Here is a 98,275-nt window from a genome sequence, read left to right on the forward strand (position 1 = left end):
CGGCCGAGCGGGCAGGTGGTCTGCGGATGCCTCGACCGTCGTCTGCCGCAGCTCGAGTTCGCTCATCGCGCACCCTCCTGACGCAGTCGCGGGTCGGCGATGCGCGAGACCACATCGGTGAGCACCGTCATCAGCACGTAGACGAGCGCGACGAGCAGCACGACACCCGTCACGACGGGGATGTCGCGGAGCGTCACGGCCTGCAGCAGTGTGCGGCCCAGACCGGGCATGGCGAAGATCGTCTCGACCACGACGGCACCCGAGAGCAGCCAGCCGAGCGCCCAGCCCGACAGGCTGATCGCGGGCAGCGCCGCGTGACGGATGGTGTGCCGCAGCCGCACGCCGAGCGCGCTCTCGCCGCGGGCGCGCGCCGAGACGACGAACGGCTGCTGCATCGTGTCGAGGAGGCTCTCGCGCATGACCTGCGCGAGGAAGCCCGCGAGCGGAACGGCGAGGGTCACGACCGGGAGGACGAGGCCGCTCGGCGTGCCGGTCGCCACGGGCGGCAGCCAGCCGAGCCCCGTGCTGAACACTGCGATCAGCACGGCGGCGAGCCAGAAGTGCGGCAGCGCCGCCGACGTGATCTCGATGCCCTCGCCGAGTGCCGAGGCGACGCGCCCCCGGCCGGTCGACCAGATCGCGAGGCCGAGCGCGAGGAGCCAGGCGAGCGCGAGCGCGAGCGTCGCGAGCAGCAGGGTGCCGCCGAGCTGCGCACCGAGCAGGTCGGCGACCGGGAGCTTGAGCGCGTACGACGTGCCGAGATCGCCGGTGACGAGTCGTCCGAGCATCGCGAGGTATTGCACGAGCAGCGGCTGATCGAGGCCGTAGTCGCGGCGCACCTGGTCGAGCGCCTCCTGCGAGGCCTGCGAGCCCGGGCCGCCGAGGATGGCCTGCGCCGGGTCGCCCGGGATCAGGCGGATCGCGAAGAAGGTGAGACTCGCCACCGCCCACAGCACGAACGCCGCACCGGCCACGAGCAGGCCGGTGCGGCGAAGTGCCGCGCCGTTGACGCGACTCGGGCGATCAGCCGGCGAGCCAGGCGTCATAGAAGGTCGGTGTCGACACGGTCGGCAGTGCCCGCGCACCCTGCACCGAGGTGCTCATCAGGAAGCTGTTCTGCTGGTCGTAGAGGGGGAGCAGGTAGTACCCGCCGAGAATGAGGCGCTGCGCCTTCTCGTAGCTCGCTGCTCGAGCCTCGGGGTCGCTCGTCGCGGCGGCGTCGGAGAGCAGTGCGTCGACCTCGGGGTCGTTCAGCTGGGAGAGGTTCGCGAAGTAGCCGCTCGGGGCGGGCGTGATGCTGTCGGAGTGGTACAGGATGCGGAGCACGTCGGGGCCGACCTTCGTATACGGGGCACTCACGATCTCGTACTCGTGCGCCGCGAGTGCGCCGTACCAGCTCGACAGGTCGAGCAGCTCGATGACGACGTCGAAGCCGGCCGCCTTCGCGGTCGCCTGCACCTGTTCGAAGAGCGACTGCTCGGCGGGAATCGACTGGTTGGTGCTCACCGGGAAGCGGAGCGTCAGCCGAGCACCGTCGCGCACGCGGTAGCCGTCGGCGTCGCGTTCGCTCCAGCCCGCTTCGTCGAGCAACGCGTTCGCACGGTCGAGGTCGGGCTCGAAGAGCGCCTCGTCGGAATAGGCGACCGACTCGACCGACGACAGCGGCGAGTACGAGCGTTCGGCCGTACCGAAGAAGAGGGACTCGATGCCCTCGTCGACCTCGACGGCGCGGATGAACGCCTCGCGCACCCGCTCGTCGTCGAAGGGCGCCTGGCCAGAGTTCAGTTCGATGCGATTGGCCGCACCGGGGCGGGGGGCGTCGAGCCACACGAGGGAATCGTTCGACTCCGCAGTCGAGATCGTGTCGGGCTGGGGGTTGTCGATGACGTCGACCTGGCCGGCCTGCAGGGCCGCGTAGCGCGACGCAGCGTCGGGCACGAAGCGCCAGTCGATCGCCTCGAGGTAGGCGGGGCCTTCGTGCGCGGCGTCGGCGGGCGCAGAGGCGTAGTCGTCGTTGCGCACGAGCGAGACGTGGTCCTGCTTGACCCACTCGTCGACGATGAATGGGCCGGTGCCGATCGGAGCCTGGCAGTTCTCGTCCATGCCGCGGGCGAGCCCGGCCGGCGACTCGATCGCGGTCCAGGGCTGCGTGAGCGATTCGAGCAGGGCGCTGTCGGGGGAGCTCAGCACGAATCGCGCGACCTGCTCGTCGACGACCTCGACCCGATCGACCTTGCCGAGCGCGAGGTAGCCCGTCGACGACTGCGTCGCGGGGTCCTTCAGGTGCTCGACGTTGACCTTGACCGCCTCTGCATCGAGCGGCGCGCCGTCGGTGAAGGCGACGTCGTCGCGAAGCGTGAACTCCCAGGCGAGGCCGTCGTCGGAGGCCGTCCAGGATTCAGCGAGCCACGGGATGATCTCACCCGTCTCGTCTCGCGAGACGAGGGATTCGAGGAATTGCCCGGCGAGGAGCGCCTGGGGGTAGTTGCCGCCGACATGCGGGTCGAGGCAGGTCGGTTCGGCGTCGCCGCTCGCGTAGCTGAGTGTGCCGCCCTGCACCGGGTCTCCGGATGCCTCGGGCGCGGGCGCCTGGCACCCGGCGAGCGTGACGGTCGCCACGAGGGCGACGCCGATCGCGCCGAACCTCCGGGTGGTCGAGGAGGTGGTCACGGGTGCAGCACGCATCGGAATCCTTGCGATGAGGGGAGTGGGCGGGCTCTCGTCGGCGCGGGCCCGAACCCATCCTGACACCGCCGCGCAGCGTCGACAAGGAGCTTGTTCTATATCGACTAGAACAATACGATATAAGCGTGCTGATTCGTCTCGATCCCTCCCACGAGACCCCGTTGTTCGAGCAACTCGCCTCCGGCATCCGCGCCTCGATCATCGACGGCCGACTCTCGGGAGGCGAGCGGCTCCCCGCCGCGCGAGAGCTTGCCGCTTCGCTCGACCTCAATGTGCACACCGTGCTGCGCGCCTACCATCGGCTGCGCGACGAACACCTCATCGAGCTACACCGGGGGCGCGGTGCCATCGTCTCGGTGCGCGTCGGCGGTCGCAGCGCGCTGGCCGGCGCCGTGCACGACCTCGTCGACGAGGCCAAGAACCACGAGCTGCCCGAGGCCGCGCTCCTCGCCCTCGTGCGCGAGGCCTACCGATCGGCGCCCCAGGCCTCTGGCGTGCTGCGGCCCATGCCGACGCGGTAGTCTTGTCTGCAACGACATCGATCCGGCTCATGGGCCGGCGCAGTAGTCGTCAAGACACAACGACAGAGATCCGGCCATCACCGGGGAGTCTTCGGAAGAACCCGAACGGGTGCCATGCGGCATCCGCTCGGTGGTAGAACCGAACGGGGCGGCCCGTCACAGCCGGCAATGAGGGGCGAACCGGTCGAGAGACGCGGTTCGCAAGCGAGGTGGTACCGCGGCGGTCGTTCGTTCGAACTCCGGCGTCCTCGTGAGAGCATCCGTCCCGCAAGGAGCGATCGTGTACCCCCGCACCCCAGACGACCACGGTGTCGCCCCCTCACCCGAGTTCCCCGCCGTCGAGCGCGAGGTGCTGGCGTTCTGGAAGGCCGACGGCACCTTCCAGGCTTCGATCGACCAGCGCGAGGGCGCGCCCGAATGGGTGTTCTACGACGGGCCGCCGTTCGCGAACGGACTGCCGCACTACGGCCACCTGCTCACCGGTTACGCGAAAGACCTCTTCCCGCGCTTCCAGACCATGCGCGGCCACCAGGTGCACCGTCGCTTCGGCTGGGACACGCACGGCCTGCCCGCCGAGCTCGAGGCCGAGCGCCAGCTCGGCATCACCGACAAGAGCGAGATCGAGGAGATGGGCATCGCGGCCTTCAACCAGGCCGCGAAAGACGCCGTGCTGCGCTACACGAAGGAATGGCAGGAGTACGTCACCCGCCAGGCCCGCTGGGTCGACTTCGAGCACGACTACAAGACGCTCGACGTGACCTTCACGGAGAGCGTCATCTGGGCGTTCAAGACGCTGCACGACAAGGGCCTGGCCTACGAGGGCTACCGGGTGCTTCCGTACTGCTGGCGCGACCAGACGCCGCTCTCGAACCACGAGCTGCGCATGGACGACGACGTCTACAAGATGCGTCAGGACCAGACGGTCACCGTCACGTTCCCGCTCGTCGGCGCGAAGGCCGAGTCGCTCGGCCTCACCGCGGTGCGGGCGCTCGCCTGGACGACGACGCCGTGGACCCTGCCGACGAACTTCGCCCTCGCGGTCGGGCCCGACATCGAGTACGCGGTCGTGCCTGCCGGGCCGAACGGCACGCCCGACGCGACGGTGCTGCGTGAAGAGGTCGGCACGGCCGAGACGGGCGCCGCGGCATCCGACACCGAGGTGCTCGCCGGCGAGTACCTGCTCGCGATCGACCTCGTCGGCAACCACGCCAAGGAGCTCGGCTACGACTCCGCCGACGAGGCGCGCGCGGCGGTGTCGCGCACCGTCCGGGGCAGCGAGCTCGATGGCGTCAGCTACGACCGCCTCTTCGACTACTATGCCGACGTCGAAGCCTACGGACTCGAGAACGCCTGGCGCATCCTCGTGGCCGACTACGTCACCACCGAAGACGGCACCGGCATCGTGCACCAGGCACCCGCCTACGGCGAGGAGGACCAGCGGATCGGCGAAGCCGCCGGCATCCCGGTCGTCATCTCGCTCGACGAGGGCGGTCGGTTCCTGCCGGCGGTGACGGATGTCGCGGGGCTGCTCTGGAGCGACGCGAACAAGCCGCTCACCCAGCTGATCAAGGCAGAGGGCCGACTGCTCCGGCAGGCGAGCTACGAGCACTCGTACCCGCACTGCTGGCGCTGTCGCAACCCGCTCATCTACAAGGCGGTCTCGAGCTGGTTCATCCGCGTGCCCGAGTTCCGCGACCGCATGGGCGAGCTGAACCAGGACATCAACTGGGTGCCCGACAACGTGAAGGACGGGCAGTTCGGCAAGTGGGTCGCCGGTGCGCGCGACTGGTCGATCAGCCGCAACCGCTACTGGGGTTCGCCGATCCCGGTGTGGAAGAGCGACGACCCTGAATACCCGCGCGTCGACGTCTACGGCTCGCTCGAAGAGCTCGAGCGAGACTTCGGCCGGCTGCCCCTGAACCCCGAGGGCGAGCCCGACCTGCACCGCCCCTACATCGACGAACTCGTGCGGCCGAACCCCGACGACCCCACCGGGCGCTCGACCATGCGGCGCATCTCCGACATCTTCGACGTGTGGTTCGACTCGGGCTCGATGCCGTTCGCCCAGGTGCACTACCCCTTCGAGAACCAGGAGTGGTTCGACAGCCACAACCCCGCCGACTTCATCGTCGAATACATCGGCCAGACCCGCGGCTGGTTCTACGTCATGCACGTGCTGTCGACGGCGCTCTTCGACCGACGTGCCTTCACGAACGTGGTCAGCCACGGCATCGTGCTCGGCAGCGACGGGCAGAAGATGTCGAAGTCGCTGCGCAACTACCCCGATGTCTCAGAGGTCTTCGAGCGCGACGGCTCCGACGCGATGCGCTGGTTCCTGATGTCGAGCTCGGTGCTGCGCGGCGGCAACCTCGTCGTCACCGAAGAGGGCATCCGCGAGGGTGTGCGGCAGTTCATGCTGCCGCTCTGGAGCACCTGGTACTTCTTCTCGCTCTACGCGAACTCGGCCCGCGAGGGTGGCTACGAGGCATCCGCTCGCACCGATTCGACCGACGTGCTCGACCGTTACCTGCTCGCCAAGCTCGGCGAGCTCGTGACGGCCATGACGATCGATCTCGAAGACTTCGACTCGCCGCTCGCGGCGGCCAAGCTGCGCGACTTCGGCGACGTGCTGACGAACTGGTACGTGCGCCGCTCGCGCGACCGGTTCTGGTCGGGCGTGGCCGACGACGGCTCCGGCCGAGAGGCCTTCGACACGCTGTACACCGTGCTCGAGACGCTCACCCGGCTCGCTGCACCGCTCCTGCCGCTCGTCTCGGAGCAGATCTGGCGCGGGCTCACGGGCGGTCGCAGCGTGCACCTCGCCGATTGGCCCGACGCCGAGGGCTTCCCGGTCGACCACGCACTCGTGGCCGCGATGGACGCCGTGCGCGACATCAGCTCCGTCGCGCTGTCGCTGCGCAAGCAGTCGGGCCGGCGGGTTCGGCTCCCGCTCGCCCGACTCACGGTCGTGGCGACGGATGCCGCTGCGCTCGCGCCGTTCGAGGCGATCCTGCGCGACGAGCTCAACGTCAAGGCGGTCGACCTCGTGACGCTCGACGCCTCGAGCGCCGAGCGATTCGGCGTCACGAAGCGACTCACCGTCAATGCGAGGGCCGCCGGGCCGAGACTCGGCAAGACCGTGCAGCAGGCGATCCAGGCCGCTCGCTCGGGCGAATGGAGCGTCGACGGCGACTCGGTCGTCGCCGGCGGCATCCCGCTCGAGACCGGGGAGTACGAGCTCGTGCTCGAGGCCGGCGGCAGCGGAGACGGGTCGAGTGCCCTCGCGCTGCTCTCCGACGGGGGCTTCGTGATCCTCGACACTGCGACGACACCCAAGCTCGAGGCCGAGGGCCTGGCCCGCGACGTCGTGCGCGCCGTCCAGGAGGCGCGGAAGGCGGCCGGGCTCGAGGTCGGCGACCGCATCCGGCTGACGCTCACGCTCGACGAGGTCGGGGCTGCGGCCGCCGAACTGCACCGAGAGCTGATCGCGGGCGAGACGCTCGCGATCGAGCTCTCCGTCGTCGCCGGAACGCCCGGCGACGACGCCAAGACCGTCGGCGAGTCGTCTCGCCTGAACGTGGAAGTGACCAAGGCATGACCGACGATCTCGAATTCGCCGACGCGGCCGACGCCGTCTACCGGAGCCTGCTCGAACGGGTCGGCGAAGCCGCTCCCGAGCCCCGACTCGACGCGACGCGTCGCGCGGTCGAACTGCTCGGCGACCCGCACCGGGCCGCCCCGGTGATCCACATCACGGGCACCAACGGCAAGACGTCGACGAGCCGCATGATCGAGTCGATCCTGCGGGCCGGTGGTCTTCGCACGGGCCTCATGACGAGCCCGCACCTCGAGCGCTTCACCGAGCGCATCCTCATTGACGGGGCGCCGGTCTCCGATGAGGCGGTCGCGCGCAACTGGGACGAGATCGCACCGTTCATCGACATCGTCGATGCCGAACTCGAGGCGGCGGGCAAGCCACGACTGACGTTCTTCGAGGCGCTCACGGCACTCGCGTTCGCGTGCTTCGCCGACGCGCCCGTCGACGTCATGGTGCTCGAGGTCGGCATGGGCGGCGAGTGGGACTCGACGAACGTGGCCGACGGCCAGGTCGCCGTGTTCACGCCGATCGCCCTCGACCACGAGACCGCCCTCGGCGCCACCGTCGAACGCATCGCGCGCACCAAGGCGGGCATCATCAAGCCCGACGCCGCTGTCGTCACCGCGTTCCAGTCGCCCGAGGCACTCACGGTGCTGCGCGACGTCACCACTGAGAACGGCGGCACCTTCGCGGTCGAGGGCGGTGCCTTCGCGGTGCTAGACTCGCGCGTCGCGGTGGGCGGCCAGCTCATCTCGGTGCGGGGGCTCGCGGGGGAGTATCGCGACCTCGCACTGCCGCTCTTCGGTCGGCACCAGGCCGAGAACGCCGCGGTCGCGATCGCGGCCGTCGAATCGTTCCTCGGCGCCGGCAGCATGCGGCTGGCCGACGAGGTGCTGCAGCAGGGGCTCGGCCTCGCGACGTCGCCCGGCCGACTGCAGATCATCGGCACCGAGCCGCCCGTCATCGTCGATGCCGCGCACAACCCGCACAGTGCCGCCTCGCTCGCGGCGGCGCTCGAGGAGTACTTCGACTTCGACGAGGTCGTCGTCGTGCTCGGCGTGCTTGCCGGCAAAGACGTCGCCGGCATCGTCGGCGCAATCGCCGGCTCCTCACGGTTCATCGTCACCGCCCCGGCATCAGATCGCGCGATCGGGGCCGCCGAGCTCGCGGCATCCGTCGCCGGTGTCGTCGGGGCCGACCGGGTCGAGATCGTCGAGCGCCTCGACGACGCGCTCGACCGGGCGAGAACGTGGGCTTCTGCTGAACCGAAGCGCGCCGTCGTCGTCGCCGGATCGATCGTGCTGGTCGGCGAGGCCATCGGCATCGCCGCCGATCGCGAGTGGGCGCGCGCATGAGCGACGCGACGCAGCCGAACGAGCCCGAGCACGTGCCGGCGCAGCCGTCCGAGCCGACTGAACCAGCTGACACCGCGCGTCCGCGCTCGATCCGGCAGAGCCTTGCTGCGATCGTCCTCGGCTTCGAGGTCATCGTCGTCTTCCTCGCCGCCCTCGTCATCTGGGGTCTCGCGCAGGGCGGTGTCGAGGCGGCGCTGCCGTCGTGGGTGCCGCTCGCCGCCGGCGGCGTCATCATCATCGGCCTGATCGCGACGATCGGGCTCCTGCGATTCAGCTGGGCCTACCCGCTCGGCTGGGCCCTCCAGGTGCTCATCCTCGCCTCCGGCTTCCTCAACCCCGCGATGTTCGTCGTGGGCGCACTCTTCGGCGGCATGTGGTGGTACTGCATGGTGACCGGTGCCCGAATCGACCGAGAACGGGCGGCAGCGGCCGCTCGATGGAAGGAACAGGAATGACCACTCCGATCGAAGAGACCCTCGTGCTCGTCAAGCCCGACGGGGTCGCACGCAACCTCACCGGCGAGATCCTCCGCCGCATCGAGGCGAAGGGGTACTCCCTCGTCGACATCCGCCTCGTGCAGGCCGACCGCGAACTGCTCGGGCACCACTACGCCGAGCACGAGGGCAAGCCGTTCTACGAGCCGCTCATCGAGTTCATGGAGTCCGGCCCGATCGTCGCGATGCGAGTCGCCGGCAACCGGGTGATCGAGGGCTTCCGGGTGCTCGCCGGCACGACCGACCCCACGACCGCGGCGCCCGGCACGATCCGCGGCGACTACGGCCGCGACTGGGGACTCAAGGTGCAGCAGAACCTCGTGCACGGCTCGGACTCGGTCGAGTCCGCCGAACGCGAACTCGCGCTCTGGTTCTGATCGATCGAGCGGATGTCGCGGTGACCGGATTCCCGGCGCCGCGACGCCCGTCGCTCAGCCCGCGAGGTTCTGCAGGTCGATCATGATGCGCGGGATGGCGTCCATCTGCGCCTGCGCGAGCAGCACGATGACGGCATAGCAGATCACCGTGATGAGGGGCACCCACGACAGCCACGAGCCGGCGAGCCGGCGAACACGTGCCGATGCCGGAATATGCCCCTCTCGCAGGTTGTACAGCGTGAGCGCCCAGAACGTCGGAATCGTGACCGCCCACGTGAGCATGCACCAGGGGCAGAGCACGTCGAGCACGTAGATGCTCTGCACGATGAGCCAGCCGACGAACACGAGCGCCCCGGCGACGCCGACGTTGAAGAGCACCCAGAACCAGCGCGCGAACCTCGCGCCGGCGAGCACTGCCACGCCGACGGTGATCACCACCGGCCAGGCCATCAGGCCGATGAACGGGTTGGGAAAGCCGAAGACGCCGCCCTGCCACGACTCGAGGTTCGTGCTGCAACCGACGAGCACGCCGACGTTGCACGCCGGCACGTGCCCGGGATCGCTGAGCGACAGCACCTTCTCGACCGAGAGCTCGAAGGCCGCGAGCAGGCCGAGGGCGCCGGAGATCACGAAGAAGACCGCGAGCGCCACTGGGCGGGAACGACGGGAGGAGTCCGGCATGCTCGGATTATGGCATGCCGATTCCGCCCTCAGCTGCGAGAGCATGCGATAATCGAAGGAGTCGTCCGGGCCGCGCCCGGCACGACGCCAATGAGGGCTTTGAGGATGCAGCGCATCCGAGTAGGCGGTGAACACACCGCAAGACGTGGCGACACAGGCAACCTGCCGGTCGCAGTAGTGAAGGATTCGGCGGTTCGGCGCGACGCGCAGAGCCGCTCCAGACGAGTACGGAGCGACGGCGCGGCTGTCGGAACCGGCGTAGGAGTGCACCAGAGATGGTGGAAGGCAACGAGAAGAACACGAACGAACCCGAGACCGGCAGCGGCTCGACCCGACGGCGTGGGGGCCTCTTCGGCTCGCGGCGTGGAGGTCGCTCGAAGGCGGTGACGCCTGAGCCAGTGGTGCCGGCGACGCCCGAGGCGATCGTCGCGCCCGAGCCCGAGCCCGAGCCCGACGCAGCGCCGCCCGCGGCGGCCGCGAGCGCCGCAGTCGAGGTCCCATCGGAGTCTGAGGTTGCGACCGACGCATCCGTCGAGGCCGCCTCAACGGCAGCTGACGAGCAGGCCGCGACCGCGCAACCGGCTGCCGAACCCGCGACCGCATCGCCCATTCCGGCGACGCTCACGACGACCTCCCTGATCTTCCACGCGCCGCCGGTGCTCGTGACCGTCGATCGCCCCGAGCGCGGCGAGCGCCCTGAGCGCGAGAGCCGCGACGGACGCGAACGTGACGACCACGGTGCGCGCGACCGCGACCGCGACGACGACGAAGAGAGCTCGACGGTTCGCCGTCGCACGCGTCGTCGAAGCGGAGAAGAGGGCCGCTCGAACTCCGACGAGCCCGCGAACACCGTCGTCAAGGTGCGCAAGCCCCGCGAGGTCGAGCTCATCACCGAGCCGCAGAAGGTCAAGGGATCGACGCGCCTCGAGGCGAAGAAGCAGCGTCGCCGCGATGGTCGCGACGCCGGCCGGCGACGCGCCGTCATCACCGAGGCCGAGTTCCTGGCCCGTCGTGAATCCGTCGACCGGTCGATGGTCGTGCGCGAGAAGGGCGGCCGCATCCAGATCGGCGTGCTCGAAGACGGCGTGCTCGTCGAGCACTACGTGGCCCGCAACCAAGAGGCCTCGCTCATCGGCAACGTCTACCTCGGTCGCGTGCAGAACGTGCTGCCGAGCATGGAGGCCGCGTTCGTCGACATCGGCCGCGGCCGCAACGCCGTGCTGTACTCGGGCGAGGTCGACTGGGAGGCTGCAGCCGAGAACGGCGAGAAGAACCAGCCCCGACGCATCGAGCTCGCGCTCAAGCCCGGCGACCGCGTGCTCGTGCAGGTCACGAAAGACCCGATCGGCCACAAGGGTGCTCGCCTGACGAGCCAGGTCTCGCTGCCCGGCCGCTACCTCGTCTACGTGCCCAACGGCTCGATGAACGGCATCAGCCGCAAGCTCCCCGACACCGAGCGTGCGCGCCTCAAGAAGATCCTCAAAGAGGTGCTGCCCGACAACCAGGGCGTGATCGTGCGCACCGCGGCCGAAGGCGCGACCGAAGAGCAGCTGACGCTCGACGTGAACCGCCTGATCGCGCAGTGGGCCGACATCGCGACCCAGCTCGAGAAGGTGCAGGCGCCCGCGCTGCTGCACTCCGAGCCCGACCTGCTGATCAAGATCGTGCGCGACGTCTTCAATGAAGACTTCCAGAAGATGATCATCGAGGGCGACGAAGCGCGGCAGACGATCGAGCGATACCTCCGCGCGGTCGCTCCCGACCTGCTCGAGCGTGTCGAGGCGCACGCCGGAGATCGCGACTCGTTCGACGAGTTCCGCATCAGCGAGCAGATCGAGAAAGCGCTCGACCGCAAGGTCTGGCTGCCCTCAGGCGGCTCGCTCGTGATCGACCGCACCGAGGCGATGACCGTGGTCGACGTCAACACCGGCAAGTTCGTCGGTTCGGGCGGCAACCTCGAAGAGACGGTCACCAAGAACAACCTCGAGGCGGCCGAAGAGATCGTGCGCCAGCTGCGGCTGCGCGACATCGGCGGCATCATCGTCGTCGACTTCATCGACATGGTGCTCGAGACCAATCGCGACCTCGTGCTGCGCAGGCTCGTCGAGTGCCTCTCGCGCGACCGCACGAAGCACCAGGTGGCCGAGGTCACCTCGCTCGGCCTCGTGCAGATGACCCGCAAGAAGCTGGGCCTCGGCCTGCTCGAGTCGTTCAGCGAGCCGTGCGAGGTCTGCGCCGGCCGCGGCATCATCGTGCACCACGAACCCGTGGTCAAGCACCGCAGTGCCCAGCAGTCGCAGCCCGAGCGTCGTGGTCGCGGCCGTGGCGGCAACCAGCAGCAGCCTGCGCAGGCGCCTACCGCGCCCGCCGCGCACACCGGCACCCACGCGATCACCGACGACGTGAAGAACGCGCTCGCGCAGATCGCGGCTTCGACGATTCCGCACGCCGAGCAGAAGCCCGACGAGCGAGCGAGCGAAGCGCCGGCCGCAGCTGCGGCCGCCGAACCGGCTGCCACGCGTCCGGCGCAGGCCGACGCGAGCGAGAAGCCGGTCGAAGCCACCGGTCGAAGCCGCCGCGGTCGCCACCGTCGTGTCTCGCAGGAGCAGGGCGCGGCAACGGAGGCCCCGGCCGCCGAAGCCGAGACTCCGGTCGAGGTCGCACCTGTGGCCGAGCCTGTGGCACCGCAGATTCTCGATCTGCCGGTGCCGCCGGTCGAGCGCAAGCGCCCGGTGCGTGTCGCTGAGACCGAGGTGCTCCTCGACTCCGTGCTCGACGCGCTGCCTGCCCCCAAGAAGGCCGGCGAGGGGCGCACGCGCAGCCGTCGCGTCTCCACGGCGGCGCTCAGCCCCGCCGGTGCAGCACCGGTGATCACCAGGGCCGACGGCTCGGGCGACGACGCGGCATCCGCCTCAGGCGAGTGAGCCGCGGGCTGCGCGCTCGCGTCGCTCACGCGGCGTGACGCGCAGCCCGCTGCCGCGCAGGCGAGCCACGAGCTCGCGCGGGCTCACCGCGAGAGCACCCGCCGCGACCAGATCGTCGTAGCGTTCGATCGGGACGTCGTAGTGGTCGAGATCGAAGGATCTCGGGGGCAGACCGGCTCGCTCGGCGAACGCGACCAACTCGTCGATCGACGCATCGCTCACGAGGTGCGCCCACACCGTGCCGTGCTTCGGCCAGAGCGGCGTGTCGATGAGCACGGTCATGGGGCGATCCTACGCGGCACGACTTGCGACTCGCCGGTGGCTGCGCGTTTGACCGGCCCCCCGACATCCGGTAAACTCGACCGTTGGTGCCACCGCTTATCCCGGCGGCCCCGTCTGCAGACGTATCTGCAACACAGTTTTCTGGCAGTGACGACCCTCTCCTTCCCGCTGGGGTCCCGCGCAGTGACATCCCATCAGACAGTCGGAGCCTCCGGGCTCCCCAGAGATAGGTACGAGTAGTGGTTTACGCAGTAGTGCGCGCCGGCGGTCGGCAGGAGAAGGTCGAAGTCGGCACTATCGTGACGATGGACCGCATCAAGGCAGACAAGAACGGCAACGTCACCCTTGCCGCGGTTCTCCTCGTCGATGGCGACAAGATCACCTCCGACGCCAAGTCGCTCGAGAAGGTCACGGTCACGGCCGAGGTCCTGAACGACCTTCGCGGCCCGAAGATCGTGATCCAGAAGTTCAAGAACAAGACCGGATACAAGAAGCGCCAGGGGCACCGTCAGGACCTCACGCGCGTCAAGGTCACCGGAATCAAGTAGAGCCTGAGGAGAGCAGCTAATGGCACACAAAAAGGGAGCGAGCTCTACTCGCAACGGTCGTGACTCCAACGCGCAGCGCCTCGGCGTGAAGCGCTTCGGTGGCCAGGTCGTCGGCGCAGGCGAGATCATCGTCCGCCAGCGCGGCACCCACTTCCACCCGGGCGCGGGCGTCGGTCGCGGTGGCGACGACACCCTGTTCGCCCTCGAGGCCGGTGCAGTGCAGTTCGGTCACAAGGGTGGCCGCAAGGTCATCAACATCGTGGCGGTCGGCGAATAGTCGATCGACGGTTTTCGTGAGGGCGGGCTTCGGCTCGCCCTCACGTGTTTTCATCATCGGTTTGGAGAGTGCAGCATGGTCAGCTTCGTCGACGAGGTGACGCTGTTCCTGCGTGCCGGTCATGGCGGCAACGGCTGCGTCTCGGTGCGCCGTGAGAAGTTCAAGCCGCTCGCCGGGCCCGATGGCGGCAACGGCGGGCACGGCGGCGACATCGTGCTCATCGCCGATCCGCAGGTGACCACGCTCCTGGGCTACCACGGACGCCCGCATCGCTCCTCTCCGAACGGGCAGCCCGGCATGGGCGATCACCGCTCCGGAGCCGTCGGCGAGACGCTCGAGCTCCCGGTGCCCGTCGGCACCGTGGTCAAAGACGCCGATGGCGTCGAACTCGCCGATTTCACCGAGCCGGGCACGCGGTTCGTCGCCGCGGCCGGCGGTCTCGGCGGTCTCGGCAACGCCGCCCTGTCGAGCACCAAGCGCAAGGCCCCCGGGTTCGCGCTGCTCGGCACGCTCGGCGACGAGATCGAGATCACGCTCGAGCTGAAGAGCATCGCCGATGTCGCGCTCGTGGGCTACCCCTCGGCCGGCAAGTCGAGCCTGATCGCCGCGTTGTCTGCGGCGCGCCCGAAGATCGCCGACTACCCGTTCACGACGCTGCACCCGAACCTCGGCGTCGTGCAGGCCGGCGACCACCGGTTCACCGTGGCCGATGTGCCCGGCCTCATCGAGGGCGCCAGCGAGGGCAAGGGGCTCGGCCTCGAGTTCCTGCGTCACGTCGAGCGCTGCGCCGCGCTGCTGCACGTGCTCGACTGCGCGACGCTCGAGCCAGGGCGCGACCCGATCACCGACCTCGAGGTCATCCTCGGTGAACTCGAGGCGTACCCGGTGCCCGAGGGCCAGGTGCCGTTGCTCGAGCGCCCGCAGCTCATCGCGCTCAACAAGATCGACGTGCCAGAGGGGCGCGACCTCGCCGAGTTCGTTCGCCCAGAGCTCGAGTCCCGCGGCTACCGCGTCTTCGAGATCTCGACGGTGAGCCACGAAGGACTCCGCCAGCTCGGCTTCGCGCTCGGAGAGCTCGTCGACACGGCCAGGGCCGAGTTGGCCGCCATTCCCGTGCCCGAGCGCATCGTGATCCGCCCGAAGACCACCAATGATCCCGGCTTCGTCGTGCGCCCAGAAGGCGGCAGCTACGGCACCATCTACCGGGTGCTCGGCCAGAAGCCCGAACGCTGGGTGCAGCAGACCGACTTCACGAACGACGAGGCCGTCGGCTTCCTGGCCGATCGTCTGGCCAAGCTCGGCGTCGAAGACGCGCTCGTACGCGCCGGAGCCGATGCCGGATCGACCGTCGTGATCGGCAAGGGCGCCGGTGTCGTGTTCGACTGGGAGCCCACGCTCACCTCGACCGCCGAGCTCATCACCGCCCCACGCGGCACCGACGTGCGTCTCGACGAGAACCGGCGCGCCACGCGCGCCGAACGACGCAGCGAATACTACGAGCGCATGGACGCGAAGGCCGAAGCGCGCGCCGAGCTCGAGCGCGAACGCGGCGCCAACATGTGGTCGGAGCTCGACGAGCAGACCGCAGCAGACGACGCGGCGATCGCGGCGACCGATGCCCCGGCATCGCCCGCCGCGACCGACGGCGGAGAGGACTCGAGCGGCGAGGAACGGGCATGACGCCTCGCAATCGCTCCGAGATCGCCTCGGCCACGCGCATCGTGGTGAAGGTCGGCTCCTCGTCGATCAGCGGTGACAACGCCGAGCAGATCGGTCCACTCGTCGACGCGCTGGCCGCCGCGCACGCTCGCGGGGCCGAAATCGTGCTCGTGTCGTCGGGCGCCATCGCGACCGCGATCCCGTTCCTCGAGCTCGACGGCAGGCCCACCGACCTCGCCACGCAGCAGGCCGCCGCGGCCGTCGGGCAGAACGTCTTGATGTGGCGCTACCAGACGAGCCTCGACCGCTACGGCGTGCTCGCCGGGCAGGTGCTGCTCACCGCGGGCGATCTCGAGAACGCCACGCCGCGCTCGAACGCCCAGCGCGCGATGGACCGCCTCCTGTCGCTGCGCATCCTCCCGATCGTGAACGAGAACGACACCGTCGCAACGCACGAGATCCGCTTCGGCGACAACGACCGCCTCGCGGCACTGGTCGCCGAGCTGATCGGCGCCGAGCTGCTGGTGCTGCTCTCCGACGTCGACGCCCTGTACACCAAGCCGCCGCATCTCGAGGGTGCCCGCCGCATCGAGCATGTGCCGTACGGCGATGCCCTCGAGGGCGTCGAGATCGGTGCTGCCGGTCGAGCCGGCGTCGGCACCGGGGGAGCGGAGACCAAGGTCTCGGCCGCGCGCATCGCAGCAGAGGCGGGCGCCGCGGTGCTCATCACCGCCACGCCGCTCGTCGCCGAGGCCCTCTCGGGTGCCCCGGTGGGCACCTGGTTCGACGCGGCCCCAGGGCGTCACACGAGCGTCGGCGACATCCCGCTCACCTAGGCTGGTGCCATGGAGCAGACCGACCTCGACACCTCCGTGATCGACCGCCGTCTCGCCGCCGCTCAAGAGGCGTCCCGCCGCCTCGCGCGCGCCGCGACCGCTGAGAAGGATGCCGCGCTCGAACAGGTGGCGGTGCTGCTCGCCGAGCGCTCATCCGAGATCATCCGTGCGAACGCCGTCGATCTCGACGCCGGCCGCACGGCAGGCCTCGGGGCGGGCCTCCTCGATCGACTCACCCTCGATGAACGGAGAGTGGCTGCGCTGTCCGACGCCGTTCGAGAGGTGATCGCTCTCACCGACCCCGTCGGCGACACCGTCAGCGGCCGTTCGCTGCCCAACGGTATTCGCATCGATCAGGTGCGCGTGCCGCTCGGCGTGATCGGAGCGATCTACGAGGCGCGGCCCAATGTCACGATCGACATCGCCGTGCTCGCGCTCAAGAGCGGCAACGCGGTCGTGCTTCGCGGCGGCAGCGCTGCCGAGGCGACGAACCGGGTGCTGCTCGGCGTGCTTCGCGACGCACTCGAGTCGGTCGGCCTTCCCGCCGAAGCCGTGCAGACGGTCGACGACTTCGGTCGGGCCGGTGCGCGCCACCTGATGCAGGCCCGCGACTACGTCGACGTGCTGATTCCGCGGGGGAGTGCCGGTCTCATCCGCGCCGTCGTCGACGAGGCCAAGGTGCCGGTCATCGAGACGGGTGCCGGCGTCGTGCACATGTTCCTCGACGAGAGCGCCCGTGAAGACTGGGCGGTCGATCTCGTGCACAACGCCAAGACGCAGCGCCCGAGCGTGTGCAACGCGCTCGAGACGCTGCTCGTGCACGCGAGTGCCGCCGAGCGCCTGTTGCCGCCGGTGCTCGCCCGCCTCGAGGCATCCGGTGTCACGGTGCATGGAGACGAGCGCGTGCGTGCCATCAGGCCCGAGGTCACGGCCGTCACCGACGACGAGTGGGCGATCGAGCACATGTCGCTCGACCTCTCGGTCGGGGTGGTCGACTCGCTCGACGACGCCCTCCGCCACATCCGCCGGTACTCGACGAAGCACACCGAGTCGATCGTCACCAACGACCTCGGCAATGCCGAACGGTTCTTGAACGAGGTGGATGCCGCGGCGGTCATGGTGAACGCCTCCACCCGCTTCACCGACGGCGCCGAGTTCGGGTTCGGCGCCGAGGTCGGCATCTCGACGCAGAAGCTGCACGCACGGGGGCCGATGGGCCTGCCCGAGCTCACCAGCACCAAGTGGATCGTGCGGGGCGCCGGTCATGTGCGCAGCTGACATCGCTAGACTGTCTGGAGCACGACCCGCAGGATTCGAAAGGAACGGCGAATGAGCCTAGCCACCGCAGTGCAGACCGCGACGGTGTTCACCGAAACGGTGCACGCGAGGGAACTGCCCATGGAGACGTGGGTCTACGGCCTCATCGCCCTCGTCATCTTCGCCGCGCTCGGCTTCGTCGTCGCCTCGTACCGCGACGTGGCGAACCGCCACAGCGCGAAGGCCGCGGCGTACGCCGCCCGCCACACCGGAGACGAGCACGGCGGCCACTGAGGCGGGCGAGATCGCGATGACGGTCGCGCGGCCCCGGCCTCGAATCGGAGTGATGGGCGGCACGTTCGACCCCATCCATCACGGACACCTCGTGGCCGCGAGTGAGGTCGCGCAATCTCTCGACCTCGACGAGGTCGTGTTCGTGCCGACCGGGCAGCCGAGCTACAAGTCGAACGTCACGCAGGCCGAGCACCGGTACCTGATGACGGTCATCGCGACCGCGTCGAACCCCCGGTTCACCGTGAGCCGCGTCGACATCGATCGCGAGAAGCCCACGTTCACGATCGACACGCTGCGTGATATCCGACGCGAGCGTCCCGACGCCGACCTGTACTTCATCACCGGAGCCGACGCGATCGCGCAGATCCTCTCCTGGAAAGACGTGCAGGAGCTCTGGGATCTTGCGCACTTCGTTGCTGTGAGTCGTCCGGGACATGTGCTGAGCGTTTCTGGATTGCCCGAGCAAGACGTAAGCTTGCTGGAGGTTCCGGCACTGGCGATCTCGTCGACCGATTGCCGGAGCAGGGTGCGCCGGGGTTTCCCGGTGTGGTACTTGGTGCCCGATGGGGTCGTCCAGTACATCTCCAAGCACCATCTCTACCGGAGTGTCGAATGACGTCGTCGCAGGATCCGCCGCTGACGCGCCGCGAAATGCGCGAACGCGAGCGACTGCTGGAGCAGCAGGAGCCTTCGTCGACCCCTGATGCAGCGCACGAGGCTCCGCCCGTCCCCGTTTCGACTCCTTCGCTTCCGCCGACGCCCGCGCAAGCCGTTCCCGCCCCCTCGCTTCCCGTTTCGGCCTCGAGCCCGGCCTTCGCTGCCCCTCGGCCGGCCGCGGGGTACGCAGACGCCTCGCCGTTCGGCGTAGCGCCCGCTGCACCAGCGGTGCCCGGGGTGGCTCCTTTGCCCCAGCAGAGCCCGTTCGCTCCGCGGCAGGTGCCGCCTCCGCCCAATGCGCTCCAGGCTCCGAAACAGGTGCAGCCGGCGCCGGTGAGCGCGGCTCAGGCCGTGCAACAGCCTGGTCAGGCCGAGTCGAGCACGCCCGAGCGCACGCTCACACGTCGAGAGCTTCGCGCCATGCTCGACGGCACCCAGCTCGACGAATTCGACCTCGAAGACGATGCGGCGGCGCAGCCGATCGATTCATCGCAATCACGCGCCGCTGCGCCGGCACCGGCGACTCGTCCGAGCGACGCCGAGGCCGACGCATCCGCCTCGGCCGCAGTCGGTCACTGGACCTCGCAGCTGAACGCTCCCGTCGAAGTGGCCGAGCCGTTCGATCAGCTGCTCTCGCGCGGTGGGGTCAGCCACGGCGTGCCGACCACGACGAACGCGCTCATCCTGCCGAACCTTCCCGACCACGGGTCGATCGGCAGCCCGCTCTCCGCAATCGGCAACCCACTCGCAGCCCCTGGTGAGATCATCGCCACCGGGTCGATCGACCTGCCTCGCTCCTATGGCGCCACCGGCGTTCACCCGAGCCGCATCGATTCCTCCGACGTCGATCGTCTCTTCGACCAGGTCGAAGACGTCGGCACCGGCGCAGCGCCCGTGGCGGCGACGAGCGCGATCAGCACCCAAGGTGCCGCGCGCGCGATGATCGCGCCTCCGAAGAAGGAGAGCATGAACGTTCCGCTCGTGCTCGCCGTCACCGCCGGCGTGCTCGCACTCGGCGTCGTCGGTACCTTGGTGATCGGCGCGATCGCGGGGCTGTTCTGATCCGAATCAATCACGCACCGGAAGTGAGCGCATGACCGCATCCGCCCAGGCTCTCGATCTGCTCGCCTCAGCGGCGCGCGCAGCCGATGCGAAGGGCGGCGACGATCTCGTCGCGCTCGACGTGTCGGTGCCGCTCCCGTTCGCCGACGTGTTCCTCCTCGTCACCGGCAACTCCGAACGAAACGTCATCGCGATCGCCGACGAGATCGAAGAGGTGCTCGGCCACGCCGGCACCCCGACTCGCCGTCGCGAGGGCCACCACACCGGTCGCTGGATCCTGCTCGATTTCGGCGACCTCGTCGTGCACGTCTTCCACCAGGAAGAGCGCCTGTACTACGGTCTCGAGCGGCTCTGGGCCGACTGCCCGGCGCTGCCGGTGGCACCGCTGCTCACGTCGAAGAGCTGATGGCCGGGGCATCCGCGGGTCGAGGGTCCCTCGATTTCTTTCGCGGGCCGAGGCTGGTGTAAGCTCAATTCGTTGCCCCAAACGGGGTGTACGGGTCTGTGGCGCAGCTGGTAGCGCACCTGCATGGCATGCAGGGGGTCAGGGGTTCGAGTCCCCTCAGATCCACCAAGAACCCCTGATGAATCGGTAGATTCACAGGGGTTTTTCGCGTTGAAGATGGCCGAGAAGGGGCCGTCGGGGCCATTTTTGGGGCCTTTTCATTCGAACCCATGTCGTGCCCACGATTACCCCCGTTCGTCAACCTCACCCGGGCAGAGACCGGCTTGCAATCCCACGCGCGGCGAACTGCGCGCGGTCGATGACGCCGAGTTCCGTGGCGCGATCGCTACGGCACGGCGATGATGTCGACTCCGAACCAGAGCAGCGCCTCGTGCGCGCTCCCGACGAGCACGTAGAGCGCCAGCACCGATCCGAAGGCGATCTCGCGGATCGACCCGGTGTCTCCGAGCAGCGGAAGGGCGACGAAGCCGTTCGGTCGCCAGATGCTGCTGATGAGCGGTGCCTTGCGCAGCAGTTTCGGCGGTCGTGGCCTGATCGGCCAGAGCAGCCCAGGAAGGCCGCCGGTGGTGAGCAGGTCGCCCGCGAGGTGGGCGAGGAAGCCGACGACGACGGCGAGCGGGAACCACGCGATGCTGCCGGGCGCGAGCAGCACGAGGAGCATTCCGAACACCGCTCCGAGCACCCAGGCTGTCAGCCACGACTCGACCATGTCGCGTGCCTTCACGGCGAAGCACATGAGCGCCGCAGCACCGATCACGGTGCCGAGCGAGAACGTGCCGAGTCGCTCCGTCGTGAGCGTCACGAGCGTCAGCGCCCACGCGCCGACACCGACGATCGCCGCTGCGATCAGCGAATGCGCACCGTGGCGATGTCCGCCGGAGACCGAGTTGACGGCGCCGGCGGTGAGCCGACCGAGGATCGGCACCGACCGGGCGATCGTGGCGCTGTGGTGGTCGGCGTCGGGCAGCAGCGCCGCGCCGGCGCAGACGAAGGATCCCGCGATGACGCCCACGGGATCGAGAGGGTACGCGCCACTGGTGAGGTACGGCATGGCTCCGGTCGCGGCGATCCAAGCGGCGGCGCCGCTCGTGGCATGGTTGACGCCCATCATCGTGCTGGGGTGGTCCTCTCGGTGGCGTGCATCGTCACGTGATGCGCTTCGACGTGCGCACACCGCTCGTCACCTCACGGCCTCGGCCGCGCCATCCGACCGTATCGCGCCACGCCGACACCGGACGCCGCGAGCCGTCCGCCTGCGCGCGGCTCAGGACTCCATCGGAGCGCCGAGGATCAGCGACCTGAGTTCGCCGGCGTATCGGTCGACGGGCCCGTCGACGACGAGACCGGGCGCGACGATCGTGATGGGAAGTACGGCGACGGGCGAAGGCGCGAGACCGACTTCTGCTCGCCACGCACTGACCTGCGCCGCCGAGGCCGCATAGACGATGCGTCCGAGACCCACCCATGCATGCGCTGCGGAGCACATCGGGCAGTGCTCGGCCGACGTGTAGACGGTGGCACCGGCTCGTTCAGCCGTCGTCAGGTTCGTCGCGGCCCACCGGGCGATCTCGAACTCGGGATGCCGCGTCTCGTCGCCGAGGGTGACTTCGCGATTGCGGTCGGCGAATCGTTCGACCCTCGAGGCATCCACGAGCACCGAGCCGAACGCACCATCGCCGGCCGCCGCGGCTTCTCGCGCGAGCGCGACGGCACGCTCGAGAAACACCAGATCTTCTTCGGAGACGCTCATGGGGCGAGTCTGCCGCGATTCGGGCCGGCGCGCGAGCGGCGCGCCTTCGCATCCGGTGTGAAGGCGGCTTCGCACGTCTCTGGCGCACCTAGGCTCGAGGAGTGGACATCAGAGACATCCCCCTCACGACGATCGACGGCGAGACGACGACGCTCGCCGACTACACCGACCGGGTCGTGATGGTCGTGAACGTCGCCTCGAAATGCGGCCTCACTCCGCAGTACGAGAAGCTCGAGGCGCTGCAGCGCGAATACGGCGACCGCGGCTTCACCGTGCTCGGGTTTCCGTGCAACCAGTTCGCGGGCCAAGAGCCGGGTGACGGCGACGACATCAAGGAGTTCTGCTCCATGACGTACGGCGTGACGTTCCCGCTCATGGAGAAGGTCAAGGTCAACGGCCGCAACCGGCATCCGCTCTATGAGGCACTCACGAAGGTGACGGATGCCGCCGGCAAGGCCGGCCGCGTCAAGTGGAACTTCGAGAAGTTCGTCGTGCAGCCGGGCGGTCGGGTGCAGCGATTCCGACCGACGACGCAGCCCGACGATCCCGCGGTGATCGCGGCGATCGAAGCAGGTCTGGCGGAGGCGAAAGCGGCCTGACCCGGTCGGTGCGACGCGCCTGACGCGCCGCGCGGCGCCTTGACCGGCCAACGACGCGGCCCCAGAATTGGGGGGTTGATCCGAATGCAACAGGAGCGGAGCACGAATGTCCGACGTGTACGGTCGTCCGACCACTGAGCACGATGTCCCCACGACTGAGATGCAGACGTTCGCGCCCGCATCCGATTCCGAGCAGACGCCGGCGCATGCCCCTGCCGATGCAGTCGAGCGGGGCAGGTGGGGCACCGACCTCAGGTTCATGCTCGTGGTGCTCGCCGCGATCGTCGCCCTCTTCCTCGCGTTCGCGCTGCTCATCGCGTTCAGCCCGACCGGGGCGGCGATCAGCGCCCTGGCTATCATCGCCGCGCCCATCGCCACCATGGTGGCCGCCTACTACGGCATCTCGCTCGCACTCAAGCAGGTGAAAGACGCTCGCGAAGCGGCCCAAGCGAGTGAGGCGCGGGCGCGCGCGGCCGAGGCCGGCGCCCGCGAGTCCGACGCATGGGCAGCGCAGATGGAATCAGGTCTCCGGGTCGCGGTCGCCAAGCTCACCGCGGCCGGGCAGCAGACCCGCGACGTCGAGCGCGCGGCCGGCACGCCCGACGAGTTCTTCTGATCCGGCGCGGCCGATCCCGCGCTTCTGATTCCGCGCGGCTGCCACCGCGCTGCGCTCAGAGCTCGGCGAGCACGGAGACCGGGCGCTCGATGCAGCGCGCCAGGAAGGTGAGGAACGCGGCCGCCTCCGCGCCATCGCACACGCGATGATCGAATGAGATCGTCAACTCGGTCACGGTTCGCACGGCGAGTTGGCCCTCGACCACCCACGGTCGCTCGATGAAGCGCCCGACGCCGAGCATCGCTGCCTCGGGGTGGTTGATGATGGCGGCGGAACCGTCGACCCCGAGCGTGCCGTAGTTGTTGAGCGTGAAGGTGCCGCCGGTGAGTGCGGCGGGCGGGAACGCGCCGGTGGTGGCCTCGTCGGTGCGCGTCAGGATCGCGTCGCGCAGGGCGCGCAGCGACATCCGCTCGGCGCCGTGCACGACCGGCACGAGGAGTCCTCGCGGAGTCTGCGCCGCGAGCCCCAGGTTCACGGTCGAGTGAATGACGAGCTCTTCGCGGTCGGCGTCGAAGCTCGCGTTGAGCGACGGGTGCTTGACGAGCCCCGCGACGACGAACCGGGCGATGAGCGCCGTGATGCCGAAGCGCTCGCCGGTCGCCTCCTGCAGTTGGCGGCGCGCGCTCAGCAGTTCGGTGGCGTCGACATCCATCCAGACGGTCGCCTCGGGGATCTCTCGGCGAGAGCGAGAGAAGTGCGCCGCGGCGGCGCGGCCCATGCGGTCGAGTGGCACCCGGCGGTCACCGTCGCGGTCGGTGCCGGTTGCGGGTGCCGGTGACGTCTCGAGCCGGTCGACGGATGTCGCGGGGCTCGCTTTCGCTCCGGATTCGCGCTCCTCGGCGATGTATGACTCGACGTCGCGTCGCATCACGAGGTGCTCGGGTCCTGAGCCGAGCAACTGACTCGCGTCGAAGCCGTGTTCGCGGGCGAGACGGCGAACGATGGGGGAGACCACAGGGGAGCGACGGCCGGCATCGAGTCGCGCGGAGCCGGTTGCACGTGAGGCCGGGCTGGTCGCCGCGGTGCCGCCGCTGGCCGCACCGCCGCCGGCAGCGCCGCTGCCGGCGCCACGACGACCGAAGCGGGCCGGCGCCGACGCCGATCGCTTCGTGACGGTCGACTGCCGCGTGCCGTACCCGATCAGCACGGCGCCGGACTCTTCAGCGGGGGCGGCGTCGCGGGTGATGATGCCGGGTTCGGCTGGCTCCGCGACATCCGCAGCCTGAGCTGACGCCGATGTGGATGCCGATGGCGCCGTCGACGCCGGTGATCCAGCCTGGGCGCCGAGCGTCATCAGCACCGTTCCGGCGTGCAGCACTTCGCCGACCTCGCCGCCGAGCGACTCCACCACACCGGCGAACGGCGTGGGCAATTGCACGACGGACTTCGCCGATTCGATCTCGACCACGACCTGGTCGATCGTCACCTCGTCGCCCGGGGCGACGAGCCACGCGACGATCTCGGCCTCGGTGAGCCCCTCGCCGAGGTCGGGGAGGATGAACTCGCGGCTCATGCGTCCCACTCCCAGGTGTCGAGCGCTGCGAGCACGCGGTTCGCGGTCGGCAGGTGGTACTCCTCGAGCTTCGGCGAGGGGAAGGGGATGTCGAAACCCGCGATGCGCAGCACGGGTGCGGCGAGGTGATGGAAGTTGCGCTCGGTGATCCGTGCCGCGACCTCTGCACCGTAGCCGCCGAACTGGGCGGCCTCATGGATCACGGCGGCGCGCGAGGTCTTGCGCACGGATGCGCCGACGGTGGCGTCGTCGAAGGGGGAGAGGCTGCGGAGGTCGATGACCTCGATCGAGAGGCCCTCTTCGGATGCGGCTTCCGCCGCCTCGAGTGCGGTGCGCACCGTCGGGCCGTAGCCGATGAGCGTGACATCGGTGCCCTCGCGCACGACCTCGGCGCGGTCCATGGGCGCCGTCGTCACGGGCAGCGCGAGCGGCGCCTTCGACCAGTAGCGGCTCTTCGGCTCCATGAAGACGACGGGGTCGTCGCTGTCGATCGCCTCGCGGAGCATCGAGTATGCGTCGGCGGGATTCGACGGCATCACGACGGTGAGGCCCGGCGTCGACGCCCAGTACGACTCGGAGGAGTCCGAGTGGTGCTCGACGCCGCCGATCGCTCCGGCGCAGGGAATGCGCACCACCATCGGCAGCGTGACCCGGCTCTTCGTGCGATTGCGCATCTTCGCGACGTGCGACACCATCTGCTCGAACGCCGGGTAGCTGAAGGCGTCGAACTGCATCTCGACAACGGGGCGCATGCCGTACATCGCCATGCCGATCGCCGTGCCGATGATGCCCGACTCGGCGAGGGGCGAGTCCCAGATGCGGTCGGTGCCGAACTCGGCCTGCAGGCCGTCGGTGACGCGGAACACGCCGCCGAGCGGCCCGACGTCCTCTCCGTAGACGACGACGCGGTCGTCGGCCGTCATCGCATCGCGCATCGCGGCGTTGAGCGCGCCGGCCATGGTGAGCTGCGTCGGGGCGGATGCCTCGGCGGAGGTGCTGCTCGTCACGGTCGCGGTCATCGTGCGGCTCCGGCGTGCGAGGCGAACGCGCCGGCGGCGAGCTCGGCCTCGAGGGCGGCGCGCTGTTCGAGCAGTGCGGCGCGGTCGCGCCCGTACACGTGATCGAAGAGCTCGAGCGGGTCGATCTCGGCCTCGGTCGTCATCACCTCGCGCGTGCGCTCGGCGAGCGCCTCCGCGGCATCCGCGATCTCGGTGCGCAGCGCCTCGGTGAGCGCGCCCTCGGAGACCAGGTACTTCTCGAGGCGCTCGATCGGGTCGCGGCGCTTCCAGTGCTCGACGTCGCGGGCCGCGCGATAGCGGGTCGGGTCGTCGGAGTTCGTGTGCGCCTCGATGCGGTAGGTGACGCCCTCGATGAGGGTGGGGCCGCCGCCGGAGCGTGCCCGGTCGATGGCCGCCTGTGTCACGGCGTACATGGCCGCGACGTCGTTTCCGTCGACGTGGTAGCCCGGCATGCCGTAGCCGACGGCCTTGTCGGCGAGCGTCGCGGCGCGCGTCTGCCGCTCGAGCGGCACGCTGATCGCGAACTGGTTGTTCTGCACGACGAACACCGTGGGCGTCTGCCAGACCGCAGCGAAGTTGAACGCCTCGTGCGCGTCACCCTCGCTCGTCGCCCCGTCGCCGAGGAAGGTGAGGGCGACGACCGGGTCGTGACGGAGCCTGGCCGCGTGCGAAAGGCCGACCGCGTGCAGGGTCTGCGTCGCGAGCGGCGTCGCCTGCGCGGCCGTGCGGTGCGCATGCTGGTCGTAGCCGTTGTGCCAGTCGCCGCGGAAGGCGGCGAGGATGTCGCCGGGCTCGATGCCGCGGGTGAGCAGTGCCACGCTGTCGCGATACGTGGGGAACAGCCAGTCATCGGTCGTCAGGGCTGCGACCGCGCCGATCTCACAGGCTTCCTGCCCGTAGGCGGAGGGATACGTCGCGAGCCGGCCCTGCTTGGTGAGTGCCGTGACCTGCACGTCGAAGCGCCGGGCGACGACCATCTTTCGGTAGAGGTCGAGGAGCGTCTCGGAGTCGGGAAGACCGAAGCCGCCGGTGGCCGCGCCGGTGACCGCATGCCCGGCGTTGTCGAGCAGCCGCAGGGGCTTCTCGGAGGGCAGGACGCGAACGGAGGCGTGCTCGACATTGAGGCTCATGCCTTCATCGTGCGACACTCTCGCGCCGCTCGGTGGGGCTCTCGAGCAACCGTGAACGAACGGCTTCGCGGGGCCGAAAGCGTTGCCGATCGTCCGGCAGCAGAGCCTCAGCTGCGCCAGATGTCCAGGGTCTGCGCGGGCGGGTGACCCTCGAGTTCGGCGAGGATCAGGTGCGATCTCGTCGAGACCACACCGGGCATGTCATGGATGTCGCGGAGGATCGCCTGGCTCAGCTGCTCGTGGTCGGGCGCGCTCACCGTGAGGATGATGTCGATGTCGCCCGACACCGCCTGCACCTTCTCGACGAAGGGCAGGGTGGCGAGCTTCGCGGCGATCGACTCCCACGACACCTCGCCGATGCGAACGACCACGAGCGCCGAGATGTTCAGGCCGATCGCCTTGCGGTCGATCTGCGCGCCGAACCCGGTGATGACGCCGCGCTGCTGCAACTGCTGCACGCGATTGTGCGCCGCGGTGCGAGAGATGTGCACCCGTTCGGCGAGCGTGCGCACCGAGAGACGACCGTCGCGGCTGAGCTCGGCGACGATGCGTCGGTCGATGGCATCGAGCGCGTCGTTCCGGTGCTGTGCTGGCTGGGTCATCATCGTCCTCGTTGCTCATCTCCAGAGTACCGGCTGCGCCTCGCTTCGACGCGTCGAAGCGAGGCGCGCATCGGCGCGTGGCGAATGGCCCGGGGCAGGAGCGGCCAGACGGCGGCGATCGCGCGGAACCATCCGTTCACGACTCGCTCGACGCGAGGCGTCCAGTGGAACCCGTACGCAGCGCGAATCGGCGCCGGCAGCAGTGCGGCCGTCACGAGGCGCACGAGCGGCAGCAGCGCTGCGGCACCGAAGGGCAGCGCGGATGTCTCGGTGAGCAGGCTTCTCGCCACGGCTCGGGCGTCGTCGCCCACGGTGAGGCCGGCGAGCCGGTCGATCCACCACGCATCGAACTCGGCCCGGGTGGAGGGCCAGCCATCGCCGGTCGCCTGCAGACGGCCGCCGAGTGGCGCGTAGCCCATCACGATCGCGTCGGCGGTCGTCATCGGCAAGGGTCCCCAGAGTCGTTCATGCAACTCGAGGGCGACGGCGAGCAGGGTCGAGGCGACCCACCGTTGCGCGTCGGCGTCGAAGGCGCTGTAGGCCGGCGCAGTGCTGTCGGCGCCCCCTCGAACGGGCGCGTGACGGCGGTTGACCGTGCGCACCGCCTCGGCGGCCACGGCCTCATCGCCGAATCCGATGGCGTAGACGTAGTCGAGCGTGCCGACCAGCCGATCGAGGGGCCGCTCGCGGAACGCGCTGTGCCGGGCGACGCCGCGAGCGACACGAGGGTCGGCCAGTTGCAGCAGGATCGCGGCTCCGCCGCCCAGCAGCAGCACGCCCTCGGCGGCATGACGGTGGAACGCCCTTCGTTCGTCGTGTTCGCGCATCAGTACCAGTTGTACCGCTAGTACCAGTTGACATCCTCCGAGTGCGCCCAGGCACCGCACGGAGCCCCGTAGCGGTCGGCGATGTACGAGAGGCCCCATTCGATCTGGGTCGCGGCGTTCGTGCGCCAATCGGCACCGGCGGAGGCCATCTTGCTGCCGGGCAATGACTGCGGAATGCCATAGGCGCCGCTCGAGGCGTTGTAGGCGTCGGCACGCCAGCTCGACTCGCGGGTCCACAGCAGCACGAGGCACTGGTACTCGCCGTTGCCCCAGCCGTACCGTGCGACGGCTGCAGCGGCGTACGCCTTGGCACCAGCGGTGTCGACGACGACACCCGGCGGGGGAGCGCTGCCGATGCCGCCGCTCGCCTCTTCGGCGGCCCGCTGCCGTTCCGACTCTGCCTCCTTCAGCTGTTCGCCGGCCTGATGCCGCCGCTCGAGCTCGGCGGTGCTGTCGCGAAGGCTCGCGAGCTGGGCGTAGAGGGTGTCGACGACGGCGCGTTGTTCGGCGACGTCGGCCTCGGCGGCCGCATGTGCCGTCTCGGCGGCAGCGGCAGCATCGGCGGCTTCGACGGCGAGCCGCTCACGTTCACGCTCGGCGACATCGGCCTGCGCTGCGAGCGCTTGCGATTGCGCCCGTGCGCTCTCGGCCTGTTCGGCGACTCCGCCGTAGAGCTCGGTGAGCTGCGCCGCTCGCGACAGCCCCTGCAGGAAGTCGGACGACGCGTCACCGGCCAGCAACAGGCGCAACGTGACATCCATGCCACCCGTGCGGGCGAGCACGGCGCCCACCCGCCCGAGCCGTTCGCCCGAGGCGACGGCCTCGGCCGCTGCGGCAGTCGACGCGGAGCCCAGCGTGTTCGCTCGCTGCTCGGCTCCGGCGTGCGCAGCCGCCGCTGCCGCGTTCACCGCCGCTGCCTCGACGGCCGCGTCGCCGAGCCGGGCCGACTCCGCTTCGAGCGCCGCGACGAGGTCGGTGATACGCACGGCCTCGGCCTCGCGGGTGGCGACGTCCTGCTTGGCTGCGGCAACCTCTTCCCAGCTCGGATAGTCCTCGGCGAGGGCGGGAGCGGCGGGCAGCGCGAGGGTGGCGACGAGCAGCGCCGCCGTGCCTGCCGCGAACCTCGATCTGCGCCGCACGAACACCCCCTTCGAGGCGGCGAGTCTACCCATGCGCTCGCCGAGCGGTGGTTCAGACACGCAACGTAGACTTCCCCGAATGCGAACGAAGCGAACGGCGATCCTTCCGCTCGCCATCGCGGGGATCCTGCTCTCGGCGACAGCGTGCGCCGGCGCTGCGCCGGATGCCGCTCCGACACGCAGTGCCCACGAGACTCCGTCGCCGACACCGTCCCCGACCCCGATCGACCCGGTCGCCGCCTGGGTCGACGAGCGGATGTCGCAGCTCTCCATCGAGCAGAAGGCCGCCGCGCTGCTCATGCTGCACGCGCCGGGCACCGATCCGGCGCCGCTTCGGGCGTTCGCCGAGTCGGGAGTGTCGGGGCTCATCCTCATGGGCGACAACGTGCCGGGCGGCCCTGCCGAGCTCGCCGCGCTGACGGCGGCCGTGCAGGTCGACACCGAGGCGCCCCTGCTCATCGGCATCGATGAGGAGGGCGGCGAGGTGCAGCGACTCCCATGGGACGGCGCTGCGGCCGCCGACACCCTGCGCGCCGAGGCGCCTGCTGCGTCGCAGGCCGCGTTCGCCGCCCGGGCCGACATGCTCGCCGCGAGCGGCGTCAGCGTGAACTTCGGCATCGTCGCCGACGTCACGGCAGATCCCGAGTCCTTCATCTTCGGGCGCGTGCTCGGCACCGATCCGGCGGCGGCAGCCGAGCGCGTCGCGGGCGCTGTGACAGGGGAGCGCGGCATCGTGGCGAGCACGTTGAAGCACTATCCCGGCCACGGCGCCGCGCCGGGCGACTCCCATTCGAGCGTGCCGAGCGCGCCCCTCGGACTCGACGAGTGGCGAGCCGGGCCCGCCCTGCCGTTCCGGAGCGGCATCGATGCGGGCGCGGAGCTCGTGATGACCGGCCACCTGAGCTACCCGGCGGTCGACCCGGCCCCGGCCTCGCTCTCGCCCGAGTGGCACCGGATCCTGCGCGAGGAACTGGGTTTCGACGGCGTCGTCGTCACCGACGACATGTTGATGCTGCAGCACAACGGTCTCGCCGAGTACGCCGATCCCGGTGAGAATGCCGTGCGAGCCGTGGCTGCAGGAGCCGACCTGCTGCTCTACGTGCTGCCGGCCGACCCCTCGACGATGGGCATCTCCGTCGAGGGCCTCGTCGGCTCGATCGTCACCGCCGTGCAGTCGGGTCGCATCAGCGAAGCGCAGCTCGACGCCGCTGCAGTTCGAGTGCTGACGCTTCGCCGCGAACTCGCGAACTGATTTCCGACCTCGGGAATACTCCGCAGCTACATGCGTTTGCATACGTGTGGCCGAACGGCCACCACGATGACGAACACGGGAGACTGCCCAATATGACGACCACTGCCTCGACCATCGAGATCCCCGGATACCGCGCCGGGACCTGGAAGATCGACACCGCTCACAGCGAGGTCGGCTTCAGCATTCGCCACCTCATGATCAGCAAGGTCAAGGGCAAGTTCGAGCGCTTCGACGCCACCTTCGTGACGGGCGAGAACCCGCTCGACTCGAGCGTGACCGCGTCGGCCGAGGTCGCCTCGATCACCACCAACGAGCCCAGCCGCGACGCGCACCTGCGCACCGGTGACTTCTTCGAAGCTGAGACCCACCCGACCATCGACTTCGTCTCGACCGGCGTGCGGGTCGAGAAGGGCGACTTCAAGGTCGACGGAGATCTCACGATCCGCGGCATCACGAAGCCCGTCACCTTCGACTTCGACTTCGGCGGCTTCGGCGGCGACCCCTACGGCAACTACAAGGGCGGCGCCACGGCCAAGGCCGTCGTGAACCGCGAGGACTTCGGCCTCATGTACAACGCCGCGCTCGAGACCGGCGGCGTGCTGCTCGGCGACCAGGTGACCATCACCCTCGAGCTGCAGGCCGCGCTCGAGCAGTAATCACGAGTAGAGCGAAGGGCGGTCGTGCACACGCACGACCGCCCTTCTCCGATTCACCTCGCCGCCGCGGTAATCTCGCCGAGGTTCTGACCCCAGAACCGCGCCCACTCCCGAAGTCGCGGCGTGAACCGCGCGGGGTCGAGTTCGCCATCGAAGCCATCGAGCGAGACGGATGTCGCGCGAGCGCGTTTCACCGGGCGCCAGAGACCGACTACCCGGCCATTCTGCACGAGCGTCGGCTGGAACACGCCGTTCGACCCCGGCACGACGCGGCGGGCGTGCGCCGGGTCGCACACCGGATCGCGATCGGCGTAGCCGAGGAAGTACTCGTCGAACGCAGCGAGCACGAACCGACCTGCCGCTCGCGGAGCCGGGGGAGCAGCGTCGGTCGAGCCGTGGCTCTCGTCGGACACGTCGGAGACGACGAATCGCTCGTCGTCGAAGGGAGCGACCGCGTCGCCGGCGTCAGCGAGGGCTGCCCGGGCATCGGTGAGGGTCAGGCCGCTCCACCAGGCGAAGTCACGCACGGTCGCCGGACCGTGCCCGGCGACATACGAGATGAAGAGTTTCGCAAGCGTCTCATCGCGGCCGGGCGCCGCTGCGATGCGCGGCGACCACTCATCGAGCAGCACGAAGCGCTGCCCGCGGCCCTCGACCGGTCCGCCGCAGAGCACAGCGTCGAGCGCGAGCCACGCGATCAGGTGATACCCGCGCTGTCCGGTCGTCTCGACGCCGCCCGCCTGCCACGCGGCCTGCAGCTCGTCGCGCGAGAGCGACCGGCCGCCTTCGAGCTCTCGTTCGGCGATGCGTCTGGCCGCGGCGTAGATCTCGTCATCGAGCCCGAGCTCCCGGTGCCGAGTCGCCGACAGGCGCACGATACGCGGACCGGTGATCGCGAGGATGTCGCGCAGGGACTCGGCCGGCACGAGGTGGAGGGTGCCGCGCATCGGCCAGGAGCGGAGCACGTCGCGCGACTCGATCGCCGCATCGACGTCGGCGGCGACCGAACCGGGTACTCGTGAGCCGACCACCCATTTCGATGCAGCGAAGTCTTGCGCCTGCACAGCCCCGAGGCGTCGTACCGCCGCAGCGATCGACGGCAGACCAGCGGCGAGACCGTGGGACTCGAGTCGGGCAGCGCGAACGCGGGCGTCGCTGGCGAGTTTCGTCGGCATGCCCCGAGTCTGGCGGATGCCTGTGACATCCGCTCGCTCGCCCCGTGCGGCGCGGCCCGGCGAGCCGGAGCGGGATAGACTGGGAGGCTGTGCCGCTCGGCACGTCATCCCACCCCTGTTCCTTCGGAGGAATCCCGTGCTCGCCGTCCATGATCTCGAGATCCGCATCGGTGCGCGCGTGCTGATGGAGCACGTCGACTTCCGCGTCTCAGACGGCGACAAGATCGGCCTCGTCGGCCGGAACGGTGCCGGAAAGACGACCCTCACGAAGACGCTCGCCGGCGAGACGCTCCCGACCGGCGGCCGCATCGACCGCGGCGGGGAAATCGGTTACCTGCCGCAGGATCCGCGGTCCGGCGACCCCGAGATGCTCGCCCGCACCCGCATCCTCGATGCGCGGGGGCTCGGCCAGATTTCGCTCGGCATGCACGAGGCATCCCTGAACATGGGAGATCCCGATCCCGCGGTCGCCGAGCGCGCCATGAAGAAGTACGGCAACCTCACCGACCGCTTCAACGCGCTCGGCGGATACGCCGCCGAGGCGGAAGCCGCATCGATCGCCTCGAACCTGAACCTGCCCGACCGCATTCTCGACCAGCCGCTCAAAACTCTCTCGGGTGGCCAGCGCCGTCGCATCGAGCTCGCTCGCATCCTCTTCTCGGATGCCGAGACGATGATCCTCGACGAACCGACGAACCACCTCGACGCCGACTCTGTCGTCTGGCTCCGCGAGTTCCTGAAGAACTACCGGGGCGGCGTGATCGTGATCTCGCACGACGTCGTGCTCGTCGGAGAGGTCGTGAATCGCGTCTTCTACCTCGACGCGAATCGATCGGCGATCGACATCTACAACATGGGCTGGAAGCACTACCAGCGCCAGCGCGCCGCCGACGAGGAGCGCCGCAAGAAGGAGCGCGTCAACGCCGAGAAGAAGGCCGGAGTGCTGCAGTTGCAGGCCGCCAAGTTCGGCGCCAAGGCGTCGAAGGCCGCTGCCGCGCACCAGATGGTCGCCCGAGCAGAGAAGTTGCTCGCCGGGCTCGACGAGGTGCGCACCGTCGATCGCGTGGCGAAGCTTCGCTTCCCGACTCCCGCGCCGTGCGGTCGTACCCCGATCACGGCGAGCGACCTCTCGAAGAGCTACGGCTCGCTCGAGATCTTCACGGCCGTCGACCTGGCGATCGACCGCGGGTCGAAGGTCGTCATCATCGGCCTGAACGGTGCAGGCAAGACGACGCTGCTCCGCATCCTCGCGGGCGTCGACGCTCCCGACACCGGTGTGGTCGAGGCCGGGCACGGGTTGCGGGTGGGGTACTACGCGCAGGAGCACGAGACGATCGACGTCGTTCGCTCGGTGCTGCAGAACATGGTGAGCGCCTCACCGAACCTCACCGAGACCGAGGCGCGTAAGGTGCTCGGCTCCTTCCTCTTCACCGGCGATGACGTGCACAAGCCCGCCGGCGTGCTCTCTGGCGGAGAGAAGACGCGACTCGCGCTCGCGATGATCGTGGTCTCGGGGGCCAACGTGCTGCTGCTCGACGAGCCCACGAACAACCTCGACCCCGCGAGCCGCGCCGAGATCCTCGACGCGCTCGCCCACTACGAGGGCTCGGTCGTGCTCGTCTCGCACGACCCGGGCGCGGTCGAGGCGCTGAACCCCGAACGCGTGCTCATCATGCCCGACGGCACCGAAGACCACTGGAGCCGCGAGTACCAGGAGCTCATCGAGCTGGCCTGAGGTCAGCGGCGGTCGAGCACGCCGTCTTCGAGGTCGGCGTCAGCGTCGCGCTTCGGCTCCTTCGGCGCGCGCCGAACGCGACCGGTGGCGTCGACGGCGCCGGATGCCGCGGCGTTCGCCTTGCGCTCCTGGTTCGCCGCCCACGCGAGCCCGATGAAGCCCAGCAGCGCGAAGACGTACCACTGCAGCGCGTACGAGAGATGCGGACCCTCGTCGCGTTCGGGCCGAGGTGCTGCCAACGGCGGCGTCTCAGCGTCGGCGCGCGACTGCACGAGCACTCCGTAGGCCCCCGTGTAGCTCGGCTCGCCGACGCGTTCCGCGAGCTCGGGAAGATCGATGGTCGCGAACTCGGCGCCGGTCGACGTGCGCCCCTCGATTCGGCCCTCGCCGGCTTTCAGCCGGGCTTCGACCTGCACCTCGCCGTCGGGCGGCGGCGGCACCACGCTCGGCCTGCCCTCGGCGTTCTGCGCGATCCAGCCGCGGTCGATCATGAAGACGGTGCCGTCGTCGAGCCGGAACGGCGTGATCACCTCGAAGCCCGAACTGCCTCCGAATGGCCGGTTGCGTACGACCACCTCGTCGTCGGGCAGGTATTCGCCCGAGAGCGCGACGATCTGCCAGCGTTGGTCGATGTCGAATGCGGCGCGGTCGGGCAGCGCGTCGCCCACCGGCACCGGAGCGGCGTCGTAGTTCGCGTCGATGCGTGCGAGTTCGGCAAGGGCCTCGGCCCGCCGATTGAACTGCCACGCGCCGAGGGCCGAACAGACGATGGCGAAGACGATCGTGAGCGCGAGGTAGCCCGCCCACCGGCGGTGCAGGAGGAAGCGCCAGTCATTCACGGTCGGCCTCCGCTCGAGACATCCGTCGACGCCGTGCCATCAGTTCCGGTCTCGGCGAACGCCGCCACGGAGACCGGGAAGCTCCGGGCCTCGAGGAACCCGCGCAGGTAGTCGACGTGCTCATCGCACGCGAGCCAGGTCTTGCCCCGGTCGCCGGTGTGGATTCGCGGGTTGCGCCAGTCGATGCGCCAGGTCGCGGGCTGCCGGCATTCTGCGCGCGAGCAGACGCCGTGGTCGGGCGACGCGCCCAGGCCACCGATCATGCGGCGCCGCGTTCATCGTGATTCACGTTCTCGGTGTGCTCCGGATGCTCGGTGTTCGGGTGGTTCGGCGACCCCGCGCCATCCGTCGGCGCCGGTCCTTGCGGCGGGGGAGTGCGGCGCACGAGCCCGCCGGGTCGGAGCACTCGTCGCTGCCGACTCGGGCCGCTCACGTTCGCCATGACGACGGCGAAGTAGGGGAGGAAGATGGCTCCGGCCGCGAAGATCGCCAGCCACCAGCCTTCGGCGAAGAGCAGCGCCACGATGCAGAGCACGCGGATCGACATTGCGATCGTGTATTTGATCATGCGCGAGCGCCGCTCCGCCTCGGGCGACGGCGGCAACGTGGTGATCGACTGCTGCTTCATGGTGGTCGCCGTGGTCCTCCGGCACCTCCTCGTGCTTCAAGCCTACGTCGATCGGCGGGCGACGGATGCCGCGAATTGCCAGCCTCTAAACTGGAGCGGGCCGATCGGCCCGACCGCAGAAGGAGACGCACGCAATGACGACGAGCCGCACCGTTCTCGTGACCGGTGGCAACCGAGGCATCGGCTTCGCGATCGCCAGTGAGTTCATCGCACAGGGGCATCGCGTTGCGGTCACGGCTCGCAGCGGGGCGGGGCCCGAGGGGTCGCTCACCGTTCGGGCAGACGTCACCGACGCGGCATCCGTCGACGCCGCCTTCACCGAGGTCGAGGCCGCTCTCGGCCCCATCGAGGTCGTCGTCGCGAACGCCGGCGTCACGCGCGACACCCTGCTGCTGCGCATGAGCGAAGACGACTTCACGAGCGTCATCGACACGAACCTCACCGGCGCGTTCCGTGTCGTCAAGCGCGCCTCGAAGGGCATGCTCAAGGCGCGGTTCGGGCGCATCGTGCTGATCTCGAGCGTGGTAGGCCTCTACGGCTCGGCCGGTCAGGTCAACTACTCGGCGTCGAAGGCGGGGCTCGTGGGCATGGCCCGGTCGCTCACCCGCGAACTCGGCGCGCGCAACATCACGGCGAACGTCGTGGCGCCCGGATTCATCGAGACCGACATGACCGACGAACTGCCCGAGGCGCAGCAGGCCGAATACAAGAAGAGCATTCCGCTCGCCCGCTTCGCGACGCCCGACGAGGTCGCGAAGGTCGTCGCCTGGCTCGCCGGCGACGAGGCGGGGTACATCTCCGGCGCGGTGATTCCCGTCGACGGCGGTCTCGGCATGGGGCACTGACGACCCGACCGCAGTGATCGCGCCGCGATCCGCGAAGGCGCAGCCCGCCGGTGTCAGCCGCGCAGGCCGAGCAGGGCGAGCACGCCGCTGAGGTCGGGGCGGTCGATCGCGACGTCGGCTTGGGCCCGAACGATGGGCTTCGCGCAGAAGGCGACGCCGAGCGCTGCTCGATCGAGCATCTGCAGGTCGTTGGCACCGTCGCCCACGGCGATGGTGCGGTGCAACGGGATGCCGGCGGCATCCGCCCACTCGACGAGTGCCGACGCCTTCGCAGCCGCATCGACGACTGCGCCGTCGACGCGTCCGGTGAGTCGGCCGTCGGCGACCTCGAGTCGGTTGGCGCGACAGAAGTCGAGCCCGAGCCGCTCGGCGAGCGGGTCGAGCAGCTCATGGAAACCACCCGAGACCACGCCGACGAGTCCTCCGGCCGCGTGCACTCCCGCGATGAGCTCGTGCACACCGGGTGTCGGTGTCATGCGGTCACGCGCGGCCGCGAGCTCGGTGTCGGCGAGGCCGGCAAGTGTCGCCACTCGTTCGCGCAGGCTCGCGGCGAAATCGAGCTCGCCCCGCATCGCGCGTTCGGTCACCGCGGCCACATGCTCGAGGCTGCCAGCGGCCTCGGCGAGCAGCTCGATCGCCTCTTCGAGGATCAGTGTCGAGTCCGCGTCGAGCACGACGAGCGGGCCGCTCGCGCGGCCGATGGTGCCGGCGCTCACGCGGTGGCCCGGACGCGTGAGCCCTTGCCCACGACGGTGATGCCGCTGTCGGTCACGATGAAGCCTCGGGCGACGTCTTCGGCGCGATCGACGCCGATGCGGGCGCCGGCGTCGACGACGACCTCTTTGTCGAGGATCGCACGCTGCACCGTGGCGCCGGCGTCGATGCGCGCCCGGTCGAAGAGGATCGAGTCGGCGACGTGCGCACCCGAACCCACGACCGCCCACGGACCGATGACGCTGCGTTCGACGTGCGCGCCCGAGATGACCGAGCCGAGCGAGACGATCGAGTCGATCACCGTGCCGAGCGTGCCGCGTGCGTCTCGCGTGAACTTCGCGGGCGGCGAGTTCAGCTGCTGACTGAAGATCGGCCACTCGCGGTTGTAGAGGTTGAAGACGGGCAGCACCGAGATGAGATCTTGGTGGGCCTCGAAGAAGGAGTCGATCGTTCCCACGTCGCGCCAGTAGTACCGGTCGCGATCGGTGGAGCCGGGCACCTCGTTACGCTGCAGGTCGTAGACACCGGCGGCGCCCTGCGCGACGAACGCCGGGATGATGTCGCCACCCATGTCATGGCTCGAATCGGTGCGCTCCCCGTCTCGGAGCACTGCGTCGATGAGCGCGTCGGCGTCGAAGACGTAGTTGCCCATCGAGGCGAGCACCTCGCGGGGCGAATCGGGAAGCCCGATCGGGTCGCTCGGCTTCTCGAGGAAGCGGTGGATGCGCCCCGGTTTCGCCGGGTCGACCTCGATGACGCCGAACTGGTCGGCGAGCGAGATCGGCTGACGAATCGCCGCGACCGTCGCCGCGGCGCCCGACTCGATGTGCGCGTCGATCATCTGGCCGAAGTCCATGCGGTACACGTGGTCGGCGCCGACCACGACGATGATGTCGGGCTGCTCGTCGTAGATCAGGTTGAGGCTCTGCAGAATGGCGTCGGCCGAACCCGAGAACCACCGCTTGCCGAGTCGCTGCTGCGCCGGCACCGAGGCGACGTACGAGTTCAGCAGGCCGCTCATGCGCCACGTCTGCGAGACATGACGGTCGAGGCTGTGCGACTTGTACTGGGTGAGCACGACGATCTGGCGCAAGCCCGAATTCAGCAGATTCGAGAGCGCGAAGTCGATCAGGCGGTACTGCCCGCCGAACGGCACCGCGGGCTTCGCCCGGTCTTCGGTGAGGGGCATGAGTCGCTTGCCCTCGCCGCCGGCGAGGACGATGCCGAATACCTTGCGCGCAGCCATGCGACCACCCTAGTCAGCCCGCGGCGCTGTCGGGGCAGTCGAGTCGGGGCATGACGGATGTCGCTGCGCTACGTTTGCTGCATGCGCGTCGACCTGCTCACCCGCGAGTATCCACCCGAGGTCTATGGAGGCGCCGGCGTGCACGTCGCCGAGCTCGTGCGGGCGCTCCGTTCGAGCATCGACGTGCAGGTGCGGTGCTTCGGCGAACCGCGTGCCGAGGCCGGCACCTTCGGCTATCCGACGCCCGACGAATTCGCCTCGGCGAATCCCGCACTCGCCACCATGGGAGTCGACCTCCTGATGGCCGGCGACGTCGCCGGGGCCGATCTCGTGCACTCGCACACCTGGTACGCGAATTTCGCCGGGTTCACGGCGAAGCGACTGCACGGCGTGCCGCACATCGTCTCAGCGCACAGCCTCGAGCCGCTCCGGCCCTGGAAGGCCGAGCAGCTCGGCGGGGGATACCGGCTCTCGTCGTGGGTCGAGCGCGCCGCCTTCGAAGACGCCGATGCAGTGATCGCCGTGAGCGAGGGCATGCGCCGCGACATCCTTCGCGCCTATCCCTCGATCCACCCCGAACGGGTCGAGGTCGTCTACAACGGCATCGATCTCGCCGACTGGGCGCCGCGCGACGATGCCGCCGCCGTGCGGGCGCTGGGTGTCGATCCGGATCGACCGTCGGTCGTCTTCGTCGGCCGCATCACGAGGCAGAAGGGATTGCCCTACCTGCTGCGCGCTGCGCGGCTGCTGCCCGACGACGTGCAGCTCGTACTGTGCGCCGGCGCGCCCGACACCCCCGAGATCATGGCAGAGGTCACCGCCCTCGTCGAGGCGCTGCGCGCCGAGCGAAGCGGCGTCGTCTGGATCGATCGTCACCTGCCGCGCGCCGAACTCACCGCGCTGCTCACCGCGGCCACGACCTTCGTGTGCCCGTCGATCTACGAGCCCCTCGGCATCGTGAACCTCGAGGCGATGGCGTGCGGTGCGCCCGTCGTCGGCACCGCGACGGGCGGCATTCCCGAGGTCGTCGCCGACGGCGTGACCGGGGTGCTCGTTCCCATCGAGCAGCTCGACGACGGCACTGGCACGCCGGTCGATCCCGACCGGTACGTCGCCGATCTCGCAGCGGCGCTCACTGCGGTCGTGGCGGATCCGGCGCGCGCGGCGGCGATGGGCGCTGCCGGCCGGCACCGCGCCGAGGCCGAGTTCGGCTGGGCTGCGATCGCCGAGCGCACGCTCGATCTCTACACGCGAGTGCTCGAGCGCTGAGCGACCCCGACGGCTCGCGACCGACCCGCTGCGCCGAGCGGCCCCTGCACTGCCGATAGCATTGGACCCATGGCGAGCACGGTTCTGCAGTTCCACGAGGTGTCGGTGGTCCGCGATGGCAACAAGATCCTCGACTCGGTCGATTGGAGCGTCGCCTCCGACGAGCGGTGGGTGATTCTGGGGCCGAACGGCGCCGGCAAGACCACCCTGCTGCAGATCGCTGCAGCCGCGATGCACCCCACATCGGGCAAGGCCGACGTGCTGCAAGAGGCCCTCGGCAAGGTCGACGTTTTCGAATTGCGGCCGATGATCGGCTTCGCCTCCACGGCGATGGCGCGCAAGATCCCGCGCAACGAGACGGTGCTCGACGTCGTGCTCACCGCGGCGTACTCGGTCACCGGGCGGTGGAACGAGGAGTACGAGGCCATCGACCTGCGTCGTGCGCAGCGGGTGCTCAACGAGTGGGGCCTCGACGGCTTCGCCGACCGCCGCTTCGGCAGCCTCTCCGACGGCGAGCAGAAGCGCGTGCAGATCGCGCGATCCGTCATGACCGACCCCGAACTGCTGCTGCTCGACGAGCCGGCCGCGAGCCTCGACCTGGGTGCCCGCGAAGAGCTCGTCGGCCTGCTGGGCGGCTATGCGGCGTCGAGCGCGTCGCCCGCGATCGTCATGGTCACGCACCACGTCGAAGAGATCCCAGTCGGGTTCACGCACGCCCTGCTGCTCAAGAAGGGCGGCATCGTCACGGCGGGCCCGCTCGCCCAGGCGCTCACGGCCGAGAACCTCTCCACGACGTTCGACATGACGATCGAGCTCACCGAGACCGACGGGCGCTACGCGGCACGCGCCGTGTGACCGTTCGCGCCGTCGGTTCTGCTAGAATCGATAGCTGGCCCGTGGGCCACCGTTTTTCCCTGCGTCTGCGCAGGCTTTCGAATCCACCATCCGCACAGCAAGGAAGTCTCCATGAAGACCGACATCCACCCCGAGTACAACGCAATCGTCTTCCGCGACCTCGCTTCGGGCGCCACCTTCCTCACGCGTTCCACGACGACGAGTGACAAGACGATCGAGCTCGACGGTGTCACCTACCCGGTGATCGACGTCGAGATCTCGTCGGAGTCGCACCCGTTCTACACGGGCAAGCAGCGCATCATGGACTCGGCCGGTCGCGTCGAGAAGTTCAACCAGCGCTTCAAGAACTTCGGCAAGTAACACCTGTCAACAAGAAGGCCTCGCCATCGGCGGGGCCTTCTTTGCGTGCCCGGGCGTCGAACCGGTGCCCGGCTATCGAGCGGCTCAGAAGAGGGCGTCGGGCTCGAGCGGGGCCGGGAAGCCGTCGGCGATGCCGACTGTTGCTGACGGGACTGCGGCACCGGCACTCACCGAGACGGATGCCCCGACGAGGCGCCGCACGGGCCACGCGCCCGAGGTCGTGAAGTCGGGCTCGCCGTTCGCGCGGCGATAGGCCTGGTAGCTCTCGGCCTGCTCGCGGCACCAGTCGACCTGTCGCGCGTGCAGATCGGCGACGGCGATCGCCGCGAGTTCGGGGAATGCCCTGGCGATCGCCTGTGCGACGCGCCCGGCGGCGACGGCATCGGCGCCGGCGTCGTGGGCGTTCGGCAGCGAGACGCCGTAGTGCTCGGCGGCGGCCGTCAGCGTTCGTTTGCCGCGACGGTAGCGATCGACCGCCTTGTCGATCACCAGGGGATCGATGACCGGTGCCGGGCCTGGCAGCGGGGCGTGGCCGTAGCGCTCGGCCTCGCGCTCGAGCACGGTGAGGTCGTAGGCGGCGTTGTACGCGACGATGGGGAGCCCTCGAGCCGCGGCGGCTGACAGGGTGCCGATGATCTCGGCGACGGCGGTCGCCGCGTTCTGCCCCTCGAGGCGGGCGCGTTCGGTGCTGACGCCGTGGATGAGCGAAGCGGCCGTCGGAATCTCGACGCCGGGGTCGACGAGCCACTCGCGTCGTTCGAGCGCTTCGCCGTCTGCGCCGATCACGCCGACGTGCGCCGTGACGATGCGGCAGGTGTCGACGTCGATGCCCGTGGTCTCGAGGTCGAAGACGGCGAGTGTTTCGGCCCAGCGGGCTCCCGTGAGATCCATGGCGTCAGGCTATGTCGGGCCACCGTCATCACCTCGTCGTCGGAACGCGTGTCGGCGGCATCCGCGGGTCGTTGCTTCTCCACAGCGCTCAGTGAGGCATCGGTCTCGCGCCATAGAATGTCGATGATGATCACCTCCCCGTATGCCGAGCAGCTCGCTCGCATCCCCGTTCGGGCGCACCGCACCGTGGTCGCCGGCACCGAGACGGCCTGGTGGGAGTACGGCGCGGCAGATGACCCGGTGCTCGTGCTCGTGCACGGCTTCCGCGGCGACCACCACGGCCTCGAACCCGTCGTCGCCCAGCTGCCCGGGTTCCGCATCATCTCGCCCGACCTGCCCGGGTTCGGCGAATCGGCGACCTTCACGGGCCGCCCGCACGACATCTCGGCGTACGCCGACTGGCTCGGCGCCTTCATCGACACGCTCGACCTCGAGGGGCACTACGTGCTGCTCGGTCACTCGTTCGGCTCGATCGTGTCAGCTGCTGCCGTCGCCGGCGGACTCGCGCCAGAGCGCCTCGTGCTCGTGAACCCGATCGGCGCGCCCGCTCTCGAGGGCCCCCGCGGGGTCATGACGAGGCTCGCGGTGCTCTACTACCGCACCGCCGCGGCGCTGCCTGAGCGCGCCGGTTTCGCCCTGCTCCGCAACGGGGCCATCGTGCGGGTGATGAGCGTCACCATGGCGAAGACCCGCTCGAAGTCGCTTCGACGCTTCATCCACGACCAGCACGACCGCTACTTCTCGGCGTTCGGCGACCGCGACGCCGTGCTCGAGGCGTTCCGCGCGTCGGTGAGCCATGACGTCAGCCAGTACGCCGCCGGCATCACGGTGCCGACCCTGCTCGTCGCCGCCGAGCGCGACGATGTCACCCCCCTCGCGGCGCAGCACCGGCTCGTCACGCTCTTCCCCGACGCGAGCCTCGAGGTCATCCCAGAGGTGGGCCACCTCATCCACTACGAGACGCCGGGCGACGCGGCATCGCGCATCCTGCGGTTCCTCCGCGCCGAGGCGCGAGCGTGAGGCTGGTCGTCGACTGCCGGTACACCCGCATCGGGCAGCACGACGGCATCAGCCGGTTCACGGCGGGCATCGTGACCGAGTTGGGCAAGCGGCATCCGCTCACCATGCTCGTCAGCGACCACCGCCAGCTCGACATGCTGCCCGACCTGCCGTGGCAGCTCGTCAGCTCGCCCACGAGCATCCGTGAACCGCTCGTCGCCCTGCAGGTCAAGAAGCTGCGCCCTGACGTGGTCTTCTCGCCCATGCAGACCATGGGCTCGTGGGGCCGCGACTACAAGCTGCTGCTCACACTGCACGACCTCATCTACTACGAGAACCGCACCCCGCCGCGCGACCTGCCGGCACCCGTTCGGCTGCTCTGGCGGCTCTACCACCTCGCGTGGTGGCCGCAGCGGATGCTGCTGAATCGCGCCGACCAGGTCGTGACCGTCTCAGAGACCACTGCCGGGCTCATCCACGAGCACCACCTCACCGACCGTCCGGTCACGGTCGTGCCGAACGCCGCCGACGACCTCGCTCAGCCGGTGCGACCGCGCACCCGACCCGAGGGTCATCGCCTCGTCTACATGGGCTCCTACATGCCCTACAAGAACGTCGACACGCTCGTGCGCGCGGTCGCAGCGCTGCCCGACCACGAGTTGCACCTGTTGAGTCGCATCGGTCGTGACGAGCGGGCACGCCTCACGCGCCTCGCACCGCAGGCGCGGCTCGTCTTCCACGACGGGGTGACGGATGCCGCGTACGCCGAGCTCCTCTCGAGTGCGACCGCGCTCGTGCACGCCTCGAAGGCCGAGGGATTCGGCATCCCGCTCGTCGAGGCGATGCGACTCGGCACGCCGGTCGTGGTCAGCGACATTCCGATCTTCCGCGAGATCGGGGGCGACGCCGCGGTGTACTTCGACGCCGAGAACCCCGAATCCCTCGTCGCGGCCCTGTGGTCGCTCGAGCGAGCGGGTGAGTGGGAGCGGCGCTCCGAGGCGTCGATCGCGATCGCTTCGAAGTACACCTGGGCCGCCTCCGCCGAGCGCCTCCTCGCGCTCATCCGCGCGACGGTCGCCGGCAACGGGCTCCGGCATCGGCGGCGCTCACGCTGATCGCCGGCGCAGTCACCGCCCGTCGGTCGGTGCTGCTTTGGTCCGTGCTGCTTCGCTCGGAGCTGTTTCGGTTGACGCTCCGTCGGTCGGTGCATCCCCGGTCGTGACGAGGTGGTGGCGACGCTCGAGCGCGGCCCCCTCGACGTCGACGTCGGGCATGATTCGGTCGAGCCACTTGGGGATCCACCAGGCGGAACGGCCGAGCAGGTGCATGATCGCCGGCATCAGGAGCATGCGCACCACGAAGGCGTCGACGAGCACACCGAAGGCGAGACCGAAGCCGATCGACCGGATCATCGTGGCGTCCGAGAAGATGAATCCGCCGAAGACCGAGATCATGATGAGGCCGGCCGCGATCACGACCGACCGTCCGGCGCGAAGTCCCTGCGCCACGGCAAGACGCGCAGACGCGCCGTGCACGTAGGCCTCGCGCATGCCGGTGGCGAGGAAGAGCTGGTAGTCCATCGCGAGGCCGAACAGGATTCCGACGAGGATCACTGGCAGGAAGCTCAGGATCGGCCCGGTGCTGATGCCCAGCGGTTCGGCGAACCACCCCCACTGGAACACCGCGACGACCGCACCGTACGTGGCGAACAACGACAGGATGAAGCCGCCCGTCGCGATGATCGGCACGAGCAGTGACCGGAAGACGAGGATCATGATGAGCAGCGACAGACCGACCACGACGACGAGGTAGAGCGGCAGCACGTCGGCCAGGCCCTCGGAGATGTCGATGTTGATCGCGGCCTGCCCGGCGACGCCGAGCACGATGTCGTCGTCGATCGGGGGAAGTTCGCGCAGCTCGCGCACGAGCTGCTCGGTCGAGGCGTCGTTCGGCCCCTCGGCCGGGATCACCTGGAACACGGCGAGCGAGTTGTCGTCGGAGACGTCGACGGCGGCGACGGCGACCACGTCGTCTTGCGCGGCGAGCGCCCCGGCGACCTCGACCTGGCGCGCGAGCACGTCGTCGTCGGTCGTTCCGTCGGGCAGCGTCGCCGTGACGAGCAGCGGGCTGTTCGCGCCCGCGCCGAACTGCTGCTCGGTCACGGTGAACGCCTCGTAGCCCGTCGAGTCGTGCGGCTCGCTCGAGCCGTCGGGAAGGCCGACGCGCATCGAGAGCGATGGAATCGCCATGACGAGCAGTGCGAGCACGGCGACGACGCCTGTGAGCACCGCGCGCCACGTCGGCATGGCGCGCACGACGGGAGGCTGGTGCCGGTTGCCCTCGCCGAGGTGCGCGCGAACGCGGCGTCGGAGGATGCGAGTGCCGAGCAGGCCCAGCAGCGCCGGCGTGAGCGTCGTCGAAATCAGCACGGCGACAGCCACGGCGATCGCGCCCACGGTGCCCATGAGGCCGAGGAACGGGACCCCGGTCACGTTGAGGGCGAGCAGGGCGACGATCACGGTGGCACCCGCGAAGACCACGGCGTTGCCGGAGGTGCCGTTCGCGAGGCCGATCGATTCGATGACCTCTGCACCTTGCAACAGCTGCTTGCGGTGGCGGTTCACGACGAAGAGCGAGTAGTCGATGCCGACCGCGAGTCCGAGCATGACCGCGAGCATCGGCGTGACCGAGGCCATGTCGACGACGCCCGAGAACGCGAGAGAGCCGACGATCGCCACGGCGACGCCGAAGATGGCGGTGACGAGGGGGAGGGATGCCGCGATGACGGAGCCGAGCATCACGAGCAGCACGATCGCCGCGATGACGAGGCCGATCGCCTCGCCGATGCCGAACAGCTCGGGCACGCCCTGGGAGATGTCGGTCGAGAACGAGACGGAGACCCCCTCGATGGCCTCGGCCGAGAAGTGGTCGACGACCGATTGCTTCGCGTCCTCCGAGAGTTCGAGGCGCGGCACGGTGAACGAGACGTTCGCGATCGCCGTCGAGCCGTCGTCCGAGACGAGGCGGACGCCGTCGGCGAAGCCGAGCAGTTCGCCGCCGAGCTCGGCCTGTTCGGCCTGGGCCTCGAGCTCGGCGCGGCCGTCATCGAGCTTGGCCTGTTCGGCGTCGAGCGTTGCGCGCTGGGCGTCGACCTGGGTCTGCTGCACGTCGAGCTGCGCCTGCTGCGCATCGATCTCGTCGGTCGGTGCGCCTGCCGACACCGCTTGCTGCCGCGCGGCGTCGAGTTGTGCCTGGCCCGCGTCGAGCTGGGCCTGACCGGCCTCCAACTGCTCGGTTCCGGCATCGAGCTGCGCCTGGCCGGCGTCGAGTTGGGCCCGCCCGTCGTCGATCTGCTGCTGGCCGTCGGCCAACTGCGTGCGCTGATCATCGAGCTGCTGTTGTGCGTCGAAGGGATCGACCACGTCTTCGACGTCGATGAGGCCGGCCCGGTCGGTGATGAGGGCGCTGATCTCCGATTGCTGCTCGTCGGTCAGCGCTTCGCCATCGGTCGTGGTGAAGACCACGGTTCCTGCGCCGCCGCTGTATTGGGGCAGCTCCGCCTGAAGCTCGTCGATGACCTCGCCCGAGGCGGTGCCCGGCACGTCGAAGCTCGTCGTGAGCCCCTTGAACCCGACGAGGAACCCACCGACGGCGATGGCGAGCACGACGGTCCAGGCGGCGATGACCACCCAGGCCCGCCGTGCCGAGAACTTGCCCAGTCGGTACAACAGCTCAGCCACGTCAGATTCCTCTCGCGCGCGATCGAGAATCCGATCGACCGTGCGAGTATACGAGACGCACCGTCTCGTCTTTCTGTGAGTAGCATGTGCAGGTGTCCGAGCATCGACGTGGTCCGATCCGAAGCGAGGCAGCTCGCGTCGCGATCCTCGATGCCACGGCGCGGCTCTTCGAGACCCGGGGATACGATCACCTCACCATGGAGGGCATCGCCGCCGAGGCTCACGTTGGCAAGCAGACGATCTACCGCTGGTGGCCGTCGAAGGGCGCTCTCGTCGCCGATTGCCTGCTCGAGGGACGACTCCTCGTCGGCGGTTACACGCCGGCCGACTCCGGTGACCTGCGCGCCGATCTCGCCACGTGGCTGCACGTCATGCTGACGTTCGTCGAGCGGCAGGGCGGCGACTCGCTCGTGCTCTCGCTCATCGCGGCGGCGACCGACCACTCCGATGTCGGAGCGCGTCTGGCCGAAGGCCTCGGCGCGAACTCCCTGCTGCGGGCCCGCCTCGAATCGGGCGTCGCTGCCGGTCAGCTCTCGCCCGAACGCCCGCTCGAGGAGCTCGCCGAGGCCTTCGTCGGCGTCGCGCTCGTGCGCGCGCTCGGACGCACGTCGTCGAGCGCCGCGGAAGCCCGGCGTATCGTCGATGCGGTCCTGGGCGGTGCTGCGCCTTCAGCGCCGGCGACGCCCTAGGCGTCGGTGCCGGTGAGCGCCTCGGGCTCGACGAGTTCGAGGGAACCCGCGGTGACGCGCACGAGGTGCACGGATCCGTTGGCGATCGAATACCCGACGCCCGGCAGGGTGCCGTCGCTCAGGTGCAGCATGAGCGAGTGGATGACGCCGCCGTGCGAGACGACCACCACCGCGCCGCCGGGGTGCGCCGAGGCGATCGTGGTGAGCGCTGCCGTCGCCCGTTCGATCACGACCGAGCGGGGTTCGAGGCCCTCGATGGTGGCCGCCTGCGCCTCGACGGCGGCCCGGCCGACGTGGTCGAGGCCCTCGAGCACGCCGTGCGCCCGCTCGGCCAAGGTCGCGATGAGCTTCGGTTCGGGCAGTTCGAGCGAGCGGGCGATGATCTGTGCCGTCTCAGCCGCCCGCGAGAGCGTGCTGCCGTAGACGGCGTCCCAGGAATCGACGCCGAGCAGTGCGGCCGTCTGCGCCGCCTGGCCGCGCCCGGTGTCGTTCAGCGGAATGTCGGTCGTGCCCTGCAGGCGCCGCAGGCGGTTCCACTCGGTCTCGCCGTGGCGCACGAGGGCGATGAGCACAGGAGCGGTGTCAGCGGGTGGGGTCGCGGCATCCGTCATGGGTCCAACTCTCGCAGAGCGGCGCCGAGGTTCACGAATCGAGCGCGGCGGCGAATGCGGCGAGCGTCTCGCTCGCGCCGGCATCGATCTTGATCGCGGCACGGCTGTCGCCCTTGGTGATGCCGCGGTTCACGACGACGATCGGCAGTCGCTTGCGGCGCGCCTGCTCGATGAGCCGCATGCCCGAGTTCACGACGAGCGAGGAGCCGGCGACGAGCAGCACGTCGGCCGTCTGAACGAGGGATGCCGCGGCCTGGAAGGTGTCTGACGGCACGAACTCGCCGAAGAACACCACGTCGGGCTTCAGGATGCCGCCGCAGACGGTGCACGATGGGATCGTCATGGCATCGACGTCGTCGACCTCGACGTCGCCGTCGGGAGCCGGCCTGATGGCGGTCTCGAGATCGATGTCGGGGTTGAGCGTCTCGAGACGCTCGGCGATCGCCTGGCGCGCGTAGTGCTGGCCGCAGGTGAGGCAGAGCACCCGATCCATGCTGCCGTGCAGCTCGATGACGTGGCGGTTGCCGGCGCGGCGGTGCAGGCCGTCGACGTTCTGCGTGATGACGCCGGTGACGACGCCGTTCGCCTCGAGGGCGGCGAGGGCGAGATGTCCGCGGTTGGGGGTCGCGCTGCCGAAGCTGCGCCAACCGAGATGACTGCCTGCCCAGTAGCGCTTGCGCGCCTGCTCGGAGGCGAGAAAGGTCTGCACCGTCATCGGCGTGCGAACGGGGGCACCTTCGCCTCGATAGTCGGGGATGCCCGAATCGGTACTGACGCCCGCACCCGTGAGCACCGCCACGCGCGCGCCGCGCAGCAACTCGATCGCCTCGGCGAGGCGTGCCTCGGCGATGATCGGAGCCTCGATGCCAGTGCTCACTGCACGTCTCCCTTCGAGCGTGGTCCGATTCTAGACGTGTCCGTTTTCCGGAATGTTTCGGGCACTGGCAGGCTGGAGGTGAGGAGACACATGCACATCGAACGAGTCCGCGACGCGGCATCCGACGCGGTGGCCGACTACGCGCGGCTCACCGACGTCGTGCTGCGCAGCACCCGAGAGCCCGAGCAGGGGCTCTACATCGCCGAGTCCGCGAAGGTCATCGCCCGAGCCATCCGTGCGGGGCACCGACCGCGCTCGGTGCTGATGGAGGAGAAGTGGCTCGCGGCGCTCGAGCCGACGCTCGCGCCGTTCGACATCCCGGTGCACCTGGCCGAGCCCGACCAGCTCGAGGAGATCACCGGGTATCGCGTGCACCGCGGCGCGCTGGCGGCATTCGAGCGGCCCGTGCTCGCCGATCCCGCCGAGTTGCTCGCCGGCGCGCGTCGCGTCGTGGTGCTCGAAGACATCGTCGACCACACCAATGTGGGCGCCATCTTCCGCAGCGTCGCGGCGCTCGGCGCCGACGCCGTCTTCGTGAGTCCGCGGTGCGCCGACCCGCTCTACCGTCGCAGCGTGCGGGTCAGCATGGGCACGGTGTTCCAGGTGCCGTGGACGCGATTGCCCGAGTGGCCGCAGGCGGCAGAACTGCTGCACGCCCACGACTTCACGATCGCGGCTCTCGCCCTCGCCGACGACGCGGTCTCGCTGCCGGCCCTGGCGGCCGACCCGCCCGAGCGACTCGCGCTCGTCTTCGGCGCAGAGGGCGACGGGCTCAGTCGCACCGCGCTCGAGTCCGCCGATCGGGTCGTCACCATTCCGATGCGCCACGGCGTCGACTCGCTGAACGTCGCGGCTGCCGCCGCGGTCGTGCTCTACGCGGTCGCGCTCGACGAGGCGGTCTCCGATGTCTGACCCCGACGTGCGGCAGGCGAACGCGCGCGTGTACCGGCGCCGGCGCATCGTCGTGTTCAGCGCCCTCGCGATCGTCGTCGCCCTCGTCACCACGGGTGGCGTCTACACCGCCAACGCGCTCGGCGCCGCCGTGCCGGCCGCTGCGCCGGCGGTGACCGACCCCGAGCCCGTCGCCGCACCCGCTCAGCCGCTCGCCCTGCCCGGGTTCGGCAGCTATGCGGTCGGCGCCGTCGGCTTCGACGGACTCGTCGCGGCGGGCAACGAGTCGACGCCGATGGCGATGGCGAGCCTCGTGAAGATCATCACCGCACTCGTCGTGCTCGAGGCGCATCCGATCGCCGCGGGCGAGGGCGGCCCCGACATCGCGTACACCGAAGCCGACGTCGACATCTACTGGGATCAGGTCGCGCAGAACGCCTCGGTCGCCCCGGTCGCTGCCGGGTCGACGTTGACGCTGCGCGAGAGCCTCGAGGCGATGCTGCTCGCCTCGGGCGGCAACTACTCGATCTCGATCGCCAACTGGGCGTTCGGCTCCGTCGATGCGTTCCTCGACCGCGCGCGAGCCTGGGTCGCCGAGAAGGGGCTCGTCAACACGCAACTGGCCGACTCCAGCGGTCTCTCGCTCGACAACGTCAGCACGGCGACCGACATGGTGCAGCTCGGTCAGATCGCCCTCGCCGAGCCGACCATCGCCGAGATCGTGGCCACCCAGTCGGCCGACCTGCCCGAGATCGGCACCGTCAAGAACTCGAACAAGCTGCTCGGCACGCACGGCGTCGACGGCATCAAGACCGGCACCACCGACGACGCAGCGAACCTGCTGTTCTCGGCCGATGTGCCGGTCGGCGGCTCGAGCGTCACCGTCGTCGGCGTGCTGCTCGGCGGCGAGAACCACTCGGTGCTGAACGAGGCGATCGCGGCTTTACTCGACTCCGTCGCTCCCGGGTTCCACGAGGTCGCGCCGCTCGAAGTCGACCAGGTGCTCGCCGAGTACACGACCCCGTGGGGCGAGACGGCGCGGGCGCGCACCGCCGATGGGGCATCCCTCGTCGTCTGGAGCGATACGCCCGTCGACGTCGAGGTGCTCGCCGAGCCCGTCACGCTCGCGCCGAAGGGGCAGCAGGTCGGCACCGCCATCGTGCGTGCCGGGTCTCAGGAGATCAGCGTGCCGCTCGTGCTCGACGCCGCGATCGACGATCCCGGCACCTGGTGGCGCCTCTCGAATCCGGGTGCGCTCGACTGAGTCGCTGGTGGGCGGTCGTGCCGGAAGAGGGTGGGCTCACTCGGGCAGCGAGTACGGCCCGGCATCCGGTCGCTTGGCGCTGATGAGGTCGCCCGACGACTGGTGCCGGATGCGGCGAACCACCCACGGCACGAGGTACTCGCGCGCCCATGACAGGTCATCGACGCGCGCCTGCCGCCACGTGCTCGACGGCAGCGGTTCGGGCTTCAGCGGCTCGAGCGTGTTGCCGACGTTGAGCGCGTCGAGCACCATGCGCGCGACCGTGTGGTGGCCGAGCGAGTTGAGGTGCAGCCGGTCGGGCGACCACATGCGCTGGTCTTGGATCTCGGTGAGCGCCCACTGGTCGGCGACGATCAGGTCGTACTTCGCAGCGATCGTGCGCAGGTTCTCGTTGTAGATCGCCACCTTGCCGCGGATGCCCCGGAACACGGGCGAGAAACCGACGTCGACGCCCGTGAAGATCACGATGGTCGCGTTGTCTCGCGAGAGTCGCTCGATCGCGTACTCGAACCGGGCCGCGATCTCGTCGGGATCGGTGCGGGGGCGAATGACGTCGTTGCCGCCCGCCGAGATCGTGATGAGGTCGGGCCGCAGGGCGAGCGCCGGCTCGAGCTGCTCGTCGATGATCTGCTGGATGAGCTTGCCGCGCACGGCGAGGTTCGCGTACGCCAAGTCTTCGGTGCCCTGCGCGAGCACTTCGGCGACGCGGTCGGCCCATCCGCGGTGGCCGCCGGGCGCGTTCGGCTCGGGGTCGCCGATGCCCTCGGTGAAGGAATCGCCGAGGGCGACGTAGCGAGACCAGGGATGCTGCTGCGTGACCATTCCTCCATTGTGCCAAGTCGATCGGGTTCGAGCATCGTGCAGGTCGATCCGGTTCGGGGATGTCAGAACCCTCCGCTACGCTCGGGTTCAGTGAGCATCGCGACCCCTTTCGGACCCCAACCGGGTACGTCGGCGGCCGAACACCTCTCGCCGTCGTTCCCCGAGCGGGCGGCATGGGGCACCGCCTCGAAGCTCCGCGCCTGGCAGGCCGAAGCGCTCGAGCAATATCTCGAAGAACTGCCCCGTGACTTCCTCGCCGCAGCGACGCCCGGCGCCGGCAAGACGACCTTCGCCCTCAGGCTGGCGGCCGAGTTGCGTTCGCGACGAATCATCGACCGCATCACCGTGGTGGCTCCCACCGACCACCTGAAGCGTCAATGGGCCGATGCCGCTGCGCGCGCCGGCATCCGGCTCGACCCCGACTTCCGCAACGCGCATGGTCGCAGTTCGCGGCACTATCACGGCGTGGCCGTCACCTACGCGCAGGTCGCAATGCGGCCAGGGTTGCACCGCGACGTGACACTCTCGGGCAAGACGCTCGTCATTCTCGACGAAGTGCACCACGGCGGCGATGCACTCTCGTGGGGTGACGCGATCCGCGAGGCGTTCGACCGCGCAGAGAAGCGGCTCTCGCTGACCGGCACGCCGTTCCGCTCCGACACCGCGCCCATCCCGTTCGTGCAGTACGAGCCCGACGCCCAGGGCGTGCGGCTCTCGAAGTCCGACTACAACTACGGGTACGGCCGGGCCCTCGCCGACGGTGTCGTGCGACCGGTGCTCTTCATGGTCTACGCGGGCCACATGCGCTGGCGCACGAAGGCCGGCGACGAGATGGAGGCCAAGCTCGGCGAAGACAACACGAAAGACATCACCTCGTCCGCGTGGCGCACGGCGCTCGAGCCGAGCGGCGAGTGGATTCCCGCGGTGCTCGCGGCCGCCGATCGACGCCTCACCGAGGTGCGGCACGGCATCCCCGACGCGGGCGGGCTCGTCATCGCCACCGACCAGACGGTCGCCCGCGCCTACGCTCAGATCCTCGAACAGATCTGCGGCGAGAAGGTCACCATCGTGCTCTCCGACGAAAAGGAGGCGAGCGCCCGCATCGAGGAGTTCTCGGCGAGCGCGACGCGGTGGATGGTTGCTGTGCGCATGGTCTCCGAGGGCGTCGACGTGCCACGACTCGCCGTCGGCGTCTATGCCACGAGCGCGTCGACGCCGCTCTTCTTCGCCCAGGCGATCGGCCGCTTCGTGCGAGCCCGGCGCCGCGGCGAGACGGCCTCGGTGTTCCTGCCGAACGTGCCGGGCCTCATGGCACTCGCCGCCCAGCTCGAGCTCGAACGCGATCACGCGCTCGACCGGCGGGGTGGCGAGAGCGACGACGACGGGCTCGACGACAGCCTGCTCGAGTCGGCCAATCGCGAGGAGCGCGCCTCCGAAGAGATGGAGAGCGGCACCTGGGAGGCGATCGGTTCGGATGCCTCGTTCGATCGCGTGCTCTACGACGGCACCGAGTTCGGCACGCTCGCCGAGCCCGGCAGCGACGAGGAGTTCGACTTCATCGGGATTCCCGGCATCCTCGAGCCCGAGCAGGTCTCCGAACTGCTGCGCCATCGGCAGGCGCGGCAGGCACGTCGGTCCAGTGAGCGACGCAAGCACGTGGTTGCCGACGAGAACCCCGAACCGGTCGCGCTCTTCCGCACGTTGAAAGAGCAGCGGTCGCTGCTCAACAGTCTCGTCGGGCTCTGGGCGCGGCACACCGGCGAGGCGCACTCGCAGGTGCACGCCGAGCTGCGCCGCGTGTGCGGCGGGCCGGCCGTCGCGCAAGCCACCGTGACGCAGTTGCAGGCGCGCATCGAATTCCTCCGCAAGCGGCTCGGCAGTCGCTGACGGGCGCACCGTGCCGACATCCTGAGCGGGGCTAGCATTTCGGTATGGAACGTCGCTCTCGCGTGCTCATCGTGGCCATCGTGGTCTCGTTCATCGCGTTCCTCGACGGCGCCGTCATCAACGTCGCGCTGCCGGCGATCGAGGCGGAGCTCGGCGGCGGGCTCGCGCTGCAGCAGTGGGCGGTCGACGCCTACCTGCTCACCCTCGGGTCGCTGATCCTCCTCGCGGGCTCGCTCTCCGACTCGTTCGGGCGGCTCCGCATCATCCGCGTCGGACTCTACGGTTTCGCCGCCACCTCGGTGCTCTGCGCCGTCGCACCCGATGGCGTCGTCTTCGTCATCGCCCGGGCCCTGCAGGGGGCGGCCGGCGCGCTGCTCGTGCCGAGCTCGCTCGCGCTCATCATCGCGACGTTCGCGCAGTCGGAGCAGGGCAAGGCGATCGGTCGTTGGACCGCGTGGACGACTGTCGCATTCCTGATCGGGCCGCTCTTCGGCGGCGCGCTCGTCGACTTGCTCTCGTGGCGTCTCGTGTTCTGGATCAACCTGCTGCCGATCGCCTTCGCGCTCGTGATCATGCATGCGCTCGGCCGCGACGAACCGAACCCCGACAAGGAGCGCATCGACTGGCTGGGTGCAGGCCTCGGCGTCGTGGGACTCGGCGGCACCGTCTTCGCGCTGATCGAGCAGGGCCGGTTCGGGTGGGCATCGCCCGTCGTCTTCGTGCCGCTCGTCGTCGGCATCGTCGCGCTCATCGTCTTCCTCTGGTGGGAGCGCCGCGCTGCGCAGCCGATGCTGCCGCTGCGCCTGTTCGCGGCGCGAAATTTCGCGGCGGGCAACCTCGCCACGCTCTTCATCTATGCGGCCTTCTCGCTCGGCCCGTTCGCGATCACGATCTTCCTGCAGGAGTACGCCGGGTTCCCCGCAACCCTCGCCGGACTCGCCACCCTGCCGCCGACCGTCATGCTCGTCTTCCTCGGCTCGTGGTTCGGTTCGCTGTCGTCACGCTTCGGGCCGCGCATCTTCATGACCGTCGGGCCGATCATCGTCGCGGTGGGCTATCTGATGACACTCGCCGTGACCCCCGAGGTCGAGTACTGGAGCCAGTTCCTGCCGGGCATCATCGTCACGGGGCTCGGCATGGCGATGACGGTCGCCCCGCTGACCGCGGCGATCCTCGGTGCCGTCGACCCCGCCCGCGCCGGCATCGGATCGGCCGTGAACAATGCCGTGGCGCGCATCGCCGGGCTCGTGGCGATCGCGTCGATCGGGGTCATCATTGGCACGCAGCTCGACGTCGACGGCTACCACCGGGTCGCGCTCGCGACGGCTGCGGTGCTCGTGATCGGCGGCATCGTGTCGTGGATCGGCATCCGCAATCCTCAACCCGAGCCTGCGCCAGTCGAGCAGGAGCCGGCACGAGACTGAACTCGGGCACGCGGCCGTTCGAACGTCAGTTCACGCGCGCCTGCGCTGCCCATGCCCTCGTCGACAGCACGATCGAGCCGTCGAACTCCCGGGGCAACCGCTCGCGCAGGCGTTCCCGCAGCGCCGTCCGATGCGGCTCGTCGAGCGTCGCGAGATACGACGGCGCGGGTCCCTGGCCGGCCAGAAACGGGCTCCAGTACTCGTCGAAGTCGGTGAACCGGGCCGGGACGTCGATCGCCTCGACCACGGCTTCGTCGCCAGTGGCTCGCGAAAAGAGCTCGGCGAGGGGCGCCGGACTGCAGAGTGGGAATCGCACGGCTTCGTCGAGAGCAGCGGCATCCGGATCGAGCTCGGTCGCTGCCTGCCAGAACTCGTGGATCACCTGCATTCCGTCACCGTAGTCCCAGACGTAGGCGGCGAGGCGGCCGCCCGGGGCCGTGACGCGCACCATCTCGGCGAGGGCGGCGGCCGCATCGGGCACGAAGTTCAGCACCAGGCCGGAGACGACGGCGTCGACCGAGGCATCCTCCAGCTGAAGATGCTCGGCGTCGCCCTGCCGCAGCACGACCGCCTCGCCGAGCCGCACCCGCGCGGTCGCGAGGAAGCCCGCCGACGGGTCGATGCCGAGCACCGATATCGGGGCGCATCGGTCGACGATCGCGGCGGAGAGCGCGCCGGTACCGCACCCGACGTCGAGCCAGCGGATGCCGAGGGGCGCGTCGAGCATGGTCAGGAACCGCGCCGCGATCGGACGACTCCATCGCCCGATGTAGCGCTCGTACGCGTCACCCTGCTCCCAGCGGTCATCGACCACCCTCACGTTCTACGCCTCGGCCGTCTCGGCCGCAACACGCGCGTGTCGAATCGCGTCGCCGTCGCGTCGGTCGCGTCAGCGTCGCTCAGTGCTCAGTGCTCCTCGATCAGCTCGCGCTCGGCGAACTCGTTCGGCGCGCTGTCGAGACAGTCGAGTTCGGCCGCACGGTCGAGCGCCGACATGAGGTCGTCGGTGAGGTCGTCGATGTGCTCGAGGCCGATCGCGAGGCGCACGATGCCCGCGCCGGGCTTGGCCTCACCCGCCACCGGTCGGTGGGTGAGCGAGGCCGGATGCTGCACGAGGGAGTCCACCCCGCCGAGCGAGACGGCATGGGTTATCAGCTCGCACGACTCGGTGAAGCGCGCCGCAGCTGCATACCCGCCGGCGAGCTCGATCGCGATGATGGAACCGGCGCCCTCGAGCTGCCGGCCGAGCAGTCCGCTCGGATCCTGACCAGGCAGGCCCGGATACCGCACGTGCGCCACCGCGGGATGCGTGAGCAGCCGCTCGGCGAGCAGCGCCGCCGTCGCCTGCTGGGCGCGTACCCGCAGGGGGAGTGTGCGGAGGCCCCGGTGCAGCAGGTACGCCGCCATCGGATGCAGCAGGCCGCCGGTGAGCGCGCGCACCTGGCGCAAGCGCTCCACCCAGGCCTGGTCGCCGGCGACGACGCCGCCCATGACATCGCCGTGGCCGCCGAGGTACTTCGTCGCGCTGTGCAGCACGAGGGTCGCGCCGTGCTCGACCGGGCGTTGCAGCACGGGAGTGGCGAAGGTGTTGTCGACGAGCAGGGGCACGTCGCCCGCGGCATCCGCGACCGCCCTGATGTCGACGAGCTCGAGCGTCGGGTTCGCCGGCGTCTCGACGACGACGAGACCGGTCTCGGGGCGCACCGCCGCGGCGATGCCGGCCGTGTCCGTCCACGTGACCTCGGTGCCGAGCAGTCCGCTCGCCAGCACGTGGTCGGTTCCGCCGTACAGCGGTCGAACCGCAACGACGTGCGGCCGGCCGGCAGAGGCTGTTGCGATCAGCGTCGCGGCGAGCGCCGCCATTCCGCTCGCGAAGGCGACGGCGCCCTCGGTGCCTTCGAGGCCGGCGAGCGACTCCTCGAAGCGGGCCACGCCCGGCTGCCAGAGCCGCTGGTACACCGCCGATCGACCGTCGCCGAGGTCGTGACCGGTCGCGAGCTCTTCATACGAGGCGCCGCCGCTCTCGACGTCGCCGAGCGGGTTCGTGGTCGAGAAGTCGATGACGGGCACATGGGATCCGCTCTCTCGAACGCCCGCCATGCCACCATGCACGGCGCGGGTCTCGAGGTGCGACGACGATGTCTGCATAGCTCGAATCAAGCAGAATCTGTGAGTATCGGCAACCCGGCCCGAAGCATCCGTAGGATACGCTTGAAACCGCGAATCTTCTGCAATCTCGACTCCTGAGGAGACCACCTGTGGCGCAGAAACCAGAACTCGATCGAGTCGACCGAGCGCTCCTGCAGGCCCTGTCGACCAACGCGCGCGCCTCGGGCGCCGCTCTCGCCGCAGAGGTCGGGGTCGCGGAATCCACGGTATCGCTCCGGCTCCGGCGGCTGCAGACCCTCGGCACGGTGCGGGGCTACCGGGTCGACGTCGATCTCGCCTCGCTCGGCGTCTCGCTGCAGGCGCTCATCGCGATCCGCCTCGTCAAGCACGATCGCAGTGAGATCGATGCGTTCCGGCAGGCGGTTCCGCACCTGCCCGGCGTCATCGGGGTCTTCCACATGGCGGGAGCGGAAGACTACCTGATCCACGTCGCCGCCAGAGACGCCGAAGAGCTGCGCGAGTTCGTGCTCGCCTACCTCACGGGGCACCCGGCTGTGGCGCACACCGAGACGAACCTCATCTTCGAGCACGTCGACGGCGACGGCTGGAACCGGCTGGTCAGCTGACCGCTCGCCTCGCCGCAGCGCCTCGCGGTTCGGCTCTCCGAAATCCTGCCAATCACGGCGAACGGCGGCTTCACGCCCGACTCGGCCGATATCGTGACTGTCGGCCGTGCGAACGGCCGCATGCGATGGCGCGGGTGAGAATGGCCGGCGCCACCGACACCCGCCGTGGAACGGGAGCACGATGAGCGACGAGCAGTCAGCGGGTACGTCCGCCGACCGGTCCCGATGGCGACGGTATCTCGCCGATGAACGGGCCGAGGCCGCCGTCTACCGTGAGCTCGCTGCACGGCGAGAGGGTGAGGAACGCGAGATCCTGCTCGCGCTCGCGGCCGCAGAGGGGCGCCACGAAGCGCACTGGCTCGCGCTGCTGGGCGGCGACGACAACGGCGTGCCGCGCGCCGATGTGCGCACCCGGTTGCTCGGCGCGCTCGCCCGCCGGTTCGGGTCGATCTTCGTGCTCGCACTCGCGCAACGTGCCGAGGCTCGCTCGCCGTACGCGACCGATCCCGATGCGACGGCTGCGATGGCGGCCGATGAGCGCATCCACGGCGAGGTCGTTCGCGGGCTCGCGTCACGGGGACGTCGCCGGCTCGCCGGCACGTTCCGCGCGGCCGTCTTCGGCGCCAACGACGGGCTCGTCTCGAACCTCGCGCTCGTGCTCGGCATCGGGGCGACGGGTGTGCCCGCCGCGGTCGTACTTTTCACCGGTATCGCCGGCCTGCTCGCGGGCGCGCTGTCGATGGGGGCGGGGGAGTACGTCTCGGTTCGGTCGCAGCGTGAACTGCTCGAGGCATCCGCCCCCGACCCGACCGCTCGCGACGCGCTGCCCGACCTCGACATCGACGCGAATGAGCTCGCGCTCGTCTATCGAGCACGCGGCATGAACGAGCGCGATGCCATCGCGCACGCCGCGCTCGTCGTCGCTCGCGTGCATGCTGCCGAGCAGGCGCAGACGCCCACCGATGCGCTGAACGTCATCGAGCACGACGACGAAGCCGTCGGCACCGGTCTGTCTGCCGCGATCTCGAGCTTCTGCTTCTTCGCGTCGGGCGCACTCATCCCGGTGCTGCCGTACCTCTTCGGTCTGACCGGTCTCGCGGCGATCATCACGGCAACCGTGCTCGTCAGCATCGCCCTGCTCGCGACCGGTGCGATCGTCGGGCTCCTGTCAGGTGCCTCGCCGCTGAAGCGGGCCATGCGGCAGCTCGGCATCGGCCTCGGAGCCGCGGCGGTCACGTACCTGCTCGGCCTCGCCTTCGGCACCACCATCGTCTAGGAGAGCCTCATGTCACCACGCGTCGCCCTGATCACGGGGGCCGGTCGCCGAAACGGCATCGCCTGGTCGATCGCGACGTCACTCGCCGCCGACGGATGGGACATCGCCTTCAGTCATCTCGGCGAGTACGACCGGCGGATGTCGCTGGGCGGCGATCCCGATCGCGACCCGGCCGCTCTCGAGGCCGAACTCCACGCGATCGGTGGACGCGCGCTCGGCATCGACGCCGATCTCGCCGACCCCGAGGTGCCCGGGCGGCTCATCGATCGGGCGTCGGCCGAGCTCGGTCCGGTCGGAGCACTCGTGCTCTCGCACGCCGAGAGCGTGGACTCCGGCATCCTCGACACCAGCGTGGAGAGCTTCGACCGGCATTTCGCGGTCAACACCCGAGCAGCCTGGCTGCTGTTGCGTGCATTCGCCGAGCAGGTGCCGGCCGGTGGCGGGCGCATCGTCGCGCTGACGAGCGACCACGTCGTGGGCAACGTGCCGTATGGCGCGAGCAAGGGCGCGCTCGATCGAATCGTCATCGCAGCTGCTCGCGAGCTGGCACCGCACGGCATCACGGCGAACCTGGTGAACCCCGGGCCGGTCGACACGGGCTGGATGGACGACGCCACGCGGGCGGCGCTCACGTCCGCCCAACCGAGCGGGCGGCTCGGCACTCCCGACGACGCGGCACGACTCGTGCGGTTCCTGGTCTCCCATGAGGCCCGCTGGGTGACGGGCCAGTTGATCATGAGCGACGGCGGCTTCTCGATCTGATGTGATCTGCTCGCGGTCGGCTGCGAGAGTACCCGATCGGCGGTGGAGGCCCCGATCTGCATCGCACGAGGGTACCCCGGCACGCATCGGGTCCTCGTGCGCGTCGGCTCGTCAGCCGGCGGGTGCCGTCACGAAGTCGATGAGTTCTTCGACCCGGCCGAGCAGCGCCGGCTCGAGGTCGCCGTAGCCGCGCACGCGGCCGAGGATGTGCTGCCAGGCGCGCGCGATGTCGGCCTGCTCGGCGTGCGGCCAGCCGAAGGCGTCGCAGACACCGTGCTTCCACTCGGTGCCTCTCGGAATCACGGGCCAGGCCGTCTTGCCGAGACGGGCGGGCTTCACGCCCTGCCAGATGTCGATGAACGGATGCCCCACGACGAGCACGTTCGACGAGTGCGGCCCCCGCATGACGGCGTCGGCGATGCGCTGCTCCTTCGAGCCCGGCACGAGGTGGTCGACCAGAACGCCCGCCTTGCGCCCGGGGCCGGGCTTGAAGTCGGCGAGCACCTCGGCGAGCACATCGACGCCCTGGAGGTATTCGACGACGACGCCTTCGATGCGGAGGTCGGCACCCCACACCTTCTCGACCAGCTCGGCGTCGTGACGGCCCTCGACGAAGATGCGGCTCGGCAGGGCGACCCGCGCAGGCGCCGACTCCACGGCGAACGAGCCCGAAGCCGTGCGCAGCCGGCCGACGGGCGCCTTCGGTTTCGGCGCGACGAGCTGCACGGCCCGGCCGTCGATGAGAAACCCGTAGCCGAGCGGGAACATGCGTTTACCGCCGAACCGGTCTTCGAGCGTCACGATGCCCTTCGCGACGCCGACGATCGCGCCGCAGAAGCCGTCGTCGAGCTCGACGACGAGCTCGCGCTCGGCCTCGACGGTGGGAATCACCGTGCGGCCGCGCGCCTTCCAATCGCCGGCGAGCACGTCGCCGCCGTAGCGGTCTTGGGGGTCGAGGCGAGGTTCGTCGCGGGGCGTCACGGGCACCGGTCGAGGCTAACGGAAGTCGCGCGATCGGTGCGGCGCCGACACGGTGAGCGGCTCGAATCGATCGGCGACGAGGTTGGTGACACCCTCACGCGAGCGTTCGAGCATGCCGCGCACGATCATGGCCGGCGCCTCACGCGCGATGCGGCGATACCGGTTCCACACCCCGACGCCGGCGATGACGTTCAGCGTGCCCGACTCGTCTTCGAGGTTCAGGAAGGTGATACCGCTCGCCGTCGCCGGACGCTGACGATGGGTGACCACCCCGCCCACCTCGATGCGGCGGCCCGACTCCGCCTGCTGCAGGCGGTCGATGCGGATGGCCCCGCGATCGTCGAGCCGCTCGCGGAGATGCCTGATGGGGTGGTCGTCGGGGGAGATGCCCGTGGCCCAGAGGTCGTAGACCACCTGCTCGGCCGGGCTCAGCATCGGCAGCAGGGGAGGCTGCACGACCACGACCGAGCCCGCGAGGTACTCTTCACGGTCGGTCGCCGCCTCACCGGCGAGCCAGAGCGCCTCGCGCCGCTCGAGCCCGAACCCGTCGAAGGCGCCGGCCGCGGCGAGCGCCTCGAGCTGGGTCGCATCGAGTGCCGCCCGCCGTGAGACGTCGGCCATGTCGCGATACGGGCCGTGAGCCTCGCGTTCGGCGACGATGCGCTCGGCGACGGCCCGGCCGATGGAGGTGACGTCGGCGAGGCCGAGTCGAACCACGAAGGCACTGTCACGGCGATGCTCGGCGCCGCGGTCGGGTTCGCGGCGATCGAAGCCGGAGGCGATCGGCGGCTGCAGGGCGTCGGTGCACGCATCGAGTCCGGTCGGTGCGCGGCATCCGTCACCGACCTCGCGATCACCGACGGATCCCGCGGCGGCATCGTTCGCCTCGAGCCCGGCGTGCACGCCAGACCGCAGGATGTCGGGGCGCACCACCTCGACCCCGTGCCGACGCGCATCGGCGGTGAGCGTCTGCGGCGAGTAGAACCCCATCGGCTGGGCACGCAGGAGGGCGGCGAGGAACGCCGCCGGATAGTGCAGCTTCAGCCACGAGCTCGCGTACACGAGCAACCCGAAGCTCAGGGCATGACTCTCGGCGAAGCCGAAGTTCGCGAACGCCTCGATCTTCGCGTAGATCGAATCGGCGACTTCGCCCTCGATGCCGTTCTCGGCCATGCCCGCGTAGAGCTTCGCCTTCAGCCGCTCGATCTTCTCGACCCCGCGCTTGGAGCCCATGGCACGACGCAGCTGGTCGGCGTCGGCGGCGTCGCAATTGCCGACCGCCACCGCCATCTGCATGAGCTGCTCCTGGAAGAGCGGCACCCCCAGCGTGCGTTCGAGCACCGGTTCGAGCTTGGGATGCAGGTAGCTGACGGCCTCTTCGCCCGTGCGCCGCCGGATGTACGGGTGCACCGCACCGCCCTGCACCGGTCCGGGCCGGATGAGGGCGATCTCGACGACGAGATCGTAGAAGCAGCGGGGCTTGAGCCGGGGGAGCGTGCCCATCTGCGCCCGGCTCTCGACCTGGAATACCCCGATCGAGTCGGCTCGGCAGAGCATGTCGTAGACCGCCTGCTCCTCTTTCGGCAGTGTCTGCAGCTCCCACACCTCGCCCGTCGACTCGCGGATGAGGTCGAAGGTGTACTGCAGGGCGGCGAGCATGCCGAGACCGAGCAGATCGAACTTCACGAGGCCCATCCAGGCGCAGTCGTCTTTGTCCCACTGCACCACGGTGCGGTGCTCTTTGCGGGCGTGCTCGATCGGCACCACCTCGCCGACCGGGCGATCGGTCAGTACCATGCCGCCCGAGTGGATGCCGAGGTGTCGCGGGAAGCCGAGCACCTGCTCGGCGAGCTCGACGACGGAAGCGGGGATGTCGTGGTCGTCGGTCTCGACCACGGCGCCCCAGCGTTCGACCTGCCGCGACCAGGCGTCTTGCTGGCCGGTGGAGTAGCCGAGCGCCTTCGCCATGTCGCGCACCGCGACCTTCGGCCGATAGCTGATGACGTTCGCGACCTGCGCGGCGTTCTGCCGGCCGTACTTGTCGTAGACGTACTGGATGATCTCTTCGCGCCGATCGGAGTCGAAGTCGACGTCGATGTCGGGCTCCTCATCGCGGAGCGCCGAGAGGAAGCGTTCGAACGGCAGTCCGTACCCGATCGAGTCGACCGCCGTGATGCGCAGCGCGTAGCAGACGGCGGAGTTCGCCGCCGAGCCTCGCCCCTGGCACAGGATGCCGCGTCGCCGCGCCTCGGCGACGATGTCGTGCACGATGAGGAAATAACCCGAGAAGTCCTTCAGCTCGATGACGTCGAGTTCGCGCTCGAGGCGTTCACGCACGTGCGCGGGCACGCCGGGGTAGAGCTCTGCTGCGCCCTGCCAGACGAGCACCCGCAGCCAGCTCATCGGGGTGTGCCCCTCTGGGACCTCTTGCCGGGGCAGCTTCGGACGGGCACTGCGCAGGGTGAACCCGAGCTCTTCGGCGAGCGTCACGGAACGGGCCACCGCACCCGGGTAGCGGGCGAACCGGCGGTCCATCTCGGCCCCGCTGCGCAGGTGCAGCTGATCGGAGGCCGGCAGCCAGCCATCGAGGTCGTCGAGGCTGCGGCGCGCCCGCACAGCGGCGAGGGCCGCGGCGAGCCGATGCTCGGGCGGCGTCGCGTAGTGCACGGCGTTCGTCGCGAGGAGCGGTAACCCGGCGCGTTCGGCGAGCCCGGCGAGGGTGTCGTTCGCCTGCTGGTCGAACGGATGCCCGTGGTCGAAGAGCTCGACGACGACGTTGTCGCGGCCGAAGAGCGCGGTGAGGCGGTCGAGCTCGCGCGCCGCGGCATCCGCCCCGCCCTCGGCGAGCGCACGGCGCACGGCGCCCTTGCGGCACCCGGTCGGCACGACCCACTCGCCGGCCGCTCGCTCGGCGAGCTCTTCGAGCGAGTAGACGGGGCGCCCCTTCTCGCCGCCGGCGAGCTGCCCCGCGGTGATGGCCCCGGCGAGCCGGTGGTAGCCGGCTTCACGCCGGGCGAGCACGAGCAGGTGCTCGCCCTCTGGGTCGGCGAAGCCGTTCTGCGGGCCGCTCAGGCCGAGCGAGAGCTCGGCGCCGAACACGGTCGTGAGCTCGGGAAAGCTCTCGGCCGCTTCAGCGAAGTGCACGATGCCGTAGAAGCCGTCGTGATCGGTGACGGCGAGCCCGGAGAGACCCAGCCGGTGCGCCTCTTCGACGAGCTGCTCGGGCGACGATGCGCCGTCGAGGAAGCTGAAGTTCGAGTGCGCGTGCAACTCGGCATAGGGCACGATCGGCCCGGCCGGGGCTTCGAGATCACCGGCCGGTCGATACGGATGCCGCTTGCGGCTCCATGCCGGACTGTCGCCGCCGTCGCCGAGCAGCTTGGGTGCGCCCGGCCGGCGCGCATCGGAGAGCTTGCGCTCGAGCTCCGACCACGGGATGCCGGGATTGTTCCACCCCATCAGCCACCGCCCATCGAGTCAGCCAGTTCGTTCCACACGCCGTTCGTTCGGCACGATCGGTGCGCGCTCAGTCGTATCTCGCCTCGGCCCACCAGCCCTCGTCGTCGCGCACGAGAAGCCACGCGCAACCGTCGTCGTCGACGATCTGGAAGCGGTGCACGCGCTTGGCGTGCTCGGCGTCCCACCAGCGTTCGACGACGGGCCATGGTCCCGCCCAGGCCCGCACGGGGGCGGCAACGCCACCGGCGAGCGCGAATCGTTCGGGGTTCGCCGAGATCGCCCCCCGCGCATCGATCGTGACGATCGCGCCTCCGGCGTCGAGCAGCCCGATCGGCAGTCGCTCGCGGAACACGCTCGCGGGAGCGAGCGTGGGCAGGCTACCGGGCCAGGGCGCCGCCGTGTCGCCCCGCTCTGGCGCCCGATCGCCCCAGGGCACGAGCACCTGACGCTCGGCCAGCATGCGGCCGCCGCCGATCGCGGCGGTCACGACCGCATCATGGCCGAGCATGCTCTGCACCCGGGTGAGGCCGTGATGCACGCGCTCGTCGGGACCGCCGCCCCAGAGCCCCTCTTCGTGGTTGCCGGTCGAGTCGATGCGTTCGGGCACGATGCGCAGCCGTGTGATGGGCGAGGTGAGCGCGCTGTCGGCGGTGCCGGCGCCCTGCAGCTGCCAGCGCACCCGGTCGACGACATCGGCGGGCGTGAACCAGCGCGGGTGCAGCCAGCTGCGGCTGGAATGACCGCCCGACTCGTCGTCGATCTCGATGCGGATGCCCGTGCACACGAGCCGCTTCGCCCGCATGCGCTCGATGAATTCGTCGGCCCGAACGCGGAACGCGAAGGCGAGCTGGTCGATGCGGTCGAGCGGCGGCTCGAACTCCTGCGAGACCTCGAACTCGGGCGGCGGCGTGCGGGCGAGCACCCTGGCCTGCTCGCGGCCGGTGGCACGATCGTGGGCGAACGCGCCCGCCGCACCGAATCGGCGCCGCACGTCGGCTTCGGGGAGGGCGGCGAACTCGCCGAGGGTTCGCACCCCGAGTCGATTCAACAGGGTCGAGGTGCGAGCATCGACGACGAGCCCCACGGGCAACGGTGCGATGAATGCTGCGGATGCTCCTGGCGCGACGATGCCCACCGGTGGCTCGCCGGCAGCGCCGGCCGCCCTGGCCGCCTGCTCGGCCGCGAAGGGGCCATCGGCCACCCCGACCCGTGCGCCGGCCACCCCGAGCCCCGCGACGGTGTCGAGCAGCGCCCGCGCCGCGGCATCCTCACCGCCGTAGTAGCGAGCGGGGCCGCGGGCCCGCATGGCGAGCGTGCCGGGGCGGATGAGCTGCACGCCCGGCACCGTCTCTTCGACCCGCCGCACCACGGGTTCGAACACGCGCACGTCGAGCGAGGCGTCGTAGTCGAGCAGGATGAGCCCGGGGGAGCGGTACTGCGCCTCGCGGAGCTTCACGCCGCGCACGACGCCGTCGCGGCGCGCCGCCGCCGAACAGGCGAAGACCTGGCCGCCCTGGATGAGGGCCACGGGGAGGGTCGCGTCGATGCCGGCTTCTCGGCAGGCGGCGAACACCGGCCAGTCGGGGCACCAGAGCACGATCGTGCGAGTGGGGTCGATGATCATCAGACGGCCCGCCGTTCGTACTCGTCGAGACGCACGGGCGCTGGAGGCGCAGCATCGACGGCCTCGACGGCGAGCGACCGCCCCGGAAGCTGGAGCCGGGAGCGGGCGCGCCGGCCGAACTCCCCGCGCCCGCCCGCCGAGACGACGACGTCGCGGTCGCTGAGATGCCCGTGCCCGAGCTCGAGGCCGTGCCACTCGCTCGCCTCGACGCCGAGGCTCGCGTCGCTGCCCGGCCATTCGCCGGCGACGAGCAGCACCGTGCCGCGTTGCCGGAGCCGGGCGGTCAGTCGCGAGGTCTCTGCGGGGGCGACACCGCCGACCGGTCGCACGGCGACCACGGGAATGACGTCGGCCAGCGCGGCGACCACCGTGAGCCACTGCCGCCCCGGGTCGGGCACGAGCACGAGCCGCTCGAGGTCGATGCCGAAGCGTGCCGCCGCCTCGACGCCGAACTCGGGCATGCCGACCACGGCCGACCAGCGCCCGCTCGCCGAGGGGCCGGCCATGAGGGCCATGAGCAGGGTCGTCGAGCCCTCGACGGAGACGACGGTGCCCTCGCGAAGGCTGCCGCCCGGCAGCACCCGTTCGAAGGCCGGATGCGTCGGAACGAGCTTCGAATCGAGCCGCGTCGCCTGCATCCCGCGGATGCGGGCCTGAAGCTCCTCGACGCGCGAGGGCCCATCGGCCGGGGCGAGGGGAGCGGTCATGGTCACCCTCACAGTTTCGAACACATGTTCGAATACGGCAAGTCGACCGAGCCGACTGTCCCGGCGAGCGCGAGAACAACCCGGAAATGCGAAAAGGCCGGATCAGAATTGATCCGGCCTTCTCGACACAAGCGTGCGCGAGGGGGGACTTGAACCCCCACGCCCGTTAGGGCACTAGCACCTCAAGCTAGCGCGTCTGCCATTTCCGCCACCCGCGCTCGTGTCAGGCCCTTCCGATTCCTCGGTGGCCCGAGAGAAGACATTAGCACGGTTTCCGGGGCGCTTTCGACACGGTGGCCATCGGCGGATGCCCCGGCTAGCGTGAGGGGCATGGCCCCGTCTCTCCCCGACATCACCCCTGCCGCCGAGCTCGACGAGACGGCGACCGTCGCACGGGACCTCATCCGCTTCGACACCTCGAACTACGGTGGCGGCACGGCCAACGGCGAACGCGAGGCCGCCGAATACGTCGAGGCGCGACTCGCAGCACTCGGGCTCGCGCCGCAGCTCTTCGAGCCCGAACCACGGCGCACGAGCGTCGTCGCGCGCGTGCCCGGCCGCGACTCCTCCAAGCCCGCGCTCGTCGTGCACGGACACCTCGACGTGGTGCCAGCAGACGCCCGCAACTGGAGCGTCGATCCGTTCGCCGGCGAGGTGCGCGACGGCATGCTCTGGGGCCGCGGCGCCGTCGACATGAAAGACATGGACGCGATGATGCTGACCGCCCTCGGCGACATCATCGGTTCGGGCTCCCAACCGGCACGCGACCTCGTCGTGGCCTTCTTCGCCGACGAGGAGGCCGGCGGCGGCCTCGGCTCCGGATGGCTCGTCGATCACCACCCCGAGCTCTTCGCAGGGGCGACCGAAGCGATCAGCGAAGTCGGCGGCTACTCCATCACGGTCGGCGGTCGTCGCGCCTACCTGCTGCAGACCGGCGAGAAGTCGCTGCTCTGGATCAGGCTCGTCGCACGGGGGGTGGCCGCGCACGGTTCCCGGCTCATACGCGACAACGCGATCACGAAGCTCGCCGAGGCGGTGGCGACCCTCGGGCGCACCGAGTGGCCGATCCGCCTCACCGACACCACCCGCGAGCTGCTCGGCGAGATCGCGGGCGTGCTCGGCGTCGACCCCGAGCAGGTCTCGCCCGACGAGCTGGCCCTCGCCACCGGCTCGGCCTCGGGGTTCATCACCGCCACCCTGCGCACGACGTCGAACCCCACCCTGCTGACCGCGGGCTACAAGCACAACGTCATCCCCGACCGGGCCGAGGCGCTCATCGACATCCGCACGCTGCCCGGCGAAGAGGACGCCGTTCTCGCCGAGGTGAAGGCGCTCATCGGCGACGACGTCGACATCGAGATCGTGCACCGCGACGTCGGGCTCGAGTCGGCGACATCCGGCACCCTGGTCGATGCGGTCAAGCGTTCGCTCGAAGTGCACGATCCCGGTGTGCCGGTCTTCCCCTACCTGCTCTCGGGCGGCACCGACAACAAGGCGCTCAGCAGGCTCGGCATCGCCGGCTACGGCTTCGCCCCGCTGAAACTGCCAGAGGGCTTGGACTTCCCGGCGATGTTCCACGGGGTGGACGAACGGGTGCCGCTGGACGCATTAGTCTTCGGGAGGCAGGTCCTCCGCGACCTCCTCCTCGACTACTGACCGAACCCATTCCTCCGACTTCCGCGGAGGCGGAAGGCGGATGCACCACGTGATCGAAGCGCTCATCCTCGGCCTCGTGCAGGGGCTCACCGAGTTCCTGCCCATCTCCTCGAGCGCGCACCTGCGCATCCTGGGGGAGTTCCTGCCGGGTGCGCAGGACCCGGGTGCGGCCTTCACCGCGATCACGCAGCTCGGCACCGAGGCGGCAGTCGTGGTGTTCTTCTGGCGAGACATCGTGCGCATCGTCTCGCACTGGTTCGGCTCGTTCACCGGGCGGGTTCCGCGAAACGACCCCGATGCGCGCATGGGCTGGCTCATCATCATCGGCTCGGTGCCGATCGTGGTGCTCGGCATCCTGTTCCAGGACGAGATCGAGACGAGCTTGCGCTCGCTCTGGATCGTCGCGACGATGCTCGTCGTGTTCGGCCTGATCCTGGGCCTTGCCGATTGGGCCGGTGCCAAGCGTCGCAAGCTCGACGACCTCACCGTGCCGCACGGGCTCTACTTCGGCCTCGCCCAGTCGCTCGCCCTCGTGCCGGGCGTCTCGCGCTCGGGCGGCACGATCACCATCGGGCTCTTCCTCGGCTACGAGCGCGCTGCGGCCGCTCGCTACGCGTTCCTGCTGGCGATCCCTGCGGTCTTCGGCAGCGGGTTCTTCCAGCTCGTCAAGAGCTGGGGCGAGCCTGCGGTGTACGGCCCGATCGAGACCGCGGCGGCGACGCTCGTCGCGTTCGTCGTCGCCATCCTCGTGATCGCGTTCTTCATGAGCTACATCTCGAAGCGCAGCTTCCTGCCGTTCGTGATCTACCGCGTGCTGCTCGGCATCACGATCTTCGTGCTGCTCGGCACGGGCGTGCTCGACGCCTGAGCCCGCGTGAGCGGCCCGGCGAACGGACCGGGTGAGCGTTGCGTCAGGGCGTCGGGCGCCCGTCGGCACGTCCCTCGGGGCCGTCGCCGCGCCGGCGCAGGTACCGCTCGAACTCCTGCGCTATCGCCTCGCCACTCGCCTCTGGAGCATCCACCGCGTCGCGTGCCTGCTCGAGCTGCGTGATGTAGCCCGCCATCTCGTCGTCGTCGGAGGCGAGGGCGTCGACGCCGGCCTCCCAGGCCTTTGCATCGATCTCGAGCGTGCCGCGGGGGATCGAGAGGCCGGTGAGCTCTTCGACCTTGCCGAGCAGCGCGAGCACGGCCTTGGGCGAGGGCGCGTTGTGCACGTAGTGCGGCACCGAGGCCCAGAGCGACACCGTGGGGATGCCCACTCGCTCGGCCTGATCGGCGATGACGCTGAGGATTCCGACCGGCCCCTCGTAGCTCGAACGCTCGACGCCGAGCGCCGAACGCACCTCGGGGTTCTCGCTCGAGGCGAAGACCGAGAGCGGCCGGGTGTGCGGCGCATCGGCGAGCATCGCGCCGAGCAGCACGATGCCCTCGATGTCGGCGGCGAGGGCGGCATCGATGAGCTCGGCGGCGAACCCTTTCCAGCTGCGGGCCGGCTCAGCGCCGATCAGCACGTGCAGCGTGTCGGCGCCCGGGCCTGTGACCCGCTCGTCGTCGTCGACGTCGGCTTCGCCGCCGGGACCCATGATCGCCGCACCCGGCCACTCGAGCCTGCGGGTGCCGTCATCGCCGACCACGATCGTCGGCCTGGTGAACTGGTAGTCGAAGTAGAGCTCGGGATCGACCGCTGCGACCTCGACGAGGCCGAGGCGCTCGACGAGCAGCTTCGCTGCCCCGGTCGCCGCCTCTCCGGCGTCGTTCCATCCCTCGAATGCGACGACGAGCAGCCTTCCGCCCTCGAAACCGGCCGGCTGATTCACTCCTGGTGCCCCGCTTCCCGCCCCGGATCTCCGGGTTCACCTCCACAATAGGCCGTGCCCGTAGACTTGCCGGTTGTGACCACTCGCCTCCCCGCCGCAGTCCTCTGGGACATGGACGGCACCCTCGTCGACACCGAACGCTACTGGATGGCTGCCGAAGAGGAGCTCATCGAGTCCTTCGGCGGCTCCTGGACCCATGAAGACGCGCTCGAGCTCGTCGGCAGCGGACTCTGGGAAGGGGCGGCCTTCTTCCAGGCCAAGGGAGTGGATCTCGATCTCGACACGATCGTGCAGCGCCTGACCGAGCGGGTGCGCGAGCAGCTTCGCGAGCACGGCGTTCCGTGGCGGCCCGGTGCCCGCGAGCTGCTGCTGGCGCTTCGCGAGGCATCCGTGCCCACCGCGCTCGTGACCATGTCGTTGCGCTCGATGGCCGACGACGTCGTCTCGGCGATTCCGTTCGAGGCGTTCGACGTGATCGTGACGGGCGACAGCGTCGAGAACGCGAAGCCCCACCCCGAGCCGTACCTCTTGGCCGCGGCCCTGCTCGACGTCGACATCGCCGAGTGCGTGGCGATCGAGGACTCGCCCCCCGGACTCGCCTCGGCCTTCGCGTCGGGTGCGGTCACGATCGCGGTGCCCAACATCCTCGCGCTCGACGACGAGCCGTCCAGCGCGCACTGGCCGACCCTCGACGGCGCGACCGTCGCAGATGTCGCCGCGCTGCTCAACGAGCGCGAGGCTACGGCATGAGCGCGAGCCGTGGAGAGCAGAGCGGCCCGTTCCGGGTCGGCGACCGAGTGCAGCTGACCGGACCCAAGGGCCGCCTGCACACGATCACCCTGCAGCCGGGCGAGCACTTCCACTCGCACAAGGGCCTGATCGCCCACGATGATCTCATCGGACTGCCCGACGGCTCGGTCGTGGCCAACCAGGTGGGCATCGAGTACCTCGCGCTGCGCCCCCTGCTCACCGACTTCGTGATGTCGATGCCGCGCGGTGCCGCGATCGTCTACCCGAAGGACGCCGCCCAGATCCTCGCGCAGGCCGACATCTTCCCGGGTGCCCGGGTCGTCGAGGCGGGCGTCGGCTCAGGGGCGCTCTCGTTGTGGCTTCTCAGGGCCATCGGAGCTGCAGGCCACCTCTTCTCCTTCGAGCGACGTGACGACTTCGCGAGCGTCGCCCGGGGCAACGTGGCGACCTTCCATGGTGCAGATCCCGAGAACTGGTCGATCACACTCGGCGATCTCGCCGAGGTGCTGCCCGATACCGTCGAGGCGGCTTCGGTCGACCGCGTCGTGCTCGACATGCTGGCGCCCTGGGAATGCCTCGAGTCCGTCTCGGCAGCGCTCAAGCCCGGCGGCGTGCTGCTCTGCTACATCGCGACCGCGACGCAGCTCTCCCGGGTCGCCGAGGCGATCAGGGCCACGGGGGAGTACACCGAACCGCAGTCGTCCGAGACGATGGTGCGCGGCTGGCACGTGCAGGGCCTCGCCGTGCGCCCCGACCACCGCATGATCGCGCACACCGGTTTTCTGATCACTGCGCGTCGACTCGCCCCGAACACCGTGCTGCCCGAACTGAAGCGTCGCCCCTCGAAGACCGAGTTCAGCGACGAAGACGTCGAAGCCTGGACGCCGGGCGCGCTCGGCGAGCGTTCCGTCAGCGACAAGAGCCTGCGCAAGCGAGTCAGGCAGGCGGATGCCGCGGCCACACGGTCGCGCGCCGACGACACCGAACCGGCCGACCCAGCCGGGTAGGCTTTCAACGCCCCTCACCGATCACCCCAAGAATCGAGGATCAGTGCGCTCGTCATTCGCGCTCATCGCCACGGCCGGCATCATCGCCCTGACCCTGTCGGGCTGCGCTTCGGCGCCTGCCCCTGAGGCGTCGACCGGAGACTCCTCCGACGCGATCACGGTGACCGGGGAGTTCGGCAAGAAGCCGAAGATCGAGTTCCCGGCGCCGCTGGCGCCAGAAGAGACGCAGTGCACCGAGGTCATCGCCGGCGACGGCGAGCGGCTCGTCGACGGCCAGCAGGCGCTCGTCGGGCTCGCGGTGTTCAACGGTGCCACCGGTGAAGAGCTGCAGGTGACGGGCTTCGGCGACGAAGACCCCGTGCCGCTCACCGTATCGAAGTCGACCCTCCCGGGGCTCAGCAAGGGGCTCACGTGCGGCTCCGTCGGCTCACGGGTGAGCCTCGTGGTGCCCGAGAAAGACGGATTCGGCCCCGACGGCAACGAGCAGCTCGGCATCACTCCCGGCGACAGCCTCGTGTTCGTGCTCGACATCCGGCGCGCATTCATGCCGCGTGCCGACGGCGCCGTGCGCCTGACTCGCGACGGGTTCCCCGCGGTGGTGCTCGCCCCCGACGGTCGACCGGGCATCACAGTGCCGAAGGCCGACCCGTTCGAGACCGTCGAGATCGAGACGCTGAAAGAGGGCTCGGGCGAGGTCGTCGAGTCGGGCGCCACCGTCGTGCTGCACTACACGGGAGTCACCTGGGCCGAGGGCACGGTGTTCGACTCGAGCTGGGAGAAGGGCGCACCGGCCAACATGGTCGTCGCCGAGGGCGAAGGCAGCCAGGTCATCCCCGGCTTCGCCGAGGCGATCATCGGCCAGAAGGTCGGCTCGCAGGTCGCGGTGGTCATTCCGCCGAGCGAAGGCTACGGCGACCAGGCGAGCGAGAAGATCCCCGCGAACTCGACCCTGTTCTTCGTGATCGACATCCTCGGCGTGATCTGAGCCGCTCCGAGCGGCCGTCGCCGTCGCCGCGGTTCAGTAAGATCGCACCTGTGGCAAGCGGTGAAGAGGTCAAGAGCGAAGCGAAGATCCCCGTCGAGGATCGCCTCTTCAGCCTCGTGCTCGCGTTGCTCGCAACCGAGACGGGGCTGCTGAAGTCCGAGATCCTGTCGACCGTGCGCGGCTACGCCGAGCGCTTCGATTCCGGCGGCCAGAACGCGAACCTCGAGCGTCAGTTCGAGCGTGACAAAGATGACATCCGCGAACTCGGCATCCCGCTCGAGACCGTCGAGTCGCCCGACCGGCCCGGCGACAACCAGGCGCTGCGCTATCGCATCCCCAAGGGCCAGTACGACCTTCCCGACGAAGTGCGCTTCACGCCAGACGAGCTCGCGCTGCTCGGCCTCGCGGCCGAGGTGTGGCGCGAGGCATCACTCTCGGCCGATTCGCAGCGCGCCCTCACGAAGCTCCGCTCGCTCGGCATCGAACCGCGCGAGCCGGTCATCGGCTACGCGCCGCGGCTTCGGGTTCGAGACCCCGCCTTCGAGCCGCTCCGGCAGGCGCTCGATCGTCGTCAGACGGTGCGATTCCGTTACTTCAAGCCCGGCGAGGCCGAACCGCGACTTCGCACCGCAGACCCCCTCGCGGTCGTGCTGCACGACGGCCGCTGGCATCTGCACGCCTACGACCACGACGCGCGCGGGTCGCGTACCTTCCTCTTGTCACGCATCATCGGCGAGGTCACCCCCGTGCCGGGTTCGAGCTTCGAGGCGCCGCCGCTCGGCGTGCAAGACCGCATCATCGCCGAACTGCACGAGCTGCGGCTGAGCAATGTCGCCGACCTCGCGGTCACGGCCGGCAGCGACGCCGAGGTACGGCTCGGCAAGCGCGCGATCGAAGGTGACGAAGACGCCGGAGTCATCCGCCTGCACTACACCGATGCCGCGGTGTTCGCCGACGAGCTCGCCGCCTACGGGCCTGAGGTGCGAGTGCTCACGCCGGCAACGCTGCAGACCGCGGTGCGCGACCGGCTGCGGGCCGTGGCGGCCGCTCATCGCGAACCGAGTGGAGGGCAGCAATGATGGTCAAGCGTTCCAAGCCGCTGAAGGCTCCCGACAAGCTCGTCTTCCTGCTCTCGTTCGTGCCGTACCTTCTCGAGCAGCGCGTCGTCGATGTCGCAGAGGCGGCGGCGCACTTCGCCATGACCGAAGACGAGATCCGGCACGCCGTGCGGCTCATCGCGACCTCGGGACTGCCCGGTGAGACCGGCACATACCAGCCCAACGACCTCTTCGATATCGACTGGGACGCCTTCGAAGACGAAGACGTGATCGTCATCGTGCATCACGTCGCGATCGATGACGCCCCGAGGCTGTCGGCTCGCGAGGCGGCCGCGCTCATCGCCGGCCTGCAGTACCTCTCAGCCTCGCCCGAGAACGCCGGACGGGCATCGCTCGCGTCGCTCATGGCGAAGCTCACGGCCGGAGCCTCTGCGGCGCCGAGCCGGCTGGCGGTCGCCGAGTCCGAAGCGGATGCCTCACTGGCCGTCATCCGCGAGGCGGTGACGGGTGGTCGGCAGCTCGAGTTCGAATATCGCAACGCGCTCGGCGTCGCCGGTCGCCGCCGCGTCGATCCGCTGCGGATCCTGTCGCAAGACGCCGACTGGTACCTGCAGGCCTATTGCCACACGCGCGAAGACGTGCGCAACTTCCGGGTCGACCGCATGAGCGAGTTGCTCGTCTCCGAGGCCCCGATCGGCGACCATTCCGATCGCGTCGTGCCCGACACCCTCTTCCAGAGCTCCGACTCCGATCTCGACGTCGTCGTCGACGTCTCGCCTGCGGCGTTGCCGCTGCTCGCCGACTACCTCGCCGACTCCCGCAGCGAGACGGTCGGCGATCGACTACGCGTCACGCTGCGTCTCGCGCACGTGCACGGGCTCAAGCGACTGATCGCCGGACTTCCGGGCCTCGTGACCGTGGTCGCTCCGGCCGAGGCACGGGCTGTCGTCGCCGAGTGGGCAGCGGCGGGTCTCGCGGGCTACGCTGATCCCGAAACATCCGATGTCGGACCGAACCGCGCCGACACCGACGGCAGGTAGACTGTCGTCACCCTCATCGACGAACGGACGAACCCCCATGTGGCAAGGCTTCACCGGTTGGCACGCGCTGATCATCCTCGTGGTCATCCTGTTGCTCTTCGGAGCTCCCAAGCTTCCCGCTCTTGCTCGGAGCCTCGGCCAGTCGATGAAGATCCTCAAGACCGAGGTGCGTTCCGACAAGACCGACCCCGACGCTCCGGCGGCTGGCGATGAGACGCCGAAGGCCGACGCTCCGGATTCCGGCAAGAAGTCCTGACTCCGGTGACCGCGGTGAAAGATCGCGGTGAGAAGGACCGCGAGAAGCGGATGTCGCTCGGTCAGCATCTGATCGAGCTCCGCAAGCGCCTCTTCATCTCGGCGATCGCGATCGTGGTCGGTGCCGGCCTCGGCTGGTGGCTCACCAACGCGTTCGTCTGGCAGGCGATTCAAGAGCCCGTGCAGCGGGTGGCTGAAGCGCAGGGCTCCGATACGGCGATCGTGTTCCCGACGATCTCGAGCGGGTTCGACCTGATGCTCCAGATCGCGTTCACGATCGGGCTCGTGGTCTCCAGCCCCGTGTGGCTGTACCAGGTCTTCGCGTTCCTGGTGCCCGGGCTGAATCAGCGCGAGCGTCGCTTCACGCTGGTGTTCTTCGTGACCGCGATCCCGTTGTTCTTCGCGGGGTGCGCAGCAGGCTGGTTCGTGCTGCCGAACATCGTGAAACTGATGACGGGATTCGTGCCAGAGGGGGCGCTGTCGTTCCTCACCGCGAAGGAGTACATCGACTTCGTGTTGAAGCTCGTCGTCGCGATCGGCGTCGCCTTCGTCGTGCCGGTGTTCATCGTGCTCCTGAACTTCGCCGGCGTGATCAGCGCGGCCTCGATCATCAAGTCGTGGCGCATCGCGATCCTCGTCATTGTCTTGTTCACGGCGATCGCGACGCCGTCGGCCGACGTCATCTCGATGTTCATGCTCGCGATCCCCATGATCGTGCTCTATTTCGCAGCATGGTTCGTCGCACACCTGCATGATCGCCGTGTCGCGCGCCGCAACCTCCTCGAATTCGGAGAGCCTGTCTAGGCTGGAGGGGTGATGAGCCTCTCGCCGGCCGAGCGCTACGCGCACTCTCGCCAGCAGCGCCGCCAGCCGCGTCTCGCCGACTTCGTCGCGGGCCTGCGATTCGACCTCGACCCGTTCCAGCTCGCCGCGTGCGGCGCGCTCGACGAGGGCCGCAGCGTGCTCGTCGCGGCGCCGACCGGTGCGGGCAAGACGGTCGTCGCCGAGTTCTCGGTGTTCCTCGCCATGAAGGAGGCCGGCGCGAAGGTCTTCTACACGACGCCGATCAAGGCGCTCTCGAACCAGAAGTACCAGGAGTTCGTCGACACCTGGGGCGCTGAATCGGTCGGCCTGCTCACGGGTGACACGAACATCAACTCGGGCGCGCGCATCGTCGTGATGACGACCGAGGTGCTGCGCAACATGCTCTACGCCGATTCGCCGTTGCTCGACCGCCTCGCGTACGTCGTCATGGACGAGGTGCACTACCTCGCCGATCGGTTCCGCGGGGCGGTGTGGGAGGAGGTCATCATCCACCTGCCCGAGGCGGTGCGACTCGTCTCCCTCTCGGCAACGGTCTCCAACGCCGAGGAGTTCGGCGACTGGCTCCAGGCCGTGCGCGGCGACACCGACGTGATCGTCTCCGAAGAGCGCCCGGTGCCGCTCGAGCAGCACGTGATCGTGAAGTCCAGGATGCTCGACCTCTTCGACTCGTCAGGGCAGGCCGCCACGAACCGGGTGAACCCCGAGCTCAAGCAGTTGGCCCGCGCCGGTGGCAGATCCATCGCCGGACGATCGACCCGGGGCCAGCGAGGGGGCGATCGAGGCCGCTACCATCGCGATGCACGTGGCAACGGTCGCGCTGACAGGCCAGAGGTCGTGGCGATGCTGCAGGGCAAGAACCTGTTGCCGGCGATCGTGTTCATCTTCTCTCGCGTCGGATGCGACCAGGCGGTGCGCCAGGTGCTGCGCAGCGGCATCCGTCTGACCGAGTCGTCGGAACGCGCAGAGATCAGACAGATCGTCGAGTCGCGGGCGCGCATGCTGCGCGACGAAGACCTCGCGGTGCTCGGCTACTGGGAGTGGCTCGAGGGTCTCGAGCGCGGCGTCGCCGCGCACCACGCCGGCATGCTGCCCGCGTTCAAAGAGATCGTCGAGGAGCTGTTCCAGTTGAAGCTCCTGAAGGTCGTGTTCGCGACCGAGACGCTTGCTCTCGGCGTCAACATGCCGGCGCGGTCGGTCGTGCTCGAGAAGCTCGAGAAGTTCAACGGCGAGGCGAGGGTGCCGATCACGCCGGGGGAGTACACGCAGCTCACCGGCCGGGCCGGGCGCCGCGGCATCGACGTCGAAGGGCACTCGGTCATCCAGTGGGTCGATGGACTCGATCCCGAAGCCGTCGCTTCGCTGGCGTCTCGCCGCAGCTACCCGCTCAACTCGAGCTTCCGCCCGACGTACAACATGGCCGTCAACCTCATCGACCAGTTCGGCCGGGAACGCACGCGGCAGATCCTCGAGCTGTCGTTCGCGCAGTTCCAGGCCGACCGCGCCGTCGTCGACCTTGCCCGCACCCTCCGCAAGCAAGAGGAGTCGATGGCCGGCTTCGACGAGGCCATGAGCTGCCACCTCGGTGACTTCGGCGAGTATGCCGCGCTTCGGCGGCGCATCAGCGAGATCGAGCGCCAATCGTCGAAGGGCAATCCGACGCACGGCGAGCGCGAGCGGATGCAGCGTGAGCTCACCGCGGCCCGCAAGGCGATGCGGGCGCATCCATGCCACGGCTGCGCCGAGCGCGAATCACACGCCCGATGGGCCGAGCGCTGGTGGCGGCTGAAGCAGGAGCACGAGCAGCTCTCGCGCCAGATCCGCACCCGCACCGGCCAGGTCGCCAAGCGCTTCGATCGCGTGACCGAAGTGCTCGAGTCGCTCGCATACCTCGAGCGCGACGATGACGGCACACTCGTCTCGACGGCGTCGGGGCGCACCCTGAAGCGCATCTACGGCGAACGCGACCTGCTGGTGGCCGAATGCCTGCGCCGGGGAATCTGGGACGGCCTCGACGAGGCGGGCATCGCGGCGATGGCCGCAACGCTCGTCTACGAACCGCGACGTGACGACAGCGGCGTCGACTACCGGTTGCCGCGCGGACGATTCCGAGAGGCCTTCGAGCGCACGACCGACACCTGGAGCGTGCTCGACGACCTCGAGCGCGAACACCGTCTCCCCGGCAGCGAAGTGCCGTCGCCCGCGCTCGCGTCGGCGATGCACTCGTGGGCTCGCGGCACCGGTCTCGGAACGGTGCTGGCCGACACCGAACTCGCCGCCGGCGATTTCGTTCGCCTCACGAAGCAGGTGGTCGACCTGCTCGACCAGATCTCGATCGTGGCCGACGCCGAACTCGGCGCGACCGCCCGAGCGGCGATCGACTCGGTTCGGCGCGGGGTCGTGGCCTACGGCACTGTCGCCTGACCGGCACCCGCGGTCGCTTAGGCTGATCTGGTGCCCGAGAACGCCGAACGCCCCCTGCTGCCGCTGTGGGGCGCGGTGCTCGCCGCCGCCGCCGGGGGTTTCGTCTACGACCTTGGGTTTCCCGGGGCATCCGTCTGGCCGTTGGCATTCGTCGGCATCGCCCTCGCCCTCGTCAGCCTGATCGGACGCTCCGCGTGGGGCGCCGCGCTGGTCGGATTGGTGTTCGGTCTCTCGTTCTACCTGCTGCAGGTCTCGTGGACGTCGCTGTACCTCGGGCCGGTGCCCTGGATCGCACTCTCGGTGCTCGAATCCCTCTTCGTGGCGGCCGGCGGGGTGCTCATCGCGCTCGCGTACCGATGGCTGCCGCGCGTCACCCGATCGCGGTGGGTGCGAGTCCTCGCGCTGCCTCTGCTCGTCGCGGGCCTCTGGTGCGCACGCGAAGCGGCCACGGGCAGCATTCCCTACGGCGGTTTCCCGTGGGGGAGGGCGGCGCTCAGCCAGTCCGAGAGTCCGCTTGCCGATGTCGTCTCGTGGGTCGGGTCGACGGGACTCGGCTTTGTGATGGTCACCGTCGTCGCCGGCATCATCGAGTGGGTACGCACGGCAGGCTGGCGTCACCCGGTGACCGCGGCGCCGACGATTGCACTGCTCGCCGTGGCGATGCTCGTCCCCGCGGCCCCCACGACCCCGGCCGGTGAGATCCGCGTGGCAAGCGTGCAGGGCAACGGCCCCGCCGGCTATTTCGATGAACGCGAACCAGGAGACGTGCTCGAGTCGCAACTCGCGGCGACCGAACCGATCCTCGACGAGACCGGCATCGACGTGCTGCTCTGGCCCGAGGGCGGTTCCGACATCGATCCGACCCGGAGCGAGTCGGTCGCACGCATCTTCGACAGCCTGGGCGAGACGCTCGACGCGCCGATCGTGCTGAACACGGTGACGACTCGCGACGAGCTCTACTTCAACTCCTCGTTGCTCTGGCGGGCCGGCGAGGGGGCCGTCGACAGCTTCGACAAGCGAAATCCCGTTCCGTTCGGCGAGTACATCCCCGACCGCTGGTTCTTCGACGCGATCGCCGGCGACCTGACGGGGCTCATTCAGCGCGGCTACACCCCGGGCACGAACGCCCCGGTGTTCGACCTGGGCAGCGCCGTGACCGGTCTCGCGATCTGCTTCGACGTCATCTACGACGAGGTGATGTGGGAGGGAGCTCGCGACGGTGCGCAGTTGTACATGCTGCAGACGAACAACGCCGACTTCCGCGGCACCGATGAGAACGAGCAACAGCTCGCGATCGCGAGGCTGCGTGCGATCGAGACCGGTCGCTCGGTCGTGAACATCTCGACCGTTGGCACGAGCCAGGTCATCGACCCGACGGGTCGCACAATCGATTCGCTGCCCGCCTACGAGCCCGGGGCCATGGTCACCGACGTCGAACTCCGCGACGGGCTGACGCCCGCGGTGCTGCTGGGCGGCGCCGTGCCGCTCGTGATCGTCGTTGGCGCTCTGCTGGCGCTGATCGGCTTGGGTGTCGTCGCTCGACGCCGTGCACGCGCGGGTGGCCGCACGACGGATGCGAGCGATGGAGCTGAGCGGTGAGAGCCGAGTCGGTTCCCGCGTTCCGGCAGCGTCTGCGCAAATGAAAACGGATGCCTCGTCGCCGAGGCATCCGTCTGGTGAGGCGCGTTACGCGCCGATCTTCTGCTGACCGCGCCGTGCGCGCAGGTAGCTGAGGCGCTCTTCGAGCAATTCCTCGAGCTCGGCGCGCGTACGGCGCTCGAGCAGCATGTCCCAGTGCGTGCGGGCGACCTTCTCGCCCGAGCGGTCGATCTCCACCGGCTTCGAGTCGACGAGCAGCACGGCGGATGCTCCGCAGTGCTTGCACTCCCACGACTCGGGAAGTTCGGCTTCGGTGGAGAACGTCATCACGGTCTCGCGACCGCACGTCTCGCAGCGATAGGCGTACTCGGCGCGGTCGGCGAACACCACGCCGTCTTCACTCTGCAGGCTCTGTGCGCCGATGCGCATGCCTCGAAGGCTCCTGTCCGCCATGGCGTACTCCTCTCGCTCGTCTACATGTCTAAACGATCAAGCTGGGCATTCCCTTTCCGCAGGCTGATGTTTACCGGGGAATTCTCAGTTTCGAGCCAGGGCGAGGGGGAGTGCGAGGTCGGCGCGGTCGGTGACGAGGCCGTCGACGCCGAGGTCGAGCAGGCGAGTCATGTCGGCCGGATCGTTGACGGTCCAGACGTGCACCTCCGCACCCGCACGGTGCACGGCGGCGACGAATCGTTCGGTCACCAGCGGAAACACCCCGACTCGCTCGGGCACCTGCACGGCGTGCGCGCCGCGAAGGGCTCGGCTCACTGCTCGCGTGGAGCCCGTGAGGGAAGCGAGTCTGGTACGGATGACTCCGGCGCCGCCGACCGAGGTCGCCGCATCGAGCACGTACGCTGCGAGCCGTCGGCGCCGTCTCTCGGAGAAGCTCGTGAGGAGCACGCGCGAACCGGCACGCACCTTCGCAACGGAAGCGACCGTTGCATCCACAGCACTCTCGATCTTCACGTCGATGTTGAATCGAGTCTCGGGAAACGCGTCGAGTGCTTCTTCGAGTGAGCAGAACCCCTGGCCATGCCCGAGGTCGATGCGCCTCAGCTCGGCCATCGTGAGTTTCGAAACCTCGACATCGCGGTCGGCCACCCGGGCGAGCGTGGGGTCGTGAGCCACAACCGCAACTCCATCGGCGCTCGAGTGCACGTCGGTCTCGACGTAATCGGCGCCGATCGCCACGGCCTTCGCGAAGGCGAGGAGGGTGTTCTCAGGTGCTTCGAGGGCCAGACCGCGGTGCGCAAGCACTCGGGGCCTCGCCGGCTCGAAGTAGGCGGTGGCCAAGAGACCCGTCGTCAGGGACGCGGGCCGGTTGCGCCGGAGGCATCGGGCTGACCCGGTGCCGTCGGAGGTGCCGGAGTGAACGCCTTGCCGATGCCCTTCAGCGCCTCGGTGAGCTCGCTCGGCACGATCCAGAGCTTGTTCGACTCGCCCTGTGCGATCTGGGGGAGCGTCTGCAGGTACTGGTAGGCGAGGAGCTTCGGGTCGGGGTCGCCCTTGTGGATGGCGTCGAAGACCGTGAGGATCGCCTCGGCCTCACCCTGCGCGCGGAGCACCGCGGCCTTCGCGTCACCCTCAGCCGAGAGGATGGCGGCCTGTCGAGCACCTTCTGCGGTGAGGATCGCGGACTGCTTGGTGCCCTCGGCCGTGAGGATGAGTGCGCGGCGATCACGCTCGGCGCGCATCTGCTTCTCCATCGAGTCCTGGATGGAGTGGGGCGGGTCGATCGCCTTGAGTTCGACGCGTCCGACGCGGATGCCCCATTTGCCGGTCGCCTCGTCGAGCACGATGCGGAGCTGCCCGTTGATGTTGTCGCGGGAGGTGAGCGCCTCTTCGAGGTTCAGGCCACCGACCACGTTTCGCAGCGTCGTCGTCGTCAGCTGCTCGACGGCGCCGAGGTAGTTCGCGATCTCGTAGGTCGCAGCGCGGGCGTCGGTCACCTGGAAGTAGACGACCGTGTCGATCGAGACGACGAGGTTGTCTTCGGTGATGACCGGCTGCGGCGGGAAGGAGACGACGGTCTCGCGCATGTCGACGAGTGGGCGGAGCCGGTCGATGAACGGCACGAGGATGTTCAGTCCGGGGCTGAGGGTCTTGTGGTAGCGACCGAGCCGCTCGACGACACCCGAGTACGCCTGCGGAATGATGCGGATCGACTTCGCCAGCACCACGATGACGAAGATGACGATCGCGATGACGATGATCGCCACGATCACGGTGGAGATGTCCATCAGGCCCCAGTGCTCCTCTCAATCGGAACGACGACAGCCGTCGCCCCGTCTATGCCGGTGACGAGCACTCGCTCGCCGACCGCGACATCCGCTTGCTCGGTGATCGGCGACAACCGAGCCGTCCAGACGTCACCGTTCTGCAGTTTCACTTGTCCGCCCGCGGGGGTCACGGTGCGAATGACCTGACCGTCGGCGCCGATGAGCGCATCGACGTTGCTTCGAGCCGGGTCGCCGCCCCGGCGCAGCATCCGCAGCAGTGATGGCCTGAGCGTCAAGATGAGGGCGATCGCCACCAGTGCGGCCACGATGAATTGTGCCCACCACGGGATGCCGAAGAGACCCGACAGGAGCCCGGCGACACTGCCGAGCGCGAGCATCAGGAAGGTCATCTCGAGGGTGAATATCTCGATCGTGGCGAACGCCAGGATCAGTACCAGCCAGACGATCCACGCGTACTGGGTCAGCACATCCATTGGTTCTCCTTCGCACGCGGGCCTGTACCGAAACTATCAGTGCGCATGACGCGGCGGGGGAGCGGCGGGGGAGTTGATAGTCTCGGTTCGCCTGTACCGCGCGGACCGAGTCCGTCCAGCCTGAGGAGTTCACTGTGACCAACCCGCTCGCCCCCGGTTCGCTCGACGGCCGCGTCGCCCTCGTCACGGGTTCCTCGCGTGGAATCGGTGCCGACACCGCCCGGTACCTCGCAGCAGCCGGGGCGTCCGTCGTCGTGAACTACCGCAGCAAGGCGCCGCGCGCAGAGAAGGTCGTCGCCGAGATCACCTCAGCAGGAGGGCGGGCCATCGCCGTCGCGGCCGACCTCACCGACGCGGCATCCGTCGCCTCGATGTTCGAGCGCGCAGCGGCCGAACTCGGCCCGATCGACATCCTCGTGCTCAATGCATCGGGCGGAATGGAGACCGGCATGGGCGAGGACTACGCGATGCGGCTGAACCGCGACGCCCAGGTCAACGTCGCCGAGGGCGCGATGCCGCACCTCGCCGCCGGTGCTCGCATCGTGTTCGTGACGAGCCACCAGGCCCACTTCATCCGGACCACGCCCACCATGCCCGAGTACGAGGCGGTCGCTCTTTCCAAGCGAGCCGGCGAAGACGCGCTGCGGGCCAAGCTGCCCGTACTCGAGGCCGCGGGCGTCGAGTTCGTCGTCGTCTCGGGCGACATGATCGAGGGCACCATCACGGCGACGCTGCTCGAACGGGCGAACCCCGGAGCGATCGAGGCTCGCAAGCAGGACGCCGGACGGCTCTTCAACGTGGCGGAGTTCGCTGCAGAGGTGGCATCGGCAGCCGTCGAGCCGGTGCCGGCCGACAACACGAGGTACGTCGGCGACACGTCCGGGTTCGCGCGCGAGGGTGATGCCTGAGCGCCGCGCACCCGGATAGCGAGAGGCCGGTCGGAGCGAGCGCTCCGACCGGCCTCTCGCCGTATTCCGGTCAGGCTGCGGCCGTGACGCCCCGGCCGAAGGTGAACGCTCGCACGATCTGCACGATGCCGAGCACGATGAGGCTGATTCCCGCGAACCAGAACAGGAACACGGCGCCCCAGAGCGGCGAGAAGAGCAGCACGATGCCGGCGACGATGCTCAGGATTCCGAAGAAGATCGCCCACGCCTTCGACCCCGAGTCGCTCGACTGAGCGAGCGCCGCGAGGCCTTCGACGATCCACAGCACGCCGATGAGCACGCCGAGGAAGATTCCGAGGAAGACCGCGGACTCACTCGGATTCGCAAGCACGACGATGCCGCCGATGACGAAAAGTACGCCGAGGATGATGTCGAGCGCGCGAGCACCACCCGAGATGCCCTTCGAGAAGATGCCGAGGCCGATGTAGGCGATACCGGCGATCAGGAAGTAGAGACCGAACAGCCACGCGAGTGCGACTGCTGTCTTCTCGGGCGCGAACGTGATGAACAGGCCGAAGATCAGCGCGACGACGCCGCTGATGCCGAGCGTCGCGCGGATGGTGTTGATCGACGACTTCGAGAGCGACGAAGCGTCGAGTGAGAAGGACGCGAAGACCCCACTGGGCTGCGACGTAGACATGATGTTGTCCTTTCTGGCGGCGGGTGCCGATGCAGGGTCAGGCTATTGCGACGCGTCGCCTGAGTGTCGGATGTGAATGCGCGCGTCTTCGGATGTCTCTGTGCGACAGCGTGCTGGGTTCAACCGCTCCGGCCGGCACGGCGGCGAACGCCGTGGGCACGGATCGAAACGGCGGTCGCACCGAGCGCAAGTGCGGCCAGCGCCCACCAGAACTGGCTTTCGACGGCTGTGCCGGTGGCAGGAAGCTGGCGCGAGAGCTTCAGCGGATGCGGGGCCATCGTCCAGGGGCCGAGCCCGAAGGCGTTCGCGGCCGCCACTTCGACGGTGTAAGTGCGGCCGGTCTCGAGGCCGTCGATCACCGTCGTGCGTGCATCGGCAGCGAGTGTCAGCGTTCTGACGACGTGCCCGGCGTCGCCCCGCACCTGCACGATCATCGACTCGATCGTCGACGCGGTCGCCGCAGTTTCGTGCGCCGCCGGTTCCTTCCATGCGACGTCGATGCTGGCATCGCCGACGGATGCCATCACATCGCGAACGGGCCCTGGCGTTCCGGTGCTCGCACCCACGAGCACTTGACCGGTTGCGTTGTCGAAGCCCACCGAGCGGCCGACGTAGAAGACGTTGCCGCTGTTGAAGTACTCGTGGTTCGTGTCGGTGTAGAGGCCGACGGCGCGATCGGCGAGCGCCACCGTACGCGACCAGAACGGCGCCTCGCCCGGCTTGGCGAACCCGATGACGGTGCCCGCGTTCACATCGGCGAGGTGAATCGTGCTCGGAGCACTCGGCCACGGTGATGGTGAGGGCAGGGGAGTGGTCCAGGGCCCGAACTGGGAGCCCATGAGCACCGCGGAGCGCTCACCCGAGTCGAGGGTCGTCTTCAGGCACTTCGTCTGATCGACGATCGTCCAGCACGTCTCGACAGGTTTCTCGTAGATCGCCGCGCCATCCGGATAGGTCGATCCGGTGTTCTGCGCCTGCAGAACCGTCATGGGGGAGCCGGAGAGCGACGGCCTTCCCAACTCCAGTGTGCCGCCCTCTTCGCCGAGGGTGATCGTGTGTCCATGAGCAGCCTCTCCCTCGAGCTGCGCGATCGCCGAGTACCAGTGGTACTGCGGATCTGTCGCGCTCGGGTAGATGTTCTCGCCCTGACTCACCCCGAGGATCCCGTCGAGGTGCAGGTTTCCGCCGAGGCAGAACTCGGTGCTGCAGGAGGTCGCGTAGACGAACGGGATCTCGGCCGGTGTCGTGAGGTCGCCGATCGCGACGCGTGCGAGGGCGATCGTGCCGGTGATATCGGTCCCGTCATATGACGGGTCTGCCGCCACATCGGTGATCGTCGGCTGCGGGCTCGCGTCCGCGAGCCGACCGGGATTCACGACGAGCCCCTGCGACCCGGTGTCGAGCATGACCGACAATCCGATTCCGCCGATCTCGATCTCCACGACCGGCAGGAACGTGCCGTCTTCGAAATACCGGATCTCGATCGGCACCGAGGCCGGTGCCGCCACCGCCGGCCCGGGCGACGTGGTGATGCCTGCGGCAGCGGTGATTCCGATCGCTGCGATCACCCAGACGCCCCATCGTGTTCGCTGCATCCGCTCAGTTCCCTTCGTCGTCGACAATTCGAGACGTGACAGGGTCGGGGTGTGTCGCGCGAGTCGATCGTATCGAGCCTCATGCCCACGCGCGGGAGGCGTGCGTGCGACTCGTCTTTCCCTGGTGAGAGCAGGGGAGTCGTGCGACCATAGCTTCACGCAGCGTGCTGCGCTCTCCGACTTGGCAGGAGTGACCAGAGGAGATGACCAGACCTGTCGTGCTCTCCCTGCCGTTCGAGGGGCTCTGGGTGGTTCAGAACAGTCCGGCCCGACGTGTTCCCAGTCATGGAGTCGACATCTTCGGCGAACGCTTCGCGATCGACTTCGTGGCTGTGGATCGCCTCGGCCGCACCGGCAGATCTCGGGACTGGCGAACAGTTCTCGCAGCAGAACCGCCGGATCGGTTCTTCGGATTCGGACGACCAGTGCTTGCGCCGGCGGATGGTGTCGTCGTCGATGTGCACGACGGTGAGTTCGACCATGCAGGTCGACGATCGCAGCTGTCGCTAATTCCGTACATGCTCGGTCAGGCGAAACGCCTTCGGCAGGGAGTGCACGCGGTCGCCGGAAACTCCCTGACGATCGCTCTCAGCGACGGAAGCGGATTCGCGGCCCTTGCTCATCTGCAGCGAGAGTCGATGCGCGTTGCCGTCGGCGATGCGGTACGGGCCGGGGAGGAGATCGCAAAGTGTGGAAACTCCGGAAACTCCACTGAGCCGCATCTGCACATGCAAGTCATGGACTCTGCCGACTTCTCGATCGCGCGCGGAGTCCCGCTTGCGTTTCGAAACTTTCGGGAGCGGTCTCGAGGTGGGCCAGAATTCGTCGTCAGGTCCGTCGGAGTTCCGGCCGAAGGTGCGATCGTCGAGTCGCTTGCGACGTAGAGGCGGTTGGCTTCGTCGATACTGAGCGACGCCCCGTGAAATTCGCGCAAGGCGTGACGAGCGGGATCAGAGGAAGAAATGCTTTGCGCCGATAATGCACATTATGTCGGAATCGACAATAAGCACAGGTCAGATCTTGCACTTTGTTGAAACAACGCCAGCGACTCCTCCTCCCCTCTTTCTCCTGCCTGATCAGCGGGAGCGCGATTAGCTAGGTGCTTGGCAAGGCGGCACGGTGGCTCCCGTCGCGTCCACCTGCAGCATCACTGTTTAGCCTTCTGATCCGCCGTTTCAGCGGGGACGTTCGGGGCGGCTGGGCTCACACGTAGATCGCGACGAGCTTGTCGAGGGACTCCTCGAGGCCCTTCTTCGAGAGCGCGAGCTGCTCGGGATCGATGTAGCCGAGTTCGGTGACGGTGAGTCGAGTCGCGTCGTCGCCGACCGACTCGAATGTGATGACGTGCCGCACGTCACGCGGGATGCCCGCTGCCCCGATGGTCGCGGGGTCGATCGTCGCGCCGTGCTCGTCGGCGATGTTGTGAATGAACTCGAGGCGGTGCGGTGCGTCGACGAGCGTGTACGCCCAGGTGCTGTATAGCGCCGGGAACCCCCAGTCGGGGGCACTCATACACACGAGGGACGTGCCGCCGACGCGCACGTCGAGCTCGGCGACTGTGCAGGTGAAGCCGTTCGGGCCCCACCAGCGAAGCACGCGATCGGGTTCGGTCCACGACTTCCACGCCGCCTCGATGGGGGCGGGGATGTCGCGGCTCACGACGAGATCGTGCGTCTCGTGCTGGGACGTGTCGTTCATCGTGGCTCCTCCGCTGCAGGCCGCCGCAGCGGCATCCTTTTCACTTCGATGATCGAAGCGTAGTTCACTACGATGACCAAAGTCAATGCCGTAGACTCGACGCATGAAGCGAGCTGAAGGGCGGTCGACCTGCCCCACCAACTTCACCGTGGAGACCTTCGGCGACAGCTGGTCGCTGCTGATCATGCGCGACCTGCTCACACTCGGCAAGCACACCTTCGGGGAGTTCCTTCGGTCCGAGGAGCGCATCGGTCCGAGCGTGCTCGCCGACCGCCTCGCCCGACTCGAGCGCAGCGGAATCATTGTGCGCACCCCGAGCGAGACGGATGCCCGCAAGGTCACCTACTCGGCGACTGAGCGCGGCATCGCGGCGATCCCGCTCTTGTACGAGGCGGCGCGATGGGGCATGGGCGGCGTTCCCATCGAGGAGGACGATCCGTGGGAGGCGGTCATGGCGATGGACCGCCACGACGTGCTCGACGCGTGGCAGCAGGCCGTGCGCGAGGGTGGTTCGCTCCTCGGAGGCGCGGAGAGCGCGTTCGCGCGGCTGAGCGCCAGGGCACGCGCGGTCGTCTGACGGCGACGCATCGCGGCGGAGCGCCAGCGCGCGGTCGCGTGACGGCGACGGTGGAGGTTTCCGGGCGCACATAAGCGGCGAACCAAATGGAAATCCGCGGTGGAGGTGCAGCGTCGGGGGCCGGGTGCGCGAACGACGTTCGTGGCAGGCGTCGTGGATTGGTCCGGCGAGCACGCTCCCCACGAAGCTGACATTGCGGGCCTACCTGTCATCGCACAGGGACTCACGCGCACGGAACTGTTCACCGCGGGCAGCCTGGTCGTGGTCGGGAATGTGGGGCCGTCCTGCCAGTCCGCTCGTGATCATCTCGACATACTCGACCAGGGTTTCCGGACCGGGCGCGTTGTTTGGATTGACCTCCGCGAGAACGATCCCCGCGAAGAGGTCACTGTTCGTGAAGATGCGCAGACTTTCGACGACCTCCGCAATGGTGAGGCCCCATGGCTCGTGATCTGGATTGGGCATGTTCGCGATGGGCATGTGCATATGGGAAAGTACGTCGACGTCGAAATGAACGACGAAGCGACGGCCCGCTCGCTCGATCTCGCTCAGCGCAGCATGCGCTGCGGAGGCGACATCCTGATGGATCAAGCCGGCTGGAAACCGCTTCAGTTGGAGTTGAGCCGACAGCACGTCCTCGAGGTCATGTGAACGGTCTGGAATGGCATCACCGTAGAGGACGACCTCGTGCGGATGAAGTACGGCGCCGCCGCCCCAGATGGATGTCAGTTGCGGGTCACTTCCGGGTATCGCAAGCATGTGTGCGAGCCCCATCGCATCAAGGTTTCCGTACTCGGTGCGGCCAGGTGTGTAGAGGTCTGGACCGCCGTCGAAGTACAGCAACGCGCACGGTTGTCCAGATTGTTGGAAGCCGGCGACGACGCCCATCGTCACCGTGCAATCACCGCCGATGACGAGTGGCCGCGCTTCTGTCTCGAGAATGTGGGTGATGGCTGAAGTCGTCTCCGAGGCCACCCTTGCGACCTCCGCCATATTCTGCCCGTCAGGGTGTGCTGGATCAGGCTGCCAACGGGAACCAGCCGTGTCACCGTGATCGACCACACGGTCGCCACCGGCAACCAAACGCCTCACAAGGCCCGCGGCGCGAATCGCGGCCGGGGCCAAGTCCATCCCCGGCGTATGGCCACCTGCGCTGGATGGTACGCCGATCACGCCCCAGCGCCGCGCTGAGCGGTCCGAACCACGCGAAGGAGTCCTCTCGAGGTATTCGGCCGAGTGGATGTCGGCGTCAACCATGGCGCGGTGCGATGGTCTTGCGCATCACGGTCTTGCTCTTGCCGATGTGACGCTCGAACGTGAATCCAGCTTTCTCGAACATGGCCCTCGTGCCGTTGTGAAGGAACGAGGACGACGTCTTCTTGCCCGGGGTGAGCTCGTTGGGAAATGAGACCACCTCGCCTCCACCGGCCTCCGCGATCAAGTCCAGTGCGCCGTCGAGCGCCTCTCGTGCCGCTCCCGATCGTCGGTGGTCGCGGTCGACGAAGAAGCACGTGATGCGCCACGGCGCCGGGTTGGTCTCACCCGCGTCGTACTGCTTGCGGTGGTAGATGTTCGGCAACTCGACCGGGCTGCCGTACTCGCACCATGCGATCGCATCGTCACCATCGAAGACGAGCGCGGCGTGCGCAATGCCCTCCCCCACGAGTCGCTGCTTGAACGTCGCCCGGTCGTACTCATCCTTGACGGTGTGCTCCGAGTCGTCATGGAAATACGAGCAGTAGCACCCGCCCCAGACTCCGTTGTGCTTCTGCGCGAGCGCCAGCCACGCCGGGAAGGTCTCGGGAGTGAGCGGCTTGATCACGTGCGCCATGGCAGCCTCCTCGCATCGGTGCTGCCAGTCTGCCGACTCGCTCCGGCTTTCGACAAGGCCAGTACGGCCGCATGCAGGGCCATTCTTGAACTACGCGGCCGCCGGATGTCGCGGATTCCCTGTGCTCTTCGATACCGCTCGGTAGCATGCATCCCATGGTCATCAAACTCGAGAACGTCGGCATCGCAGTTCGCGACCTCGACGCGACGATCTCCTTCTTCACGGATCTCGGCCTCACTGTCGTCGGCCGTGACACGGTCAGTGGAGAGTGGACCGACACCGCCGTCGGTCTCGATGGCAATCACGCCCGCATCGCGATGCTCCAAACGCCCGACGGTGAGGGGCGTCTCGAACTCTTCGAGTACATCCACCCCGAGGCGATCGAGACGGAACCGACTCGTCCCAACGAGATCGGCATGCACCGGGTCGCCTTCTCGGTCGATGACATCGACGAAGCCCTCGTGATTGCTGCGAAGCACGGATGCCACCCGCTTCGCGGCATCGCGACCTACGAAGACGTCTACAAGCTCACGTACCTACGGGGCCCCAGCGGCATCCTCGTGATGCTCGCCCAAGAGTTGAAGAAGAACTGAGGGCACTCCCCCGCAGCCTGCGCAGGAGTTCTGAGACCGACGTCAGCCTCAGAACCCCTGCGTTGGCGGCTTTGCCGTCGTCAGCGCCAGAATTCGGCGAGACGCGCGGCGCGGGTGCTGCCCTCGTCGTATCCAGCTCGAGCAGCGGCCGGACGTAACGAGTAGTCCATCGCGTTCGCTCCGAACAAATGTTCGATGCTGGCGGCAGGGAAGATCGTCTCGACGCCGCTGCCGCTTGCACGGAGCTCGGCTATCTGTGTCGCGAGGTGCGTGCCCCACGACGCGGGCGTCAGCGTTCTCCCGCCGAACGGCGCGAGCACGAGCACGCGCGCGTATCCCGCCGCCAGATCCGCATTCTCGGCGTTGGATCGGAAGCCGCCGTCGAGGTAGAGATGGTCACCGATCCTGAATGGATGTCCGCTGGCGCAGCTTGCTGCGACGGCATCCACGAGGTCGACCCCGCTGTGGCTGCCGAATACGACGGGTTCGCCGGTGCCGGCGTCGATCGCGGTCACGAGGATGCGTCGTTGCGGCCACTGCGCGTCGGGCAGCCGTGAGGCGACCGTGGCACTCCACCGCGCATGCCACGAGCCATCCGATGCGGCATCGATGTCGAGTGCCGCCGAGCCGAGTCTGCGACGAAGATCAGCCTGGTCGTCGGACGCGGCGATGATCGTGTTCATCCGCTCCAGGTGTTCCATCACCGGCCTGGCCGAAGCGCGTCCACGGTCGGTTCCGACCGGGTCGGCTGGTTGCAGAGGTGCAGCGGCGAGGATGGCGGCGAACAACTCGGCTGGAGTCGCACCGGCGAGCTGGGCTGCCGCCGTCGAGCCGGCTGACGTACCGATCGTGAGGTCGGCAGTGGTCACGTCGAGCCCTGCATCGAACAGACCAGCGATGACGCCGATCAGCCAGGCGTTGCCCGTCGATCCGCCGCCGCCGAGTACCAAGGCCGTACGGGAGGAGTGTTCCGCGACATCACGGGAGGTCGTCGGCGGAAGGTCGTGCAGTGATTGATTCATCGTCGTAGCTTTCTGAGAGTGCGTCGGCGCTCCCCGCGACGCTACGTCAGTCGCGCGATCGTGAACTCGAAGGAGCGCCCGGAATGGACAGTGCGTGCATCGGGCTCACCTCCTCGAATCGTGTCACGTTCGCGAGAAGCCTACCGGCTCGTGTTCGTCGAGCACCACGCCGCATTCTGCAGCTCGACACGTCGCGTGCCGCAGACGACGCATTGCGCGTATCGCACCTCGCCGTCAGACGTGGCGTGCCTGGATTCGACCCGCCAGATGTGTTCCGGATCGGCGTTCGCGTCGGCTGAACGGTGGTTCTTCGGCGTGCAGGCTGTCGTCATGCATTCCACAATGATGTAATGCTCTTATGCATCTCAACCCTTACGGCGAGTACTCGGTGCTCCTCGCGGCATCCCTGGCCAATGACTGGCCGGTTGATCGAGACGGCATCGTCGCCCGAACGCGTCAGTTCGGCATGACTCTGCAGTTCTCCGAGGCTCCAGGTGACCACGCCCGCGCCCGCGAGGTCATCGACGGCTGGCTCACCGTCGTCGATGCCCCCGAGCCGCACGATCGAGCAGCTCGACTGAACGCCCACATGGCGGCCGCTGCGGCGTATCCCCGCCTCACCGACCATGACGGCGAAGGCTGGCACCTGCACTATCGGGATCAGAACCATGCACTCCCCCACGTGCTGCTCGCCGTCGTCAGCGTCGGCACCGCCCTGCACCTGACCACCCGAGGCATGCACCGGCTCGCACGATGCGCCGCCGGCTCGGCACCCGGCGATGGCTGCCGCAATGTCGTGGTCGACGTCACGCGCAACGGCCGGCAACGGTACTGCTCTGTGCGCTGCGCGAACCGGGACGCCGTGCGTCGGCATCGCGCTCGTTCGGCGCCCGCACCGCACCGGTGAGCCGACGACGAACGACGATCGACGCGAGTCGCTCCGCTACCGTCGAGAGATGGGAACCTTCACGATCTCCGTGCCATCCGCTGTGCTCGACGACTTGCGATCCAGGCTCCTGCGCACGAGGTACACCGCCCCGAGCAGCGCGGGCTGGGGCGCCGGCACCGACCCGGGCTACCTCCGATCGCTCATCGAGTACTGGGCGAACGAGTTCGACTGGCGCAGCGCCGAGGCTCGACTCAACTCGTACTCGCACTTCCTCGATCGCGGACAGCATTTCGTTCACGTGCGACGTGACTCGACCCGCCCGCCCGTGCTGCTCGCTCACGGCTGGCCGAGCAGCTTCATCGAGATGCTGCCGCTCGCCGACCTCCTCGATGTCGACGTCGTCATCCCGTCCCTGCCCGGATTCCTCTACTCGGGGCTCCCCGATGCTCCGCTCACCCGCGCCGCGATCGCCGAGTCGTTCCATACGCTGATGACCGAAACGCTCGGATACGACCGCTACTTCGCCTTCGGCGGCGACATCGGCGGCGCAGCGAGCGGATGGCTCGCGACGATGTACCCCGACGAGGTCGCGGGCCTGCACGTCATCCACGGGCCGTTCCCGGCCGACTTCGACGCGCCACCCATCACCCCGGCCGAGCAGGCCTTCCTCGACGCCGACGAGAAGTTCGACGAGTCCGACTCGGGGTACAGCGAGATCATGAGCACTCGCCCAGACACGATCGCAGCCGCTCTCGTCGACTCACCGGCCGGCCTCGCCGCCTGGATCATCGACAAGTACCGCGCCTGGAGCGACTGCGGTGGCGACCTGGAGTCGAGGTTCGACAAAGACACGCTGTGCACCATGCTGACGCTGTACTGGGTGACCGAATCGATCGGCCCTTCCTTCCGCCAGTACCTCGACTACCCGCACAACACGCCGCGGTCGACGATCACGGTGCCGGTCGCTGTGACGCAGAGTCATGAGCACCCGTTCGATCTCTTTCCGCGCTCAATCGCCGAACGCGCCGCGAGTGACATCCGTCAGTACTCCGCACCAGGGCGGGGCGGCCACTTCCTCGCCTTCGAGGAGCCGCAGCTCATCGCCGACGAACTCAGCGGGTTCATGCGCTCGATCGGGTAGCCGGGCCGCTCAGCGCGCCGCGTCGCGGTCGGCGAACTTCGCAGCCCGCTTGCCGGACGCGGGCATGCCGAGTTCGTTGAGCGGGCCCGCGACGTCGGTCTCGGGCAATCGCTCATCGGTCGGACAGATCAGCACCGTGTTCGCCGTCGAGTGGTCGATGACGTGCTCGAACATGGGGTGCCCGCAGATCGGACACGGCTTCTCATCGGTCGGCTCGGCCACCGAGTTATCCGCTATCGCCGGTGGCGGGCCGAACGCGGGCAGCAACGCCCGGTCGATGCGGTCGAAGAAGTGCGTGAATGCGTTGCCGTTTTCGCGGCTCGCAATGTCGCGTGCCATGGGGCAGATGCTACGCCTGCCCCGGGTGTTCCGCCAGCATCGTCGCAGATGCGCGGAGCCCGCGACGCCCATAGGCTGATTCCATGACGGATGACTCCCCTGCACGCCGCCCGGTCACGATCATCACCGGAGCGAGCCGGGGCATCGGAGCCGCCATCGCCGAGCGCCTCGCGGCAGACGGACACGACCTCGTGCTCACCTTCCGCGAACGTCGCAACGGGGCCGACGAGGTTGCCCGACGTTGCGAGGCGGCGGGCGCGAAGGTGCTCTTGCTGCAGGTCGATCTCGACGATCTCGATGCTGCGGCGACCGTACTGCCGACGGCCATCGCCGAGTTCGGTCGCGTCACCGGTCTGGTCAACAACGCCGGCATCACGGGGCTCATCGGTGGTTTTCTCGATGCGGACATCGTTGAGAGCGAGCAGCTGTTCCGAGTGAACGTGCTCGCACCGATCGTGCTCACGAGGGCCGCGATCGCCCACATGGCGACCGATCGAGGCGGCGACGGCGGATGCATCGTCAACATCTCCTCGGGCGCCGCGCGGTCGGGCGCTCCAAACACCTACATTCCCTATGCCATGAGCAAGGCGGCGTTGAACGCGCTCACGACCGGTGCCTCGAAGGAGTTCGGGCCGGTCGGAGTGCGCGTCAACACGGTCTCGCCGGGCACGACCCACACCGAGATCCACGCCGCCGCCGGACGACCGAACGCCCCCGAGGAACGGGCGCCGAACATTCCCATGCGGCGCGCCGGCGAACCGCACGAGATCGCCGGAGCGGTCGCCTACCTGTTCTCACGCGACGCCGCGTACACCTCGGGAGCCGACATCCGCGTCGCCGGCGGCAACTGAGCCGACCAGACGATCCGGCTCAGGCCTCGCCGAACCCGGATTCGACCAGCGCGGCGATCGAGTCGACCGCTTCGCGTCCGTCGGGATCTTCGCTCGCGATGTCGACCTGCGCACCCTTCGTGAGCCCGAGCGACATGATGCCGAGCAGGCTCTTCGCGTCGGTTCCGTTCACCGTCACCTTCTGGGCGAAGGTGCTGGCGAGCTTGACGAGCTCAGCCGCCGGTCGCGCATGCAGGCCATCCGAGTTCACGAGGCGGATGCTACGGGTGTGTCCGGATGCCGCACGGTCGCCGTCGATCGGCTGAGCCGCGTCGCCGGCGACCTGAGCTTCCGACGGTGCACCTTCCGAGGCGTCGTCGCGTCGTCCTCCCCATGCGGATTCCGCTGCCTCGACGACGACGTCGAGCGGATCGCCCGACTCGGCGGCGACGGCCGCGGCCACGCCACCCTCGACCAGCGGTGCGTCGACGATTCGCACTCGATCGCGCACGGCATCGTCGAGGAAGTCGAGTGCGGTCTCAGCCGTCAGGATGGCCGAGCCGAGATCGCACAGCACCACGACGCCCTCGCCGGCGTCGGCGTCGGCGATGCCGGCCGTCACGAGGTCGAAGCTCGTGCCGATGCGTCCGTCGTCGGTGCCGCCCGCAGGGAAGAGGCTCGCGGTCGGCGCCATCTGGCGCGCGAGCGAGACCAATCCCCGCGCGATGTCGGAGGAATGCGAAACGAAGACGAGACCGACCTTGCCAGGGCTGCCCACCCTCACGCCCCCGCTGCCGCCGCTGCCGTGTCGGCAGCGGCTCGAAGCAGCAGCGCGCTCGACTCGGCACCGGGATCGCGATGGCCGGCCGAGCGCTCGCCGAGGTAGCTCGCGCGCCCTTTTCTCGCCACGAGGGGTTCGGTCGCGACTGCGCCCGCCTCCGCCGCATCGGCGGCGGCCGCGAAGACTCCGGCTGCGTCAGTGCCTGCCGTGGCAGCGGCTGCCGCCGCATCGACGGCCGGAGTCCAGGCGTCGATCATCGTCTTGTCGCCGGATTCCGCCTTTCCGCGGGCAACGACGCCGTCGCGAGCCGCGGTCAGGATCGCTGAGATGGCCGGGCCGTCGAGCGAGACCGCACCGCCGGCCGCAGCGGCAGCCTTCAGGTACGCGGTGCCGTAGAGCGGCCCGGCAGCTCCACCCACGGTCGAGATGAGCGTCGTCGCAACGAGCTTCAGCACATCACCCGGCGTGGATCCGGCCGCCAGATCGTCGAGCTTGGGAAGCACCGCCTGGAAACCTCGGTCCATGTTCTCGCCGTGGTCGCCATCGCCGATCTCACGATCGAGCGTGATCAGTTCGACGCGATGCTCCGAGATGACCTGTGCGCTGCGCCTGACCCAGTCCACTGCCCAGGTGATGTCCAATCCCACCGAGATTCCCCCTTCGATCCATCACTATCTGCCCCATCGCAGTGCAGCCGTCTGCACCGGGGCATCCCACAATTCGACCATCTCGTCGTCGAGCTTCAGCAGCGTGATCGACATGCCCTGCATCTCGAGCGCGGTGATGTAGTTGCCGACGAGCGAACGGGTGATCTCGATGCCGTGCTCTTCGAGCACCTCTGCTGCACGACGGTACGCCACATAGAGCTCGACCTGCGGGGTTCCGCCCATGCCGTTGACGAACAGGAGTGCGCGCTCGCCCCGCTCGTAGGGCAGGTCTTCGAGAATCGGCGCGAGCAGTCGATCGACGAGTCGATCGGCGGGCTCGAGCCCGATGCGCTCTCGTCCTGGCTCGCCGTGGATGCCGATGCCGATCTCGATCTCGTCTTCGGCCAGGGTGAAGCTCGGCTCACCGGCATGTGGAACGACGCACGGCGTCAGCGCGAGCCCCATCGATCGGGCGTTCGCATTCACCCGCTCAGCGACGTCGGCGACCTCGTCGAGCGAGTTGCCTCGCTCAGCCGCGGCTCCGGCGATCTTCTCGACCAGCACGGTGCCCGCGACGCCCCGCCTGCCGGCGGTGTAGAGCGAATCCTTGACCGCCACGTCGTCGTTGATGATGACGGAGCGCACGTCGATGCCATCGGCCGCCGCGAGGTCTGCCGCGGTCTCGAAGTTCAGCACGTCGCCCGTGTAGTTCTTGACGATGTGCAGCACGCCGGAACCGCTGTCGACGGCCTTGGTCGCGGCGAGGATCGGGTCGGGTGTCGGAGACGTGAACACCGCCCCGGGAACGGCGGCATCGAGCATGCCGAAGCCGACGTAGCCCGCGTGCAGCGGCTCGTGCCCGCTGCCGCCGCCGCTCACGATGCCGACTTTTCCGGCGATGGGCGCATCGGCGCGCACGACGTGGATCGGGTCGAGCTCGACGCGCACGAGATCCGCATGCGCGAGTCCGAAGCCGGCGACCGACTCGTCGACGACCCGCTTCGGATCGTTGATGATCTTCTTCACGGACATCCCTTCCCTCAGCTGCCGGACGCCGTGCAGCCGTGCATCGACGCCGACGCAGCACTCCCCCGCCAACCTACGCCCGAGGCGGTGTCGACCGTAAGAGGCACCGGGCAAATCGCGTGCCCCCATTCCGCGCCATCGCCCGTCTGAGTATCGTGGGCTGTGTTCCGCCCCTGGGCGATGCCCACCGGGCTCGGCGAAAAGGATGGATGGGTCAACGTGGACAATCTCGGAGTGCTGTTCCTCAGTGAGCTCGTGGGTACGGCGATGCTCGTGCTCCTCGGCTGCGGTGTGGTCGCCAACGTGGCCCTCGCCAAGACGAAGGGCTTCAACGGCGGGTTCCTCATGGTCACGATCGGCTGGGGCTTCGCGGTCTTCGCCGGCGTCATCGTCTCGTATGCATCAGGGGCGCACATCAACCCGGCGGTCACGCTCGGTCTCGTCGCCAACGGTGCCGAGGAATTCGGCAACGCCGCCCTCGGCATCACCGTGCCGGTCGGGTTCGTCTCGGTCATCGCCTACATCGGCGCCCAGCTGATCGGCGCGATCCTCGGCGCCGCCTTCGTGTGGCTCGCTTACAAGCAGCACTTCGACGAGGAGCCCTTGGCGGCCTCGAAGCTCGGTGTCTTCTCGACCGGCCCCGGCATCCGCAACTACGGCTGGAACCTCGTCACCGAGATCATCGGCACGTTCGTGCTCGTGTTCGTCGTGATCGGCTTCGGCGGCGGTCGCCAGGGCGATGGTGGTCTCGCGGCCCTCGGCGCCCTGCCCGTCGCGCTCCTCGTGATCGGCATCGGCGTCTCGCTCGGTGGCCCCACCGGCTACGCCATCAACCCGGCGCGTGACCTCGGCCCGCGCATCGCGCACTTCCTGCTGCCGATCAAGGGCAAGGGCGCCAGCGACTGGTCCTACTCGTGGGTGCCGGTCGTCGGCCCGATCATCGGCGGACTGCTCGCCGGCTGGGCGGCGATCCCGCTGCTGCCGATCCTCGGCTGAGCACAGCGGGGGCCGGCCTGTCGGGCGGCCCCCGCAGTTCGACTTCGAAATGAGCGCCGGCTGAGCCGGCTGAGCAGATTGAGAGAACCGAATGTCCGACTACATCCTGGCGATCGACCAGGGCACGACCTCGTCGCGCGCGATCATCTTCGACAAGGCCGGATCGATCGTCTCGACCGGGCAGCTCGAGCACGAGCAGATCTTCCCGAAGGCCGG

Annotated in this window: 99 protein-coding genes and 2 tRNA genes (1 of these 101 running past the window's edge); 55 read left to right on the forward strand and 46 right to left on the reverse strand. The window is 69.0% G+C overall.

What is annotated here, in order from left to right; all coding sequences use genetic code 11:
• The 3 genes in view from H521_RS0105600 to H521_RS0105610 are tightly spaced (each overlapping or abutting the next) and all read right to left on the reverse strand, a layout consistent with a single transcriptional unit that may run on beyond the window.
• On the reverse strand, positions 1-66 hold the 5' end (the start) of the coding sequence (locus tag H521_RS0105600; protein WP_022892047.1) for an ABC transporter permease. It extends 810 nt beyond the left edge of the window; only the first 66 of its 876 coding nucleotides appear in the window; the start codon lies at positions 64-66; the stop codon falls past the left edge of the window.
• Positions 63-1,046, reverse strand: coding sequence for an ABC transporter permease (locus H521_RS0105605; protein ID WP_022892048.1), 984 nt, complete (start codon positions 1,044-1,046; stop codon positions 63-65). The genes H521_RS0105600 and H521_RS0105605 overlap by 4 nt, the downstream gene beginning before the upstream one ends.
• Entirely contained in the window at positions 1,024-2,685 is a 1,662-nt protein-coding gene (locus H521_RS0105610; RefSeq protein ID WP_022892049.1) for an ABC transporter substrate-binding protein, read from the reverse strand. Before H521_RS0105610 ends, H521_RS0105605 begins: the two co-directional genes overlap by 23 nt.
• A gap of 125 nt (positions 2,686-2,810) precedes the next feature.
• On the opposite strand from H521_RS0105610, the gene H521_RS0105615 reads away from it, so the two are divergent.
• The 5 genes from H521_RS0105615 (at position 2,811) to ndk (ending at position 9,030) form a co-directional block, all read left to right on the forward strand.
• A complete protein-coding gene (locus H521_RS0105615; RefSeq protein ID WP_022892050.1) occupies positions 2,811-3,206 on the forward strand; it encodes a GntR family transcriptional regulator in 396 nt (131 codons plus the stop codon).
• 277 nt (positions 3,207-3,483) lie between these two features.
• Positions 3,484-6,804 (forward strand): isoleucine--tRNA ligase, encoded by a 3,321-nt coding sequence (ileS, locus tag H521_RS0105620; protein ID WP_026481945.1) that lies wholly within the window; start codon positions 3,484-3,486, stop codon positions 6,802-6,804.
• Positions 6,801-8,159 carry a bifunctional folylpolyglutamate synthase/dihydrofolate synthase gene (locus tag H521_RS0105625; RefSeq protein WP_022892052.1) on the forward strand — a complete coding sequence of 453 codons (1,359 nt, stop codon included), beginning with the start codon at positions 6,801-6,803 and terminating at the stop codon, positions 8,157-8,159. Before ileS ends, H521_RS0105625 begins: the two co-directional genes overlap by 4 nt.
• Entirely contained in the window at positions 8,156-8,614 is a 459-nt protein-coding gene (locus H521_RS21650; RefSeq protein WP_084511987.1) for a DUF4233 domain-containing protein, read from the forward strand. The genes H521_RS0105625 and H521_RS21650 overlap by 4 nt, the downstream gene beginning before the upstream one ends.
• On the forward strand, positions 8,611-9,030 hold the full coding sequence (gene ndk, locus H521_RS0105635; RefSeq protein WP_022892054.1) for a nucleoside-diphosphate kinase: 420 nt from the start codon (positions 8,611-8,613) through the stop codon (positions 9,028-9,030). The genes H521_RS21650 and ndk overlap by 4 nt, the downstream gene beginning before the upstream one ends.
• A 54-nt stretch (positions 9,031-9,084) precedes the next feature.
• Here ndk and H521_RS0105640 read toward each other — a convergent pair whose 3' ends face one another.
• Positions 9,085-9,711, reverse strand: a complete 627-nt coding sequence (locus H521_RS0105640; protein WP_022892055.1) for a vitamin K epoxide reductase family protein — start codon at positions 9,709-9,711, stop codon at positions 9,085-9,087.
• 275 nt (positions 9,712-9,986) lie between these two features.
• Here H521_RS0105640 and H521_RS21655 point away from each other — a divergent pair, with 275 nt between their 5' ends.
• Entirely contained in the window at positions 9,987-12,635 is a 2,649-nt protein-coding gene (locus tag H521_RS21655) for an Rne/Rng family ribonuclease (protein WP_022892056.1), read from the forward strand.
• Here H521_RS21655 and H521_RS0105650 read toward each other — a convergent pair.
• A complete protein-coding gene (locus tag H521_RS0105650) occupies positions 12,624-12,917 on the reverse strand; it encodes a DUF4031 domain-containing protein (protein ID WP_022892057.1) in 294 nt (97 codons plus the stop codon). The genes H521_RS21655 and H521_RS0105650 overlap by 12 nt on opposite strands.
• A gap of 239 nt (positions 12,918-13,156) precedes the next feature.
• Between H521_RS0105650 and rplU the strand changes: the two genes are divergently transcribed.
• The 10 genes from rplU to H521_RS0105700 all read left to right on the forward strand — a co-directional run bounded on the left by rplU (position 13,157) and on the right by H521_RS0105700 (position 20,081).
• The gene (rplU, locus tag H521_RS0105655; RefSeq protein WP_022892058.1) at positions 13,157-13,465 is read left to right on the forward strand and encodes a 50S ribosomal protein L21; all 309 of its coding nucleotides are present in this window, start codon (positions 13,157-13,159) and stop codon (positions 13,463-13,465) included.
• A 19-nt stretch (positions 13,466-13,484) separates the two neighbouring features.
• Positions 13,485-13,742, forward strand: a complete 258-nt coding sequence (rpmA, locus tag H521_RS0105660; RefSeq protein WP_022892059.1) for a 50S ribosomal protein L27 — start codon at positions 13,485-13,487, stop codon at positions 13,740-13,742.
• 75 nt (positions 13,743-13,817) lie between these two features.
• Entirely contained in the window at positions 13,818-15,422 is a 1,605-nt protein-coding gene (gene obgE, locus H521_RS21660; protein ID WP_022892060.1) for a GTPase ObgE, read from the forward strand.
• Entirely contained in the window at positions 15,419-16,237 is an 819-nt protein-coding gene (gene proB, locus H521_RS0105670; protein ID WP_022892061.1) for a glutamate 5-kinase, read from the forward strand. The genes obgE and proB overlap by 4 nt, the downstream gene beginning before the upstream one ends.
• 9 nt (positions 16,238-16,246) lie before the next feature.
• Entirely contained in the window at positions 16,247-17,515 is a 1,269-nt protein-coding gene (locus H521_RS0105675) for a glutamate-5-semialdehyde dehydrogenase (protein WP_022892062.1), read from the forward strand.
• A gap of 51 nt (positions 17,516-17,566) precedes the next feature.
• Entirely contained in the window at positions 17,567-17,788 is a 222-nt protein-coding gene (locus tag H521_RS0105680) for a hypothetical protein (RefSeq protein ID WP_022892063.1), read from the forward strand.
• A 16-nt stretch (positions 17,789-17,804) separates the two neighbouring features.
• Positions 17,805-18,404 (forward strand): nicotinate-nucleotide adenylyltransferase, encoded by a 600-nt coding sequence (nadD, locus tag H521_RS0105685; RefSeq protein WP_026481946.1) that lies wholly within the window; start codon positions 17,805-17,807, stop codon positions 18,402-18,404.
• A 392-nt stretch (positions 18,405-18,796) separates the two neighbouring features.
• Complete coding sequence (locus H521_RS0105690) at positions 18,797-19,507, forward strand: hypothetical protein (protein WP_156891287.1); 711 nt, start codon at positions 18,797-18,799, stop codon at positions 19,505-19,507.
• A 31-nt stretch (positions 19,508-19,538) separates the two neighbouring features.
• On the forward strand, positions 19,539-19,913 hold the full coding sequence (rsfS, locus tag H521_RS0105695) for a ribosome silencing factor (RefSeq protein WP_022892066.1): 375 nt from the start codon (positions 19,539-19,541) through the stop codon (positions 19,911-19,913).
• Between the two features lie 92 nt (positions 19,914-20,005).
• Positions 20,006-20,081: transfer RNA gene (locus H521_RS0105700), tRNA-Ala, on the forward strand.
• Positions 20,082-20,298: 217 nt separating this feature from the next.
• On the opposite strand, the gene H521_RS21665 is transcribed toward H521_RS0105700, so the two are convergent.
• A complete protein-coding gene (locus H521_RS21665; RefSeq protein ID WP_022892067.1) occupies positions 20,299-21,084 on the reverse strand; it encodes a metal-dependent hydrolase in 786 nt (261 codons plus the stop codon).
• Positions 21,085-21,237: 153 nt separating this feature from the next.
• The gene (locus H521_RS0105715) at positions 21,238-21,723 is read right to left on the reverse strand and encodes a deaminase (protein WP_022892068.1); all 486 of its coding nucleotides are present in this window, start codon (positions 21,721-21,723) and stop codon (positions 21,238-21,240) included.
• A gap of 101 nt (positions 21,724-21,824) precedes the next feature.
• On the opposite strand from H521_RS0105715, the gene H521_RS0105720 reads away from it, so the two are divergent.
• Positions 21,825-22,322 (forward strand): glutathione peroxidase, encoded by a 498-nt coding sequence (locus tag H521_RS0105720; protein ID WP_022892069.1) that lies wholly within the window; start codon positions 21,825-21,827, stop codon positions 22,320-22,322.
• 106 nt (positions 22,323-22,428) lie between these two features.
• Entirely contained in the window at positions 22,429-22,938 is a 510-nt protein-coding gene (locus H521_RS0105725; protein WP_022892070.1) for a hypothetical protein, read from the forward strand.
• A 55-nt stretch (positions 22,939-22,993) separates the two neighbouring features.
• Here H521_RS0105725 and H521_RS0105730 read toward each other — a convergent pair whose 3' ends face one another.
• The 6 genes from H521_RS0105730 to H521_RS26215 form a co-directional block, all read right to left on the reverse strand.
• Entirely contained in the window at positions 22,994-24,451 is a 1,458-nt protein-coding gene (locus H521_RS0105730) for a dihydrolipoamide acetyltransferase family protein (protein ID WP_022892071.1), read from the reverse strand.
• Positions 24,448-25,470: an alpha-ketoacid dehydrogenase subunit beta gene (locus tag H521_RS0105735; protein ID WP_022892072.1), complete on the reverse strand. Its 1,023-nt coding sequence runs from the start codon at positions 25,468-25,470 to the stop codon at positions 24,448-24,450. The genes H521_RS0105730 and H521_RS0105735 overlap by 4 nt, the downstream gene beginning before the upstream one ends.
• On the reverse strand, positions 25,467-26,600 hold the full coding sequence (gene pdhA, locus H521_RS0105740) for a pyruvate dehydrogenase (acetyl-transferring) E1 component subunit alpha (RefSeq protein WP_026481948.1): 1,134 nt from the start codon (positions 26,598-26,600) through the stop codon (positions 25,467-25,469). Before pdhA ends, H521_RS0105735 begins: the two co-directional genes overlap by 4 nt.
• A gap of 107 nt (positions 26,601-26,707) precedes the next feature.
• Complete coding sequence (locus H521_RS0105745; RefSeq protein WP_022892074.1) at positions 26,708-27,202, reverse strand: Lrp/AsnC family transcriptional regulator; 495 nt, start codon at positions 27,200-27,202, stop codon at positions 26,708-26,710.
• On the reverse strand, positions 27,202-28,029 hold the full coding sequence (locus H521_RS21670) for an oxygenase MpaB family protein (RefSeq protein ID WP_022892075.1): 828 nt from the start codon (positions 28,027-28,029) through the stop codon (positions 27,202-27,204). Before H521_RS21670 ends, H521_RS0105745 begins: the two co-directional genes overlap by 1 nt.
• Positions 28,030-28,046: 17 nt before the next feature.
• Positions 28,047-29,228 carry an aggregation-promoting factor C-terminal-like domain-containing protein gene (locus H521_RS26215; RefSeq protein WP_211215479.1) on the reverse strand — a complete coding sequence of 394 codons (1,182 nt, stop codon included), beginning with the start codon at positions 29,226-29,228 and terminating at the stop codon, positions 28,047-28,049.
• 19 nt (positions 29,229-29,247) lie between these two features.
• Between H521_RS26215 and H521_RS0105760 the strand changes: the two genes are divergently transcribed.
• Both H521_RS0105760 and H521_RS0105765 read left to right on the forward strand, forming a co-directional pair.
• Complete coding sequence (locus tag H521_RS0105760; RefSeq protein ID WP_026481950.1) at positions 29,248-30,420, forward strand: glycoside hydrolase family 3 N-terminal domain-containing protein; 1,173 nt, start codon at positions 29,248-29,250, stop codon at positions 30,418-30,420.
• A gap of 92 nt (positions 30,421-30,512) precedes the next feature.
• Positions 30,513-31,076, forward strand: coding sequence for a YceI family protein (locus tag H521_RS0105765; protein ID WP_022892077.1), 564 nt, complete (start codon positions 30,513-30,515; stop codon positions 31,074-31,076).
• Positions 31,077-31,129: 53 nt separating this feature from the next.
• On the opposite strand, the gene H521_RS21675 is transcribed toward H521_RS0105765, so the two are convergent.
• A complete protein-coding gene (locus H521_RS21675) occupies positions 31,130-32,251 on the reverse strand; it encodes a winged helix DNA-binding domain-containing protein (RefSeq protein ID WP_022892078.1) in 1,122 nt (373 codons plus the stop codon).
• Positions 32,252-32,387: 136 nt separating this feature from the next.
• On the opposite strand from H521_RS21675, the gene H521_RS0105775 reads away from it, so the two are divergent.
• Positions 32,388-33,986 carry an ABC-F family ATP-binding cassette domain-containing protein gene (locus H521_RS0105775; protein ID WP_022892079.1) on the forward strand — a complete coding sequence of 533 codons (1,599 nt, stop codon included), beginning with the start codon at positions 32,388-32,390 and terminating at the stop codon, positions 33,984-33,986.
• Between the two features lie 2 nt (positions 33,987-33,988).
• Here H521_RS0105775 and H521_RS0105780 read toward each other — a convergent pair whose 3' ends face one another.
• The 3 genes from H521_RS0105780 to H521_RS25385 are packed head-to-tail and all read right to left on the reverse strand — an operon-like array spanning position 33,989 to position 35,453.
• Complete coding sequence (locus H521_RS0105780) at positions 33,989-34,825, reverse strand: SURF1 family cytochrome oxidase biogenesis protein (RefSeq protein WP_022892080.1); 837 nt, start codon at positions 34,823-34,825, stop codon at positions 33,989-33,991.
• Positions 34,822-35,088, reverse strand: a complete 267-nt coding sequence (locus tag H521_RS21680) for a hypothetical protein (protein ID WP_022892081.1) — start codon at positions 35,086-35,088, stop codon at positions 34,822-34,824. Before H521_RS21680 ends, H521_RS0105780 begins: the two co-directional genes overlap by 4 nt.
• Positions 35,085-35,453 (reverse strand): DUF3099 domain-containing protein, encoded by a 369-nt coding sequence (locus tag H521_RS25385; RefSeq protein ID WP_022892082.1) that lies wholly within the window; start codon positions 35,451-35,453, stop codon positions 35,085-35,087. The genes H521_RS21680 and H521_RS25385 overlap by 4 nt, the downstream gene beginning before the upstream one ends.
• A 134-nt stretch (positions 35,454-35,587) precedes the next feature.
• Here H521_RS25385 and fabG point away from each other — a divergent pair, with 134 nt between their 5' ends.
• A complete protein-coding gene (gene fabG, locus H521_RS0105800; protein WP_022892083.1) occupies positions 35,588-36,298 on the forward strand; it encodes a beta-ketoacyl-ACP reductase in 711 nt (236 codons plus the stop codon).
• A 53-nt stretch (positions 36,299-36,351) separates the two neighbouring features.
• Here fabG and serB read toward each other — a convergent pair whose 3' ends face one another.
• Together serB and glgC are read right to left on the reverse strand one after the other, a co-directional pair.
• Positions 36,352-37,014, reverse strand: coding sequence for a phosphoserine phosphatase SerB (gene serB, locus H521_RS0105805; protein ID WP_022892084.1), 663 nt, complete (start codon positions 37,012-37,014; stop codon positions 36,352-36,354).
• Entirely contained in the window at positions 37,011-38,258 is a 1,248-nt protein-coding gene (gene glgC, locus H521_RS0105810) for a glucose-1-phosphate adenylyltransferase (protein ID WP_022892085.1), read from the reverse strand. Before glgC ends, serB begins: the two co-directional genes overlap by 4 nt.
• A gap of 81 nt (positions 38,259-38,339) precedes the next feature.
• Between glgC and glgA the strand changes: the two genes are divergently transcribed.
• The 3 genes from glgA to H521_RS0105825 all read left to right on the forward strand — a co-directional run bounded on the left by glgA (position 38,340) and on the right by H521_RS0105825 (position 40,742).
• Complete coding sequence (gene glgA / locus H521_RS0105815; protein WP_026481952.1) at positions 38,340-39,527, forward strand: glycogen synthase; 1,188 nt, start codon at positions 38,340-38,342, stop codon at positions 39,525-39,527.
• A 69-nt stretch (positions 39,528-39,596) separates the two neighbouring features.
• Positions 39,597-40,382: an ABC transporter ATP-binding protein gene (locus tag H521_RS0105820; protein ID WP_022892087.1), complete on the forward strand. Its 786-nt coding sequence runs from the start codon at positions 39,597-39,599 to the stop codon at positions 40,380-40,382.
• Positions 40,383-40,493: 111 nt separating this feature from the next.
• Entirely contained in the window at positions 40,494-40,742 is a 249-nt protein-coding gene (locus H521_RS0105825) for a type B 50S ribosomal protein L31 (RefSeq protein ID WP_022892088.1), read from the forward strand.
• An 84-nt stretch (positions 40,743-40,826) separates the two neighbouring features.
• Here H521_RS0105825 and H521_RS21695 read toward each other — a convergent pair whose 3' ends face one another.
• Positions 40,827-41,633 (reverse strand): exonuclease domain-containing protein, encoded by an 807-nt coding sequence (locus H521_RS21695; RefSeq protein WP_022892089.1) that lies wholly within the window; start codon positions 41,631-41,633, stop codon positions 40,827-40,829.
• 123 nt (positions 41,634-41,756) lie between these two features.
• Between H521_RS21695 and H521_RS0105835 the strand changes: the two genes are divergently transcribed.
• Together H521_RS0105835 and H521_RS0105840 are read left to right on the forward strand one after the other, a co-directional pair.
• Positions 41,757-42,653: an alpha/beta fold hydrolase gene (locus tag H521_RS0105835; protein WP_026481953.1), complete on the forward strand. Its 897-nt coding sequence runs from the start codon at positions 41,757-41,759 to the stop codon at positions 42,651-42,653.
• Positions 42,650-43,747 carry a glycosyltransferase family 4 protein gene (locus tag H521_RS0105840; protein ID WP_022892091.1) on the forward strand — a complete coding sequence of 366 codons (1,098 nt, stop codon included), beginning with the start codon at positions 42,650-42,652 and terminating at the stop codon, positions 43,745-43,747. Before H521_RS0105835 ends, H521_RS0105840 begins: the two co-directional genes overlap by 4 nt.
• A 12-nt stretch (positions 43,748-43,759) precedes the next feature.
• Here the strand turns inward: H521_RS0105840 and H521_RS21700 are convergent, their stop codons facing one another.
• Entirely contained in the window at positions 43,760-46,372 is a 2,613-nt protein-coding gene (locus tag H521_RS21700; RefSeq protein ID WP_022892092.1) for an MMPL family transporter, read from the reverse strand.
• Positions 46,373-46,464: 92 nt separating this feature from the next.
• Here H521_RS21700 and H521_RS0105850 point away from each other — a divergent pair, with 92 nt between their 5' ends.
• Positions 46,465-47,061 carry a TetR/AcrR family transcriptional regulator gene (locus H521_RS0105850; protein WP_156891288.1) on the forward strand — a complete coding sequence of 199 codons (597 nt, stop codon included), beginning with the start codon at positions 46,465-46,467 and terminating at the stop codon, positions 47,059-47,061.
• On the opposite strand, the gene H521_RS21705 is transcribed toward H521_RS0105850, so the two are convergent.
• Both H521_RS21705 and H521_RS0105860 read right to left on the reverse strand, forming a co-directional pair.
• Complete coding sequence (locus tag H521_RS21705) at positions 47,058-47,672, reverse strand: histidine phosphatase family protein (protein ID WP_156891289.1); 615 nt, start codon at positions 47,670-47,672, stop codon at positions 47,058-47,060. The two genes, H521_RS0105850 and H521_RS21705, sit on opposite strands and share 4 nt — an antisense overlap.
• A gap of 31 nt (positions 47,673-47,703) precedes the next feature.
• Positions 47,704-48,549 carry an NAD-dependent protein deacetylase gene (locus H521_RS0105860; RefSeq protein WP_022892095.1) on the reverse strand — a complete coding sequence of 282 codons (846 nt, stop codon included), beginning with the start codon at positions 48,547-48,549 and terminating at the stop codon, positions 47,704-47,706.
• Positions 48,550-48,639: 90 nt separating this feature from the next.
• Here H521_RS0105860 and H521_RS0105865 point away from each other — a divergent pair, with 90 nt between their 5' ends.
• Positions 48,640-49,461 carry a TrmH family RNA methyltransferase gene (locus tag H521_RS0105865; RefSeq protein WP_022892096.1) on the forward strand — a complete coding sequence of 274 codons (822 nt, stop codon included), beginning with the start codon at positions 48,640-48,642 and terminating at the stop codon, positions 49,459-49,461.
• Positions 49,454-50,704 (forward strand): D-alanyl-D-alanine carboxypeptidase family protein, encoded by a 1,251-nt coding sequence (locus tag H521_RS0105870; RefSeq protein ID WP_022892097.1) that lies wholly within the window; start codon positions 49,454-49,456, stop codon positions 50,702-50,704. Before H521_RS0105865 ends, H521_RS0105870 begins: the two co-directional genes overlap by 8 nt.
• Before the next feature lie 36 nt (positions 50,705-50,740).
• Here the strand turns inward: H521_RS0105870 and H521_RS0105875 are convergent, their stop codons facing one another.
• Entirely contained in the window at positions 50,741-51,526 is a 786-nt protein-coding gene (locus H521_RS0105875) for an SGNH/GDSL hydrolase family protein (RefSeq protein WP_022892098.1), read from the reverse strand.
• Between the two features lie 96 nt (positions 51,527-51,622).
• Here H521_RS0105875 and H521_RS0105880 point away from each other — a divergent pair, with 96 nt between their 5' ends.
• Positions 51,623-53,413 (forward strand): DEAD/DEAH box helicase, encoded by a 1,791-nt coding sequence (locus tag H521_RS0105880; RefSeq protein WP_026481956.1) that lies wholly within the window; start codon positions 51,623-51,625, stop codon positions 53,411-53,413.
• Between the two features lie 44 nt (positions 53,414-53,457).
• Positions 53,458-54,837, forward strand: a complete 1,380-nt coding sequence (locus H521_RS0105885) for an MFS transporter (RefSeq protein ID WP_026481957.1) — start codon at positions 53,458-53,460, stop codon at positions 54,835-54,837.
• 25 nt (positions 54,838-54,862) lie between these two features.
• Here H521_RS0105885 and H521_RS0105890 read toward each other — a convergent pair whose 3' ends face one another.
• Both H521_RS0105890 and H521_RS21710 read right to left on the reverse strand, forming a co-directional pair.
• The gene (locus H521_RS0105890; RefSeq protein WP_211215480.1) at positions 54,863-55,657 is read right to left on the reverse strand and encodes a class I SAM-dependent methyltransferase; all 795 of its coding nucleotides are present in this window, start codon (positions 55,655-55,657) and stop codon (positions 54,863-54,865) included.
• Between the two features lie 86 nt (positions 55,658-55,743).
• Positions 55,744-56,985, reverse strand: coding sequence for a trans-sulfuration enzyme family protein (locus H521_RS21710; protein WP_022892102.1), 1,242 nt, complete (start codon positions 56,983-56,985; stop codon positions 55,744-55,746).
• 110 nt (positions 56,986-57,095) lie between these two features.
• Here H521_RS21710 and H521_RS0105900 point away from each other — a divergent pair, with 110 nt between their 5' ends.
• From H521_RS0105900 to H521_RS0105910, 3 genes are all read left to right on the forward strand, one after another.
• A complete protein-coding gene (locus H521_RS0105900; RefSeq protein ID WP_022892103.1) occupies positions 57,096-57,572 on the forward strand; it encodes an Lrp/AsnC family transcriptional regulator in 477 nt (158 codons plus the stop codon).
• Positions 57,573-57,753: 181 nt separating this feature from the next.
• On the forward strand, positions 57,754-58,848 hold the full coding sequence (locus tag H521_RS0105905; protein WP_022892104.1) for a VIT1/CCC1 transporter family protein: 1,095 nt from the start codon (positions 57,754-57,756) through the stop codon (positions 58,846-58,848).
• Between the two features lie 9 nt (positions 58,849-58,857).
• Positions 58,858-59,610, forward strand: coding sequence for an SDR family oxidoreductase (locus H521_RS0105910; protein ID WP_022892105.1), 753 nt, complete (start codon positions 58,858-58,860; stop codon positions 59,608-59,610).
• A 111-nt stretch (positions 59,611-59,721) separates the two neighbouring features.
• Here the strand turns inward: H521_RS0105910 and H521_RS0105915 are convergent, their stop codons facing one another.
• The 5 genes from H521_RS0105915 to H521_RS0105935 all read right to left on the reverse strand — a co-directional run bounded on the left by H521_RS0105915 (position 59,722) and on the right by H521_RS0105935 (position 66,599).
• Positions 59,722-60,597, reverse strand: a complete 876-nt coding sequence (locus H521_RS0105915) for a DUF3097 domain-containing protein (protein ID WP_022892106.1) — start codon at positions 60,595-60,597, stop codon at positions 59,722-59,724.
• Between the two features lie 9 nt (positions 60,598-60,606).
• Positions 60,607-64,050 (reverse strand): error-prone DNA polymerase, encoded by a 3,444-nt coding sequence (locus tag H521_RS0105920; RefSeq protein WP_022892107.1) that lies wholly within the window; start codon positions 64,048-64,050, stop codon positions 60,607-60,609.
• 67 nt (positions 64,051-64,117) lie between these two features.
• Positions 64,118-65,674: a DNA polymerase Y family protein gene (locus tag H521_RS0105925; protein ID WP_022892108.1), complete on the reverse strand. Its 1,557-nt coding sequence runs from the start codon at positions 65,672-65,674 to the stop codon at positions 64,118-64,120.
• The gene (locus H521_RS21715) at positions 65,674-66,381 is read right to left on the reverse strand and encodes a hypothetical protein (protein ID WP_022892109.1); all 708 of its coding nucleotides are present in this window, start codon (positions 66,379-66,381) and stop codon (positions 65,674-65,676) included. The genes H521_RS0105925 and H521_RS21715 overlap by 1 nt, the downstream gene beginning before the upstream one ends.
• Before the next feature lie 134 nt (positions 66,382-66,515).
• Positions 66,516-66,599: transfer RNA gene (locus tag H521_RS0105935), tRNA-Leu, on the reverse strand.
• A 112-nt stretch (positions 66,600-66,711) separates the two neighbouring features.
• On the opposite strand from H521_RS0105935, the gene H521_RS0105940 reads away from it, so the two are divergent.
• Both H521_RS0105940 and H521_RS0105945 read left to right on the forward strand, forming a co-directional pair.
• Positions 66,712-68,037, forward strand: a complete 1,326-nt coding sequence (locus H521_RS0105940) for a M20/M25/M40 family metallo-hydrolase (RefSeq protein WP_022892110.1) — start codon at positions 66,712-66,714, stop codon at positions 68,035-68,037.
• Positions 68,038-68,077: 40 nt separating this feature from the next.
• The gene (locus H521_RS0105945) at positions 68,078-68,905 is read left to right on the forward strand and encodes an undecaprenyl-diphosphate phosphatase (RefSeq protein ID WP_022892111.1); all 828 of its coding nucleotides are present in this window, start codon (positions 68,078-68,080) and stop codon (positions 68,903-68,905) included.
• Positions 68,906-68,948: 43 nt separating this feature from the next.
• Here H521_RS0105945 and H521_RS0105950 read toward each other — a convergent pair whose 3' ends face one another.
• A complete protein-coding gene (locus H521_RS0105950) occupies positions 68,949-69,854 on the reverse strand; it encodes a PAC2 family protein (RefSeq protein ID WP_022892112.1) in 906 nt (301 codons plus the stop codon).
• 75 nt (positions 69,855-69,929) lie between these two features.
• Here H521_RS0105950 and H521_RS0105955 point away from each other — a divergent pair, with 75 nt between their 5' ends.
• From H521_RS0105955 to lnt, 9 genes are read left to right on the forward strand one after another with little or no spacing between them, the layout of a single operon-like run.
• Positions 69,930-70,604, forward strand: coding sequence for an HAD family hydrolase (locus H521_RS0105955; RefSeq protein WP_022892113.1), 675 nt, complete (start codon positions 69,930-69,932; stop codon positions 70,602-70,604).
• Positions 70,601-71,611: a tRNA (adenine-N1)-methyltransferase gene (locus H521_RS0105960; RefSeq protein WP_022892114.1), complete on the forward strand. Its 1,011-nt coding sequence runs from the start codon at positions 70,601-70,603 to the stop codon at positions 71,609-71,611. Before H521_RS0105955 ends, H521_RS0105960 begins: the two co-directional genes overlap by 4 nt.
• A 43-nt stretch (positions 71,612-71,654) precedes the next feature.
• On the forward strand, positions 71,655-72,596 hold the full coding sequence (locus H521_RS0105965; protein ID WP_026481962.1) for an FKBP-type peptidyl-prolyl cis-trans isomerase: 942 nt from the start codon (positions 71,655-71,657) through the stop codon (positions 72,594-72,596).
• A gap of 50 nt (positions 72,597-72,646) precedes the next feature.
• A complete protein-coding gene (locus H521_RS0105970; RefSeq protein ID WP_211215481.1) occupies positions 72,647-73,675 on the forward strand; it encodes a helix-turn-helix transcriptional regulator in 1,029 nt (342 codons plus the stop codon).
• The gene (locus H521_RS21720; protein ID WP_245560938.1) at positions 73,672-74,694 is read left to right on the forward strand and encodes a helix-turn-helix transcriptional regulator; all 1,023 of its coding nucleotides are present in this window, start codon (positions 73,672-73,674) and stop codon (positions 74,692-74,694) included. Before H521_RS0105970 ends, H521_RS21720 begins: the two co-directional genes overlap by 4 nt.
• Before the next feature lie 37 nt (positions 74,695-74,731).
• On the forward strand, positions 74,732-74,950 hold the full coding sequence (gene tatA / locus H521_RS0105980) for a twin-arginine translocase TatA/TatE family subunit (RefSeq protein WP_022892117.1): 219 nt from the start codon (positions 74,732-74,734) through the stop codon (positions 74,948-74,950).
• Between the two features lie 50 nt (positions 74,951-75,000).
• On the forward strand, positions 75,001-75,753 hold the full coding sequence (gene tatC / locus H521_RS0105985) for a twin-arginine translocase subunit TatC (RefSeq protein ID WP_026481964.1): 753 nt from the start codon (positions 75,001-75,003) through the stop codon (positions 75,751-75,753).
• A gap of 12 nt (positions 75,754-75,765) precedes the next feature.
• Positions 75,766-78,195 carry a DEAD/DEAH box helicase gene (locus tag H521_RS0105990; protein ID WP_022892119.1) on the forward strand — a complete coding sequence of 810 codons (2,430 nt, stop codon included), beginning with the start codon at positions 75,766-75,768 and terminating at the stop codon, positions 78,193-78,195.
• Between the two features lie 30 nt (positions 78,196-78,225).
• Complete coding sequence (gene lnt / locus H521_RS21725; protein WP_022892120.1) at positions 78,226-79,794, forward strand: apolipoprotein N-acyltransferase; 1,569 nt, start codon at positions 78,226-78,228, stop codon at positions 79,792-79,794.
• An 87-nt stretch (positions 79,795-79,881) separates the two neighbouring features.
• Here the strand turns inward: lnt and H521_RS0106000 are convergent, their stop codons facing one another.
• The 4 genes from H521_RS0106000 to H521_RS0106015 form a co-directional block, all read right to left on the reverse strand.
• A complete protein-coding gene (locus H521_RS0106000) occupies positions 79,882-80,247 on the reverse strand; it encodes an RNA polymerase-binding protein RbpA (RefSeq protein ID WP_022892121.1) in 366 nt (121 codons plus the stop codon).
• 84 nt (positions 80,248-80,331) lie between these two features.
• Positions 80,332-81,087 carry a glycerophosphodiester phosphodiesterase family protein gene (locus H521_RS0106005; protein WP_022892122.1) on the reverse strand — a complete coding sequence of 252 codons (756 nt, stop codon included), beginning with the start codon at positions 81,085-81,087 and terminating at the stop codon, positions 80,332-80,334.
• A gap of 11 nt (positions 81,088-81,098) precedes the next feature.
• Entirely contained in the window at positions 81,099-82,034 is a 936-nt protein-coding gene (locus tag H521_RS21730) for an SPFH domain-containing protein (RefSeq protein WP_022892123.1), read from the reverse strand.
• Positions 82,034-82,507, reverse strand: a complete 474-nt coding sequence (locus H521_RS0106015; RefSeq protein ID WP_022892124.1) for an NfeD family protein — start codon at positions 82,505-82,507, stop codon at positions 82,034-82,036. Before H521_RS0106015 ends, H521_RS21730 begins: the two co-directional genes overlap by 1 nt.
• Before the next feature lie 134 nt (positions 82,508-82,641).
• Here H521_RS0106015 and H521_RS0106020 point away from each other — a divergent pair, with 134 nt between their 5' ends.
• Complete coding sequence (locus H521_RS0106020) at positions 82,642-83,415, forward strand: SDR family oxidoreductase (protein ID WP_022892125.1); 774 nt, start codon at positions 82,642-82,644, stop codon at positions 83,413-83,415.
• A gap of 70 nt (positions 83,416-83,485) precedes the next feature.
• On the opposite strand, the gene H521_RS0106025 is transcribed toward H521_RS0106020, so the two are convergent.
• On the reverse strand, positions 83,486-84,094 hold the full coding sequence (locus H521_RS0106025; RefSeq protein WP_022892126.1) for an HdeD family acid-resistance protein: 609 nt from the start codon (positions 84,092-84,094) through the stop codon (positions 83,486-83,488).
• Between the two features lie 119 nt (positions 84,095-84,213).
• A complete protein-coding gene (locus H521_RS0106030) occupies positions 84,214-85,689 on the reverse strand; it encodes a fibronectin type III domain-containing protein (protein ID WP_022892127.1) in 1,476 nt (491 codons plus the stop codon).
• 203 nt (positions 85,690-85,892) lie between these two features.
• On the opposite strand from H521_RS0106030, the gene H521_RS25390 reads away from it, so the two are divergent.
• Complete coding sequence (locus H521_RS25390) at positions 85,893-86,573, forward strand: M23 family metallopeptidase (protein ID WP_084511963.1); 681 nt, start codon at positions 85,893-85,895, stop codon at positions 86,571-86,573.
• 319 nt (positions 86,574-86,892) lie between these two features.
• Here the strand turns inward: H521_RS25390 and H521_RS0106040 are convergent, their stop codons facing one another.
• Positions 86,893-87,387 carry an SRPBCC family protein gene (locus tag H521_RS0106040; protein WP_022892129.1) on the reverse strand — a complete coding sequence of 165 codons (495 nt, stop codon included), beginning with the start codon at positions 87,385-87,387 and terminating at the stop codon, positions 86,893-86,895.
• Between the two features lie 103 nt (positions 87,388-87,490).
• Here H521_RS0106040 and H521_RS0106045 point away from each other — a divergent pair, with 103 nt between their 5' ends.
• Positions 87,491-87,964, forward strand: coding sequence for a winged helix-turn-helix transcriptional regulator (locus H521_RS0106045; RefSeq protein WP_022892130.1), 474 nt, complete (start codon positions 87,491-87,493; stop codon positions 87,962-87,964).
• A 201-nt stretch (positions 87,965-88,165) separates the two neighbouring features.
• Here H521_RS0106045 and H521_RS21735 read toward each other — a convergent pair whose 3' ends face one another.
• Together H521_RS21735 and H521_RS0106055 are read right to left on the reverse strand one after the other, a co-directional pair.
• A complete protein-coding gene (locus tag H521_RS21735; RefSeq protein ID WP_022892131.1) occupies positions 88,166-89,221 on the reverse strand; it encodes an arginase family protein in 1,056 nt (351 codons plus the stop codon).
• Positions 89,214-89,795 carry an N-acetyltransferase gene (locus H521_RS0106055; RefSeq protein WP_022892132.1) on the reverse strand — a complete coding sequence of 194 codons (582 nt, stop codon included), beginning with the start codon at positions 89,793-89,795 and terminating at the stop codon, positions 89,214-89,216. The genes H521_RS21735 and H521_RS0106055 overlap by 8 nt, the downstream gene beginning before the upstream one ends.
• Before the next feature lie 155 nt (positions 89,796-89,950).
• On the opposite strand from H521_RS0106055, the gene H521_RS0106060 reads away from it, so the two are divergent.
• Positions 89,951-90,388: a VOC family protein gene (locus H521_RS0106060; protein ID WP_022892133.1), complete on the forward strand. Its 438-nt coding sequence runs from the start codon at positions 89,951-89,953 to the stop codon at positions 90,386-90,388.
• A gap of 80 nt (positions 90,389-90,468) precedes the next feature.
• On the opposite strand, the gene H521_RS0106065 is transcribed toward H521_RS0106060, so the two are convergent.
• Positions 90,469-91,410, reverse strand: a complete 942-nt coding sequence (locus tag H521_RS0106065; protein WP_022892134.1) for a patatin-like phospholipase family protein — start codon at positions 91,408-91,410, stop codon at positions 90,469-90,471.
• 358 nt (positions 91,411-91,768) lie between these two features.
• Here H521_RS0106065 and H521_RS0106075 point away from each other — a divergent pair, with 358 nt between their 5' ends.
• Both H521_RS0106075 and H521_RS0106080 read left to right on the forward strand, forming a co-directional pair.
• On the forward strand, positions 91,769-92,317 hold the full coding sequence (locus H521_RS0106075) for a CGNR zinc finger domain-containing protein (RefSeq protein WP_022892136.1): 549 nt from the start codon (positions 91,769-91,771) through the stop codon (positions 92,315-92,317).
• Positions 92,318-92,366: 49 nt separating this feature from the next.
• On the forward strand, positions 92,367-93,440 hold the full coding sequence (locus tag H521_RS0106080; protein WP_022892137.1) for an epoxide hydrolase family protein: 1,074 nt from the start codon (positions 92,367-92,369) through the stop codon (positions 93,438-93,440).
• A 9-nt stretch (positions 93,441-93,449) separates the two neighbouring features.
• Here H521_RS0106080 and H521_RS21740 read toward each other — a convergent pair whose 3' ends face one another.
• On the reverse strand, positions 93,450-93,779 hold the full coding sequence (locus tag H521_RS21740; protein ID WP_022892138.1) for a hypothetical protein: 330 nt from the start codon (positions 93,777-93,779) through the stop codon (positions 93,450-93,452).
• An 83-nt stretch (positions 93,780-93,862) separates the two neighbouring features.
• Here H521_RS21740 and H521_RS0106090 point away from each other — a divergent pair, with 83 nt between their 5' ends.
• Positions 93,863-94,630 (forward strand): SDR family NAD(P)-dependent oxidoreductase, encoded by a 768-nt coding sequence (locus H521_RS0106090; protein ID WP_022892139.1) that lies wholly within the window; start codon positions 93,863-93,865, stop codon positions 94,628-94,630.
• Between the two features lie 19 nt (positions 94,631-94,649).
• On the opposite strand, the gene dhaM is transcribed toward H521_RS0106090, so the two are convergent.
• From dhaM to dhaK, 3 genes are read right to left on the reverse strand one after another with little or no spacing between them, the layout of a single operon-like run.
• Positions 94,650-95,387 carry a dihydroxyacetone kinase phosphoryl donor subunit DhaM gene (dhaM, locus tag H521_RS0106095; protein ID WP_040423835.1) on the reverse strand — a complete coding sequence of 246 codons (738 nt, stop codon included), beginning with the start codon at positions 95,385-95,387 and terminating at the stop codon, positions 94,650-94,652.
• Positions 95,388-95,389: 2 nt separating this feature from the next.
• A complete protein-coding gene (gene dhaL / locus H521_RS0106100; RefSeq protein WP_022892141.1) occupies positions 95,390-96,037 on the reverse strand; it encodes a dihydroxyacetone kinase subunit DhaL in 648 nt (215 codons plus the stop codon).
• A 24-nt stretch (positions 96,038-96,061) separates the two neighbouring features.
• Complete coding sequence (gene dhaK, locus H521_RS0106105; RefSeq protein WP_026481968.1) at positions 96,062-97,063, reverse strand: dihydroxyacetone kinase subunit DhaK; 1,002 nt, start codon at positions 97,061-97,063, stop codon at positions 96,062-96,064.
• Between the two features lie 267 nt (positions 97,064-97,330).
• On the opposite strand from dhaK, the gene H521_RS0106110 reads away from it, so the two are divergent.
• Both H521_RS0106110 and H521_RS25395 read left to right on the forward strand, forming a co-directional pair.
• Positions 97,331-98,059, forward strand: coding sequence for an MIP/aquaporin family protein (locus tag H521_RS0106110; protein WP_051159202.1), 729 nt, complete (start codon positions 97,331-97,333; stop codon positions 98,057-98,059).
• 91 nt (positions 98,060-98,150) lie between these two features.
• Positions 98,151-98,275: FGGY family carbohydrate kinase (locus H521_RS25395; protein ID WP_156891290.1), on the forward strand; the 125-nt coding region annotated here is incomplete at its 3' end.

It is taken from the genome of Agromyces subbeticus DSM 16689 (genome assembly GCF_000421565.1).
Lineage (GTDB): Bacteria > Actinomycetota > Actinomycetes > Actinomycetales > Microbacteriaceae > Agromyces > Agromyces subbeticus.

Coding starts and splice junctions, on each gene's coding strand:
- H521_RS0106000 (WP_022892121.1), bottom strand. CDS start 80,247: ATGGCGGACAGGAGCCTTCGAGGCATGCGCATCGGCGCACAGAGCCTG.
- H521_RS0105925 (WP_022892108.1), bottom strand. CDS start 65,674: ATGATCATCGACCCCACTCGCACGATCGTGCTCTGGTGCCCCGACTGG.
- H521_RS21665 (WP_022892067.1), bottom strand. CDS start 21,084: ATGATGGGCGTCAACCATGCCACGAGCGGCGCCGCCGCTTGGATCGCC.
- H521_RS0105765 (WP_022892077.1), top strand. CDS start 30,513: ATGACGACCACTGCCTCGACCATCGAGATCCCCGGATACCGCGCCGGG.
- H521_RS25385 (WP_022892082.1), bottom strand. CDS start 35,453: ATGAAGCAGCAGTCGATCACCACGTTGCCGCCGTCGCCCGAGGCGGAG.
- H521_RS0105605 (WP_022892048.1), bottom strand. CDS start 1,046: ATGACGCCTGGCTCGCCGGCTGATCGCCCGAGTCGCGTCAACGGCGCG.
- H521_RS0105945 (WP_022892111.1), top strand. CDS start 68,078: ATGCACCACGTGATCGAAGCGCTCATCCTCGGCCTCGTGCAGGGGCTC.
- H521_RS0105760 (WP_026481950.1), top strand. CDS start 29,248: ATGCGAACGAAGCGAACGGCGATCCTTCCGCTCGCCATCGCGGGGATC.
- glgC (WP_022892085.1), bottom strand. CDS start 38,258: ATGGCTGCGCGCAAGGTATTCGGCATCGTCCTCGCCGGCGGCGAGGGC.
- H521_RS0105835 (WP_026481953.1), top strand. CDS start 41,757: ATGATGATCACCTCCCCGTATGCCGAGCAGCTCGCTCGCATCCCCGTT.
- H521_RS0106065 (WP_022892134.1), bottom strand. CDS start 91,410: ATGAATCAATCACTGCACGACCTTCCGCCGACGACCTCCCGTGATGTC.
- nadD (WP_026481946.1), top strand. CDS start 17,805: ATGACGGTCGCGCGGCCCCGGCCTCGAATCGGAGTGATGGGCGGCACG.
- H521_RS21715 (WP_022892109.1), bottom strand. CDS start 66,381: ATGACCGCTCCCCTCGCCCCGGCCGATGGGCCCTCGCGCGTCGAGGAG.
- H521_RS0105680 (WP_022892063.1), top strand. CDS start 17,567: ATGAGCCTAGCCACCGCAGTGCAGACCGCGACGGTGTTCACCGAAACG.
- H521_RS21655 (WP_022892056.1), top strand. CDS start 9,987: ATGGTGGAAGGCAACGAGAAGAACACGAACGAACCCGAGACCGGCAGC.
- H521_RS21680 (WP_022892081.1), bottom strand. CDS start 35,088: ATGATCGGTGGCCTGGGCGCGTCGCCCGACCACGGCGTCTGCTCGCGC.
- H521_RS0105990 (WP_022892119.1), top strand. CDS start 75,766: ATGAGCCTCTCGCCGGCCGAGCGCTACGCGCACTCTCGCCAGCAGCGC.
- H521_RS0106110 (WP_051159202.1), top strand. CDS start 97,331: ATGCTCGTGCTCCTCGGCTGCGGTGTGGTCGCCAACGTGGCCCTCGCC.
- H521_RS21740 (WP_022892138.1), bottom strand. CDS start 93,779: ATGGCACGCGACATTGCGAGCCGCGAAAACGGCAACGCATTCACGCAC.
- H521_RS0106040 (WP_022892129.1), bottom strand. CDS start 87,387: ATGAACGACACGTCCCAGCACGAGACGCACGATCTCGTCGTGAGCCGC.
- H521_RS21675 (WP_022892078.1), bottom strand. CDS start 32,251: ATGCCGACGAAACTCGCCAGCGACGCCCGCGTTCGCGCTGCCCGACTC.
- H521_RS21730 (WP_022892123.1), bottom strand. CDS start 82,034: ATGGACATCTCCACCGTGATCGTGGCGATCATCGTCATCGCGATCGTC.
- H521_RS0106060 (WP_022892133.1), top strand. CDS start 89,951: ATGGTCATCAAACTCGAGAACGTCGGCATCGCAGTTCGCGACCTCGAC.
- H521_RS0105735 (WP_022892072.1), bottom strand. CDS start 25,470: ATGACCGCGACCGTGACGAGCAGCACCTCCGCCGAGGCATCCGCCCCG.
- H521_RS0105725 (WP_022892070.1), top strand. CDS start 22,429: ATGTCCGACGTGTACGGTCGTCCGACCACTGAGCACGATGTCCCCACG.
- H521_RS21720 (WP_245560938.1), top strand. CDS start 73,672: ATGATGGTCAAGCGTTCCAAGCCGCTGAAGGCTCCCGACAAGCTCGTC.
- H521_RS0105870 (WP_022892097.1), top strand. CDS start 49,454: ATGTCTGACCCCGACGTGCGGCAGGCGAACGCGCGCGTGTACCGGCGC.
- pdhA (WP_026481948.1), bottom strand. CDS start 26,600: ATGAGCCTCAATGTCGAGCACGCCTCCGTTCGCGTCCTGCCCTCCGAG.
- H521_RS0105610 (WP_022892049.1), bottom strand. CDS start 2,685: ATGCGTGCTGCACCCGTGACCACCTCCTCGACCACCCGGAGGTTCGGC.
- H521_RS21670 (WP_022892075.1), bottom strand. CDS start 28,029: ATGCGCGAACACGACGAACGAAGGGCGTTCCACCGTCATGCCGCCGAG.
- H521_RS21705 (WP_156891289.1), bottom strand. CDS start 47,672: ATGACGGATGCCGCGACCCCACCCGCTGACACCGCTCCTGTGCTCATC.
- H521_RS0105910 (WP_022892105.1), top strand. CDS start 58,858: ATGTCACCACGCGTCGCCCTGATCACGGGGGCCGGTCGCCGAAACGGC.
- H521_RS0105820 (WP_022892087.1), top strand. CDS start 39,597: ATGGCGAGCACGGTTCTGCAGTTCCACGAGGTGTCGGTGGTCCGCGAT.
- H521_RS0105865 (WP_022892096.1), top strand. CDS start 48,640: ATGCACATCGAACGAGTCCGCGACGCGGCATCCGACGCGGTGGCCGAC.
- H521_RS0105940 (WP_022892110.1), top strand. CDS start 66,712: ATGGCCCCGTCTCTCCCCGACATCACCCCTGCCGCCGAGCTCGACGAG.
- H521_RS0105745 (WP_022892074.1), bottom strand. CDS start 27,202: ATGACCCAGCCAGCACAGCACCGGAACGACGCGCTCGATGCCATCGAC.
- H521_RS0105675 (WP_022892062.1), top strand. CDS start 16,247: ATGGAGCAGACCGACCTCGACACCTCCGTGATCGACCGCCGTCTCGCC.
- H521_RS0106075 (WP_022892136.1), top strand. CDS start 91,769: ATGCATCTCAACCCTTACGGCGAGTACTCGGTGCTCCTCGCGGCATCC.
- H521_RS21650 (WP_084511987.1), top strand. CDS start 8,156: ATGAGCGACGCGACGCAGCCGAACGAGCCCGAGCACGTGCCGGCGCAG.
- H521_RS0105650 (WP_022892057.1), bottom strand. CDS start 12,917: ATGACCGTGCTCATCGACACGCCGCTCTGGCCGAAGCACGGCACGGTG.
- proB (WP_022892061.1), top strand. CDS start 15,419: ATGACGCCTCGCAATCGCTCCGAGATCGCCTCGGCCACGCGCATCGTG.
- H521_RS0106055 (WP_022892132.1), bottom strand. CDS start 89,795: ATGGCGCACGTGATCAAGCCGCTCACTCCCGAGACCTTCCCGGCGTGG.
- fabG (WP_022892083.1), top strand. CDS start 35,588: ATGACGACGAGCCGCACCGTTCTCGTGACCGGTGGCAACCGAGGCATC.
- H521_RS0105920 (WP_022892107.1), bottom strand. CDS start 64,050: ATGGGGTGGAACAATCCCGGCATCCCGTGGTCGGAGCTCGAGCGCAAG.
- H521_RS25390 (WP_084511963.1), top strand. CDS start 85,893: ATGACCAGACCTGTCGTGCTCTCCCTGCCGTTCGAGGGGCTCTGGGTG.
- H521_RS0105960 (WP_022892114.1), top strand. CDS start 70,601: ATGAGCGCGAGCCGTGGAGAGCAGAGCGGCCCGTTCCGGGTCGGCGAC.
- H521_RS0106025 (WP_022892126.1), bottom strand. CDS start 84,094: ATGTCTACGTCGCAGCCCAGTGGGGTCTTCGCGTCCTTCTCACTCGAC.
- H521_RS0105625 (WP_022892052.1), top strand. CDS start 6,801: ATGACCGACGATCTCGAATTCGCCGACGCGGCCGACGCCGTCTACCGG.
- H521_RS0105885 (WP_026481957.1), top strand. CDS start 53,458: ATGGAACGTCGCTCTCGCGTGCTCATCGTGGCCATCGTGGTCTCGTTC.
- H521_RS0105715 (WP_022892068.1), bottom strand. CDS start 21,723: ATGAGCGTCTCCGAAGAAGATCTGGTGTTTCTCGAGCGTGCCGTCGCG.
- H521_RS0106090 (WP_022892139.1), top strand. CDS start 93,863: ATGACGGATGACTCCCCTGCACGCCGCCCGGTCACGATCATCACCGGA.
- H521_RS21735 (WP_022892131.1), bottom strand. CDS start 89,221: ATGGTTGACGCCGACATCCACTCGGCCGAATACCTCGAGAGGACTCCT.
- H521_RS21710 (WP_022892102.1), bottom strand. CDS start 56,985: ATGCAGACATCGTCGTCGCACCTCGAGACCCGCGCCGTGCATGGTGGC.
- H521_RS0105905 (WP_022892104.1), top strand. CDS start 57,754: ATGAGCGACGAGCAGTCAGCGGGTACGTCCGCCGACCGGTCCCGATGG.
- H521_RS0105730 (WP_022892071.1), bottom strand. CDS start 24,451: ATGAGCCGCGAGTTCATCCTCCCCGACCTCGGCGAGGGGCTCACCGAG.
- obgE (WP_022892060.1), top strand. CDS start 13,818: ATGGTCAGCTTCGTCGACGAGGTGACGCTGTTCCTGCGTGCCGGTCAT.
- rsfS (WP_022892066.1), top strand. CDS start 19,539: ATGACCGCATCCGCCCAGGCTCTCGATCTGCTCGCCTCAGCGGCGCGC.
- rpmA (WP_022892059.1), top strand. CDS start 13,485: ATGGCACACAAAAAGGGAGCGAGCTCTACTCGCAACGGTCGTGACTCC.
- H521_RS0106045 (WP_022892130.1), top strand. CDS start 87,491: ATGAAGCGAGCTGAAGGGCGGTCGACCTGCCCCACCAACTTCACCGTG.
- H521_RS0106015 (WP_022892124.1), bottom strand. CDS start 82,507: ATGGATGTGCTGACCCAGTACGCGTGGATCGTCTGGCTGGTACTGATC.
- H521_RS0105640 (WP_022892055.1), bottom strand. CDS start 9,711: ATGCCGGACTCCTCCCGTCGTTCCCGCCCAGTGGCGCTCGCGGTCTTC.
- tatA (WP_022892117.1), top strand. CDS start 74,732: ATGTGGCAAGGCTTCACCGGTTGGCACGCGCTGATCATCCTCGTGGTC.
- H521_RS0105875 (WP_022892098.1), bottom strand. CDS start 51,526: ATGGTCACGCAGCAGCATCCCTGGTCTCGCTACGTCGCCCTCGGCGAT.
- glgA (WP_026481952.1), top strand. CDS start 38,340: ATGCGCGTCGACCTGCTCACCCGCGAGTATCCACCCGAGGTCTATGGA.
- H521_RS0106080 (WP_022892137.1), top strand. CDS start 92,367: ATGGGAACCTTCACGATCTCCGTGCCATCCGCTGTGCTCGACGACTTG.
- ndk (WP_022892054.1), top strand. CDS start 8,611: ATGACCACTCCGATCGAAGAGACCCTCGTGCTCGTCAAGCCCGACGGG.
- H521_RS0105825 (WP_022892088.1), top strand. CDS start 40,494: ATGAAGACCGACATCCACCCCGAGTACAACGCAATCGTCTTCCGCGAC.
- tatC (WP_026481964.1), top strand. CDS start 75,001: ATGTCGCTCGGTCAGCATCTGATCGAGCTCCGCAAGCGCCTCTTCATC.
- H521_RS21695 (WP_022892089.1), bottom strand. CDS start 41,633: ATGGATCTCACGGGAGCCCGCTGGGCCGAAACACTCGCCGTCTTCGAC.
- H521_RS0106030 (WP_022892127.1), bottom strand. CDS start 85,689: ATGCAGCGAACACGATGGGGCGTCTGGGTGATCGCAGCGATCGGAATC.